88 protein-coding genes (1 of these 88 running past the window's edge) are annotated in these 115,343 nt (G+C 65.7%); 43 read left to right on the top strand and 45 right to left on the bottom strand.

Annotated features, from left to right (window positions below; all coding sequences use genetic code 11):
- Nucleotides 1–771: 771 nt before the first annotated feature.
- From HF886_RS14685 to HF886_RS20910, 10 genes are all read right to left on the bottom strand, one after another.
- Complete coding sequence (locus HF886_RS14685; protein WP_169652699.1) at nt 772–2,760, bottom strand: AAA family ATPase; 1,989 nt, start codon at nt 2,758–2,760, stop codon at nt 772–774.
- A complete protein-coding gene (locus HF886_RS14690; RefSeq protein WP_169652700.1) occupies nt 2,735–3,238 on the bottom strand; it encodes a hypothetical protein in 504 nt (167 codons plus the stop codon). Before HF886_RS14690 ends, HF886_RS14685 begins: the two co-directional genes overlap by 26 nt.
- Nucleotides 3,239–4,259: 1,021 nt before the next feature.
- Nucleotides 4,260–6,350: a DEAD/DEAH box helicase gene (locus HF886_RS14695; RefSeq protein ID WP_169652701.1), complete on the bottom strand. Its 2,091-nt coding sequence runs from the start codon at nt 6,348–6,350 to the stop codon at nt 4,260–4,262.
- 3 nt (nt 6,351–6,353) lie between these two features.
- Nucleotides 6,354–7,649 (bottom strand): BREX system ATP-binding protein BrxD, encoded by a 1,296-nt coding sequence (gene brxD / locus HF886_RS14700; protein WP_169652702.1) that lies wholly within the window; start codon nt 7,647–7,649, stop codon nt 6,354–6,356.
- The gene (pglZ, locus tag HF886_RS14705; RefSeq protein ID WP_169652703.1) at nt 7,646–10,456 is read right to left on the bottom strand and encodes a BREX-2 system phosphatase PglZ; all 2,811 of its coding nucleotides are present in this window, start codon (nt 10,454–10,456) and stop codon (nt 7,646–7,648) included. Before pglZ ends, brxD begins: the two co-directional genes overlap by 4 nt.
- A complete protein-coding gene (locus tag HF886_RS14710) occupies nt 10,453–14,172 on the bottom strand; it encodes a DUF6079 family protein (protein WP_169652704.1) in 3,720 nt (1,239 codons plus the stop codon). Before HF886_RS14710 ends, pglZ begins: the two co-directional genes overlap by 4 nt.
- Nucleotides 14,172–17,792, bottom strand: a complete 3,621-nt coding sequence (gene pglX, locus HF886_RS14715; RefSeq protein WP_169652705.1) for a BREX-2 system adenine-specific DNA-methyltransferase PglX — start codon at nt 17,790–17,792, stop codon at nt 14,172–14,174. Before pglX ends, HF886_RS14710 begins: the two co-directional genes overlap by 1 nt.
- Entirely contained in the window at nt 17,792–21,910 is a 4,119-nt protein-coding gene (locus HF886_RS14720) for an NERD domain-containing protein (RefSeq protein WP_346765378.1), read from the bottom strand. Before HF886_RS14720 ends, pglX begins: the two co-directional genes overlap by 1 nt.
- Nucleotides 21,911–22,251: 341 nt before the next feature.
- Nucleotides 22,252–24,123: a DUF2075 domain-containing protein gene (locus HF886_RS14725; protein WP_169652706.1), complete on the bottom strand. Its 1,872-nt coding sequence runs from the start codon at nt 24,121–24,123 to the stop codon at nt 22,252–22,254.
- Between the two features lie 504 nt (nt 24,124–24,627).
- The gene (locus HF886_RS20910) at nt 24,628–24,798 is read right to left on the bottom strand and encodes a hypothetical protein (protein ID WP_206038817.1); all 171 of its coding nucleotides are present in this window, start codon (nt 24,796–24,798) and stop codon (nt 24,628–24,630) included.
- 819 nt (nt 24,799–25,617) lie between these two features.
- Between HF886_RS20910 and HF886_RS14735 the strand changes: the two genes are divergently transcribed.
- The 4 genes from HF886_RS14735 (at nt 25,618) to HF886_RS14750 (ending at nt 28,175) form a co-directional block, all read left to right on the top strand.
- Nucleotides 25,618–25,899 (top strand): SAV_915 family protein, encoded by a 282-nt coding sequence (locus tag HF886_RS14735; protein ID WP_346765379.1) that lies wholly within the window; start codon nt 25,618–25,620, stop codon nt 25,897–25,899.
- A 74-nt stretch (nt 25,900–25,973) separates the two neighbouring features.
- The gene (locus HF886_RS14740; protein WP_169652708.1) at nt 25,974–26,177 is read left to right on the top strand and encodes a hypothetical protein; all 204 of its coding nucleotides are present in this window, start codon (nt 25,974–25,976) and stop codon (nt 26,175–26,177) included.
- Nucleotides 26,174–27,358, top strand: a complete 1,185-nt coding sequence (locus HF886_RS14745; protein WP_169652709.1) for a hypothetical protein — start codon at nt 26,174–26,176, stop codon at nt 27,356–27,358. The genes HF886_RS14740 and HF886_RS14745 overlap by 4 nt, the downstream gene beginning before the upstream one ends.
- Nucleotides 27,359–27,410: 52 nt before the next feature.
- Nucleotides 27,411–28,175, top strand: coding sequence for a hypothetical protein (locus HF886_RS14750; protein WP_169652710.1), 765 nt, complete (start codon nt 27,411–27,413; stop codon nt 28,173–28,175).
- 217 nt (nt 28,176–28,392) lie between these two features.
- Here the strand turns inward: HF886_RS14750 and HF886_RS21285 are convergent, their stop codons facing one another.
- From HF886_RS21285 to HF886_RS14765, 3 genes are all read right to left on the bottom strand, one after another.
- Nucleotides 28,393–29,640 carry a TerD family protein gene (locus HF886_RS21285; protein ID WP_169652711.1) on the bottom strand — a complete coding sequence of 416 codons (1,248 nt, stop codon included), beginning with the start codon at nt 29,638–29,640 and terminating at the stop codon, nt 28,393–28,395.
- Nucleotides 29,641–29,721: 81 nt separating this feature from the next.
- Complete coding sequence (locus tag HF886_RS14760) at nt 29,722–30,849, bottom strand: DUF475 domain-containing protein (protein WP_169652712.1); 1,128 nt, start codon at nt 30,847–30,849, stop codon at nt 29,722–29,724.
- An 88-nt stretch (nt 30,850–30,937) separates the two neighbouring features.
- Nucleotides 30,938–31,516 carry a TerD family protein gene (locus HF886_RS14765; protein ID WP_169652713.1) on the bottom strand — a complete coding sequence of 193 codons (579 nt, stop codon included), beginning with the start codon at nt 31,514–31,516 and terminating at the stop codon, nt 30,938–30,940.
- Nucleotides 31,517–32,219: 703 nt separating this feature from the next.
- Here HF886_RS14765 and HF886_RS14770 point away from each other — a divergent pair.
- Nucleotides 32,220–37,511: an AAA domain-containing protein gene (locus HF886_RS14770; protein ID WP_240955153.1), complete on the top strand. Its 5,292-nt coding sequence runs from the start codon at nt 32,220–32,222 to the stop codon at nt 37,509–37,511.
- Nucleotides 37,508–39,268 carry a helicase-related protein gene (locus tag HF886_RS14775; RefSeq protein WP_169652714.1) on the top strand — a complete coding sequence of 587 codons (1,761 nt, stop codon included), beginning with the start codon at nt 37,508–37,510 and terminating at the stop codon, nt 39,266–39,268. The genes HF886_RS14770 and HF886_RS14775 overlap by 4 nt, the downstream gene beginning before the upstream one ends.
- Nucleotides 39,269–39,558: 290 nt before the next feature.
- Here HF886_RS14775 and HF886_RS14780 read toward each other — a convergent pair whose 3' ends face one another.
- A complete protein-coding gene (locus HF886_RS14780; RefSeq protein ID WP_169652715.1) occupies nt 39,559–39,705 on the bottom strand; it encodes a hypothetical protein in 147 nt (48 codons plus the stop codon).
- A gap of 555 nt (nt 39,706–40,260) precedes the next feature.
- On the opposite strand from HF886_RS14780, the gene HF886_RS14785 reads away from it, so the two are divergent.
- Both HF886_RS14785 and HF886_RS14790 read left to right on the top strand, forming a co-directional pair.
- A complete protein-coding gene (locus HF886_RS14785; protein ID WP_169652716.1) occupies nt 40,261–40,485 on the top strand; it encodes a hypothetical protein in 225 nt (74 codons plus the stop codon).
- 78 nt (nt 40,486–40,563) lie between these two features.
- Complete coding sequence (locus HF886_RS14790) at nt 40,564–41,490, top strand: HNH endonuclease (protein ID WP_346765380.1); 927 nt, start codon at nt 40,564–40,566, stop codon at nt 41,488–41,490.
- Between the two features lie 105 nt (nt 41,491–41,595).
- Here HF886_RS14790 and HF886_RS14800 read toward each other — a convergent pair whose 3' ends face one another.
- From HF886_RS14800 to HF886_RS21135, 7 genes are all read right to left on the bottom strand, one after another.
- The gene (locus HF886_RS14800) at nt 41,596–44,466 is read right to left on the bottom strand and encodes a DUF262 domain-containing protein (RefSeq protein WP_240955154.1); all 2,871 of its coding nucleotides are present in this window, start codon (nt 44,464–44,466) and stop codon (nt 41,596–41,598) included.
- 39 nt (nt 44,467–44,505) lie between these two features.
- A complete protein-coding gene (locus tag HF886_RS14805) occupies nt 44,506–46,599 on the bottom strand; it encodes a UvrD-helicase domain-containing protein (protein ID WP_169652717.1) in 2,094 nt (697 codons plus the stop codon).
- Between the two features lie 237 nt (nt 46,600–46,836).
- On the bottom strand, nt 46,837–47,493 hold the full coding sequence (locus HF886_RS14810) for a GIY-YIG nuclease family protein (RefSeq protein ID WP_346765381.1): 657 nt from the start codon (nt 47,491–47,493) through the stop codon (nt 46,837–46,839).
- Between the two features lie 193 nt (nt 47,494–47,686).
- Nucleotides 47,687–49,264: a hypothetical protein gene (locus HF886_RS21130; RefSeq protein WP_240955155.1), complete on the bottom strand. Its 1,578-nt coding sequence runs from the start codon at nt 49,262–49,264 to the stop codon at nt 47,687–47,689.
- 128 nt (nt 49,265–49,392) lie between these two features.
- A complete protein-coding gene (locus HF886_RS14820; protein WP_169652718.1) occupies nt 49,393–50,985 on the bottom strand; it encodes a hypothetical protein in 1,593 nt (530 codons plus the stop codon).
- 181 nt (nt 50,986–51,166) lie between these two features.
- On the bottom strand, nt 51,167–52,240 hold the full coding sequence (locus tag HF886_RS14825) for an HNH endonuclease domain-containing protein (RefSeq protein WP_169652719.1): 1,074 nt from the start codon (nt 52,238–52,240) through the stop codon (nt 51,167–51,169).
- 11 nt (nt 52,241–52,251) lie between these two features.
- A complete protein-coding gene (locus HF886_RS21135) occupies nt 52,252–53,121 on the bottom strand; it encodes a hypothetical protein (protein WP_240955156.1) in 870 nt (289 codons plus the stop codon).
- A gap of 401 nt (nt 53,122–53,522) precedes the next feature.
- On the opposite strand from HF886_RS21135, the gene HF886_RS14835 reads away from it, so the two are divergent.
- On the top strand, nt 53,523–54,059 hold the full coding sequence (locus tag HF886_RS14835) for a hypothetical protein (RefSeq protein WP_169652720.1): 537 nt from the start codon (nt 53,523–53,525) through the stop codon (nt 54,057–54,059).
- Between the two features lie 8 nt (nt 54,060–54,067).
- On the opposite strand, the gene HF886_RS14840 is transcribed toward HF886_RS14835, so the two are convergent.
- Nucleotides 54,068–54,478 (bottom strand): hypothetical protein, encoded by a 411-nt coding sequence (locus HF886_RS14840; protein ID WP_169652721.1) that lies wholly within the window; start codon nt 54,476–54,478, stop codon nt 54,068–54,070.
- Between the two features lie 214 nt (nt 54,479–54,692).
- Between HF886_RS14840 and HF886_RS14845 the strand changes: the two genes are divergently transcribed.
- Together HF886_RS14845 and HF886_RS14850 are read left to right on the top strand one after the other, a co-directional pair.
- Nucleotides 54,693–55,952: a hypothetical protein gene (locus tag HF886_RS14845; protein WP_206038818.1), complete on the top strand. Its 1,260-nt coding sequence runs from the start codon at nt 54,693–54,695 to the stop codon at nt 55,950–55,952.
- Nucleotides 55,939–58,752, top strand: coding sequence for an FtsW/RodA/SpoVE family cell cycle protein (locus tag HF886_RS14850; protein WP_169652722.1), 2,814 nt, complete (start codon nt 55,939–55,941; stop codon nt 58,750–58,752). Before HF886_RS14845 ends, HF886_RS14850 begins: the two co-directional genes overlap by 14 nt.
- Nucleotides 58,753–58,789: 37 nt before the next feature.
- Here the strand turns inward: HF886_RS14850 and HF886_RS14855 are convergent, their stop codons facing one another.
- On the bottom strand, nt 58,790–59,779 hold the full coding sequence (locus HF886_RS14855; protein WP_169652791.1) for a rod shape-determining protein: 990 nt from the start codon (nt 59,777–59,779) through the stop codon (nt 58,790–58,792).
- Between the two features lie 205 nt (nt 59,780–59,984).
- Nucleotides 59,985–60,536, bottom strand: a complete 552-nt coding sequence (locus tag HF886_RS14860; protein WP_169622393.1) for a helix-turn-helix domain-containing protein — start codon at nt 60,534–60,536, stop codon at nt 59,985–59,987.
- Nucleotides 60,537–60,618: 82 nt separating this feature from the next.
- Between HF886_RS14860 and HF886_RS14865 the strand changes: the two genes are divergently transcribed.
- The 5 genes from HF886_RS14865 (at nt 60,619) to HF886_RS14885 (ending at nt 64,310) form a co-directional block, all read left to right on the top strand.
- Nucleotides 60,619–60,978 carry a hypothetical protein gene (locus HF886_RS14865; RefSeq protein ID WP_169652723.1) on the top strand — a complete coding sequence of 120 codons (360 nt, stop codon included), beginning with the start codon at nt 60,619–60,621 and terminating at the stop codon, nt 60,976–60,978.
- A gap of 211 nt (nt 60,979–61,189) precedes the next feature.
- The gene (locus HF886_RS14870; protein WP_169652724.1) at nt 61,190–61,438 is read left to right on the top strand and encodes a hypothetical protein; all 249 of its coding nucleotides are present in this window, start codon (nt 61,190–61,192) and stop codon (nt 61,436–61,438) included.
- Nucleotides 61,439–61,465: 27 nt separating this feature from the next.
- Entirely contained in the window at nt 61,466–62,173 is a 708-nt protein-coding gene (locus HF886_RS14875; protein ID WP_169652725.1) for a hypothetical protein, read from the top strand.
- Between the two features lie 54 nt (nt 62,174–62,227).
- A complete protein-coding gene (locus tag HF886_RS14880; protein ID WP_169652726.1) occupies nt 62,228–63,343 on the top strand; it encodes a phosphatase PAP2 family protein in 1,116 nt (371 codons plus the stop codon).
- Nucleotides 63,344–63,431: 88 nt separating this feature from the next.
- A complete protein-coding gene (locus HF886_RS14885; protein ID WP_169652727.1) occupies nt 63,432–64,310 on the top strand; it encodes a sulfurtransferase in 879 nt (292 codons plus the stop codon).
- Here HF886_RS14885 and HF886_RS14890 read toward each other — a convergent pair.
- Complete coding sequence (locus HF886_RS14890; RefSeq protein WP_169652728.1) at nt 64,238–64,918, bottom strand: TetR/AcrR family transcriptional regulator; 681 nt, start codon at nt 64,916–64,918, stop codon at nt 64,238–64,240. The genes HF886_RS14885 and HF886_RS14890 overlap by 73 nt on opposite strands.
- 116 nt (nt 64,919–65,034) lie before the next feature.
- Here HF886_RS14890 and HF886_RS14895 point away from each other — a divergent pair, with 116 nt between their 5' ends.
- Both HF886_RS14895 and HF886_RS14900 read left to right on the top strand, forming a co-directional pair.
- Nucleotides 65,035–65,685 (top strand): hypothetical protein, encoded by a 651-nt coding sequence (locus HF886_RS14895; protein ID WP_206038819.1) that lies wholly within the window; start codon nt 65,035–65,037, stop codon nt 65,683–65,685.
- An 80-nt stretch (nt 65,686–65,765) separates the two neighbouring features.
- Nucleotides 65,766–66,974, top strand: coding sequence for a winged helix DNA-binding domain-containing protein (locus HF886_RS14900; RefSeq protein WP_206038820.1), 1,209 nt, complete (start codon nt 65,766–65,768; stop codon nt 66,972–66,974).
- On the opposite strand, the gene HF886_RS14905 is transcribed toward HF886_RS14900, so the two are convergent.
- Nucleotides 66,971–68,098: a class I SAM-dependent methyltransferase gene (locus HF886_RS14905; protein ID WP_169652729.1), complete on the bottom strand. Its 1,128-nt coding sequence runs from the start codon at nt 68,096–68,098 to the stop codon at nt 66,971–66,973. The two genes, HF886_RS14900 and HF886_RS14905, sit on opposite strands and share 4 nt — an antisense overlap.
- Nucleotides 68,099–68,177: 79 nt before the next feature.
- Here HF886_RS14905 and HF886_RS14910 point away from each other — a divergent pair, with 79 nt between their 5' ends.
- The 7 genes from HF886_RS14910 (at nt 68,178) to HF886_RS14940 (ending at nt 74,824) form a co-directional block, all read left to right on the top strand.
- Nucleotides 68,178–68,948 (top strand): AraC family transcriptional regulator, encoded by a 771-nt coding sequence (locus HF886_RS14910; RefSeq protein WP_169652730.1) that lies wholly within the window; start codon nt 68,178–68,180, stop codon nt 68,946–68,948.
- A 140-nt stretch (nt 68,949–69,088) separates the two neighbouring features.
- Nucleotides 69,089–70,126, top strand: coding sequence for an iron-siderophore ABC transporter substrate-binding protein (locus tag HF886_RS14915; RefSeq protein ID WP_169652731.1), 1,038 nt, complete (start codon nt 69,089–69,091; stop codon nt 70,124–70,126).
- The gene (locus HF886_RS14920; protein ID WP_169652732.1) at nt 70,123–71,166 is read left to right on the top strand and encodes an iron ABC transporter permease; all 1,044 of its coding nucleotides are present in this window, start codon (nt 70,123–70,125) and stop codon (nt 71,164–71,166) included. Before HF886_RS14915 ends, HF886_RS14920 begins: the two co-directional genes overlap by 4 nt.
- Nucleotides 71,163–72,215: an iron chelate uptake ABC transporter family permease subunit gene (locus HF886_RS14925; RefSeq protein WP_169652733.1), complete on the top strand. Its 1,053-nt coding sequence runs from the start codon at nt 71,163–71,165 to the stop codon at nt 72,213–72,215. The genes HF886_RS14920 and HF886_RS14925 overlap by 4 nt, the downstream gene beginning before the upstream one ends.
- Nucleotides 72,212–73,027, top strand: a complete 816-nt coding sequence (locus HF886_RS14930; protein WP_169652734.1) for an ABC transporter ATP-binding protein — start codon at nt 72,212–72,214, stop codon at nt 73,025–73,027. The genes HF886_RS14925 and HF886_RS14930 overlap by 4 nt, the downstream gene beginning before the upstream one ends.
- 61 nt (nt 73,028–73,088) lie before the next feature.
- Nucleotides 73,089–73,715, top strand: a complete 627-nt coding sequence (gene pnuC / locus HF886_RS14935; protein WP_169652735.1) for a nicotinamide riboside transporter PnuC — start codon at nt 73,089–73,091, stop codon at nt 73,713–73,715.
- Complete coding sequence (locus tag HF886_RS14940; protein ID WP_169652736.1) at nt 73,715–74,824, top strand: AAA family ATPase; 1,110 nt, start codon at nt 73,715–73,717, stop codon at nt 74,822–74,824. The genes pnuC and HF886_RS14940 overlap by 1 nt, the downstream gene beginning before the upstream one ends.
- Nucleotides 74,825–74,844: 20 nt before the next feature.
- Here the strand turns inward: HF886_RS14940 and HF886_RS14945 are convergent, their stop codons facing one another.
- On the bottom strand, nt 74,845–75,105 hold the full coding sequence (locus tag HF886_RS14945; protein WP_169652737.1) for a hypothetical protein: 261 nt from the start codon (nt 75,103–75,105) through the stop codon (nt 74,845–74,847).
- Nucleotides 75,106–75,295: 190 nt separating this feature from the next.
- Between HF886_RS14945 and HF886_RS14950 the strand changes: the two genes are divergently transcribed.
- Nucleotides 75,296–76,324, top strand: coding sequence for a DNA polymerase IV (locus HF886_RS14950; protein ID WP_296551573.1), 1,029 nt, complete (start codon nt 75,296–75,298; stop codon nt 76,322–76,324).
- Here the strand turns inward: HF886_RS14950 and HF886_RS14955 are convergent.
- A complete protein-coding gene (locus tag HF886_RS14955; protein ID WP_169652738.1) occupies nt 76,321–76,947 on the bottom strand; it encodes a maleylpyruvate isomerase family mycothiol-dependent enzyme in 627 nt (208 codons plus the stop codon). The genes HF886_RS14950 and HF886_RS14955 overlap by 4 nt on opposite strands.
- A gap of 120 nt (nt 76,948–77,067) precedes the next feature.
- Here HF886_RS14955 and HF886_RS14960 point away from each other — a divergent pair, with 120 nt between their 5' ends.
- Both HF886_RS14960 and HF886_RS14965 read left to right on the top strand, forming a co-directional pair.
- Nucleotides 77,068–79,080 (top strand): DUF2232 domain-containing protein, encoded by a 2,013-nt coding sequence (locus tag HF886_RS14960; RefSeq protein WP_206038821.1) that lies wholly within the window; start codon nt 77,068–77,070, stop codon nt 79,078–79,080.
- A complete protein-coding gene (locus tag HF886_RS14965) occupies nt 79,077–79,829 on the top strand; it encodes an energy-coupling factor transporter transmembrane component T (RefSeq protein ID WP_169652739.1) in 753 nt (250 codons plus the stop codon). Before HF886_RS14960 ends, HF886_RS14965 begins: the two co-directional genes overlap by 4 nt.
- Nucleotides 79,830–79,835: 6 nt before the next feature.
- Here the strand turns inward: HF886_RS14965 and HF886_RS14970 are convergent, their stop codons facing one another.
- From HF886_RS14970 to HF886_RS14980, 3 genes are all read right to left on the bottom strand, one after another.
- Entirely contained in the window at nt 79,836–80,483 is a 648-nt protein-coding gene (locus HF886_RS14970; protein WP_169622410.1) for a maleylpyruvate isomerase family mycothiol-dependent enzyme, read from the bottom strand.
- A 16-nt stretch (nt 80,484–80,499) separates the two neighbouring features.
- Nucleotides 80,500–81,150 carry a DedA family protein gene (locus HF886_RS14975; protein WP_169652740.1) on the bottom strand — a complete coding sequence of 217 codons (651 nt, stop codon included), beginning with the start codon at nt 81,148–81,150 and terminating at the stop codon, nt 80,500–80,502.
- A gap of 140 nt (nt 81,151–81,290) precedes the next feature.
- Complete coding sequence (locus HF886_RS14980; RefSeq protein WP_169652741.1) at nt 81,291–81,698, bottom strand: four-helix bundle copper-binding protein; 408 nt, start codon at nt 81,696–81,698, stop codon at nt 81,291–81,293.
- 236 nt (nt 81,699–81,934) lie between these two features.
- Here HF886_RS14980 and HF886_RS14985 point away from each other — a divergent pair, with 236 nt between their 5' ends.
- The gene (locus HF886_RS14985) at nt 81,935–82,561 is read left to right on the top strand and encodes a GyrI-like domain-containing protein (RefSeq protein WP_169652742.1); all 627 of its coding nucleotides are present in this window, start codon (nt 81,935–81,937) and stop codon (nt 82,559–82,561) included.
- Between the two features lie 33 nt (nt 82,562–82,594).
- Complete coding sequence (locus tag HF886_RS14990) at nt 82,595–83,353, top strand: HAD-IA family hydrolase (RefSeq protein ID WP_206038822.1); 759 nt, start codon at nt 82,595–82,597, stop codon at nt 83,351–83,353.
- Between the two features lie 9 nt (nt 83,354–83,362).
- On the opposite strand, the gene HF886_RS14995 is transcribed toward HF886_RS14990, so the two are convergent.
- Nucleotides 83,363–83,794, bottom strand: a complete 432-nt coding sequence (locus HF886_RS14995) for a PPOX class F420-dependent oxidoreductase (protein ID WP_169622414.1) — start codon at nt 83,792–83,794, stop codon at nt 83,363–83,365.
- 248 nt (nt 83,795–84,042) lie between these two features.
- On the opposite strand from HF886_RS14995, the gene HF886_RS15000 reads away from it, so the two are divergent.
- The 3 genes from HF886_RS15000 to HF886_RS15010 all read left to right on the top strand — a co-directional run bounded on the left by HF886_RS15000 (nt 84,043) and on the right by HF886_RS15010 (nt 85,818).
- Nucleotides 84,043–84,603, top strand: a complete 561-nt coding sequence (locus HF886_RS15000; protein WP_346765383.1) for a DUF3558 domain-containing protein — start codon at nt 84,043–84,045, stop codon at nt 84,601–84,603.
- A gap of 29 nt (nt 84,604–84,632) precedes the next feature.
- On the top strand, nt 84,633–84,962 hold the full coding sequence (locus HF886_RS15005) for a hypothetical protein (RefSeq protein WP_169652744.1): 330 nt from the start codon (nt 84,633–84,635) through the stop codon (nt 84,960–84,962).
- A gap of 79 nt (nt 84,963–85,041) precedes the next feature.
- On the top strand, nt 85,042–85,818 hold the full coding sequence (locus HF886_RS15010) for a maleylpyruvate isomerase family mycothiol-dependent enzyme (protein WP_169622416.1): 777 nt from the start codon (nt 85,042–85,044) through the stop codon (nt 85,816–85,818).
- Nucleotides 85,819–85,822: 4 nt separating this feature from the next.
- Here the strand turns inward: HF886_RS15010 and HF886_RS15015 are convergent, their stop codons facing one another.
- Nucleotides 85,823–86,710: an alpha/beta hydrolase gene (locus HF886_RS15015; protein WP_169652745.1), complete on the bottom strand. Its 888-nt coding sequence runs from the start codon at nt 86,708–86,710 to the stop codon at nt 85,823–85,825.
- Between the two features lie 120 nt (nt 86,711–86,830).
- Entirely contained in the window at nt 86,831–87,694 is an 864-nt protein-coding gene (locus HF886_RS15020; RefSeq protein WP_169622418.1) for an AraC family transcriptional regulator, read from the bottom strand.
- A 37-nt stretch (nt 87,695–87,731) separates the two neighbouring features.
- Between HF886_RS15020 and HF886_RS15025 the strand changes: the two genes are divergently transcribed.
- Together HF886_RS15025 and HF886_RS15030 are read left to right on the top strand one after the other, a co-directional pair.
- The gene (locus HF886_RS15025; RefSeq protein WP_169652746.1) at nt 87,732–88,289 is read left to right on the top strand and encodes a TIGR03086 family metal-binding protein; all 558 of its coding nucleotides are present in this window, start codon (nt 87,732–87,734) and stop codon (nt 88,287–88,289) included.
- Nucleotides 88,290–88,337: 48 nt separating this feature from the next.
- Nucleotides 88,338–89,246 (top strand): pseudouridine-5'-phosphate glycosidase, encoded by a 909-nt coding sequence (locus HF886_RS15030; RefSeq protein WP_169652747.1) that lies wholly within the window; start codon nt 88,338–88,340, stop codon nt 89,244–89,246.
- A 61-nt stretch (nt 89,247–89,307) separates the two neighbouring features.
- Here HF886_RS15030 and HF886_RS15035 read toward each other — a convergent pair whose 3' ends face one another.
- On the bottom strand, nt 89,308–89,973 hold the full coding sequence (locus tag HF886_RS15035) for an NUDIX domain-containing protein (RefSeq protein ID WP_169622421.1): 666 nt from the start codon (nt 89,971–89,973) through the stop codon (nt 89,308–89,310).
- Nucleotides 89,974–90,033: 60 nt separating this feature from the next.
- Here HF886_RS15035 and HF886_RS15040 point away from each other — a divergent pair, with 60 nt between their 5' ends.
- Nucleotides 90,034–91,038, top strand: coding sequence for an ADP-ribosylglycohydrolase family protein (locus tag HF886_RS15040; protein ID WP_169652748.1), 1,005 nt, complete (start codon nt 90,034–90,036; stop codon nt 91,036–91,038).
- Nucleotides 91,039–91,096: 58 nt separating this feature from the next.
- Nucleotides 91,097–92,257, top strand: coding sequence for an iron-containing alcohol dehydrogenase (locus tag HF886_RS15045; RefSeq protein ID WP_169652749.1), 1,161 nt, complete (start codon nt 91,097–91,099; stop codon nt 92,255–92,257).
- A gap of 35 nt (nt 92,258–92,292) precedes the next feature.
- Here HF886_RS15045 and HF886_RS15050 read toward each other — a convergent pair whose 3' ends face one another.
- Entirely contained in the window at nt 92,293–92,481 is a 189-nt protein-coding gene (locus tag HF886_RS15050; RefSeq protein ID WP_072700161.1) for a hypothetical protein, read from the bottom strand.
- Between the two features lie 211 nt (nt 92,482–92,692).
- Here HF886_RS15050 and HF886_RS15055 point away from each other — a divergent pair, with 211 nt between their 5' ends.
- Nucleotides 92,693–93,196 carry a carbonic anhydrase gene (locus tag HF886_RS15055; protein ID WP_169652750.1) on the top strand — a complete coding sequence of 168 codons (504 nt, stop codon included), beginning with the start codon at nt 92,693–92,695 and terminating at the stop codon, nt 93,194–93,196.
- Nucleotides 93,197–93,227: 31 nt separating this feature from the next.
- Here the strand turns inward: HF886_RS15055 and HF886_RS15060 are convergent, their stop codons facing one another.
- Entirely contained in the window at nt 93,228–95,279 is a 2,052-nt protein-coding gene (locus tag HF886_RS15060) for an elongation factor G (RefSeq protein WP_169652751.1), read from the bottom strand.
- Between the two features lie 147 nt (nt 95,280–95,426).
- On the opposite strand from HF886_RS15060, the gene HF886_RS15065 reads away from it, so the two are divergent.
- Entirely contained in the window at nt 95,427–95,807 is a 381-nt protein-coding gene (locus tag HF886_RS15065; RefSeq protein ID WP_169652752.1) for a metalloregulator ArsR/SmtB family transcription factor, read from the top strand.
- 15 nt (nt 95,808–95,822) lie between these two features.
- Here the strand turns inward: HF886_RS15065 and HF886_RS15070 are convergent, their stop codons facing one another.
- The 4 genes from HF886_RS15070 to HF886_RS15085 are packed head-to-tail and all read right to left on the bottom strand — an operon-like array spanning nt 95,823 to nt 98,399.
- The gene (locus HF886_RS15070) at nt 95,823–96,590 is read right to left on the bottom strand and encodes an ABC transporter ATP-binding protein (protein ID WP_169622427.1); all 768 of its coding nucleotides are present in this window, start codon (nt 96,588–96,590) and stop codon (nt 95,823–95,825) included.
- A complete protein-coding gene (gene cbiQ / locus HF886_RS15075; RefSeq protein WP_169622428.1) occupies nt 96,587–97,348 on the bottom strand; it encodes a cobalt ECF transporter T component CbiQ in 762 nt (253 codons plus the stop codon). Before cbiQ ends, HF886_RS15070 begins: the two co-directional genes overlap by 4 nt.
- On the bottom strand, nt 97,345–97,713 hold the full coding sequence (locus tag HF886_RS15080; protein ID WP_169622429.1) for a PDGLE domain-containing protein: 369 nt from the start codon (nt 97,711–97,713) through the stop codon (nt 97,345–97,347). Before HF886_RS15080 ends, cbiQ begins: the two co-directional genes overlap by 4 nt.
- Entirely contained in the window at nt 97,710–98,399 is a 690-nt protein-coding gene (locus HF886_RS15085) for an energy-coupling factor ABC transporter permease (protein WP_206037271.1), read from the bottom strand. The genes HF886_RS15080 and HF886_RS15085 overlap by 4 nt, the downstream gene beginning before the upstream one ends.
- Before the next feature lie 357 nt (nt 98,400–98,756).
- On the opposite strand from HF886_RS15085, the gene HF886_RS15090 reads away from it, so the two are divergent.
- Nucleotides 98,757–100,055 carry an MFS transporter gene (locus tag HF886_RS15090; RefSeq protein ID WP_169652753.1) on the top strand — a complete coding sequence of 433 codons (1,299 nt, stop codon included), beginning with the start codon at nt 98,757–98,759 and terminating at the stop codon, nt 100,053–100,055.
- Nucleotides 100,056–100,068: 13 nt separating this feature from the next.
- Here HF886_RS15090 and HF886_RS15095 read toward each other — a convergent pair whose 3' ends face one another.
- A complete protein-coding gene (locus HF886_RS15095; protein ID WP_169652754.1) occupies nt 100,069–101,826 on the bottom strand; it encodes a sulfite reductase subunit alpha in 1,758 nt (585 codons plus the stop codon).
- Nucleotides 101,823–107,318 (bottom strand): glutamate synthase-related protein, encoded by a 5,496-nt coding sequence (locus HF886_RS15100; protein WP_169622432.1) that lies wholly within the window; start codon nt 107,316–107,318, stop codon nt 101,823–101,825. Before HF886_RS15100 ends, HF886_RS15095 begins: the two co-directional genes overlap by 4 nt.
- Before the next feature lie 376 nt (nt 107,319–107,694).
- Between HF886_RS15100 and HF886_RS15105 the strand changes: the two genes are divergently transcribed.
- Complete coding sequence (locus HF886_RS15105; protein ID WP_169622433.1) at nt 107,695–109,119, top strand: aldehyde dehydrogenase family protein; 1,425 nt, start codon at nt 107,695–107,697, stop codon at nt 109,117–109,119.
- Between the two features lie 90 nt (nt 109,120–109,209).
- Here the strand turns inward: HF886_RS15105 and HF886_RS15110 are convergent, their stop codons facing one another.
- Nucleotides 109,210–109,506 carry a chorismate mutase gene (locus HF886_RS15110; protein ID WP_169622434.1) on the bottom strand — a complete coding sequence of 99 codons (297 nt, stop codon included), beginning with the start codon at nt 109,504–109,506 and terminating at the stop codon, nt 109,210–109,212.
- Nucleotides 109,507–109,946: 440 nt separating this feature from the next.
- On the opposite strand from HF886_RS15110, the gene HF886_RS15115 reads away from it, so the two are divergent.
- Nucleotides 109,947–110,762, top strand: coding sequence for a hypothetical protein (locus HF886_RS15115; RefSeq protein ID WP_296551536.1), 816 nt, complete (start codon nt 109,947–109,949; stop codon nt 110,760–110,762).
- Nucleotides 110,763–110,862: 100 nt separating this feature from the next.
- Nucleotides 110,863–112,047, top strand: coding sequence for a thiolase family protein (locus HF886_RS15120; RefSeq protein ID WP_169652756.1), 1,185 nt, complete (start codon nt 110,863–110,865; stop codon nt 112,045–112,047).
- A 99-nt stretch (nt 112,048–112,146) separates the two neighbouring features.
- Here HF886_RS15120 and HF886_RS15125 read toward each other — a convergent pair whose 3' ends face one another.
- On the bottom strand, nt 112,147–115,343 hold the 3' portion of the coding sequence (locus HF886_RS15125; protein WP_169652757.1) for a TIGR02680 family protein. Its footprint extends 958 nt past the window's final position; only the last 3,197 of its 4,155 coding nucleotides appear in the window; its start codon lies beyond the right edge, outside the window; the stop codon is at nt 112,147–112,149.

A 115,343-nucleotide genomic window follows, 5' to 3' on the forward strand; every position in this document is an offset into this window, starting at 1 on the left:
AGTATCCAGCACGACTCGTTGATCACTACGTCTACTGCAGAGCCGATCCGAAGTCCACCACTCCACGGGGCACTATCCCATCGGAAATCCAGTCGAGCGCCGCACACACGATGCCCAGTAGGGCAGTGGATCCGGTCAGTTCCGCGTAGCGGCATTCGATTCTCGGGTCTCCGGTGGCGTGGTAGCGAGCCAGACCGGCCGGAACCACCCGACCTCGAATCGTTGTATGCGCCGCAACAACCGGGCGAAATCCGCGACGGGCGGAGGAGATACGACGTTGAACCTCGTCGAGAAGGCGGCGATAAAGCATAGGTCGGTGAAGCTGTGATCGAGTAAATTCGGCTGAAAGTGGTTCGGATTCGCGCCGGAGCAGATTCACACGGTTGCACAATCGGAGCAGATCGGTTGCCGCGTGAGTGTCGACCGCGGGGAGTGTGGCGAGCAGACCCGTCCGTAAAGGTGAGACGTCGGGGTGGAGTAATGCCTCTCCCCACCTTCGTTTCGACTTCTCTGATTCGATCACTGAACGCTGTAGGCATCGCTCAGTGAGGTTTTGGAGGTCGGGGTTGTCACGGACGTGAAGTCGGTCGGTTTCGTAGACGGTTGCGAGGTAGTGGCCATCCGCTCGTCGTGGTCCCGCCATGTGGAGCGTCCCCTGATGTTCAGGACGCCAGGCTTTCGGCGCGACTGTCAACAGCAGTTGTGTCCCGTCCACGCTCGCCGAGGAGAACCCGACGCGGGCGCCACGTGGTGACGCTGCAATCGTGACTGTCACGAGTCCATACCGGCCGCTGCGTCGAAGTCGTCGAGAACCAACTCGTCATCAGAGCCCGGGTCGCCGACCTCGATTCCCGCGATCCGCGCCCCTCTCGCCAGCCCGGTGCCTTCGACGACAAGCATGAGTCCGAACTGGGCCAGATAATCGTCCAGGGCGCCGAGAGCATCCATGGCACGGTCGAGAGCTTTTTTCTCGATCTCGGAATGGGTATCGAACCATGCGGGTCGGGTGTGGCTGTCGAGAATATCGTCGGCATTGAGTGCTCGGACCGAATCGATCAATTGGGGGAGGATCGTGTACCTCCAATAGCTTGCAATCACGTCTGCGGGATTTCGGGAACGATCATTGAGTGCGTCGGCAATCGAGTAGAAGTAGGAGTGTCCGAGTAGTGCGTCGGGGCCCAGGCAGGGCCGCAACGCATGTTCGTTCACATTCTCCAGAATCCGAGCCCCGCTGCGGAACAACTCGCGATCAGCGGAGGACAAGATGGATGGCGCAGTCACTTCGCCCAACTCGGGTTCCAGCCGGTGGAATGCGAACCGGCGACGTAACGCAGCGTCGAGCGGTGCCACCGACCGGTCCGTTGTATTGGTAGTTGCCACGACATACACGTTGTCCGGGACGAAGAACGTGCGACCGGAGTAGGGCAGTCGAGCTGTCGTCGTTGCCGACCAATCGTGGGCCGATCCGCTACTTGGTCCGGCACTGCGTAATCTTGCGCGACGGGAAGACTCCAGTGTCAGTAGCAAGTCGCCGAAGACGCTCGGAATGTTGCAGCGATTCAACTCGTCGAGCAGGACAAGCACGTCCTCGTGTGGCGCGCGTACCGCCGCACGGCACACCTCGACAAAGAAGCCGTCGGCGACTGCGAACGAGGTATCCCGAGCCGGAGCTTCGTCGAAATATCCGGGCGCATCCACGCGTACAGACGGGACGGGGCGCAACCCCTCGATGAAGTCCTCGTAAGAAGTACTCGGGTGCATCACTGTGGTGCGGTACGGGCGCCCATCAAAATCGTGTAGCGACCGACCGGTTCGGGAACGCCATTGACGTGCAATGTTCTCGATTGCGTATGATTTCCCCGTGCCTGGAACGCCTTCGAGGACGATGTTCTTGAACTGCAGTAAGGACTCGAGGATGGGATCGGATTCGTAGGAGCCGGCGAACTCGTCGGAGTGCTGATCCTCGTAGTGTGTCCGATGGGTGAAGGTGCCCTCGAGCAGGCCGGGTATGCGGGCGTCGAGGAACGCAAGCACGTCAAGAATATGGTCGTCGCCGATCGGGTAGAGATACCCCTGGTTGACCTTGCCGTTCTTGTCGAACGGCGCAGTCGCGAGAAGCTCCTCAGGGAACTCCGACGCGGAAATAGGGTTGGCGAGTTCCCTGTAGTCGATGGGGCAGAGGTATCCCGCAGGTGCGTATTGTTCGAAGAGATTCGACTCGGGATCCGTCGCCTCTCGCGGGTGCCCGTGAACAGTGCCGACGGCGGTGATCTGCTTGTTTGTGTAGTGCAGGACGAGTTGCCCCTCCTGCAGTTTCATGACATTCGACCAGGACGGGACGACCCTCCCGTTCTTCGCACGTTGCCCGGCCCACACGTATCCGCCATCACGCTCAGTTGCGTAGTTGGCGCCTTGGTTGACCCACCACAGCCCCTTGAACTTTACGACCGGTACGCGGAGCGCCTTGAGTTGGGCTCGGGCGTTGTCCGTGACAAAGTCGGACGCTGTGAGCGGGCGTCCGGTCGCATACTTGTGCGCGACGCCGATGAGTGCTTTGGGATCGTAGAATCGCCCGTTGAGATGCACGAGATACCCGGTGGAGACACCGAATCCGTAGGTGTCGAGCATCGCCTTACGGTCGGTCGTGTCGAACTCGCTGATGGCAGCGTCGAGGTGCTTTCGTTCGATATCGCGGATTGCCATGTGGTCGCTTTCATTGGACGTGATGTGGGCTTCAGGCGGGGTCGAGAACTGTCGCATCCAGAGCTGCTCGGGCCAGTTGAGCGCAGTGGGACCGGATCTGTGAGCTTCTGCCCTTGCGCATGAGCGCGAGATTCAAACTGGCCGCGGCACGCATGATCACGGGGTCTTCCGTCATTGTTTCGATTGCTTTGTGACCGCGGGCAATCAGTTGTTGCTGCGACGCGCCACCTGGTGCGTGCTTGATCTTGCCGCGGCGTATTCCACGCCGACGCAGATAAATTGCGCATCGGGATGCGCCGTGCGGAAGTTCGTCTTCGAATCGAAGGGCGTGTTCGCGGTTCCGTACGACGAGTCCGGACTTCTCCGCGTCGTGAATCAGTGAACGTTCGCGGTCTCTCAACGCGGAGTATGATCCGGCGAACCGCTGCAGCCGGAAGCCGGTGATGTCGTCGTACGTCTTGCCGTGGGCAATCAGGCGGCTGGCGCAGTCGCTGCCGGAGATGCCGATGTAGCACGCGTCGTTAGCGAACTCCACCAGGTAGATGCCGCGCAACCCGCGGGGACCACGGCGTGAACGTGGGACCGACATAGCCGTCGGCGTGTAGGGAATGTGAGGTCCAAACCCGTTGGCAGCGGCCCATGAATCTGCTGAGTGCACCTGAATGTCCTGTCCGATCAACCCTTGAACTGCGCTGCGGGGGCACAGTTCAGATGAAGCACGTGTGCTGCGACGAGGTCGTTCTCGAGTTCCAGCAGCTGATTTGCCGGTCGCTGCGGCGCCGCAACCCAGGAGACTTCGAGTCTGTGCTGTGAGGCGAATGTCGCGCCTTGCGCATGACCGGCTGTGGCGATCTTCGCGAGGTGCGCGAGAGGTCGATTCGGGAGTACGCCCTGCCCGATATATAGCAGGGCGTCGTCACAGTCGCCCCTGATGCGATACAGGCCGACGGCCTTTGTGGGGATTGTGCTTCGAGCATCCGACAGCGCTACCCACTCACTCCAGTTATGGCCACACCACGACTGACTCTGGGTCGCGGGGGTCAGAGGACCAACCGGGGGTGCCCCGACACTGTGTTCCGCGAGCGACGGGCCGACGTACAGGCCGCCACGAAACCTGGCCCCTGCAGCCACGAGGCGTGAGTTGTTCGGCGATGAGGCGCGATAGCCGTTCGGGACACGGCCGAACTGTACGGTCGGGGAAGCGCCGAACTCCTGGCGGTACAACCCGATCGCCAACGCTTCCTGTCCCTTCCGAATATGCGAATCTCCAGCGACCGTTATGTACGACGTCTCGAATTCACAGCCGGTCGCATGGCGTAACGCCCACAGGGCGGGTGCCGCGGTGTGCGGGTCCCGATAGGGCATCTGCTCCGCGTGGCACCGGGACAGTGCGCCCAAGCGCTCGCGAAGACTCCGTCCGCTCTGCCCGATGTAGTCGAGACCGTCGAAGTCTCTGCGGCGAACACGGTAGATGCCAGGAACTCGGGGGACAGAGGCAGTGCGGGAGATCCCCAGCAGTGGAAACCAGCTGCTCCAATCAGGTGTTGAGCCCGTGATCATCCGATCTGTGTCTTCTCGCCGAGCACCGTGTCCGCTCCGGCTGCGTCGATGGCACGGACAGCAAGGGTTGCCCGTGCCAGGTGTTCGGGCAACGCCGCCGAGAACTTCAACCCCCGCAGTGCGCCCGCGTCCACCGCCGGGAGAGGCCTCGAAGGTCCAGTGCGTAGTGCGGCGAGTCCTTCACGGATATCAGCGACCGTCAGGTCGGCGTGCAACCGCAGCGACTCAGCCCCGATCCGCTGCCGCGGCGGAATTAGATCCGGGGCCCACGCCGCGAGGGTTCGGTTCGCCTTCGAGCCTGCCCACGTCCACCAACGCCAATCGTCCCGATCGTCGCGAGTGATGACGAATGCACCATCGGTGACGTGGCAGGAGCGCTGCAGACGCTGGTCTTCCAACGTCGCTATGGCTCGTCGCGTCAACGTCACCCCGGAGGGCATTGCACCGAGCAGCACATCACGAATACCGCGCGCGATCTCGAATGAGGCACCATCGGGCATCGAACTCCACTTGGCGCGACCTTGGATATGGGTGGCCTCGACGAATACGTGCCGTCGCTTCCAATCGATGTGAGTGACCTTCCATGACCGCCCACCGAGCAGCAGAATGCGCGGTCCCTCGACATCGTCGGTGAGCACACTCGTCTCTACCGAGCCGATTTCTTGTCGACCGGCCCATACCTTGAACTCCGGAGCGGCGGTGAACACCGCGAGCAGCTCCATGAAATGCCGCCGCCCAAAGTATTTTTCGGCCTCAGGTCCAATGAATGCGCTGCCCGCATCGTGTTCGAGGAATCCTTCGGCGAGCAGGTGGTCGAAAACCTCCTGCCCGTCGCAGCCGAACAGCGGCAGCGATCCCCATGCCCGCTGCCAATCGACGAGCGGAACGCGGCGGGTCTGCAACGCGGCGGCGAGCAACTGTTGGGCTGCGATATGCCGGGGTTGCGGCGTCGGTAACACCGGCTCAACCCACCCGCGAGACCAGCACTGCAACATACCGAGGGTGTCGAGTACTGCCTGATCGGTAAGAGCAAGGAACAGACAGTTGCGGGTGGTACCGGGGCGGCGGCCTGTGCGACCGAGTCGCTGGAGGAACGACGACACCGTCCGAGGAGCATTGATCTGGATTACTCGGTCGAGGTCGCCGACGTCGATACCGAGTTCGAGAGTGGAGGTGGCAACAATGACGCAGTCGCGACCATCGGCGAACGCTTCCTCCGATTCACGGCGCTCGGCCGCGGACAACGAGGAATGCGAGATGAAGGTGGTGATGCCACGTCGACGCAGTTGGGTTCCCAATTCTTCGGCGAGCCTCCGCGAATCGACGAAGACGAGTCGCTTCTCCCCGGCGTGCAGCGCGGCGATCACTTTTGCGGCATTCTCGATACCACCTACGGAGTCGACGGTGATCTCGGGAATCACTGCAGCGCCTGAGACTGCGGGGGAGATGACGCGGCCGGGGGCGGTCGTGCCACCCTGCAACCAGCCGAGCAACTCCTCCGGATTCCCGACGGTGGCGGACATACCCACCCGTTGCAGACGTCGTCCGAGCAACGTTTCGAGTCGTGCCAGCACCGCCAGTAGGTGCCAACCGCGATCGTCCCCCGCGAACGCGTGCACCTCGTCGACCACTACCGCTCGTACTCCGCCGAGTAGTTCTGCCGCGTCGACGCTTTCGGAGACGAGCATGGACTCGAGCGATTCCGGAGTGGTCAGCAGGATGTCGGGTCGGTCGCGCTTGATACGACCGCGGACGGACTGACCGACGTCTCCGTGCCACGTCATCGCATCGCGGCCGAGCCACGTCGCGTAGTCCGCCAGACGCGGCTGCAGGTTGTTCAGTAGCGCCTTGAGCGGGCAGATGTACAACACGGAGATACCGGTCCAGCGATCGGACTGCATACGGGTCAGCAACGGGAACATTGCCGCTTCGGTCTTCCCGCCTGCGGTCGGAGCGAGAAGAATCGCGTCCGATCCGGTGACGATCGGCGCGACCGACTCGTCTTGTAGCGGCCGCAGACCAGGCCAGCCGAGCGAGTTGACGATGTGATGCTGCAGCACCGGATCGAGCAAGTCGAAGCCGGTCATGTGTTAAAGCTCCACGTCGTCCGCGGAAACCGCGGCGCGCTCGGTGTCCGTCAGCTCGGTCGACGCGACCGTCAACGCGTAGTGCTGTCGCGGATCGAAGTCGTCGAACTGGTCGACTCGGTCGAGCACGTCGAGCACAAGCTTCTTGAGGAAGAGCCGCGGTGAGATTCCCACCTGCCCTCCGAGTTTGCCCGCCACTGCGGATGCGAGGTCGCGCAAGTAAGAGTCGTCGACCAGCGCGCGAATCCGCTCGGGTGCCGAGGCGCCATTCGCATACACGTCACGCACTCGAATGCCCACTTCGACGAGCTTCTCCAGGTCGAACCCGGCAAGACGGATCTGTGGAGCGCGCGGGTTGTCGAAGCGAGCGTCGGTGGTGAAGTCGGTGTGAAGGCGCTGCGCAAGTGGCGGCAGCGACTGGATGCCGAGTCGACCGTCGAAGAATGCAGGTGTACCGGTGATGAGCAGATACAACCCCGGATATCGACCCGAGTCGAGCTCGTCGATCCACTGACGCAGCGCGTTGAGCGCCTTGGCGCGACTGTCCGAGCGCATCCGCTGCAGCGTCTCGACCTCGTCGATCACCAGGAGCAACCCCGGGTGTCGCGCTCCTTCGAGCACTGCGAGCAAACCCTGAAGAAATCCCATGGCGAGGAAGTGGTCGACGTCTTGCCGAACACCGGCAGCCCGTTTCGCGGCGGCACCCACGTGAGGCTGCCCTCCGAGCCAGGCGACGAGCGCATCCGCGGTGGCGGCGTCTTCGCGGGCGAGAGCGGCACGATAGGCGCGCAACACCATCGGATACACCGGTGTCACAGTCGCAACGGCCGCGAGGCGCTGCTCGAGCAGCGCGTCTATCTGTTCCTCGGTCGCTTCGTCCACTCCCGCCGCAGTCGCGGCGTCCTCCTCGACACCGAACAACCAAGCGTCGAGCACGCTGCGGAACGCAGAGGGAGGGAACGCGGCGGTGCGCAGGGACTCGGTAGTCCGGCGATACACCGTTTCCAGCTTGTGGAGGGGTGTTTCGAGTTCGCTGATCTGGACCTCGGCCACCGCCAGGCCGCGACGCATAGCGCGCTGCTGTATCCACCGAGCAAAAAAGGTTTTACCCGAACCGTATTCGCCACGCACAGCCTTGAACACCGATCCACCGGCGGCGATGGCGTCGAGGTCATCGTCGACGGTCGGAGCAAATCTGTCGATGCCTACGGCAAGTACATCGAGGTTGCCGGCAGGAACGGTTCCCTGTCGCAGCGCCTGCAGGATCTCTCGCCGACGGACCGGCGACAACGTGGTCACGGCGCAACCCCGTACTGCTCGAACAACAACGCGGATTCGAGCTCGACCTCGGTGCCGTTGTCGGAGAGCACCACCACCCCGTCGGTGTTGAGTACCTGTGCGAGCACTGCAATCGCGGCGCGAGCGCGTGCCGGCTTCACGTCGAGGACGTCCGCAGCTCGGCTCAACGCAAGCCGACCGTTAGCGTCGAGCATTTCCTGCAACAACTTGCCGATGACCGCCTTGGTGAACTTGGGTCGGAACTGCGCGTACTGCTGCTTGAAGAGCTCGCTGCCGAGGACCTCCGCGATCCGATCGCGGCCCATGGGTGCCGTGGCCGCAGGACCGGCGGCGGGCGTGCCGACATCGAACAGCGCATCGGCCTGTGTAACGGGTTTCGTGGAGGCTGGCGGCTTCTTGCGTTTCGGAACCGGTGCCGCGGCGACAGGAGGGGCGGCCATGGGTGTCGGTGCGGTACGCGCCGTTTCCCACCATGCGGGTTGCGGCGCAGGTGCCACTTCGAGCCCGAGGTGCTGTGGTATCGCACCGTTGACGAGGATGGACACGGGGATCACCACTTCGGCCAGTGAGCCGCCGCCGTGGTATCCGGCCTTGAGGCCCGTGTAACGCACTTGCTCGTCGACAGCGAGGATCGCGCGCTGGTGTCCGGACAGTACCCGCTCACCGATGACGAGCACTTCGTCCTCACGGGGTTCAGGGTCGAGGTCGGAGGCAGACCGGTATCTCGCGGAGATCTGCTGCCCGCGTTGGACGCTCGGCTGCTCGCGGCGTTCGACGACATGCCCGTGATCACTGACCAGCACTACAGTTCGGCCCACGGCTGCAGCGGCAGTGAGCAGTGGATCGAGATGCTTGAAGCTTGCAGTGCTCCAAATGGCGCCGATGGGATCGGACCGATCGAGCGCATCGTCGATGTCGTTCAGGACGCACGCCACGACCGGGCGATGCTCTGTGTCGTCCACCGCATCGCGGACGACGTCGGCAAGTGCGTGATTTCGGGAGACCAGATCCAGATCGGCCTTGTGGAACAGGACCTGTCCAGCGCCTTTCAACCCGTTGCGCTGCAACCATTTGGCAAACCCGGATCGCTCTTTGTCTTGCCCACCCTCGGCGAGACCTCCGGTCAGGAGCGAGCAGCGCGAGAAGCGTGTCACGGTGGGCAGTGCCGCGAGTGCTGCGTGCGGCTGGTCTGCGCCGGCGAACCGGCATTCCTGCCATTGTGGCCGGTGTCGCCGCAGCGCGTCGGCGACAACTTCATTGGCGACCGATCCGCTCATCCCGTCGGCGATCACGAGCAGTACAGGCGAGGGCTTCGGTCCGCCTGCGGAGACGCTGCCGAGCCCACCGGTGGGTCCCGGTGCCGGCACCGTCAGCGGTTTCACGATTCGGTCGAGCACATCTTCGATGTAGAGCGGGCCGCCCGAGCCGGCGCGATGGCCGCCGCCCGAGGCGAGTTGGCGCGCGAATCGGCGATCCGCCTCGGACCGCTGGTTGCGCACCGCAGTGACTATTCGATCGGCCACCGTTGCCAGGGCTCGGTCGTCGGCACCGACGAATGCATCGTTGACGGCGTCGTCCACCCACGACAGGTCGCGCCGGTAGTACGAGAGCCAGTGGGTCAGACCGGCAGGCTCGGACCATTCGAGGTTCCGTCGACGGAGCAGACGCAGCGCAGCTGCCCCGACCTGTACATTCCGTGGTGCATCGGCTGTGCCGACGTGCGCACTACGGTGGGCGACTACGTCTGCCCACGCGTTTTCCGCTGTCGCCAGATCATCGGAATCGACGGCTGCTCCGAGGGCCTTTGCGAATTGCGCAATGCGCGGGGCAAGTGCCATCGGTAGGACGTCGGACCGCGCGACCAGCGGCTCGGCGTGCAGGCGTCGCACTGCATCTTCGGCCCGGCGCAGCACCTCGTCGGGAACGTTGGTGCCCGACACCGCAAGTGCGGCGGCGTTGCCCCACGCGGTGAGCTGCTGCTCGGTGAGGGCACGATTTCCGAGCTCGACCTCGAGCAGGGTGCGGACTTTGACGATGGTGTCTCGCGCCGCGGGAAACGCTACAGCGGCCGCGCTACCGTCGCCGATGAGCGCTGCGACGAGACCGAGCGGGACGAGGTGCCCCGGGCCTCTGCTGCGCCACACTGCGACGAAGACCGGGCCGAGCGGGCCGAGCCGGGTCTCGATCCAGCTGTAGAACTGCTCGAGAAGCACCGGATCCGTGTGCTGGCGCCACACCTCGAACCGGGCGGTGATCGCGTCGTCCATCGACCACAACGCGATGTGGTGAGGGGTGTACTCGGCTGGGCGTAATCCGAAGTTGCGGTCGGCCAGCGTCGCGAACAGGTGATCGTTGGTCAGTACACCACCGGGCGCGGGCGCGCGCACGCCGTCGAGGTCGCGCAAGGCGGCGCGGGCGGCATCGTTGCTCAGCGAGAGCAGGTGAAACTCCTGCCTGGCAGCCTGGAACAGCTCTCGCAACGCCGGCCACGGATCCAGATTCGACAGCCGTCCGGCGGTGAGGTGTTCGAGCACACCAGCAGGTAGTTCGGCCGCGTCACGATCGGTCAGAATCACTACCCAATCAGCACGGTGTCGCTCGGTGAGTGCGTCGCGGATCGCCAGAACACTTGGCGCCACACGCACCCGCACCGATTGGCCGTTGAAGTCGATCTCGTCCGGTCCCGACCATACGGGGGCGGCGGCAAGAGCAATCACTCCGTGGGAGTAGTTCTTGCTGCGCAGTCCAGCGACGAGACTGCGTACTGCCGCGATGTCCGCCTCGGGAAGACTGGCAGCGACGGTCACGGCTCCACCTTGGTGATCGTGACGGTGTAGGTGGCGTTCGGATCCGCATCGAGTAGTTCCCGCAGACGGCTTTCGGCGGCAGAGAATCCGCCACGAGCGGTGAAGGTAACCGCTGACGGCGGCGGTGGCGGGGGTGGCGGTGGCGGGTGTGGCCCGTCTGACGTAATCCACTTCTCTATCCATCGATCCCGTGCCGCATCAGCGGTTCTAAGGGCTCCAGCCAGCGGGCGCGAAAGCTCATGGTCGGCGAAGCTGCCCGCAACAGCATCGATGATCACAGCCGCCTCGCGGCCCCGCTCATCGTCCGCTGTTGCCGCATTTCGTAGCACGGTGAACTTGTCGAGCGAATAGCGACTGACAGCGTCGGCCACCGAGACCGCCGTGGTAAGGCACTTGCCGGCCTCGAGGTCTGTGCCGGCGAGGGGAGCATTCGCAATCGCCTCGACCATGGCGATGTTGTCCAAGTGGTTGAGTTGCGAGTCGAGCATCTCGGTCAGGTCTCGCGCCAGGTCGAAGCGCTTGCCGGTTTGGAGCCCGAGGTAGCCATATGCGCGAGTAAGAACATCGACGAGACGTAACCGGTCGGCGCGTCCGCTCGCTGCGTGGTCGCGCACATGCTGAACGAAAGCCGCGACGTTGGTGGCGGTGAGGTAGTCGTTGACAGTGACCCCGGTCAGCGTCTTCCACCGAGTGCACGCCCGGGTCCACACCTGACGGTCCGGAAGGGGCTCGAGGCGCAGTGTGGTGCCACGTCGGAAGTCGCCGATGGCCGGTTCGGTGATGGGAGACGAGTGCAGGAACCACGACCGTTTGCCCTGCGCTGCCCACGCGCCCGCCACCAGATCGACCATGTCATCGGTCAAACCCCGCTTCGGTCCGCTCGCGACGATCGCATTGCGCAGATCCTCGATGTGAACATCCCCCGACTCGTCGAATCCGGCACGTGAGAGTTCCTGCGTAATGCGGTTGCGCCAACTCGCGAAATGTTCAGGGCCGAAGAGCAGATGGGTGTCATTGGTACGCGCGATACCGAGCGATTCGACGACGCGTCGTACAGTGTCGCGTTCGCCGCGGTCGAGGGGGATGCGTCCGTCTTCCACCGCCTGGGCTTCCCGCAACCGTGTCAACGTCGTATTCAGCTGACGCCGGGTGATGAGCTGATCGGCAGGAGTGAACTCGGGGTGATCGGGATACAGCGCGGCGAACGCGTCGGCGATCAACCGGTTGGCGGCCTCGCCCAGGTCGTGTCCGATCGGAGGCTGCACGGCGAAACCAGCGTGCAGCGACCGCAGCGGCGGCTGATCGGGTGCGAAGGCCGAACCGGATCCGGCTGCCACTCCGTAGGCGACTTGAATGGCTGTCCCCAGCTGGCCACGCACCTGTGTCTGCTGCTGTTGCAGGATCGATCTGGCCGCGGCCCGGTCCGCGTCGGACAGCTCGTTCGCGTAGGACGCCCACCGGTCCCCGGCGAGCACGTAGTTGAGGATCACGAGCCGGCCGAGCTGCCGAGTTACCTTTTGGCTGAAGAAGTTCGGCAACCATGCCACGGTGAACCGATCCTGCCCGGTCCGCAAGAGTTGGTCGATGCGGTCGTGGTCCTCGCCGGTGGTGTGGCCGGCATCGTCGAACGGTAGGTCGACGACGAGCCGCAACGCCCCGTCGATCGAGGGCCGGAAGGCTTCGTCCGGCAGGTAGCCGTGGTCGCGGATGTTGCCGAACACGATCTCCACTTGCCGTTGGGTTCCGCGCCAGATCACCTGGCGGAGCAGTGCGTTGTCGACGGTGTGGTCGGCTCCGACCACACCCAGCTGCTCGGAGAGCATCTCGCGCATCAGCTCGCGGCGACGGCCGTCGGTGTCCTCGGCCTGGGCGCGGCGAACGATCCGCTCATAGTCGACCGATTCGAGAGTCACCGAGATGATGGGGTTCGCGTCTGCCGTGACGGACAACTCGGGGATCTCCGCCGCCCACGCCTTGACCTTGCCGGTGATCTGTCCGATCTGGTCACCCGGGATGAGGCTGATGACGCTGCCGTGATTGAGCGAGGCCAACCGAGCGGCGTCGATCTGCTTGAGCGCAGGCACATTCGGGGCCACCGCCGACATCAGCAACGTCTTGGCGATACGGATATCTGCGCGCAGACCCGGCGGCACGTCCTTGTCCGGTGTGGACTCGGGAACATTCGCATTGCGGAAAAGCAACGGACGCAACTTATCGGTCCACAGCGAGCGCGCAGTCTTGAACGTCTGGGTGGCGGCTTCGTTGATGGGGGTCGCGTTTGCGCTGTCGATGATGTAGTCGAACGCCTCGCCGACAGGAATCACATTGTCGATAGTGAGCCGGTCGGCGTTGTCCGAGAGCATCTGCTGCATGACCTTCAGCGCGGTGCGCTCGCGCTGCATCTGTCCCGACAACTCGCGCAGCGTCGCGATGAGCGCAGGCGAGAACGGGTAGGTCAGCTTGAAAGCATCGGCGTCGGAGCCGCGGTGCCGGTCATCGGTGTTGACACCGTCCAGGAGCACATCCCATACCTGCGGGCTGCGGTCGAGACGAGCAAACGCGGCGTCGAGGGCGGCTTTGGCCTCGGCGTCCCGCGGCTGCAGCAGCCGCTTGTGGGCGATGTAGGGGAGGTTCTCATCGCCGAGGGTGACGAGCCCGAACCGTCCCTCCTGGTGAGCGAATGCCCGTTCGACCGCCTGCTGGATGGCACCGGCGTCGGGGCCGCTGGCGACCCACTGGGCGAGGTTGTGCTGCCGGGCGACGTACGAGATGACCGGGACGGCAAGGCGCCCCCTGCTGGTCTCGACCAGCTTGGTGATCTTCTGAACCTCGGCGTTGAAACGTTCGCGTTCGGTGATGAGGAACGTCAACCACAGCACGAGTTCGTCGAGCATGAGAACGACGCCGTCGTAACCGAGCGATTTGGCGTGGTCGGCGATGACGGCGAGACCGTCTTCGAGAGAGAGCCAGTCGGTGTTGCGCGAGTAGCTGGTGAAGTAGGTGGATACCAGGGCCTGCTGTAGCCGAGCGCGCTCGGCGGGATCTGCACCGGGAGCGCTTGCGGCTGCGTAGGTCTCGGGTGTCCACGCCCCGGTCGACTGACCCAATGCGGACCAGTTGACCGTGGTGCTGGCCTGCGGGCCCCCGGCGCTGTTGAGCGCGGCGAAGAACTTCTCGTCGCCCACCTCGCGGCGTCGGTTGTCGGCGTCACCGAACAAGCCGCCCGCGGAGTGCAATACCGGGGGAAGCACGTCGGGGTGTGCAGCGGCGATCTGCCGCAGATACTGGTCGAACAGCGCCGATTCGACGCTCGTAGCGTCGAGGAAGTGGAACGTGAGCCGCAGCAGGTTCGCCTGGTTCACCGTGGGGTGTTGGGCCACGATCGGCTGAAGCTCCGGTACGGACAGAGCTTTGGGGGAGTGTCCGAGGATGCCGTGCAGCACGGCCATGAAGTGCGATTTACCGGAGCCGAAGGAGCCGTGGAGGAACGCGGCCTTGTTTTCACCGGAGCGCAGTGCCTCGTCGACTACCGATAGAGCCGAGTCGAATGCTTCAACGAGGGCGGGAGTGACGACGTACGAGTCGACGGTTGCGGCGAGGTGGTCTTCGCCTACCGAATCGGACAGCCGCAACACGTAGTCGTTGGTGCCGTGTGATTCGGGGATGTCGAATGTCTCGCGCAAGGTGCGCGCGGGAGTCGAGGCGCCGGGGAACACTACTGGCCTGCCTTTCCGGTTGCTGCCTTGCGGCCGCGGGTCTTCTTTTCGGGTCGCCACGCCGGCAGATCTTGCACCGGAACACCGACCGCGGCGGATTTCTCGGCGAGTTGGGCCGTCAGGTACTCGGCGAGGTCGACCCCGAGATTCGGGTCGACACCGGCGTGCCACTGTTTGACCCAGGGCAGCACCTCGGCGATGCCCGCGACGACAGGCACCAATGCGGTCAACGGTGTGCCCTCGGACTCGCGCATGGCATAGATGGTGGCGAGCGCCAAACCCTGCTGAGCATGGTTCCAGCCTGCCCATCCGAGCAGCGGGGTCGGGTCGGTGGCGCGCCCGGCGTGGGGGTAGGCGATGAACCGTTCTTTCGGCACATCGAGCTTGCCGCGATGCGACCAGTACGACGATTTGAGGAAGTCCGCGTTGGTGTACTTCGGGGGTACGGGGATGTCGGTGGCTTTGATCAGCCCCGCGTCTTCGTCACGCTGCAAGTCCCACACCCTCTCCCATTCGGCGCGCTTGCGCAGCCCGGAGTCCTTATAGCGCAGTGCGGCGAGGTAGGGGACGGCTTGGTCGGCGAGCAGCTTGACGAGAGTAGCGGTGACCGGTGCGTCCTTCTGGCCTGCCCACAGATCCAGGGCTTCGATGAACTCCGGATTCTTCTCGACGTGTCCGGCCAGTTCGCTGACGGAGCGGGGCAGCGGCGTGCCGTGCGGCGTGAACCACAGAGTCGGGTCTTCGAGTTTGTCGAGCAGCCAGTCTCGCAGGGCACGCTGCAGCTTCACGTCCCACGAATCACCGGCCCAACGGCGCTTGTATTCGGGGCGCTCCAGCAAACGAATGAACGGGTTGGATTCGATAACGGCTATGCGCTTTTCGACGAGTTCCCGGTACTCGGTAGGCCAGTGCGTAGGAATCTCGGTGATGGGGCTGAATTTATGATTGTGGTGGTCGAACCAGCTGGTCTCGATTTCACCTGCTGCGACCTTTCGAGCGAGCAGGATCGCAAAAGTGCGCTCCGCAGGTGCCACACCGGGTGCTCGCCCGACAGGCATCGTAAGGTCTTTGTCGATCAGGCCATATTGGTGGTAGACCTCCCAGTCGAGCTCTTCTTGCTCGGCGACCATCTGAGCGCGGATTTGAGCATGTTCAGCGCGGGCGTTATTGATAACGGTGCGGCACACACCCCGGGCTTCGATCATTGCGGGTGGTTCCTGTGTGGCAAGCTGCCGAGCCAGTGTGTCGAGGTAACGGGCACGCTCAAGGGGAGCGTCGGCCGTCAACGGGTAGTCCTGGAGGGTGGTGCCGGTGAACTCGAATCGGCGCTCCCACGGTTCGTCGGCCCCGGCTGCCTCTGCCCCAGGACGGCCCTTATCGTGGCTGTTCTGCTTGAGCCAGAAGCACGCGGTCGAGCTGTTGAGGGTACCCAGCAGCCGCAGGTGATCGTCCTCGCTCGCCCCCTCCGGCAACTTGATCACCGGCGCGGACTGCTTGAACACCTTGCCGCCACGGTCGAGCACGAAGTGGTTGTGGGTGGCGACGAACGCGAAAGTGATGGAGAAGGGGGTTGCGTGGCGTCGGGCAAAGAACATACCGATGTCGAACCATCGCAGACCCCGCTCGGAGGGCACCTGTCCGAAGTAGAGCCGTCGAGCGAGTCGAGTTCGGTGCTGCCATAGGTATCTCGCTGTAGGGGCGGAGGGTTCTCTGTCCTGGCCAGACCATGAGACGGGTGCGAGGCCGTGGCTCTGATAGTCGATTGAGTAGTCGCGGACTTCGTCGCCGAGAACCACCGGCACAGTATCTTCAGCGAGTTGTCGCCCGAGTGGTGACCTAGGGGGCACCAAGAAGACGTCGTCTTCGAGGGTGAGGTAGGTCATCCCGATGTCATTGGTTTGGTCACCTAGAACTGATTTTGCGGTCTGGTGTATTGCTGCCGAAACTTCAACGGCACCACCGCCAGAAAGACTCCACGGGTGCTGGCGCAGATTCTCGCGCGGAAGATCAGTGATCGACACCCATTGGTCCTCGTAACCCGGCTGGTCGATGTGTTCGACGATCGATGTCCAAACTAGACCTTTGGCGGGATTCTCCGGCGCCCCGGGCTCACCTTGAATACCGAGCACGGCGCGTACCGTATCGTGGACCCTGCCTTGATTTCGTCCGACAATGATGACGGTTGGAGTCCCATGCCCGGGTATGTAGGCACCGGAAGTGTCAGCAACTAGACGGAGATCCTTATTTGCAAGGAATTCTGTAATTAGGGGGACGCCGAATTCTCGCTTCATGAACGAATTCGAGGTGATTTGCCCGACCCAGCCGGTACGTCCAGCCGCGGCGTCTACGCCTTGCCATTCCTTCTGTCGGGCGAGCCGGAAGAACTTTTCCATGAATGGCACTGTGAGCGCGTACTTTCCCTTGCAGTACGGGTATAGCTCGCGGTACCGCCGATTGAGTGCTTTGTCGCTGACAGCGATATATGGCGGGTTGCCGACAACAACGTCATAGCTACCGGGTGTGAGGAGTCGTCTGAGCAGAGGCGCATCTTCCGTGCTGTAGCTGAAGTTGGACGCGATTGCGTCCTTATCGAGCTGGCGATCGCCAAAGTCGAATGAATCCGAACCATCCTGCTCGGGCCCGTGCAGAAGTGAGTCGCCAGCGGCGAGATTGAGCGTGAACTTCGGGGCATGCACCAACGATGGTTCGTTGCATGCCTTCATCGCCGCGACGATCAGCCGGAACTTTGCGATCGCGACTGCGAACGGGTTCAGGTCTACGCCATAGATAGAGGCGAGCGCGTTGTCGACGCGCGTGCGCAACTCGAGGCCCGGGGCGTGCCGGTGCCAGCGTTCCACGAGCCGGTCGAAGGCGCCGAGCAGGAAATGGCCGGAGCCGCAGGTGGGATCGATGAGTTTGAAACCTTCGAGCGGGCGGTCTCTCAGCGCAGGCTCAAGGGTTTGGTCGAGGATGAATTCTTCGACGAAGTCCGGGGTTTGGAGAAGCGCGTACTTCTTCTTCGCGAAATCCGACAGGTCTTGATACAGGTCGCCGAGGAATCGCGTCGAGAGGCTCTCGTCGTCGAACGACCACACCAACTCGCCCACGTCGTCGGTCCGTCGCCAGAACCCGAGCAACTGCTGCACGACGTCTGAGGACGGGGAGATGATGTTGAGCGCAGCGTGTTCGTCGACCAGCGCCTGGGTGGCGGGGTTGCGGCGCAAGGCGTCGAAGGACTGTTCGAGCCACTCGCGGTAGGAGCAGTCCTGGTGTTCGCGGTAGAAGGCGTTCTCGGCATCAATGGCACGTTGCCGCAGCAGAGGGGTGGGGCCGGCGATCCACACCGCGGTGTCGCCGAGCAACAGGTTGTCTTCGCAGAATCGCACGAACACGGAGGTGAGCAGCCAGCCGACGGCGGCCTGGGTGAGCTGGTCTTCGGACCAGTCGGTCCACGACGTGGCGGTGCGCTGTTCACGCACGGCCTCGCGGTGGGTGGTGCGCCAGTTTTCGAGTTCGTGCGTGTCGGCGTTCAGCCGTGCCCGCATGTCATCGACCAGCAGGGTCAGTTGCGGCTTGAGTGCGGCCGTCAACTGGGCTCCGGCGATCGTGGCCAATGCCATCAGGCGTGCTCCTTTACTGTCGAATCTTCGGGCTGGACTGTGACGCTGAGTAGCGCCGATACTTCTGTGTCGTCGATCTGCGCGAATTGTTCCGGGCTGTTGATCGGCAACCTCGTGCCGTCCACCTTCGAGCCGGGACGCCCGCCAGCCTCGTTACGCTGCGGCACCAGCGCCCACACAGCATGTGGAGGCGGGGTGGTCAGATCGGTCCATCTGCCGAGCACGTCGAGCTGCCCGTACGCGGCGAGTGTCGACAGGTCGGTGAGGACCACTGGACCGCTCGCTGCCGAGATCGCCTCGATGAGTGTCGGAATTGCTTGAGCGACAAATCCTTTCAGCCCTTCACGGTCGGCGGTAGCGCCTGCGTCTGCAGCGAGAATCATGTTCCAGTCGATGCCCGCAGTCGCGGCCTTCGATCGCAGCGAACCGAGTAGAAGCTCCGTCACGTCGATGTGGGTTGCCCCGAATCTCTCAACCAGCGCCGCAGCCACCGCGTCGGAGGTACCCAGAGGAACACCGAGAGCCCGGAACGTTCGTTCCTGCACGCTCGAGGCCAGAAGGTATTCGACATCGGACGTTCCGTGCTCCCGATGCACAGGAGCGGGGGTGCGAGTGTGGCGTGTGGGCACGTAGGAGGCCGCGGCCTGCTCCTGCACGAACTGGTAACGAGCGCGGGCGTCGTTCCACTCCATGTCCGGTACGAGAGACAGCACCACCGCGTCGAGCTCCGGGCGGCGGGGCAGGGACTTCGCCAACGCTGGGAAACGCGCTGCGAGACGCGATTCCAGTTCGGACCGGCCGAAGGAGTCCGTTGCCGAGAGGCCGCGCAGTAGCATACGCAACGCCTCGAGAATCGGCATCGATCGAGCGTGCAACTCGTCACGAGACGACAAGGCAACCTGCGTCGACGATGCTGCAGCCATACGCAGCAGCGCGTGGCCCGGGATCTCCACGTCGCCGGCAGCGACATCCAACAGTGCTGCTGTGGCGTCGCGCAGCGCCGACTCGGACTCCGCAGGTGCCACCAGCAGCGACCCCTGAGCCTGTGCGGCGTCCACCAGTGCCTCGGCACGCGCCGCCAGCACCGCGGGCAGCTTGCGTGAGACCCCGGGCAGCGAGATCATCGCGACTGTGCCCGAGCCGTGCCGCCGCACCATGTGCACTGCGGCGACGGCCGCGCCCCCTTCGTCGTTCTCGCCGTGTGGAGGCGACGCCAGTAGGAGCCGCAGCACACCGAGCGCGGTCCGCTGCGGGTTCTCGACCCCGTCGGTGTGGAGCGCGCCGGCGAGTTTCTGAGCAAGCAAATCCGGCGTCGAAGCACCACCGGACAATTCGAGCAGCGTAAGCATGCGCCCGTACAAGTCCTCCACGGTCGCCGCGAGCTGCGGGTTCTTTGCCCACAGCGACGGGAACTCACCGAAGATCTGGGCGATGCGACCCGAGGAAACTCCGGCGCGCGGTGCCACCATCTGATAGGTCATGAACGGATCGTCGGTGCTGTTCGGATGCGACCCGAGAACCAGCTCCACTACCTGTCGACGGATCGCCGAAGGCTTCGTCGCGGCTGCGCGAGCGAACTCGTCTGCCAGCGTCGCGAGCGAGGTGTACGTCGCTGCGGAACCGATGGGTTGCACGGGTTCCGGAACGGGCGGCGGGGCGGGCTTTTTCTTCGGTGTCGATGCCGGTTCGATCGTCTGCGCCTTGAAGACTGCGGTCCAGGCGTCCCGCATGGTAGCGGCGGTATCGAACCGCTTTTTCACGTCGCGTGCCAACGCGGTCCGGAAGAAGTCCGCGAGCGCATCGGCGCGGGCGGCGCTCACGCCTCCTGCAGTGAAGTCTTCCGCCGAGACGGAAACGTCGTCGTCGAGAACACGTGGGTCGCTCAAACCGTCCCCGTATACGGGAGTTCCGGACGTTGCCATCTCGTACAACACCACGGCCGCCGAGTATCGCTCCGCCGCGGAGTCATAGGAGGTGCGAATGCCGGTGCCCAAGAATGGATCCCGATATGGCGGAGTACCTGCGTCGATCTGCTCGACGGGGGCGCGTGACAACGAGAAGTCGAACAGCGCGAGCCTGGCTTTCGCCTTGGCTTTGCCTTCGGGCTTTGCCAAACCCAGATTGGAGGGTTTGAGGTCACGGTGGGTGATGCCGGCCGCGTCGAGCGCGACCACCACGTCCAGCAACTCCTTGCCCCAGCTTCGCAGCTGCGTTTCCCCGAGCGGGGTGTAGCGCACGACGTCTGCGAGTGTCTGCTCGCCGCAGTTGCTCAGCAGCAGCGCTGTGCGGTGCGCGAGCTCGATCGGTCCTTCGATGAGCTCCACCACGCCGGGCACCGGCGGGGACTGGCGGGCCAGCTCGGTAAGGACCAGTGCCTCATCGTGGAGGCGAGAGGTGGCGGCGTCGTCAAGTCCCACCTTGAGTACCCGCAGTTGGTCGTCGTGCTCCCGGTCGGTGACCAGCACGCCGCGTGCAGTGGAACCGGCGCCCAGCACTCGCACCACGTCGAAGCGGCCGCCGAGGAGCGCACCAGGAGCGGGATTGAGCGGATCCGCCTCCGGAGCCGCCGACGTGGCCAATCGGTCGTGCCGGTAGTCGGAAAGTGCGGCGACAAACTGCTGCGCACCGAACTCGGGACGGCCGGTCTTGCGATCCGTCTTCATGCGCGCCGATACCGACGGAGCTGTCGCCTGCAACACGAGCGCGCGCAACGTCTCGTCGACGAACCCGCCTCCCGAGGCTGCCAGATCCAGGCCCTGTTCGAGCCGCAGTCGTTCGAGCAACGCGGCACGGTCGCGGGCCGGTGCCTGCCCACCCGAAAGCAAGTAGTAAGCGAGCGCCCCGAGGGAGAACACGTCCAGCGCGAGCCGGTCGGCGTCCGGGGCCCATCGATCCTCCGGGGCCTGGTAGACGGCATCGGCCGGGGCACTGCCCGGCGCGACCGCGGTGCCGAGCATCGTCGCGGATCGGGTATCTCCTGTATGCACGCGACCGGCCCACGACCAGTCGGCGAGACGCACGCGTACCTCGCCTCGATCGAGAGCATCGGTGTGGACGAGCACGGTGCTCGGACCCAGGCCTCGGTGTGCGACGTGATTGCGGTGCGCGTAGGCGACGGCCTCGGCGGTCTGGGTGAGAATCAGCAGTTGCTGCTCCGCGGTGAGGGTGCGCGTCGCCAGGGCTAGATCAAGGGGTTCGTAGCCGGGGATGTCCGGGTAAACGATGACGGTGTTGCCGTCGTCGTCCTGAACCAGATCACGAGGCGCGACAATCGCGTCGTGCCGCAGCGAGGAGAGCAGCGAGAACTCCCGTTGCATTCGTCGGTGCGACGCCGCCCGTGCCTGCACCGGGGTACCGCGGTGGAACGAAACGATCCGCGCGCGTGCGCGTTCGTCTGTGCCCTTGTGGGTGGCGGCCCATTCCTGCCAGTCGTCGCCGCTGGCCAGGGGGGTGCCGGTGATCGTCCACGACCCCGCGTCGCGTTCGGTGCGGCGTGCGATGCCCAGGTTCTTCAGTGCGAGGGCGATGATGACCGACAGGTCCTCGTCCACGCGCTTGGTCTCGGTGGGCGGCTCCAGTAGCCGGGTCGAGATGCCGGGCAGACCCGTCTCGTCCTCGAACCCGTCCGGGCCGAACAGCCCCGACTTCGCCAGGTCCGGCATGTCGACCTTGAAAGGGGCGCCATGAAGGAACACGGACTCCTGCACGAACGGCAGAGCGCGACGCACCTTCTCTGCGTTCAGGCCCGCTTGCTGAGCAACCTTGCGGGCCTCTTCCTCGATCCGTGTCGCCAACCGCTGGGCCTTGCGGCGAGTAACCAGCAGCGGGGAGCGCTGGGTACGGGTCTTGCCGCCGAGGGTGGTGCGCACCCAGCTGGTCTCTGTGCCCTGCAGGACGCCGGTGTAGTGCTTGAGTTCGACCAAATGCAGTCGGCGCCGGCCGAGAACCAGCGCGTCGATCTCGTGCCACTGTCCGTGGTTGTCCATGAACTCGAAGTTCGTCCACGCGCGGTAAGGGGACGCCTTGGGCACGATGTACCGAAGCATCGCCAGACCGTCGGTCTCGTGCGCGAACGCCGACTTCGAGACCTCGACCCAGCGATCATCGCTCTGTGCCACGTCACCGCCTATTTCTCGGTTCGAATCGCGGCCGAACGAGGGTCGCGCAAGTCAGAGCGGACTTTACCAACCAGTGGACACGTCCTCCGAGTCCACCACTGACGCCTCAACCCCAGAACCTCCCCACCCCGTTACTGCCGGACACAGGAGTGTCGTATGGGACTCGATGTGCGTTACAACCGTTGCTCCGGCGAGTCGGATTCCACGTCCGCGCCTGGCAGATCTCGTCGCGGAGGACTGCGTGACGGCCTGAACTCGGCACCACCTGCACCCTTACAGGTGCGTTCCGGTGGACCCTGTGTGGAGCGCATGAGTCGCGAACCTGCCACCCGTGCCAGTTGCTATTCCGAGATCAAATCGCGGAGAGCTGCTCGGGTCTCCGCGTCCGTGGAATAGATGACCGTACCGATCATGCCCCTGGTCAACAGGACCTTGTACACGTTGCGCACGAGCCGATCGAATCGCACGTCGGAGATCTTGGTGCGGTTCTTGAAGTCGGGGTCGCGGTTCGCGGCGCGGTCCGTCGTAAAACCACCGTTTCGCCACACCAGGTCGGGTCCCAGGATGACGCCGTTCCAGTCGTACTCGAATCCTTGTGCTGTGTAGACACACCCGACCTGTCCGAAGCCGCCGTCTTCGGTGGCCCACAACGGAGCCGGCGGAGCATCGCCCGTGCGCCGATCGCTCTTGCTGTTCCAGGGCCTCGCCCAGCTTCCGATCTGCACGTCGGGAACGAGGTTGCCGTCTTTGTCGGCGTTGCTCCAGGGCCAGCAGTAGCCGGCCGTCATTCGAGCCGAATAGCCGCGTTCCATCTGCTGCGAAAGCAGATGCTCCATCTCCTCGGGAGTGTCGGCAACGCGCACAATGAACTGAGGGTCGGGGGTCCACTGGAATGCACCCCCTTCGGTGAGGCCGAGGAGTCGCTTCACCCACAGGACGTATTCCTCGCTCCCCCCACAACGGAACTGTTCGCCCAGGTGGACATGCTGTGTTTCGATTCCGAGCGACGTCGCATAGTGCTCGATCTGCTCGAGCGACCCCATCTCACCGGGACGCACGACTTGATGTTCGTCGAGGAGAAACACAGGTACTCGTGCCGCTGCGATGAGTTCGTCGACCTGAGGTCGATCGGTCCGCAGTTCGGCCCGGGTGTATCGATCGACCGATGTCTCCCGGATCCGGTGGGCCTCATCGAGAATCAGGACGTCCAGGCCGTTCGGATCGGCGGACATGAACTGGTTGAAGTACTTGAACATCTTCTGCACGCGCGGTGCTCGATGCCCCGCTACCTTGCGAAGTGTCTGAGTGAAGGACCGTGACCCGGTGGCGTGCAGGACGGTTCGTCCTCGACGCGCCAATTCGCCGAGCAGAGACAAGGCGATGACGCTCTTTCCACTCCCGGGGCCGCCGGTGACGATGACGATCCGTTTACTGTTCGACGCACGCGAATTCTCCACCGCGTGCAGGACGAGGTCAACGGCCAATTTCTGGTTGCCGAGCAAGTGGAACTGTGGTCGGTCTCGCACCTCGGCAGCCGCGACTTTCAACAACTGTTGAGACGGTGCGACCGCCGACTTCATCAGCGTGTCGCCGGCGGCGTGGCCGGGAATCGGTGCGAGGCGGGCACGGAGAAAATCCAGCAGGTCGCCACGCTCGGCCGCAGTAAACATGCGTCCGGTGATCCCGGTGGGGTATGCGCGCAGGTCTGCGACTGTCCCAGGGTCGGTTGCGTTGTGGAGGTATGCGATGCCGGCCAACGAGTCGGGTTGATCGGCCAACGCACGAGCAAAGTCGGAGAGGTAGTCGCAGTAGCCCTTTACCTGTGCCACCGGGTGAAGTTTCGGGCCGCCAGGCATACCGGGCACCTCGACCAACTCAGGGCTGTCCTCGTAGCGGTATGCGGCTGTCCACTGCTTCAGCTCGACCACCACGTACGATGCAGCACCCGTCCGTGGATGGACTCCGGCGAGAACCACATCCGCCCGCTGTGAGGTGAGGGGGAGGTGGTACTCGAGGAGCATCTCGACTTCGCCCAGGCCCGCTTCGACGAGGTCGTGTGCGAGAGCCGGCAGGCTGCGTCTCCACGAGCGCTGCTCGGCTTCGCTGGCGCGGCGCCCGGTCTTGAACAGCATCTGCTCCAACAATTGCTCCACGAGCGAATCGGGTTGTTCGAGGTCCACAATCCGGCGGGCGGAAGTACGAAGCAGCGTCACAGTCAAGTCCCCAAGGCAGCACGAATTCAGTCGTGCGGGTGGGGGCATGTCCGTGGCTGCTTATCGCAGCGGAAGTCCGTCGGGCCGCGAAGAGGAGCGTATCGGAGAAATCGACTCGGTTCACGCCGAGATTGGATACACAGCTTTCAAGAACAATGCCTTACAAGGAACGCGGGTAGTGCCGTGCGCACTGTGGGCCTCTGCAGCACACAACGCCGAACCAGGGCCCGCTCAGGTCGTGCTGGAGAACGCTCGAGAGCCCGGCGCGCTATCCCTGCCACAACTCGGCTCCGGGGCCGGTCACGCGGCTTGCAGCAGCCGGCCCTGGATAGTACTCGTCGTGTCGGGATTCGTTGCACCACGCAGGGGTGCCACCCCTCGACACCGGATCCAAGGGCTGCTCCAAGAGGGCTGCACGAAAGTTCCTCGGCTCCAATGGAGCCGAGGAACTTTCCTGCCAAACGCCGGCTCTTCCATCGATGCTGAGTGAGCGCCGTTATCCCGTCAGTACGCGGAGGCGTAATTGAATCCGCCGTAGCTGCTGTAGTTCTCGTCCCGCGCAACTTGCGTGTACTGCGGAGGCGCACCGGTGCTTCCCGAGAACATCGGATACGAGACAGAATAGATCGCGGCGTAGACGTAGCGTGAATGTTCATTGGTGATGCGTGCGGACACGTACGAATCAGGTTCGATGCTGACCTCGATGCTTCCGCAGTATTGGTTTGTATTGGTTTCCGTCGGCTTTAGTGGGCAGGCTGACGTACTTGTTTACCCTGCCGTACCTGTCGTAATAGGCGATTTCGTTGTTGTGCTGGTTAGCGCTGCAGAACACATGCACCCACTGCTGGAGACGGTTTTTGCGACAGTGGTGACGGCGACGCCAATTTGCACGGCTCGACCATGCGATTGCTCTGGCAACTCGAGTATCGCGGGATCGGCACGTGTGTTCAGGCGGGCAGCCTAGAGGCAAGCAACAATTCGAGTCTCAACATCTGCACCGCGGGAAATTCGATCTGGGCGGGGTGGGAGGCCCGTGATCGATGGGAAACCGCAGTAAACGTTCCGCCGTCACGTTGGGAGAGTATACGTCCACTTGCGGCGGATTATGCAGTGTCCCAGTGCGTATCGTCCGATCAGACGACATCAGGGCCCCCCGACAATAAAGGATCGGACGAATTCGTGTGGCGCTGCGAGACCTATGGCTGCGGGTTCCTGTGAGCTGCTGTCCGCGGCATGCGTAGCTCGGTGGAAGATTTGGTTCCCGCTGCAGGTCGACGGTTCGAATCTGTAGCGGTTATGGAAGGACCGGGAGGGCGGTCCGGCATCGCGTTCGACCGAGACCGGCAGCCCGCAGGCCAACGGAGCCTCATGGATCGCTACGGGTACCTCCCGACCTCGCACTGACGCGCGCATCCCGCTATCGGTTACCCTTGGCGCCGAAAACCGGGTGGGGGAACACCGATGGGGATCGGTGGTCGGGATCTAGGGGGTTCAGTGACCAGTGCTGCGCGAGAAGTACCGCCCATTGTCTATCTGCCGTGCATCGAGAGGGTGACCGATCCGGCGGATGCAGTGATCGAGTTGAGACGCACCAAGGACGGCCGGACGGCGCTTCTGGCCTATTCTGCTTTCGACAGGTTCCAGAGGTGTTGCGGTGACCTCAAACCGTGGGTCGCGCTGCCGTCGGCTGCACTCGAGGCGCTGCACCGCACGGATCCTTTTGACCTGCTTCTGCTGGACGTCGTCATGCCGGAGGGCCAGGTGCCGGGCCAGTGAGCCTTTACGTCGATCACGCTGCACTCGACGAAATAGCGGCGATCTGCAGCACTGCCAGTAGGACCGTCGGGGAAGTGGGCGAGACTGTCCCGTTGTCGGTCGACGCAGGGGACGCGACGGCAGTCGTACTGGGGATAGTTGCGCTGTTGATGGCAAACGGAGGCGACCTCGTCGCTGCGCTGTCATCGACGAGCAATGTCGTGGAAGAGGCGAACGCCGCTTACCGCACCGGAAATGATGAGCTCGCTGCCGAGCTGACCAAGGTATGGAGCGAATGAACGCACCGCTCGATACCCGTTTGCCGGGCGACCCCGAATCCGTTCGCGCGGCAGGACGATGGCTCAGCGAGAAACTCGCGGCCGAAGTCGACCGAGCGGTCGATGCGATGTACTCGGCGCGGCGCCTCGCGGACGGTGGATGGGAAGGCCCGGCAAGCGAGGGCTTTCGGAAGCTTCTCACCACGGACGCGCAGAGCGCAGAGCGCTTCGCTGAGGCCGTCACCGACTACGGACGGCACATCGACCGCCTCGCTGCCCAGCTTCGATCCGTACAGTCGGATCTCGCGCATGCCCGCGACATCGCGCGGGAATCCGGGCTAGCGGTGGAAGGCGGGTTGATTCATCCGCCCGGAAACCCACCTCCCGTTCCGGCTGTACCGCCGGAGGATGCGTTGCCGAGCGTTGTTTCGGCCTATGACGCCGCTGTGTCGGCACGACGTCGACATGACGAGCTGACCGCAGCCTTCGAGATCGCCGACGCCGCAGTGAGAGCCGCGAGATCTGTCTGGATGATCGCGCTGGAATCGACCCGCAACGTTGGGGCGGAGATTACAAGCAAATGGTTCTTCTTTGCCGCCAACTCGGTGAACGGCATATCCGGTGCACTCGCTGTTGTGAACGCGGCCGCATTGAGGAAGAACGCAGCGTTCTTGGCCGGAGAAGCGCAGAAGTACGTCGACCTGGCGCGATCGGGAGTACCCGGTACACCAGCCTCGGTGATCTACCGAGATTTTGATCTCGGGAGGGCTCTGGCCCATCGTGCCGACGACGCGGCAGCCGCGGCTGTCAGGTCTGACGGCCTGGCGCGAATGAGTGGTATCAAGCTCGGCGGAGCTTTGGCGGTTGCAGGCGTGGCATACGACGTACTTGCCACGGACAAACCGGTTGGTCAGGCGGTTGTTTCCGGGGCTGCGGGATTCGGCGCCTCGTTGGCAGCGGGTGCGGGGACCGGTGCCTTTTTGGGGTCGGCTGTGCCGATCCTGGGGACAACGGCAGGGGCGATTGTCGGCGCAGCCGTGGGATCAGCCGCAGGGCTCGTCACATCAGGTTCGGTAGACGCTGTGTACGCCAACGGGATCGGGGATGTGGGAGGTGCTGTTTCAGCCGGTGTCGACGCGGTCACCGAGGCCGGATCAGCCGTTGGCGATGTTGTGGAAGGTATCTGGGATGCACTATTCTGATCAGCTCTCACGACCGATCGAATGGTCGGCGCGAAGATGGACTCGACGCCTGGTGCTCTCGGTGATCGTCATGTCGGCGTTTTCCGTTCCCGCGCTACTCATTGCGGCAGGTGGACTCGTGATCGGTGATCCATACCTGGCGAAATATGGAGTGTTGTTCAGTTGCGTATTAGTGAGCGCGATTCTGATGCCCTTCGCGGCGAACGCGCGCAGGAATCGGATGGGCTCTATTCACACCATCGAGTGGAACGGTGTGCCGGCGACTGTCATCGAAGGGTCGCGGATCGTATTCGCAGTGGTGACGACATTTTTCCTCGCCGGGGCTGGACTCTGCCTGTCGGCTGCAGCGGACATTCTTCGTCATGGCGGTGGTGGAGGAACGATAGTGCTCGTCATCTTGTTGAGCGTGTTCGGATGTGTTGTGGGCTTCTTCCTTCCCATGATGCTGGCCGGAAGAATCCGCCGTGGACGACTTGTACTGACGCCAAACGTAATCCACCAGCGAGGCTGGAGTCTGGAATCGACGTTGGACTGGCATTCCATCCTCACCGTCAGGCCCGTAGTACTCGGGAACTGGGCGGTTGTGCTTCTCGGACACCCTGCAGCACAGTGGGAGCGACGTGCGACGGTGCCCCGGGGTTTAGGTTGGGGTGGGTTGCCGATCACGCCGATGATCGAAGTGCATTGTCACATGCACCCCGTCGATCCGACGCTTCTCTATACGCTGTTGCGGTTCTATCTCGAAAACCCGCAGGCTCGAACCGAACTGGGGACCGAGGCTGCGCTGGAGCGGATCAAGGCAAGAAGATTCGCGTGAGTAGCGCCGACGAGCAGAGTTCGTCGGCGTCTCACGTCCTTCCCGATCGCGGGAGCGCTACCCGTGGAGGTTGGGCGACCATGGCGTCAGCAACGGAACCGACTGGTGGCCCGTCCACGCAGAATCCGGTTTCGATGCCGAGGCCGCTGCAGCGTGTCCCACCGCCGCGTCTCTAGCAAATGTCGCTGAGCGCCGGAGTAGAGCGACCCGTTGCCCTCTACTTACTGCCCGCTGTCCATCGCATCCTCCACTTGTACGCTTTGTCGAGGTCCGACTGGCTGCCGCGGATGTAGCGGACCTCGCGCTTGATGTCCATCTGTCCGTTCTTGTTTTCCAGCAACGCAATCGCACACATGGGGGCGCGGTTGTCACCAGAGTCGAGGCGGACCTCGATTTCCGGGCCGGACGTTCGGTACAGCGTGACCACTCCATCTGCTGCAGCCCAATTGGGCACACCTTCATAGATATACGCAAAGATAAGGATGCGCTTGAACGCTCGCGGGTTCGACAGGTCGATGTAAAGGTTCTCGCCACCGGCCACGGAGCCTGTTCGGTCGTCGCCGTCGAGCTCGATGAACGGGTAACCGTATCTCGATCCGAACGCTTCCCCGAGGGCTTGGATGACGCCCTTGCTGCCGTCGGCCATTTCGTAGAGGCAGCCGAGATCGAGATCGATGCCGTTGGTACCGGCAAGGCGCCCCAGGAACCCCTTACCGGAGCCTCTGGTCGTCCAGTTCAAGTTCACGCGCATGACTCCCTGCTCCTCACCGGCCTTTACGAGGCTCACCGAGGGAGTGTTCTTGTCGAGAGTGATCTTGGAGAGCGTGACAGGCGGTGAGGCGGGTGTTGATGGCCGCGGCCGGGACGGAGGCACACCTCGGCGCTCGGTTGTCGGTCCGGGCATCGGCGCAGGCGGAGGAGTGGGCGCGGGCGGAGGAGTGGGTGCAGGTGCGGGGGCCGGCGCGGGCTGGCTGACGTCCACACCGTAATTCATGGCGAGGGTCGAAAGTCCGGTGTTCCATCCCTGCGAGACGTTTCGCACCTTCCATGTCCCGTTGCGGCGATAGACCTCCATGAGGATCGCTGCCCGCTCGGAACTCAACCCGCTTGCAGGTGCCTGAACGACCAAACCTGTCGGTTGTTCGACGGTGACGCCGAGGCCGGGGACTGTCGCCAGAGTGCCGCTCACGCTCTCATCCAGAGCCACCGCGATCGACAGTGTGTGAATGCGTGCGGGAATGAGGGACAGGTCCAACGAGATTCGATCGGCACCGATCAGCCGAATAGCGCCTTCGGGCGATTTGGGCTGGTTGAAGAAGATGAAGTCGTCGTCGTTTCGTACACGCTGGTCTTCCGTCAACTGGAAGGCCATCAGATCGACCGTGCCCTGTCGTGCGCCGGACACGGACAGTGTGACGGCGCCGTCGTGGATTACGGTATTCGCTCCGGGGGGAAGTGCAGGCATGGCGTGTCCGGCCCGACGGCCGACTCCTTTCGGCGGAGGGATGTGGCCAGCCGGGTGCCGGCTGGCCACACTTCCAACTGATCAGGCGTTCACAGTGAGCGACTCGGGTCGGGGATCTTCGTCCGCGTCCGCGTCTGTGTCCCCGGGGTTGTTCTTGTTCCGGATGATGCTGGTGGCCAAGGCCGCGAGGATCAAGAACACGCCGGTCAGGCCGGTGACGATCTCGCTGACGTGGTTGCCGATCGAGTACAGCAGGATGAGCGCCAGCGCGCCGATCGCCCAGTGAGCGCCGTGCTCGAGGTAGACGTACTCCGCGAGGGTGCCCTTCCGGACCAGGTACACCGTGATCGAACGAACGAACATGGCGCCGATGAAACCGAGGCCGAGAGCGATGATGATCGGATCGGACGTCACGGCGAATGCACCGATGACTCCGTCGAACGAGAACGATGCGTCGAGCACTTCGAGGTAGAGGAACAGGAAGAAGCCCGCCTTACCCGTTGCCTTCGCGAGGTCGCTGGGACCACTCGACGATTCTTCGCCCTCCTCGTCGACGTTGAACAATTCGCCGAGGCCGTTGACCAGAATGTAGGTGATCATGCCGAGCGTGCCGGCGATCATCACCGTGGATGACTTGCCGTCGGGTGCGAGGAAAAGCGCAGTGAGAACGAGGAGCCCGGATGCAACGACCACCGAGAGCTGGTCGAGCTTACCGATACGTTCCAGCGGACGCTCGATCCAGGACAGCCAGGTGATGTCCTTCTTCTCGAAGACGAAGCCCAGGAACAACATCAGCAGGAACATGCCGCCGAACGAAGCGATCTGCGGGTGCGCGTCCGTGATCAGGGTTTCGTAGCTCGCCCTGCCATCCGGGAAATATGCGGCGCCGTCGGCCGGCGGGTTCAGGGCTAGGTCCAGAGCCGCGACGGGGCCGAGACCCGAGGCGACCCAGACGATGAGGAGCGGGAACACGAGTCTCATACCGAAGACGGCGATGAGTATGCCGATCGTGAGGAAGATCTTCTGCCAGAACTCACTCATTCGCCGCAGCACGGTTGCGTTGATGACCGCATTGTCGAACGACAGTGAGACCTCGAGGACGCCGAGGATGGCTGCGAGCAGGAGGGCCTGAGGGCCGCCGTAGAGGAAAGCGACGACCAGGGCGACAACGGTGACGGCGAATGATGCGCCGAATATGCGCAGAACCACGGACGTGGCCTTTCTCTATGGACGCTTCAGCGCCGGGACGCCCGATGTCGAGCGTCCCGGTCGCTTCGTGTAATCGAAACTGATGAACTCAGGCGACGTTGACGCCGTAGTCGAGGGCGATTCCTCGAAGTCCGGATGCATAACCCTGCCCGACAGCGCGGAACTTCCACTCGGTGTTGTGGCGGTAGACCTCACCGAAGATCATCGCGGTCTCGGTGGAGGCATCTTCCGACAGGTCGTAGCGGGCGAGCTCGATCCCCGTGACACGGTCGATGATTCGGATGTACGCGTTGCGGACATGACCGAAGGACTGGCCGCGGACGTCCGCGTCGTAGATCGACACGGCGAAGAAGATGTTGGTCACCGACGGGGGGAGCGCAGCGAGGTCGACGTGGATGGATTCGTCGTCACCGTCGCCGTCACCGGTCAGGTTGTCGCCCGTGTGCTCGACCGTGCCGTCGGGCGAGGAAAGGTTCCCGTAGAAGACGAAATGTTTATCCGAGAGAACCTTGAATGCCGGACCGGTGATCAGCGCCGACGCATCGAGGTCGTACGGCGCACCCGTGGTGGTGCGCTCGTCCCAGCCGAGCCCCACCGTGATGGTGGTGAGGTTATCGGTGGCCTTGGACAGAGATACGTTGCCGCCCTTGGCAAGCGAGACGCTCATGTCAATCCTTTCGAGTTCCTGCGGGGAGGTCTGTCAGGACGACGCCTGGGCCCGAAATGCACCACAGGTGTCGCCGGGGTGGGCGAAGATATCAGAAGAAATGAGCGAGTAGACGGGTGGATGCCCTCGATCTACAGGTGAGCACTCCGGGACGAATCTCCGGGGCTCGGCGGAATGGTTAGTCCACGCTGCTTGATTGAACTCCTTCTGCGGGGGCACTTCTGGGCATGCCACGCAAAGGCAACAACGTGCCGTACGTCACCTGCTCCAGCCCCCGACAGACTGTTCGGGGCACAACATAGCAGGTGCAACCGAGTCTTCGGAAGTTCCGGTTATTCCTGTGCTCTCGGGCCGGTTTATGCGCGGAGTAAGGGGGTGGACGCGCGGCCGTGCGCTGAGCAGATGTAACAATTGCGGAGCTGGAGAGATGTACCCCGAAATGGATCGGGACGGATCGGGAGGTACGGGCGGAGAAGCACAGTGGTGGAAACCCGACAGTTCTGTCGTAGGTGCTGTTTATGGTGGTCGGCATTTCCTCCGTTCGCCTACGGAGTGACTTCATCGCGCAAATGGGGTGGTTGTGGATTCGAGGGAGAACGATCCTGAACTGAAGGATCGTGTCCAGCGACTGCTGGCGTTCTTGTCCGAGCTCGTCAAAGCACGAAGTGCTCCTGTTCGAGTCCTCGAAAGGCACCGAGGCGTGATGGCACTCGACCAGGGCAACCTGGAGGTTGCTCTCAACACGGATGCGTCCGCGGGTGATGTCGTGATCCGAGCACACCGTGTGCATCTCGAGGACCCACCTCGCCCGCCCACCGCCATCGCTTCCTCCGTTCTGGGGTCGATCGCGGACTCGAGTGCCGAACCGACGCTCCACCCCGATGCGTCGGGGACGAGTGAGTTCGAACGATGGTTGGATAAGTGGCGTGCCTGGGCCGAGCTCGATCGGCAGCGCCGGCCCGCCTGGGATCTCTATGTGTTCCTGCAGCGCGCGATGCTGGAACTCGAAGCGCAGCCGGAATCACTGGAACTCGTGGCTGCGTCGGGACTACTCGAGCTCCCGCCCGACATTGCGGGAGAACGGGTACGCACGCACCTGATCACGCAGTCAGCGCTGGTCGAGCGGGACGCAGCATCGGGTGATCTGCTGGTACGACTGGATCCGGAATCCGCGCCCAGCCTCGAAGACACGCAGTTGCTGACGGGGCTGGAGGTTTTCGATTCAACCGGTACCCGAAGCCTGCACGAATCGTTGGCTGCCCGTGTGTGCTCGCCCATCGACCCTGCCGCCAAGATTTTCCTCAAGGATTGGTCGGACCGTGCCTTGACGACCCGCGTCGACGTCGTCGACCGACCCGACGACGCCCCGTCCAAAGACCGGTTGCTGACGCCGTCTCCCGCATTGGTCCTGCGTAAAAGAGGCGCGTACGCGCTGATCGAGTACTACGACCGCATGACCGCAGCCGCTGCAGACGAGACGGCAGGAGTCCCCCTGGGCTTGGCGCAACTCGTGGAGGCGATCGAACCCGCTGATCGGGTCGCGTGGTTGGACCGGGCAGGCACGTCGACATCTTCGCTGCTTGCCGACGACCCGCTTTTTCCGCTTCCTGCCAATCAGGAACAGCGAGATATCATAGACCGCCTCGCCGGCGACAGTGGTGTAGTGGTCGAGGGCCCGCCCGGTACGGGAAAGACTCACACGATTGCAAACCTGGTGTCGGCGCTGCTGGCGCGCGGCCAGCGTGTACTGGTCACCAGCGAAAAAGCACAGGCGCTTCGTGTGCTCCGAGACAAATTGCCCGCCGAACTACAGGACCTGTGCGTTTCGGTGACCGACACAGGCCGTGGAGGATCTGCCGAGCTGAACCGAAGCGTCAGCGAAATCGCCACCCGCAAGGCACAGTTCGACGTTCGGCGAACCGCCGCTCTCATCGACCAGGTAGCGCAGCAGCGTGACGCCGCGTTGAGTCGCCGAGCCGTACTGACGGAGCGGATCCGGCAGTGTCGTGCTGCGGAAACGCTCTCGCACAACGATATCGCGGCGGGCTATGCAGGAACACCTGCGCAGATCGTGCAGAAGGTTTCGGCACAGAGCGCCAACCACGATTGGCTGCAGGGCCCGCTCCATGCGGATAGCCCACCGCTGACGCAGGAAGAGTTTCAGACACTGCTCGCGCTGACCGAACGGTCCAGACCCGGACGTGCGGAGCGCCGACGGCAGTGGTTTCCGGATCTAGGTCTGCCGACACTGTCTGACTTCGAAACTGCATGCGAAGCGATTCGAAACGGAACCGGGTCGGATGACCTTCCCTCCTCTGGACTGGTTCGGACCTTGGAAGGTGCCGCCCCAGAGGCGCTCGAACGGCTCCGTGAACAATGTGAGTACTTGCAGCAGGCTCTGAGCGATGTCGACGGGCTCGAACCTGCGTACCGGAACCTCGCAGATGCGGTGCTGTCCGGGGGGATCGACTACCTGTGGGAAAAGACCAGCCACATCCGCGAGCTGGTCACCACCGCGTACAACGCGGACATGTTCCTGGGGACAACTACTGTCGTCGACGCCCCGGTGCTCGGACGATCTGCGCTGCACGCGTACGACGCGCTCGCAAGGGCACTCGAGGGCGGTGAGGTGTGGCGAAGCGGTCTCGGACGTTTCCGCAGGAGCAACGAGCAGACCGCGGTGGAAGCACTGGGCTCAGTCGCTACCGTCGACGGCCTCGAAGCCACTACTGCACAGCGCGCCCGTGCGGTTGCGGAGCATCTTCGTGCGCTCGATGCCATCCAGTCCGTGGCGCTGATCCTCCGCGATCTGGGCATCGATATGGAGACCACCGGCTCTCGTAGCCAGATTATCGGTGCAGCCGCGCGGGCCGCGCGGGCACGCGACCTGATTGAAGTGCTCGCAGCGCGAACCAAGGAAGTCGAGCTCGCGCTGCGGCAGGTGAGCCCCGGAGTACCGCGTATCGCGAGCCTGGACCAGGCCAGATCGGTGGCGACCGCGGCGCAGGCAATTGCCGCAGCTGCTTATGCAGAGGCAAACCGTATCTGGCTGACGGACACTGCGTCTCGTATTCGAGCCGAGCTGACCCACGGGGTTCCCCCGGAAGGGCACCTCCTCGCCCGGGCCATCGAGTCCGCCGAATTCGGAAGGATCCGCACGGCGATCGATTCCTGGGAAGCCGCGGTCCGCGAATATCAGGAGGAACTCCATCTCGAATCGCTGCACACGCGCTTGACGGAAAAGGCGCCCGCGCTGGCACAGGCGATCTCCGAGAACCCTTCGTCGTCGGAGTGGTCGGTGCGCCTGACCTACATCGAGCAGGCCTGGGCGTGGCGTCGTGCACACGATTGGGTCCGGCAGAACTCCCGAGGCGTAGACGACGACAACCAGCTCCAGCACGAACTCGACGCGACCGAGAACGACATCGCCCAGTTGACCGCGCGATTGGCTGCCGAACGAGCATGGAGTGCTTGTCTCGGGCGAACGACGGCTGAGCAGGTGCAAGCACTGCAGACGTATCGCGACCACGTGTCCAGTATCGGTAAGGGGACCGGCAAGTACGCCGAGCGGTTCCGGGCGGGCGCACGTGAAGCGATGCAGGTGGCGCAACGCGCGGTTCCGGCGTGGGTCATGCCGCTCCAGCAAGTATTGTCATCCATTCCGGCCGAACAGAATTCGTTTGACGTTGTGATCGTCGACGAGGCGAGCCAGGCTGATATCAGCAGTTTGTTCCTGTTGTGGCTCGCGCCCCGGGTGATCGTCGTGGGTGACGACAAGCAGTGTGCACCCAGTGATGTGTCGTCAGGTGCTCTCGACGGTGTGTTCACCCGGCTCGACTCCTACTTGCCCGACGTGCCGAAGTACCTGCGCGACAGTTTCACACCTCGATCCAGTGTCTTCTCGCTGCTCCGCTCGAGGTTCGGAAGCGTTATCCGCCTGCGGGAACACTTCCGGTGCATGCCTGAGATCATCAACTGGTCCAGCGGTCAGTTCTACTCCGACGCACCGTTGGTGCCCGTGCGCCAGTTCGGTGCCGATCGGCTGCCGCCCCTGCGCACCACCTTCGTCGAAGGTGGAGTGGTCACCGGGCGGAATGCGACCCTCTCCAATCGAATCGAAGCTCGCGCTATTGCCGACGCGATCAAACGGTGTCTGTCGGACGAAGCGTACGACGGCAAGACGTTCGGTGTCGTGGTGCTTCAGGGACAAGCGCAGGTCGACATCATCACGAACGAATTGCTCGACCGGCTGACACCGGAGCAATGGGAACAGCGTCGATTGCGAGTAGGTACGCCACCGGATTTTCAGGGGGACGAACGTCACGTCGTCTTCTTGTCGATGGTCGTGGCGCCCGAACAGAACATCGCCGCGATGACGAAGACCGAGTACCAGCGCCGCTTCAACGTTGCTGCGTCGCGTGCCCAGGATCAGATGTGGCTGTTCCACTCACGGAGCCTGGAATCGCTGCGCTCAACCGACCTGCGGCATTCGCTGCTCACCTACATGCAATCGACTTCTCCTGCGCCGGCAGAACCGATGCCCGAAGGCGTGAAACGCGACGAACGCCATCAAGCGTTCGACAGTCTCTTCGAACAGCGCGTGTTCCTCGACATCGTGGCGCGTGGTTATCACGTGAATTCGCAGGTCGCGGTGAACGGTCGACGGATCGATCTCGTAGTCACGGGCGCGGACGGAAAATTGGCGGTCGAGTGCGACGGCGACCACTGGCACACGAGTCCCGAACAGCAGCGTGCGGACCTCGAGCGGGAACGAGAACTGCAACGCTGCGGATGGCAGTTCTGGCGTATCCGCGAGTCGGAGTACTACCTCGATCCGGTGGGATCGATGATGGGTCTCTGGGAGGAGCTCGACAGGCGCGGCATCAGGCCGCACGTTGTCGGTGTGAACGACGTCGTAAAGTCCCTGCAGGAGAGCTGGACTCCGGTAGAGCTCGTGGAGGATGACTCGCCGGTCGATGACGTAGTGGATGTGGCGGAGCAGCCGGTCATTCGTCCGGTGCCCACCGTCGTCGAGCATGCTTCGGTTCCTGTTATCGAACACTCGGAGGAACGTGCAGAGCCGCCCGCCTGCACGGGTGAGGTCGAACATCTTCCGCTGGAGGAAACCGCGACGCCGACACTCGTGTCACCCGCCCAGACACCGGTACCGGTGGTCGACCCGGCCGTCGAGAGCGGACCGGTGCGCACACTACGAGCCGCCATCCTCGAAGAACTGGAGCGCGAACCCCTCCCCGTACGTGCGCTTGCGCAGCGTCTCGGCGAAGACTGGCGGAGCGTCCAGACAGAGGTTGATCGCCTTCAGCACGACGGACGCGTCGAGGAAGTCAACGAGTTCGGGAAGCTGACCCACTATCACCTGATCGGTGGTCTCTCCCCGGTTGAAGACCTTGAGCTGTCGCACGGCGTCGAGAACGTGACACCGTCCGATCCAGGCGTAGCAGTTCCCGAACCCTCTGCCACACCGACATTCGTACGTGGCTGGGAAGTAATGCCCGCGGCGGCTACCTCGATACTTCCTCCGAGCCTCGGCTCGCGCATCTTGGAACGCCTCGCCGCCGATCCGGTTTCGCTGGCAGACCTCGAATACCGGTTGAACGAACCGAGAGACCGGATCGAAGCGATCATGGGGGAGCTGATTGCCCAGGGTCGCGCGAAGTGGATGCCCGAACGTGGCCCGCGTGTATACGGATTGGCAGACGAGGTGTCGCCTCTCATCGACGCCGCTCCCCCTGTGCACCCCGCGGCCCAGGAGGCAGTCACCCTTGCGGATCTGCCGCCGGCACACCTCGATTCTGTCGCCGACGTGTTGGTTACGGCTGCCGGATTCGCTGCTTTGTCGTTGGAACGGGCACGGAAGCTGACCCGACTCGACGATGAGCGCCTTCTCGTCGTTCTCGAAGATCTGGAAGCAGAGGGCCGGTTGCGCAAGAACTCCGCCGGTGCAGGAGTCACGTGGACCGAGGCGGGCCGATGACGACGGTTACCCCCGCCGGGACGCCTCTTCGTGCCTGGCAGCGCGAAGCCTTCGATGCCTGGGTGGCGGCCGACCGAAGTGCCGTGGTGGAAGCCGTCACGGGCTCCGGAAAGACAACGCTCGGTATCGCGGCGGCCGCGGACGCAGTCGCGCGCGGCCTGGACGTCTTGATCGTCGTGCCCGGGATCGAACTGCTGGACCAATGGCATCGATCAATTCGGCGCGTTCTCCCGGATATCCCCGTCGGTCGACGTGGCGGTGGGTACGCGGACAGTTTCGATGGCAAGCGGATTCTCGTCAGCACGGTGCAGTCGGCGATCAGTAGATCGGCGCCGCGTCCGGTCGCGCCGACGCTGCTGGTCGCCGACGAAGTGCACCGATACGGCGCGCTGACGTTTTCGCGACTGCTCACCGACGACTTCACGGAACGGATCGGTCTCACCGCCACGTTCGAGCGGTCCGACGACGGCGTCGAACGGCATTTGATGCCCTACTTCCGCACGGTCATCAACGGTTGTGATTACGAGCGTGGTCATGCCGACGGCATCCTCGCGCCCGTGCGAGTCATGCTTGTCGCGGTGCCGTTCGACGAGTTCGAGGCGGCCGAATACCAGGAATACGACGAGCTGGCACGCAAGCTCCGGGGTGATCTCACTGAGAAGTTCGGATGCGCGGGGGAGCCCTTCGGTGAGTTCATGCGCGACGTTCAGCTGCTCAGTGGAGGGGAGAGCGCCGAGGGTTCGACATGGGCCGCCCGGAAGTATCTTTATGCGTTCTCGAAGCGTCGCTCGCTGCTCGCCGAGTGCCGCGGAAAGCTCGAGGCTCTGAGGGGCCTCGGTACCGTGCTCAAGGAGACCGGGCAGGCACTCACCTTCTCGGAGACGAAGGATTCGTCGCGTGCCGCCGCTGAGGTGCTTCTCGAAGAGGGTGTGCTCGCCGCACCGTTCACGAGCGACCTGAAACGTGCGGACCGAGCGCGGCTCCTCACCGAGTTCAAGAACGGTACGGTAACCACGCTCGTCGCTCCGAAGGTTCTCGACGAAGGTGTCGATGTTCCCGAGGCGGACGTCGGAATCATTCTGGCGAGCAGTAAGAGTCGCCGACAGATGATTCAGCGTATGGGGCGAGTCATCCGGCCGAAATCCGATGGCCGACCGGCTTCTTTCCTGGTGATGTTCGCGGAGAACAGTTCTGAAGATCCCAGGAACGGGGCTCACGGAACCTTCCTGGAACAACTCACGGGAATTGCCTCCGAAGTGGTGACGGTCGGTCCTGGCGATGCACCTGCGCTGCTTCGTGAATGGATGCAAGCCGCTCCCCAGGGCCCGGACACTCTGTTGCCACTCGCTGAGCCTCCACGTCCCTCGGAGTCGCGAGTTGATTCGCCAACGGCCGAAGAAGTCGTCGCAATCGCGCAGCGGTTGGTTGACGATGACGCGCCCGAAGACGTAGTCACTGGTAGCGAACACGCCGAGATCGGTCGTGTCCTGCTCGAGGTGGGTGAACGGGGAACTGTCGATGATTTCGACACGGTTTTGGCATGCTTGTCGATCCTCGAACCTCGGCAGGTCTCCGTGCTCGTCATGCGTTTCGGCCTCGGTGGTGAGCGACCGAAGCGCCAGGCGGAGGTCGGAGCACGGCTCGGTGTCTCTTCGAGTCAGGTGAGTCGAATAGAGAGGACGGCCATCGAGTACCTGGGAGACACCGTCGCGGGTGAGCTGCTGTCGGACGTGATGGTGCGGATGGAGGCCGTGTAATGGCGCAGTGGTTCGAAGGGTTCGACGGCCAGGTCGTCCTCGAGGACGATTACGTCTGGATCGTGCGTGAGGGAATCCCCAGCGGTTGTTTCTCAGAGCCGACAGCGCGGCCGATCCGCGCGCTGCGCGGCGACGTCGTCGGCACCGACTTCAAGTCTGCGACCGAATCCAGTTTCGGCTCGTTACGGATCAATGTCTCAGCGGGAGCCGCTGCCACTGACTCAGTTGTACACAACGACGTCGTGCGCTTCTCGGCGGGAAGTAACGACCGATTCTCCGCGCTCAACTTGCTATTGGGCGGGAATCCCGAAGTGGTAACAGAGCCGATGAGCATCGGTGATCAGCTCCGTGCCGCGCTCGACGCGTTCGAAGGAATCGCCAGTCAAGCCGAGCTGGCCGACTCGCTCGGTGAAGTCCCTGACGTTGTGCAAACCCATGACGGCGTCATATGGAACTCGGTCGGGTCGCTGTGGATGGCTGCAGGCGGGACCGAGGGTGCGGCCGCTGCTGTACAACTGGAGCGGATCCGAACTCTGAACGATCTGACTCGACGATTGCCGGCGAACTCCGGGATAAAGGTGTTGCAGAAAGCCGTGAAGGGAACACCCCTTCACCACCTCGGCGCCCAGCGTCTCGGCACGCTGTGGGAAGCCGTCATGTCGGAGGCATTGCCTGACCCTGTGCAGTCTTCCGGTCCCTCGGGTCTCCGCGCGAATTCGAAGCCGGCACCGGCAGCTTCTCGACGCGCCGCGACCAAGCACACGGCCCGTCCGCGAACGCAAGTGTGGAACAAGGAGGACAGTGTCGAGACGCGCGATGGTTCACCTCGTCCGAGTGGGGCGCGTGTTTCGAGTCCGACGGACGCCTCGAACGCTCCGACCACCCTGTCCCGTGTCGCCGAGTCGGGGCCGGCCCGGGCTCGATCTACACGAGTCATCAGTGCGCTCAGTGGCAAGAGGATTCGCGTCTACCTCGACTGTGATGGTCACCGAGTGAAGGCGTTGTTCGATCCCGATAGCAAGAAGATGGATGTGACGGTCGCGCCGGTTCGCGCTCTCTTGGGTGCGACATACCCGGACCCCGACGCCGCCGCGGCGGCCGTGGTGTCGGCGTTCAGGCTCGGTGATGAAGGTCCGTTCGACGGGTGGGAACTGTGGAAAGTGGACGACACCTCGATGCGGACGCTGCGGGAGTCCGTGAGCAAGTCGTTCGAGTAGGTAATGGTTCAATAGGGACCGATCGACCATCCCATGATGATGGCGTCGGTGTGGTCTCGGGCGGCATCAGGAGGATCTGTGAGTGACAGTTTGTGGCGCGGTGACGGGTTCGACCTCCGGCTTCGTCGTGAGGCAATGGCCTGGTTGACCGTGCGAACAAACGACGGACTCGATCCGATCAGTCGCCAGGACTTACTCGACTTCACGATCGATGGGAAGATGTTCCGGCTGATGGACCCGACGCGCGGGATTCGGAAACCCAAGGAGCTTTCTTCTGCTTTGTCCATCAGCACGACGTACCGCGCGCCCGGTGCGAAGCGTCCGTACGAGGATCAGGTCGGCTCGGATGGGCTTCTCCGCTACAAATGGTCGACGACCGACCCAAACAACATGGACAACAGGGGATTACGCGCTGCCATGAATGAGGGCGTTCCGCTGATCTGGTTCTACGGCGTGGGGCCGAGTTTGTTCCAGCCCATCTATCCGGTGTTCATCGTCGGGGAAGAACCTGGCGAACATCAGTTCGTCATCGCCACAGAAGTCGCTCGCGATCTCCACCGTCCCGATTCGCAAGCCGAGGCGCAGCTTCGGCGTTACGTAGTGGCCGAGACGAAACGTCGGCTCCATCAGCCTGTCTTTCGTGCCACTGTCATGCGTGCATATGAAACGCGATGCGCGGTCTGCGCTCTCGGACATAGCGAGCTGCTCGATGCTGCGCATATCGTGCCCGACTCGCACGACGCGGGTATTGCGTCGGTGACCAACGGGCTTGCTCTGTGCAAGATCCACCACGCCGCATACGACGTGAACATCCTTGGCATTACGCCGGATTTGGTCGTAGAGATCCGGAAAGATCTTCTCGACGAGATCGACGGTCCGATGCTCGAGCACGGTCTCAAGGAGCGGCACGGCCAGAAGCTCATGGTGGTTCCGCCGGCTCGCAATGAACGCCCTGATCCAGAACTCCTGGCGACAAGTTACAAGCGTTTTCTCAGCGCCGGGTAAGAAAAGGCGCTGGACGCGGTGGACGCGCTTCGCCGCCTCGATAGCTCGAGTGACGTCTGACGAGTGAAAGGGTGTGCGAGGGCTGGTCCCTCGCACACCCCTAGCTCATCGCTTGTCTGCCGAAGGGGCAGATCGGTCGAGGTCGGTGACGCCGAAGAACTCTGTCACTCGGTTCAGGGTGTGCTCGTCGCGGAGCCTGCAGGCAGAATTCTGGTTCGCGAACAAACCGGCCTCGCGCAGTGCAGACTCGCGGTCGACAGTCCGTTCCCAAACGACGGGAACGATCCACTCCTGGTAGTCCTCGTCAGGGTCCGGGTTGTCGATCTCGTGCGTGTACGGACCGACCAGGTCGAGACTGCGGAAACTGACCTGCTTGCCGTCGACCTCGAGTGTCGCTCGGTCCGCCGGAGCGGCGGAGCCGGCGACTGTTCCGGCACCGACGTAGCCGACCTTCGGGACGTAGACGAAAACGCGATCTCCGACCTGAAGGTTCTTGAGGGTGTCGGAATACCAACGGCCTCCGCCGGCTGACACGAACCCGTACTTGCGCGCGTCGTCCCAGTTTCGGGAATCGTTGACTTCGCCCAGGCAGACGTACCAGTCCTGCCCGTTCCACTCGGGCTTTTCCGAGGTCGGCGTCAGGTTCGTGTTTTCCGTCGTGGCCGGCTTTTGCGACGTACGGGTCGAGGGAGATGCCTTCGAGGCGGATTTGTTGGCCGTGTATCCGAACTGTGTGAGTCGATGCCGGGCGACATCGAGCTCCGTGTCGGTGAACAGTGTTTCGAAAGTGGGCTCGATGACGAGCGCCTCCACTGTGAGGTCGATGCGTCCTCGTTCCCACAGCTCGGAGAAGCCGTCCGAGATGGTCCTCGAGGCAAGGAGCTTCTTTGCTGTACCCAGAGGACCGATGTTCGCGACCATGCTTATGAAGTGGGTGGCGTTGTAGCCGGCTTCGCGTCGAGCACGGTCATAGAGCTCGCGGATGCGGGAACCGAACTCCGACTCGAGTTCGCTCGTTTTGTCGCCAGCTTCCTCGAGCAACTCTTCCGGTTCGGTCGACTCCGGGACGCCGGCAGCGGCCTCGTTGAGGTTGTTGACGAAACCGAGCAAAGCGTCCACGGATGTGAACACCTTGTAGCCGAGTTCCTCGAGACGTGGCAGGTCGGCTTCATCGGGATCGAGTTCGAGGATGACAGGATCGCCGACGCCGTGCTGCAGGCCGTCGGGCCAAAACGCTTCTGCCATGGACAGGAAGCGCCCGTTCGCGGGATCGGTGATCTCGGTGTCGACCTCCGGTTCCGCGAATCCGAGGTCGCGAAGCTCCGCGATCATTGCCTGAATCTGCAGAGTTCTCGGGTCATCGGGCTCTGTTTCCGTGACGGCGAGCGGCTGCAGCGACTCCTCTGCGCTTTGAGAACCGGACCGGAGCTCTTCCAAGAATGATTGGGCTGCCTCTGCGAGAAGTTCACGCCGTGCTGCGAGGAAGTCCGGGTAGCGGTCGACGGTCCACAGTGCCGGATCGGTCGGAATCCACTGAGACGCGAGTACACCGGGATTCTTTGCTTCGACTTCCGCAAAGTACTTCTCCGGCGCACTCTTGCCAATCTCCAGGTTGGTGGCTTGGGTGAGGAAGCAGAAGTTCGCGATCGCATTGATCTCGTTGCGGTCGTATCGATCGCGCAGCAGGGCCTTCGGGAAGATGTGGTGGACCTGCAGACTGGTGAGTTTTCCGAGCAGCTCTGCACGCAGTTCCAGCCCGCTGCCGAAGTCCCGGGCGCCCTTCACACGGGTGAGGAGGTAGAGCAAGGGGTAGAAGCGGGAGCCTCGCGTGGATCCGTCGAAGTCGTGCGGAAGCAGTTCGAGGTTTCCGCCGCGGACACGTTCGAGCGTGGCAATCAAACCGTCGACTCCGGAGTCTCGCACGGTGTCGTAGTCCTGTTGAAGGTAGCTCTCCGTCGACCCGCTGAAGCGACCCCAGAGCGCCGAGTGGACATACCAGTACAGGACTTTGTCGCGCTGAGCGGCGTCCGTGAACTTACCGCCGTTCAGTTCGAGCAGACGCGACACCACCGGGATCGCGTAGCGCCCCATCAGTACCCTGTCGTGGTCGAGACCGAGTCGTCCGGAAACTGCGTCGAGGAAGGTGCCGATGTGGGCGACCGACGATGTGAGCGCGCGCTCGAACTCGTCGGCTTGCACGCTGCTCAGTGCGGTAAACAGTGCACGCCCCCTCGCAACCGCGGTTGCGTTGCGCAGCAGCCAGTCCAAAGTGAAATCGAAGCCGGCCTTCTTCCACACCGCGAGGCTGTCGCGCATCACCTGACGGGCGGGTGGCCACTGTGCGCACAACGACGCGAGCGCAAGGTCGCCCTTCGAGAGTTTGGTGCCACCGGAGTTCACTCGGTTGAAGATGTCGACCACCTCATCGACGGACTTGTCCAAACCGGTGATCTTCTCGACGTTGAACTCACGCTGCATAATCTGCGACAACGTGTTCAGGCGGTCGAGGTAGGTACTGGCCTTCTCGGCGTGGTTGGTAAAGGCGGTGAAGAAGGGCTTCAGACCCTCGCGGAACAATTGAGTGACACTCACCCAACACGGGTCCTCTGCCATGACCATCGGGCGATAGAACTCGAAGACTTCCGACTCGACGTTGAAGTACAAACCCGTGAACGCAGAGGGATCGCCTTCGAAGAATGGGGGAGGGGTGCCACGCACCACGCCGTACAGAGAGGTGACGCGCTGTTGCCCGTCGAGCAGAAGCTGCCGAACACCACCACTGGTGACCTCGCCACGTACAGCGATCTCATTGGTCGCGGTCTCCCACATCAACAAGCCGCCCACGGGATAACTCCGGTAGAGCGAGCGCATCAGGCCTCGGACCTGATCCCGATTCCAGACGTAGCCGCGTTGAAACTCGGGGAGAAGAACGGTGCCCGAGTCGATCTCGTCGAGCAGGGTGGACAATTTGGGCATTCGAAACCTCTCGGGAAAACAGAACTGTAGAGCGGGAAGTCAGATAAGCGGGGTGAGGAACGGGCTGGGTTCGCCATGCCAAGTCACCGACAGTTGCTCTCGCGCACGAGTACATGCGACGAACAGGAGAGAGCGTTCGCGTTGTACGTCGCGCTCGTGGCTGTGTTCGTCCTCGCTCACCGGGGTAACGGCATATGGAGCGGGAATCTGTTTACTGGTAGCGGCACCGACAGCCAGGCAACGAAACTCGAGACCTTTCATGCGGTGCATCGTTCCGATCGAGACACCGTCGTTGCCGTTGCGCGAGTCGGACAAGTCGGAATTCGGGATGCCCTGTTTCGTGAGAACACCCGCAAGGGACTCCCCGATTTTTTTGGACCGTACAGCGATCCCGATCTCCGACGGCGCGATTCCGCTTTCGATCCACTCCTGCACTTTGTCGGCAATGAAAGCGAACTCGACATCTCGCGTTCCGAAGCCTCGAACGGCGGGGTGATCGCCGTGAATGTCCGAGCGACAGCCGGCAATCGAGTCGAACTGGTCGTTCATGTCGTCGATGCGACATCCCTGTATCAGGCCGAGACTCCACCGCAGAATCTCTGCAGTGGTGCGGTAGTTGATAGACAGACGGTTGGATCTTCCCGTTACCTTGATGCCGAGCTCGCGCAGACTGACATGGTTGTTGTAGATGCGCTGATGGGTGTCACCGGCGAGGAACAGGTCGTCTGACGCTTCCGGCACGGCAGCACGCAGGAACCGCCACTGATCGGGGCTCAGGTCCTGAGCTTCGTCGACAACAATGTGGCGGTAGGGCTTGTAGTCGCGTTGTTCGAGAATCTTCGTCGCTTCTCGACGCACGGTTTCGTGCGTGTGCAGCGCACGTGTCTTCAGTGCTTCTTCGAATTCCCAGACTGCTTGCCACACCTGTGCTTTCTGAGTGGCACCGAGTCGCCGCCCTCTACCTGTTCGCTTGGCAGCGAGGTACTCAGTTGCAGAACTGACACGTTGCGCGAGCACCACCTGGCGCCACTCTTCGCCGAGAAACGCTTCGGTGAAATCGATGTCCAGGTCGTCGATGATGCTTCGCCAGAGCTTCTTCTCGTCCGCGGAACTGACCATGTGGGGGCTACCGTGCACATCGCGGAAAACACGATGAGCGAGACGGTCGACGTGCTGGACGTCGATGCGGGACGTGACGTCGGAACCCTCAGCGAGCAGTTCGATGCCTTCTCCGAGTGAATCGGACAAGGTCGAGGTGAAGGTTGTCACGAGGACTTGTCCTTCGCCCCGTTCAGCCAATCGGCGTGCACGATGCAGCGCGACGACGGTCTTACCGGTTCCCGGCCCGCCCGTTACACGCGCCGGTCCCCGATAGGTTGCATCCACCGCGGCCCGTTGCGCGGGGTGGAGATAGATCCGCCATAAAGCGAAGGGGTGGGCGAAGACCGCCATCATCTCCGCAGGACCGTCGACGAGAAGCACGCGGTCGGAGCTGCGTTTGATTGCGGCGTCGAGGTCGTCGGTGTCCACGGGTCCGTCGAGGATTTCGGCTCCGAGATCTGACCACACCTCGTCGGGAGTCATGCCGGCAGCGAGGCCGTAGAGGACCTGCCACTGGATAGTGGGGAAGTAGGGTTGGGCTGCGTCGAGCTGGGAGTCCTCAGCCAGCAGCCGCGCGAAGCGTATTGCCTTCTCGTCCAGTCCGAGCCGGGCAAGTTCGTTGTCCTTGACGTGCTCGAACAAATAGCTGGCAGAGACATTCTCGGATTCGTGATCGAGATGAGCCAGCTGCTCGTCAAGTGCGGCGTCATCGCGGACTTCGATGCCGCCGGTCGCTTGGTTGACGGAGACGTCGCGACGCTCCGCCCACACATACGCATCGTCGTGGGGTAGAACTTTCAGGAGAGTGTAGGTGTCCCCGTTCTTGGGGGCCAGCACGATGCCACGCCAGAACTGCGTGATGCGGATCGACCGGAAAAGGGGATTGCGTGCGTTCTTGATCTTCTCGAGATGGAGACCCGAGTGTGTGGCGGAGTCGAACTTCTCGAACACCTCTGTGACTCGAGCTTGGACTGTCGACTCGAGCTTCGTGAAGTCGAGGAGGAAGCCCTTGTCGATCGCAAGTGTTGCCAATATGCCAGCCCTCGTTCCCCGCTCCGCTGATTACCTGTTCATCGTGTTGTCGTTCCGACGAACCGAGACATTACGGATATGGGACGACAGGATCGCACTACACCCTGAACACGAATGACGGGTCGGGCTGTCGGGGTGGGTGCGAAGCGACCGGTAGCCCGGGGAGACTAGGAATCGCGTGGTCTTGTCTCGGCACCGGGCCGACCGTCATAGCCCCTCAACCTTTGGCGCGTCCGGCTATGGGTACCGCCCACCGACGCCCGGATTTGCCAGTACGGGGAGCGCCCGAGCACGCGTACGCGCATCGCTTCGGATCACACTCATTCGCGCCGCAAAACGGCAGTTAGCGTTACCGGAAATATTGAGCGGCAACACCAACTTCCCGAACAGCCGTGACTCGAGCTCCCAGGGCGCATCGTCCGCAATCCAGGACACACGAGCATGCTCGTGCATCCACCGAGACAGTTCCCGCTCGCCTTCGCCGAAGTGCATCCGAGTGCCGGAACCGAATCGTCGGAGTTCGAACCCGAGCGTAGGCGCCAAGAGGCACCCGAGGCTCAGACGTAGCGTCGAACCTTCCGCGTTGCCGGCATAGTGCGTCGTGATCCTGGAGCGAAGTGTTTGGCTGCTGACGAGAGTTCCGGTCTTCGGCGGAGCTTTAGGGCTGATGCCCACATACAGAAGTGTCAGGCCGTCACGCTGGATACAGCCGGAAGCCTCCACTTCGCCTGGTAGCTCATCGAACCACCATGCATATACCCCGCCCTCCTTCGGAACCGGAGTGCCGCGCCCGACCGCTACGTCGCGGCGCACCGGTCCGTTTGACAAGATCCCTTGGACATCGACGTCCACTTCATAGATATCAGAAGCGCGTTGGTCAAGCTGTTGCGTCACGGCGATGAACATAACAACGGCTTACGAAAGGATCGAGCACCTACGCCTCGACCTCGTCACACGCGGTGATGCTATGGGCCGGGCTGAGACCTCGACCTCGCGCTAGTGAGCGCGCACGGGACACGTCGAAAGGTGCTTGTGACCAGAGTATTAGCGATCAGCACCGCGATTATCGCCTCAGAGCGATCGTGCTTCACTGCAGATCTCGCAGCGACCGCCCGTCGGTCAGCCTCCAATCTCGCCATCCGTTCCGGCTGCGACCACACTTCTCGATCAGGGGAGTCGACGGGTCGTCGTACTCTTTGTCCTCGAAACGGATTCGTCCGTCACCGGTCACCGTCGCGGTGTGAACGAGACCTGCCGGGGCGTCGCGATAGCAAAGGGTTTCGCCGGCACGCAGTCGGCCGTCCTTCACGTGCTCGTACAAGGACCCAACTGCGGTGGAAGCCTCTCCGGCCGTCGCCCATTGCTCGATCCGGACTTTGTTTTCGGCCTCGGGACGAGATCCCCCGACCAGCTGGCCGACGCCTCGTCCCACGAATCCCAATCCCGCTCCTGCGCCGGCGAGTCCGGCGCCGAGTGCTCGGCCGGCTCCCGCTGCGGCCGACCCTCCTACCGACAGGGCTCGGCTACCCACTTCTGCGAAGGCGTCAGCGATAGAAGGTTTCTCGACTGCCACCCACTCGGTGATCTGTCGACCGCGCGCCTCGGCGAACCCTTCGAGATCGTCCCGGAGCTTGACGATGTCGTGGGACAGATTGTGGGTAGCGCCCCACCGGAAGCCGTCGAGCCGGTTCATACGTGTGAATTCGGACAGATGCTCGCGCGCGTGGTGTAACAACGCGCCGTCCTGGTCGGCGTTGTCCTCGAGGAGTCGGCGGGCGTCATCGAGCACCATCTGAAGATGATTGGCCTCGGTTGCCTGAACCCGTGCTATCCGGAGTCGCTGCCACAGGTATAGCGATTGCTCGCTGACAACCAGAAGATGAAGAGTCTCGCCGAGACGGTTGTCGTCGAGAGCCTTTCTCAGATAGTCGGCGCGCTCATGTACAGGCTTCGTCGAGTCGAAACCGCCGAGAGTACGTTTCGCGTGTTCGCGTAGGCGCTCGATGGTGACGACGAGCTTCGGCCCGAGGCCTGCGACGGATTCCCAGTCGGTGTTCGTGAGGATCTGGTGTTCATCGAGTTGCGTAGTGAGGCGACTCAACACGACGTAGTGGCCGCGGACATCGCCGGCACGGGAAGCCTCGGCGAGCATAAGGACTCGTTCGACCTTGCTCTCGACACGGGCAACTGATTTTTCCACGGACGCGATGGCACTGGCGAGTGCAACTTGGACCGCCAACAATTGGACAGACGCCATTCGTCCAGGCGCCATGGACACCTTCTGCCACTGCATCTGATGCGAGAATTTTCCTGCGCTGTCGACCAACGTTCCGCGGAAGAAGCCGTTGCCGACGGGGAGTGCGCGCGCCGTCTTCAATGCCTCGACGGTTTTGGAGGAGAGCCGTACGAACTCACCGGCGTGTGACGACATCGCCACACCCGCCGCCGCAATCGCACCAGCGTGCGCTGCGACCACGGGAGAGACGTCGGCGGTCTCAATCGCATCCGACACAAGCCCGCGAAGTTCGGTCACATACCTGGCAACGGCGCTCGGATCACCACACACGAGCAAACCTTCGGGCTCTACACACAGTGCGACGTCGGTGCCGGGCTCGTCGCTTGCCGGCACAACGGCCGCACCCATCGTCCGTGCCAACTCGTTCATCCGCTTGCTCTCCTCCGATTCGGCCCGACGGACCGAGAACATACCCTGTAATTCCGACATTGGGACGAGGCGGATGGACGTACGGGTCGGGGGCATGACTCGACACCTGATCCGCAGCGGCGAGTCTTTTAGCGGTCGCCGAAACGTTCTGCCCAGAACGGCAGGTTGCGGACGTAGTCGACGTCTTGCTTGCTGTCGTCGAAAACGAAGCCGATCAGGTCGTTTGCCAAACTGTGGACGCCTCGCGCGAGAGCCCAGACGGTGTCTTGACTTGTGTAGAGGTAGTACTCGCGAGGAATCGGGAGTAGGGGCTCCCAGGACACCCGCACCGAGCAACCGTCACCCGGATTCTCGGTGATCGTTCCGCGGAGGTAAAAATCCATCACGGACACGCGGTGACCTCGGCGATCGAACGGAAGGTGGTCGGCGGTTGTATTCCGGCGTGTGCGAACGGCGATGGGTTCACCGGGGAGCATGTCTGCGACTTTCGCTTCGTACCGCGGGTCGGGATCCGTACGCCATTCGCCTTTCGCGATGAAGTCATCGACCTGGTTTCTCCCTGATGCGCGTGGCCCGCACCCGACGATCCAGTACAGGTCCACGTCGCCGAGTTCCTCGACGTCGATGTTCGTCTCGGGCTCTATGCCGATGCTCACGGACTCGACGTACGGGACGGAAGAATCCCACTGCGTAGTGGCATCCTCTTGCAAATCGTCTGCCGACCTTCGATATTCGGGATAGGCCAACTGCACCAGCTGCGGGCAGTGATACCGCGTGTAGACACAGAAGTGCTTACGCATGAGGTCGAGAACGAGCTGTGCAGCTGCGGCCGTGACGTCGGGATCGGCTAGCAGTCCTTCGATTGCGTTCAGATCTCTCGGCTTGAGGCAGAGCAGGTCGCCGCCGGCATCAACGTACTCGCGCACTTCGATGCGAAGCCCGGGATGCCTGCGTCGTAGGGAATGCAGCGACCCCACTCGCGACAACAGCGTGCTTTCGCGCACGTTCAAGATCCCCTGGACGGCGCCGGGGGAGTCCTTGACGCCGTGGACGACGAGCACTTCCATCATTCCGACGCTGATGCAGAACCGGCGAGGAAACTTGCTGCCCCCAAACGTTCCGGTGCTCACCGACCAGTACTGGAATTCCGTGGCCCGCGGCGACGGCACACACGCTTCGAGGAAAGTGCGCAGCAGCGCGGTCAGCGCAGGCGCTTCGGGGAGGTCGCTGAAGCGGCGAGCAGCCGTGGAATACCGCACCTCCTGCTCGGAAAGATTCTTGAGGGGAGTGGTGTCGCGAGCATTGACTCCGCGCGGGTCGCGGATCCACTCCTTCTGCATTTCGTCGCCGAACAGCTCGTCGAGTGCGTCGCGACCGGTCGTAACATCGGAATGTACGACATTGCGCAACGGAATCTTCTGTGTCCTCAGTTCACGAATAAGCGTGCGCTCAAGGACGCGAAGCTGCTGCTTCGATGCGGCTTTCGGCAGGAGGCGAACACTCGCAATCTCGTTACCCCACTTCGCCGCATGCCCTCCCATTCGCGAGCGGAGGTCGACTGATTCTCCGAGGTAGTACGTGTCGTCGCTGAAGCCGAGCAGGTACCAACCGCTCCGTTTCGGTCCGTCGGCCGGCAGCGCGGACCGTCGCACATCCGCAAAGCTCACAGGAGCGCGGAACTTCCAGCGGTCTGCCCATTCATCGACACCACGAATCGTCACGGGCGAATAGTAAGACTCCGCACAACGGGAGTTTCACGCGACCTGGTCGTATCGGATAAATGTAACGAAGTGCGGAGCAGCGTCGATAAAGGGCTCTGTGGTCGAATGCCAGAGGTCCCGGCCATGTGATGGAATGCGAGCCCGAATGACGCCGCTGCTCGCGGATCATAGGTCCCGATAGTCACCACTCGTGTGTGTGGGACGGGTCGTGTTTTTCGTAGCTCCCGACTCCCCGCCACAGTACTGATCCGGTGGGCAGCGCAGCGTATGCTCCGCGCGCAGCCGACTCGGTGCGCTTGTACAACACCGGTATCCGCGATACCGAAGCGATGGCGGGCAAAGACTCCCGACTCAGCGCGCGCGACATGTGTTCGAGTACGGGCATACTGGCGGATTTTCCGAGATTGCATCGCGGATCGGTGGCGACCAGATTGGCGACGCCATCGATCGGGAGAAGCGACCACGGCAGGACGTGGTCGACGTGGATCTCGGCCATTATGCGGCCGTCGCAGTAGAAACACCGATTGTTCTGCAGTTCTCGGAGCGGCTCCGCGAGTGCGCGCAGAGCAGTGCGGTCTGAGCCGAACAGGAATCCGTCTAAATCTTCCGCATCGAGTTCCGCCCGGTTGAAACCGATCACATCTTGGGCCCAGCGCGACCGCAAGAAGGTTCGGAGCAAAGTCGATGTCCGCCGCAGTCCCTCGGGCACGCCTGGCCGTAGAGTGATGACGCCGATTCGATCGATCTCGACAACCGTCATCTTCTTGTGGAACTCGCTGGCATCGAACAGGAAGTCGTCGCGAAGACGACTGCGTGGCACCGTTTGAAGGTGGGTAAGCGGTTGTTGGGCAATAATTGTCCGGAGCGCCCGAACCAGTGAGTGGTAAGCAGGGTGATCGACTTCGCGTGCTGCCTCCGCTGTGCGAAAACCGTCGCGCAGCAGTACCTCTTTCGCGTCGGCGATCTTGTCCGGAATCGATCGTCCTTGGCGTGACTGTGCGAGCCGACCGTGTTGGTGGAACACCCGAACCTGCGTCCAGTAGTACGCGACGAACCGATGAGAGATCTCGTCGATAGGTACCGTGAGGGCTCCGTCGGGGGCCGGCGAGTGCTCGACGCAGATGTCGATCAGCGCCATCAAGGTCGCGAGCTTGTACGTCGACTCTCGACGTCCGGTTTCCACCAGTTGAACCACCCGGGCTGCGAGGTCCACCGCGTCGAGGGGGCCACCGATAGCCTGCTGAAGATCGCTCATTCGCGATTCCATCACGCGCAATAGTCGCAACGCCCGCTACGGGGAAGGGCAGTGTGATGTTCCGGGCACAGCTCGATCTTCTCGGGACGAGCTGCCGCAGCCTTACGCGCTGCCACTTCGCGTGACGCGGTGACCTGGGGCGGGAGCGTAGGAGTGCCTCCGTCCGAAGGCAGATCGGTGCTGAAAGCGCGGTAGCACCTGAGGCGGGCTTCGGCAGCGTGATGATCGAGGTCGTCCGGAACGGGCTCACCTGCTGTCTCGAGGACGAACCGGTACCCGTCGCCGACCGTCTGGTTCTGGGTGACGCACAGAGCGGTGAGCGGCGGTTCGCCCCGGCGGGCACATTCTCCGACGACGACTGCCAGTACCTTGCCGATCCAATTGCGCATCTGCGACCTAGTCCGAATTCCCGAGAGTTCCTGGACCTTTTCCGCCAGCTCCTTGTAGGTGACGAAGTCGTTGTAGCGGGTAGCGGTCTCCAGCAGGACGTCGTGCGCGACCCTTCCCCACTCAGCGATCGCATCGCGGAAGGACACAGCAGATCCGTCGGATACACGCCAGGTGCCCGGTGTCGTTGCGGGAGCGGGCTCGACATGGTCGATCTCGTCGGCAGTGCTCACGGGTTCGTCGGTCGAAGGATCTGTGCTCGAGACGGCCCGCGGCGTGTAGGTGCTCGTGGCGAAGCCGAGCGTGCGGAGCTGAGCCAACGCATGGTGGGTATTGAAGGCGGAGCGCGGCTGCCCTGTGATCAAGTGGTACGCCTGTTTCGGAGGATAGAGAACACCGTCGACGTCTGCCCAGTGTTCCTGGAGAGGTTCGGGGGCAGCCTTCCGGATCAATGCGGCGGTGGTTTCGATGTCCGAATCGGGCGTATCACTCATGTGCCCAATTAGAGCGCGTAGTGCCGACAGTCTTCGCTTCGACCCCGCCAGGGTGCGTGAATTCTCGGGACTCACAGCGGCAGATGCACTCTCGCACGATCCGAAAAGGTGTCAGATATGGAGTACTGTCCGCTGGTCGACTGTTCTGTCGGCGGTCGAATCAATACGGGCATAGGGGCCTTGAACGCCGACAACCGCGTGCTGGAATCGATCATTCATTGCGAGATCCTGGCTCGATGCAAGGCCGGTGAGGACTTGACGTGTTCGAAGGTCGTTTCCGTGCAGGATGTGCCTCTGTCCGAGCACCAGGTGCCCGAACCGTGGACAGGGCATCTCGATAGAGCTCGTCTGGTTTTCATCAGTAGCAATCCCTCGATCGACCCGCGAGAGGCGTATCCGAGTTGGGAGACGATATCGCCGGATCCGTTCGATACTTCACCGACCGGTTCGACGGAGGGCACGGGCAGATCCGTGACGGCATCTACAGTCCGTTGCCGGAGGGCGGATGGTCCGGCGCGGTCCGTTTTTGGGCAGCGGTAAGGCAACGGGCGTTTGAGCTGATTCCCGGGGCTACTCCCGGGGTCGACTATGCGCTCACGGAGGTCGTGCACTGCAAGAGCACGAATGAGATCGGTGTGGAGGAGGCACGTCATACGTGTGCGACGAAGCACCTTCCCAACGTGTTGGCGGCTGCGACGGAAGCGCGAGTCGTTGCGGTGATCGGTGTGCACGCCGCCCGTGAGGTCTCGCGTCTGTTCGACCTGGGCCTCGACGGGAACAGCAGGTACGCGGAGCTCGATCTGGATGGCAGCCGCCGCGTATTCGTCTACCTGGATCATCCGTCGAGCTGGGGAAAGAAGAAGCGTTTCGCTATGGCTCTAACGCATGACGAGCTCGACCGAGTGCGCATGGCGCTCGCAGACAGCACTCTCGAGTAGGATCGCGGTCACGCCGGCGACGGACTCCGACCCGTGCGTACCACCAACAGCCCCGCCGCCACCATCACCTGGCCCACCATCAAGGCTGCCGGCAGCGCGATGAGTTCCCACCCGGTCGAGGCGAACCCGAAAGCCCACACCAGGATGGCCGCGGCCAGAGCCACTGTGGTCACCTGTCCGAGCGCCATGAGGACTGTCGCCCTCCCTCGAGTGCGTCGCCGGAGAACGCAGGCGGTCCCGACGATGGCTCCGGCGAGAGAACAGGGCAATCCGACCAATGTCGGCAGCACCACCAGCAGTTCGAGACCACGGCCGCCGACTTCGACCACTCCCGACGCGACCAGCTGAGGCACCACGTAGATCAGGACCGCAACCGTGCACAACACCGAGGTGATCGAGACGGTCAGGAGCATCTTCATGCAGGGAAGGTAACGGACGAGGGGATCCGTTCGAGGATGCCCCGGACGGACCGCAGAGTTTCGGTCGAAAGCCGCCGCAACCGAGGGGCGAATGGCACAGAATGGAGCGGTAACCAATAGCAGGCAAGTGGGAAAGGTGCTTGCAGGATCCATCGTCCACCCCGCTTCTCGGCGCTTGAAAGATGCTGGGGGACTAGCAGTTTCAGGATGTGCGATGATCGAGGCACTCGTGGGGATCCACGCGACGGATGGTGAGCCCGACCAGGCTCGGCCCGGACTGCCGACGCGAACCGAGGACGATCCAGGTGGCGCCGGCGTCTCCGTGGAGAGGCTGCTCGCGATCGCGAAGCTGACCCCTGCGCAGGCGGCCGTGCTCGTCACCGATGTGGTCGATCAGGTCGGGTCGGAACACGAGCCGGGGCGTTCTCGGGCGAGTTTTCGAGCAAATGCCGTGACGGTGTCCGACAGCGGGCACCTCACGATCGAGCGCGGCGGGAACGCGGGATCCCGGGACGAGGTCCGTGATGCGCTCGCGGTCCTACTTCGAGAGGTCGCGGCGAACTGTCGCAGCGCCGCATTTGCGGACCGGCTGGACGAATCGATCGCCGAGGCGTCGGACCCGGTCGTCCTCGCGCAGCTCGTGCGTAGCACTGTCGCAACAGAATTCGGTCCGGACGAGGTGGAGGCGACGCGGCGTCAGCTCGCCGCGCTCGTCTCTGCGGTGCTGGGACGTGCCCGTCCGGAGGGTCGAGCGCACGAACGGCCGGACGCGCCGGATCAGCCGCCCCCGGCCGCCGGGTCCTCTCTTGCCTCGACCGGCTGGCAGCCACCCACAGGGAAGATCTGGCATCGCAGGAGAAGGCGACCGTCGTGGCGCCGAGGTCTGCTCGCTCTGCTCGCCCTCCTCGTACTCGCCGGGATGGTGTGGGTGGCTCCGAAAGCATGGTCGGAGCTGCGGCAGGGATGGAACACCCTCCTCGACCCGGGGGAGTCGTCGATGGACGATCAGATCAGTCCGGTTTCGCCGCCGCCCCCGGCGCCCGACGCCGCATCCCCTCCGGCCGAGCCGGGGTCCACCGAGCCGGGCCCCGTCCCCGTCGATCTTCCGGGTGAAGCCGGACCGATCACCCGGATGGTCGCGAGCTTTGCCAACGGTGCCTGTGAGCCGGGGCGATCGTGCAACCTGCGGGTGGACGTCGGCGTCGATCCCGCAGCGAATGTCGGTGCGGTGACCTGGAATCTGACCGTCTACGACAGATGTACGGGTGCTGTCGGTCCCGGTGGTGCGGTCACGGTGCCGGTACCGCCCGGCACGCAGGAGGCCTACGGCGTCGGTCGCGTCGATCTGCCACCGGGTTCTGCCCTGGCGGTCGCCGCGGTCAGCACGGCTCCCGCTGCCGCCGCGTCGGAGCCGCTGTACGTGCCCACCGAGAACGTCACCTGCCCGCCGGGAGGCTCTGGTGCAGGCGGATAGGCGCCGATCCGATCCCTGGCTCGTCGCTGCGGCAGTCGTCCTGGTCGCTCTCGGCGTGCTCAACATGTGGACGACGGGAATGACGGCACCGGCAGTGCGTCACGCGGTTCTCGCCGGCGTGGGCCTCGGCGCCATGTGGGCGACCTCGCGAATGCGGATCGCTACCCTGAGCCGTTTCGGCTGGATCCTGTACATCGTCTCGGTTGTCCTGCTGGTGGCGGTGCCGCTGATCGGTATCGCGACGATGGGCGCGCAGCGCTGGCTGAATCTCGGCGTGTTCACCCTGCAACCCTCCGAGATCGCCAAGCTCGCCCTGGTTCTGGTGCCCGCATCGATACTGGCTCGTGACTACACGGTCCGCAGGTTCCTGGCGGTCCTGGCGGTTGCGTGTGTGCCGATCGCGCTGGTCGCACTGCAACCCGACCTGTCGACGGCCGTGGTCCTCGTCTTCACCGTGGTGCTCATGTTGATCCTTGCCCGGGTGCCGATGCGGTCACTGCTCCCGCTGTTCGCGCTCGGCGTCGCCTCGTTACCGCTGGCGTTGCTGTTCCTCCGCCCGTACCAACTCGATCGGATCAACGTCTTTCTCTCGCGCGACGCGGATCCGCAGGGTTCGGGCTGGGCTGCCTGGCAGGCGGACATCGCGATCGGCAGCGCGGGATGGTGGGGCCTCGGCCGGGAACCGGACTACGGCCTCCGGGCCACCTACCTGCCTGAATCCGAGCACGACCTGGCCTTCGCGAGCTTGGTGTACGGATGGGGTCTGGTCGCCGGGCTGGCTGTCGTGCTGGCCGTCGTGATCATCGTGTGGCGCGCCGTCCTCGCTGCCCGACACGCACGGACGAAGGAAGCGGCACTCGTCGCGGCGGGTGTCGCCGGACTGTTCGGAATTCACACGGTGGTTTCGGTCGCCCAGAGCCTGTCGCTGCTGCCGCATACGGGCATGCCCATCCCCTTGTTCAGTTACGGGGGCACCGCCTCGATCGTCGGGTTCGTCTCCCTCGGCCTGGTGCTCGCGGTGCGGCGCGACGGCGTGACGCGTTCGCTGTGGGCCACCGAATCCCGGAAGCGACGGCTCCCTCGCGGAGTGTCGACGAGCGCGGTGGCGGTGACCGCGTCGCTCGTCGCGATGTCGATGTTCGCCTGGCAACTCCAGACCGCTCACGGCGGCGATCTGCGGGCCACCAGCGACACGCAGATGCTGCGCTGTCTCCGACTGCCCGCCGAACGAGGTGACATTCTCGACCGAAACGGTGTTCCGGTCGCGGTCAATGTCGCCGAATACTCCGTTGCGGTGGTTCCGCGGATGTTCGCCGACGGTGACCCTGGGGTACGCGACGAACTCGCCGCACTCCTCGCCGTCACGCCTGACGCACTCGCGGACGACCTGACGAGCGCGGAAGAGGAGATGCAGCTCGTGCTCGGACGCGTCGGGGCCGAGCAGGCCCGGCGAATCGTGGATGCCCAGTTGCCCTGGGTGCTCGTGTATCCGACCGGACGCAGGCAGTATCCCCAGGGGGAGTCGCTGGCGTCCGTCCTCGGGTACGTCGGGACCGCGGACGAGCAGGGCATGCAGTACTGGCCGAACCTCCCGCTCGGAGCGCGGGTGGGCAAGGCGGGACTCGAGATGCAGTACGACGCGTTGCTCCGCGGCGTCGACGGCCGGCAGTGCATGTACGTCGATCCGTCCGGGCGTCCGGTCGGCACAGGGGAGAGGGTGGACCCGGTACGGGGTCACGACCTGCGGTTGCACCTCGACCTCGGCTTGCAACAGGCCGCGACCGATGCGCTCGCACAGGCGATGCGCACCAGCGGAGGCGACCTCGGTGCCGCAGTCGTGATGGATGCCCGCACCGGTGGGGTGCTGGCACTGGCAAGTGTTCCCGGCTACGACAACAACGTCTTCGAACCACCGGTCGACCCGGTCGCGCTCGCGGCGCAAACCGAGGGCACGGGGCCGGGGCGGATGCTCAACCACGCTGCGCAGACCGCCGTGCCTCCAGGCTCGACGTTCAAGATCGTTACCGCCGCGGCGAATGCGGCGTCGCACGTGCTGTCGCCGGACACTGTGCTCGCGGGCGGCGCCTCCTATTCCTACGGAGGGCACACTTTTGCGAACTGGCAGCCCATGGGAGGCAACAGCCTGCTGGGGGCCATCCAGTGGTCGGACAACGTCTACTTCTACCAGCTCGCCGACCTCCTCGGCCCCGAGCGCATCGCGACGACCGCGGGTGAACTGGGCGCCGGCTCGCCGACGGGCATCGATCTGCCCAACGAGTCCGCGGGTTTCCTCGGCACACCGGAGAACGTCAGCAGCATCGGTGGGGCCTGGTATCCGGGGTCGACCCTGCTGATGGGAATCGGTCAGGGCACCGTCAGCTCGACCCCGCTGCAGGTGGCTCGCTGGACGTCGGGCATCGCCTCCGGCGCGATGGTGACGCCCCAACTCGCGGCGTCCTACGGGCCGGCGGAGGGCGTGCCCGTTCCGACAGAGGCCCCGCATCGACTGTCGTTCGCGGACGAACTCGGACCTGTGCGAGCGGGGATGCGTGCATCGGCCGCCGCCGGTACCGCCGGTCAGCTCGCGAGCCTGCCGGTGCCGGCCGGGGCGAAGACCGGTACCGCCGAGGATCCCTCGGCCCCCGGAAAGGGCCTCAATGCCTGGTTTTCCGCGGTGGCACCCTTCGATGCACCGGAGGTCGTGGTGACGGCACTCGTGCGGGGTGGTGGATTCGGTTCGGCGACATCAGGTCCGGTGGTCAAGACTCTGCTCGAGCGCTATCTCGCCCAGACCCGCTGACCAACCAGACCCGCTGACCAACCAGACCCGCTGAACATCAGGCGCTGTAGGCGGCGACCACCTCGGGGTGGTCCATGCAGGCGGTCGCGCCTTCCGCAACGCAGGTGAGAGGACGCTCCGCGGCCTTCACGGGAAGGCCGAAGGCTTCTTCGAGCAGTTGCGGCAGACCGCGAAGCATCGATCCACCACCGATCGCCAGCATGCCTTCGGCCATCACGTCACCGATGGCCCGCGCCGGAAGGTCGTCGAGGCACGCGGAAAGCGTCTGCACGATGCTCGTCATCGTGGGCCGCACCGCATCCATGATCTCCTCGGTTTCGAGAGTAACCAGCCGGACCCGGCCGGTCGCGGCGTCGCGGCCCTCCACCACGAGCGGCTGTTCCTCGGCGACCTCGGGCGCTCCCACCTTGGCCCGCTCCGCGGTGAATTCGCCGACGACGAGTTCGTGTTCCGCGCGCAGGTAGCGGAGTATCGCCCTGTTCAAGTCGTTTCCCGCAATTCGGCAACTGCGGTGCGACAGGACACCGCCGTAACAGAGTGCAGTGACTTCCGAAGTGCCGCCGCCGATATCGACGACGAGATGGGTCGACGGCTCGAGCGGGTTGAGACCGCAACCGAGCGCGCCGGCCACCGGTTCCGGCACCAGACCGACCTTCCGAAGACCCGCCTCGTGTGCGACTTCGAACATCGCGCGACGCTCGAGCGGGGTCGCGCCGGCGGGAACCGCGACGACACCCGTCGGCCGTGTACCGAACCGGCGGCGGGGGGCGGCCCGCTCGAGAACGGCACTGACGAACGTCCGAGCCGTCCCGAGATCCACGATGACACCGTCACGTATCGGGTGAATCGCCGTGATTCCGGAGGGAATGCGGTCGACGAGGTCACTCGCGTCATGGCCGATCGTGAGCGCTTTGTGGGGTTCCCTCGTCCGAACCATCAACAGCGACGGTTCGTTCAGGACTATGCCGTCTTCGGGAGTGCCGACGACAGTGTTGGCTGTTCCGAGATCGATACCGAATCCACGCACGTCGGCCTCCGAGCGGATCACCCGCGAGAGTGTTCAGATGGTGTTCAACGGCATCCGAAGATGTCGAATAGACCAAGGTTACCGCTGTCGAATTCGCCTCGGCGCGTTGTTCGCCGGAATGGGTGACATGGACTCTCGTAGAGCGTCCCGCTCGTCGTGGATGACCGGATACGGGGATGCGCACCCCTGCCTTCGGGGGGGTCGGCTACTTCTCGTCGGGAGCGACGGGCGGGGGAGTGGGAATCACCGCGGTGGTCAGATCGACGCGCATTCGGTCGCCGCCTGCATCCGTTCGGTAGGGGGCAAGGATCTCGCCGAGTCGCGCCTGGATTTCCGCAAGATCGTCGGTGGTGACGTAGAGCGGAGTGGTTCCGAAACCCAGATAGTGCCGGAGCTGTCGATCGTCGTTCTCGACGAACGAGTCGAAACTCTTGCCGAGTGATCCGAGGAAGGCGAGAAAGGCATTCCGTAGTTCGGCTTCGTCCATGGCGGCGAGCTCGTCGTGTCCGACATGGGCCATACGCTCGCCGAGCGCGAGGGTGCGTTCGATGGTGCCGCGTACGCGGCGTTCGTCGACGACGGTAACGATCTCGGCGTCGATCAGGGCCGCGATGTGCCGATAGAGCGTGGCCTGGGTGACGTCGGGGAGCTCGGCCCGGAGTTGTGCGGTGGTCAGCCGGCGCCCGCCGAGTTGCTGCACGATCCGCAGGCGAACGGGATGCAGCACCACCTCGGCAATCGGTGAGGTCTTTCCCATCGGCACCCTTCCCGCATTATTATCAGTCTGATAATGTTCTCAGTACTACATCGAGCTTACCGTCGACGGGAGACCTGACGTTATGGCGACATCGACCATTCGAGACAACGCCCTTCATCTCTCGTTCTCCTGGTGGGAGGCGATCATGGTCCACCGGAGCACGATGGAGGTGCCGTTGTCGGAGATCTCGAGCGTCGAGGTTCTGCCGGGCTGGACGTCCGAAATACTCGGCATCAGATCGGGATTGGTGATCTCCGGATATCTCAAAGTGGGCACCTTCCGGCATCCGCGCGGCACACGGCGCCTGGTCGCGATGAAGCGCGGATATCCGGTGCTGCGCATCGGGGTGCGCCGGGCCGGCACCGAGTTCGACGAGCTTCTACTGAGTTCTCCGAATGCGTACGCACTCGCGAACGCCGTGGACCCGGCCGGGGCTCACTGACCACCGACGCTGTCCGGCTCAGCCGGCGAGTTCGGCGAGTCATACCGGCGCTGCCCTGCATCCAGACCGTCGAGTCCGGGGGATTTTCTAGGGGCCGATTTCCGGGTCTTCCCCGATGTTCGAGGTGGCGTTCAGGCGGTTGACTGGGCGAAGGGATTCGGGTGCTGCATCCGAATGCTTGCCATCTCGAGACGGTGATCGGAATGTTGCCATGAATCTGACTGCGCAATCCCGGGGCGCGGACCGGGTGTTGCCGCTCCGGCGCTGGATATGCGTCGCCACCGTCGTGTCGTGCCTGCCCTACCTGCTCCTGAAGATTGCCTGGATCTTCGGCTGGACGATCGGTGTCGACGACGCCGAGTTCGCCGACACCATGCGGGTCGCCAACATCGCGACGGCGGGTATGGAACTGACCGCGATCCTGATCGCGGTCGGGTTGGTTGCGCCGTGGGGAAAGTGAATCCCCGCCGTCCTCCTTGCTTTCCCGATGTGGGTCGCGACCGGACTGCTCGTCCCCGTCGCGGTGGGGTCGGTTCTGGGCGGCGCCATTCAGGTCGTCACGGGCGGCGGAAACGCGTACAGCGGCAACGACGCCATGGAGGGGTGGGTGTTCGCTGTCGTGTACGGAGGCTTCGCGACGCAGGCTGTTCTCCTGCTCGCCGGATTCGTTCTCTACGCGCGGGACAGGTGGCACGTGGTGGTCGACGGTGGCGCCGACAACGGCGGAGGACGAACCGGCCGACTACAGAACCACCTCGGTGCCGTATTCGTCGCTGCCGCTGTGATATTCACCGGACAGCAGCTGGTGTGGGCGGTGTGGGGGAGTGCGGTGTTTTCGGACCTGACGACCGCGCAACGAGTATTCCTCGTCGTAGGAGCGTCGGCGGCTGCCGCAGGTGCCGCGGCTGCGACGGGTCTGCTCAGGGGAAAGCGGCTTACGCCGGCTCGTCTCGTGTTGCTCTGGCTGGGCACCGCAGTAACCTTCACCAGCGCATTGAAGGACACGGTGACGTACCTCGCCCTCGACACCGAAGCCTCGGGAGGGTCGGCACGCGACCCCGGTAACGGCGCACTCACCCTGCTCGTACTCCTGGGTTCCTTGGCTGGTGCCATCGGAGTAGCGATGCGACTCGCTGAAGAATCCGCGGGCAGCGAACCCACGAGGAACGCGCCGCTGTCGCTGCCTCTTGCGTAACGGGCACCTGGGCGGCTTAACTTCGTGGACCGTCGTCCGGGGGAAGGCCACTCGATGAAGTTCAGCCGGTATGCAGGGGCACTGATCGCTGCGGTGATGATGACGGCGACGGCACCCGTCGCCTATGCCGGGCCCTTCGCTCTCCCGGACCTGGTCGGTCCCTACCCGTCCGATCTCCCCGCGCGCGTCAACTACATCTCCGTGCTGGACGGGTTCACCGAACTTCGCGAGAGTCGTCCCGACGTTGTGCAGCAGAACCTCGGTACCGCCGTGGCGATCAACAATGCGGCGTCGCCCGTAGAGCAGCAGCGCGCGTTGTTCGACAGTCACTACGACCGGCTGCTGTCGTTGTCGGATGGGTTCGGCCACGGCCTGGGCGAAGCGTTCCGCGTCGCGCTCGACGAGGGACGTCTACCGAAGACCGAGACTTTGCTCGGAGGAGACCTCGCTCGGGCCGGCGGCATCGCCAATTCGACGCTCCTGGAAAAGCAGCACTGGAACAACCCGCGGCCGTTCGAGGCGGCACCCGAGCGGATCCACTACTACTTCGGCGACGGAACCGGCGGCGCTGCCGACCCCTATGCAGAAGTGTTCGGTACCAGTTCGTACCCTTCGGGTCATACGGCGCAGGCGTATTGGAAGGGAATCCTGCTGGCGGACATGCTTCCTGAGCTTGCTCCGCAGATTCTCGCCCGCGCCTCGGAGGTGGGGAACAGCCGCATCGTGTTGGGTGTGCACTACCCGCTCGACGTGATGGGCGCGCGCATCATGGGCCAGGCCGCAGCGGCCGACCGGCTGAACGACCCGGCGTTCGTCCGTCTCGTCGACGAAGCGAAGGCCGAACTCCGGTCGGAACTCGAACGGTCTGTGGGTGCACCCCTGGCCGACTACATCGAGTCCGACCTCCGGTATCGCTCACTCGATGCGGCGCGCGGCGAATACCGGAACCGGTTGACCTACGGGTTCGAGCCGGTCGATCCGGCGATAGTGAACGACATTCCCGCGGACGCCGCGGTGCTGTTGCGGAGCGTCGCGCCCCATCTCACGGACGAGGAGCGCCTCGGCGTGCTCCGGGACACCGCGCTACCTGCGGGATACCCACTCGATCGCGCCGGCTCCGACGGCGGGTGGCTACGCATCGATCTCGCTGCCGCGTACGCGACTGTGTAGGAGCCTCGCCGCGTACGATTTGGTGGTTCGGACCTCGCGCGCCGGGGTCGAGGCCAGCACTGCCGTGGGACGGCAGAAGGAGTGCTCCATGAGCGACCCGACACCCCAGTCCGTCACTCCCGAGTGGTTGCACGAGCACCTCGACGACGAAGACCTCGTCATCGTCGACGCCACGACACACCTGAGCATGCCGCCGGACGGGTCGGTGCACATCGAGCCCGGTCTCGACACGTACGCCGAGGCGCACATCCCGGGGGCGGTTTACGCCGACCTGTTCACCGACTTTTCCGACCATCAAGCGCCGCAACCGTTTACCGCTGTGTCGTCGGACCGGTTCGCGATCGCGGCGGGTGCGGTGGGTATCGGGGACGGACGACGGGTGGTGATCTACGACCAGTCGAGCGGAATCTGGGCCGCCCGATTGTGGTGGCAGTTGCGGCTCGAAGGATTCGACGACGCGGCAGTCCTCGACGGCGGCCTCCCCGCGTGGCGTGCCGCGGGGTATCCCGTTTCGGAAGAGCAGGTGATTCCGCACGCCGCGACCTTTACGGCGCATCGTCGTCCGGACTTGCTGACGTCGACGCAGGACGTTCTGGGCGCTCTCGACGACCCCCACACCCTCATCATCAACGCTCTCGACCCGGCGACCTACCGAGGTGAAAGCCCGTCGTATCCGCGTCGTGGGCACATCCCGGGCAGCATCAACATCCCCTTCGGCGACCTCGTGGACCCGTCCACCGGCCGCCTCAAGCCCGCAGCCGAACTGAGGGAGATCTTCGAGAAGGCGGGTGCGCTGGACCCGGACGTGCGACCGGTGACGTACTGCGGTGGCGGCATCGCCGCGTCGGGCGTCGCCCACGCGCTTGCCGTGGCGGGTCGCACCGACGCCGCGGTCTACGACGGTTCGCTCAACGCCTGGACCGCCGACGAGTCACTTCCGCTCGTCGAGGGACCCGACCCTCGTTGACCCGCTGAGTTATTCGTCTCCTGCGCCGACGGAGCATCGAGGACGGCGAGGATCGTCGTGGTGATGCGTTCGGATGCGTCGTGGGGGTCGAGGCGTGCTATCGAGATCTCGGTGGCGGCGCCGTGCAGGATCTGGTGGATCACGGTGACGAGCCACGACGTCGGCATATCAGTTCGGAACACGCCTTCGCTTCGTCCGCGTTCGATGAGCGCCTCGACGCGCGCAGCCGGGTCGGTGTGCAGTTCCTGCATTCTCCCGGGCGGTAACTCGTCTTCGGCGGCGGCGATGATCGAAGCGGCCTGACTGGTCAGGAGCCAACTGCTTTCGATCAGGCGGCTCAGCGCATCGCGCGGGTTGCCGGATAGATCGACGGCACCGAGGGCACGTTCGCCCTGTTCGAGGACACGCACGACCACAGCTTCGAGTAATTCCGCGCGTGACGCGAAGTGGCCGTACAGGGTGACGCGGCCGAGACCTGCTCTTTTGGCGATATCGGCCATCGACGCGGTGGGCCGTTCGGTGAGGCAGGCGATGGCGGCGTCGAGGATGCGCTCCACGTTGCGGACGGCGTCGGCTCGTTTCGTCGCGCGAGGTGTCGGTGCTGTCATCATTCCTCTTCCCATACACGGCTGTACGAGTTACGGTAGCAGGGTCCTAAAGTAGACAGCACTGTTCGACTTATGTGAGGCCCAGGGGGAAGGCGCCTCGACGATCGGAGTTCGCGATGCTCGACAGGACGGAACCCACACAACAGCTGCCCACGGCAGCTTCGTCGGACAATGCTCCCGAGGCAGGACGGATTGCGCGCTGGTTCGACAGACTGCCGGGACCTGTGCGGTGGACTCTGCGCCGTTGGCCCGCCCTGCTCGCCCTCGCCCTGGTCGGACCCGACGTGGTGGCGGCAGCGCTCGGAGAGAAGGGCGGTTCGGCCCAGTTCCTGGGCGAGGCGCTGCCGATGCTCGCGCTGATCTATCTGATCATGGCCAAGATCGGCAACCGGAAGATCACGTGGCCGGTCGTGGTGCTGGTGGCGGGGACGGTCGCGGTCACCGAGGTGACCGGGATTATGGCGCCGTCCACCCTTCTCGTCGGTGCCTCCCTCGTCCTGCTGGTGTGGGTGATGTCCACAGGGGAAATCGATTCGACGCCGAACATGCGCCTTCAAGCGGTCGGAATCGTGTTTTTCTGCGGTGTGGCGCTCGCCGGTCTCGCCGTCGATCCGACCATCGGGGTGTACGTGATCGCGGCCGGCTGGTTCCTGCATGGGATGTGGGACTTCGTGCATATCTGGCGGGACCGGGTGGTCTCGAAGACCTTCGCCGAATGGTGCGGAGTGCTCGACGTCCTGATCGCCGCCCAGCTGGTTCTGATGTGACGCAATTTGGGTGCGATAGTGCCCGCCTAGCGGGCACTATCGCACCCAAGTTCGTCGCAGGTAACCACTATGGTGGCGCCATGACGCTGCGACAGATCGACGCAACCGAACGCAGGGCTCGCCTGGCCGCACGACACTGCCTCGCTCCGGAATTTCACGCGAAGGATGCCGTCGAGGCCGCGACCGGCATGGTCTGCCTGCACGGCACCGACCCGGCGACCGTCTATCTGTCGGCCTGGGCGCGCGTCGACGATTTCCAGGTCTCCGACCTCGACCGCGCGCTCTACGTCGACCGTTCGCTGGTCAAGCATCTCGCGATGCGGCGGACGGTCTTCGTCTTCCCACGGCATGTTCTGCCACTTGCTCAAGCCGGCGCGAGCAACCGGGTCGCAGCGGTGCAGCGACGCAGCGTGGCCAAGGATGTCGAGGCCGCCGGTCTGCACGTCGACGGCGAGCAGTGGCTGACCGAGGCGTGCGCGCACGTCCTCGACGCGCTGTCCGGTGGCAGGGAAGCGACCTCCACCGAACTGCGGAAGGAGATTCCCCATATCGACAGTGCGATCGACTACGGCACCGGGAAGTCGTGGGCCGGGAAGGTCGCCTTTGCTCCCCGCGTGCTGACGGTGTTGTCGGCATCGGGAAAAGTGGTGCGCGCCTCCAACAATGGAGCGTGGCGAATTTCGCGGCCGAGTTGGGCCACCACGGAGTCGTGGCTCGGCGCGGAGATACAGCCGTGCACCGAGGACGACGGCGTGCGCGGCCTGGTGAAGTTGTGGCTGCGGCGTTTCGGTCCCGGCACCGAAGCCGACATCAAGTGGTGGCTCGGCTCGACGTTGAAGGCGGTGCGCGCGGCGCTCGCCGAATTACACGCGGTGGAAGTGGATCTCGGCGGACGAACCGGTTACCTGATGCCCGACGATGTGGACGAGGCCCCACCCGTCGAACCGTGGGGCGCGTTGCTGCCGGCGCTGGACCCGACGACGATGGGCTGGTTCGAGCGCGACTGGTATCTCGGTTCGTACCGGCAGGCGCTGTTCGACTCCAACGGGAACGCCGGACCCACCGCGTGGTGGGACGGGCGGATCGTCGGAACCTGGTGGCAGGACGACGACGGTGCCGTCACCCTCCACCTGCTCGAGGACATCGGCGTAGAGGGTTCGGCGTTTCTGGAACAGGAAGCCGCCCGCCTCGACGACTGGCTCGGGGGTGTGCGCGTGATGCCGAGGTTCCCGTCGCCCCTGGCCAAGGAACTGTCGCAGGGCGCGGACCCCGGTCGCCGAACGCGTTAGGGACGGTCCCGCACGGCGAGCCGCCACAGCGACGTCACTTCCCGCTTGCGCGCGGCGTAGAGCGCATCCGACCGGTCCTCGATCTTGCCGTGCCGCGGCGCCACATCTCGGCGTTCGAGCACGACGAGACCGGCATCGCCGATCAGAGCGAGTAGTTCCTCGCGGGTCCGCAAGCCGAGATGTTCGGCGATGTCGGACAGGATGAGCCAGCCTTCTCCCGAGGGTTCGAGGTGCTCGGGCAGTCCGCGAAGGAAGCCCCGGAGCATCGCACTGTCCGGGTCGTAGATCGCGTACTCGATCGGCGATGTCGGCCGGGCGGGAATCCACGGCGGATTGCACACGACCAGCGGTGCCCGGCCCTCCGGGAAGAGGTCCGTCTGCACGACCTCGACCCGGTCGCTGTAGCCGAGCCGGTCGAGGTTCGCCCGCGCGCAGGCGAGGGCTTTCGCGTCGATCTCTGTCGCGACGACCTTCTCGACGCCGCGGTGGGCGAGGACGGCGGCCAGCACGCCGGTGCCGGTGCCGATGTCGAACGCCTTGGTGAGCGAGGGCAGCGGGGTGTCGGCGACGAGGTCGACGTACTCGCCGCGAATCGGTGAGAACACGCCGTATCCGGGGTGGATGCGCGCGCCGAGGGCGGGGATCTCGACGCCCTTCTTCTGCCATTCGTAGGCGCCGATCGCGCCCAGCAGATCCCGCAAGGTGGTGACGGTGGGCTGATCGATCGGCCCGTACGCCTCGTGGACGGCCTGCCGCACGTCGGGGGCGCGTCGAAGCGGGATCGTCTGGTCCGCGTCGAACGGCACCAGCAGCATCCCGAGGATGCTCGCTCGCCGGGATTGCGTCTGCCGGTGCAGGTGGAACGCGGTGGCGGGGTCCGTCGACGTCTTGCGGGGCTTGCGCGTGGCCCGGGCGGCGACGGCGGTGCCGAGTTGGCGGGCGTTGTGGAAGTCGCCGCGCCACAACAGCGCCGTTCCCTCGCACGCCAGGCGGTATGCCTCGTCGGCGGTCATCGAGTCGTCGGCCACCCGGACCTTTTTCGGGGGCGTCGCTCCGCTGGTGGACCGCCACACCGCCGACTGCTCGGTGCCGTCCTCGGTCCAGCGGACGAACTCGGTTTCCATCGCACAACCATATGCACTGCCGTGATGTGCCCGACGACCGCACGGGCAGATGGTGACGCTGCGGACATAATGGGTGCCCATGGAGACCAGGACGCTGCCGGTGTACGAGGCCGGAGCGATCGACGTGCCGTTCGTCATCGCCGGCATGGACGAACTCGTCTCCCGCGACACGCGGTTCGAACCGCACTCACACCCCACCCACGAACTGCTGTGGAACGAACGCGGCGCGTCGAGTGTCACGGTGGGGGCACGGACCTGGACGGTGACACCGACGATCGGGTTGTGGATACCCGCCGGGCTGCTGCACTCCGGCATCACGCCGGCGGGCACGTGGTATCGCACGGCGCACTTCGGCATCGGCGCGACGCCCGCACTCTCCGAGCGCCCGGTGTCCGTCGAGATGACGCCGCTGCTCCGGTTACTGCTCGACCGTTTGACGCACGAGTCGCTCGGAAGTGAGTCGCGAGCGCTGACCGAGAAGATGGTGATCGACGTGCTCGCGCCGTCGGACCAGGAACTGCTGGTGCAGATGCCGACATCCCCGCTGTTGCGGCCGATCGTCGAGGCGGTCGATGCCGACCCCGGCGACCCGCGCACGCTCGCGGACTGGGCAACGGCGCTGGGGGTGAGTGCCCGGACCATCACTCGCGTGTTCCGGTCGGAGACGGGAATGAGTTTCGGACGGTGGACCGCAGCGGTTCGGGCACAGCGCGCCGCGATCCTTCTCGGCGCCGGTCTCGAACTCGGCGAGGTGGCCCAGATCATGGGTTATCGGTCGGTGAGCGCGTTCGGCGCGGCGTTCCGCCGAATCATGGGAAGCACACCGGGCACGTTCCGATTGACGGGGTAGCTGTCCCGAACGCGACATCGGATGTCCCGAACGCGCGATTGCGCCCGGACCGGACAAACATTACGGTTTAGGCAAACCTCACCTAATTCCCGCGGTTGTGGGAGTGTGGTCACCCCTTGCACGAGAGCGAGTAATACCCCATGCGTTCCAAGCGCTTCCTGACAGTGGCCGCGGCGGCAGTCGCGGTCACACTGGGCATGACGGCCTGTGGTTCCGACTCGTCGGAGTCCGCGGACACCGCGGCCTCCGAGACCGGACCCGGCGCATTCCCGGTCACGATCGAGCATGCCTTCGGCACCACCACGATCGACGAGAAGCCCACCCGCGTCGCGACCGTGAACTGGGCCAACCACGAGGTGCCGCTTGCCCTCGGCATCGTCCCCGTCGGTATGGCCGCAGCGAACTTCGGCGACGACGACAACAACGGCATGCTGCCGTGGGTCGAGGAGAAGCTCGAGGAACTCGGCGGCGAGACCCCGGTGCTCTTCGACGAGACCGACGGCATCGACTTCGAAGCCGTGTCGGACACCGATCCGGACGTAATCCTCGCGGCCTACTCGGGATTGACGCAGGAGACCTACGACACGCTGAGCGCCATCGCGCCGGTGGTCGCATTCCCCGAGGCGCCGTGGGCGACGTCGTGGCGCGACACCATCCTCTACAACAGCATGGGCCTCGGCATGGAAGACGAGGGCAAGGCCCTCATCGCCGACTTCGAACAGCAGATCGCCGACGAGGTGGCCTCGCACCCGGGTCTCGCGGGCAAGTCCACGATGTTCCTCACGCACGTCGACACCGCCGACCTGAGCCAGGTCAGCTTCTACACCGCCAAGGACACCCGTTCCGCATTCTTCGAGGACCTGGGTCTGTCCACTCCGAAGAGCGTCGCCGAGGCGTCGACCGGTGAGGAGTACTCGCAGAAGGTCAGTGCCGAGCGCGTCGACGTCTTCGACGATGTCGAGATCATCGTCACCTACGGCGACCAGGCATTGGTGGACGCGCTGAAGGCCGACCCGCTGCTCTCTCAGATGCCGGCTGTTGCCAACAACTCGATCGTGTTCCTCGACGGCTCCGGCCCGCTGGGCACGGCCGCGAACCCGACTCCGCTCGCTATCTCGTGGGTGCTCGGCGACTACGTCGACCTGCTCGCGAAGGCTGCCACCGGCTCACCGGAGTGACGGTAACCCAACCGGATTCGACGTCGGGCGCTCTCACCACGGGACGCCCGACGTTCGGCCGTCTGCTGTGGCTGCTGGTTCTTACCGGTGTGCTCGTCGCGCTGACCGTGATGTCCGTCGTCATCGGTTCACGCGACGTCGAATGGTCCGACATCGTCGCTGCGCTCGGCGGCTCGACGGACAACATCGGTCAGGGCGCCGTGGCCAAACGCATCCCGCGCACTGTGCTCGCGCTCCTCGTCGGCGCCGCTCTCGGCCTCGCCGGCGCGGTGATGCAGGGCGTCACCCGAAACCCCTTGGCCGACCCGGGAATTCTCGGAGTCAACATGGGGGCCTCGCTCGCGGTGGTCGTGGGCATGGCGTACTTCGGTCTGTGGACGCAGACGAGCATGATCTGGGTGGCGATTCTCGGAGCGGGCATCGCCGCCCTGTTCGTCTACACCGTCGGCTCTCTCGGGCGCGGCGGCGCGACACCCCTCAAGCTTGCGCTGTCGGGCGCGGCGACGTCGGCGGCCTTTGCGTCGTTCATCACCGCTGTCGTGCTGCCGCGCAACGACATCGCCGGCAGCGTGCGGTCGTGGCAGATCGGTGGTGTCGGCGGCGCGAGCTTCGACGCCGTCGGGCAGGCATTGCCCTTCCTCGCCGTCGGGTTCGTGGTCTCGCTCCTTTCGGCGCGCAGCCTCAACTCGCTCGCACTCGGCGACGAGGTCGCGGCCGGTCTCGGTGAGCGAGTCGCGATCGCGCGCGGTATCGCGGCGCTGGGAGCGGTACTGCTCTGCGGCGCCGCGACCGCCATCGCAGGACCCATCGCTTTCGTCGGGCTCGTCGTGCCGCACCTGTGCCGCATGCTGATCGGGGTCGACAACCGATGGCTGCTGCCGTTTTCGGCGCTGACCGGCGCCGGCCTGCTCACTGCAGCCGACATCCTCGGCCGGATCGTGGCGAGGCCCAGCGAGATCGACGTGGGCATCATCACCGCCCTGATCGGGGCACCGTTCTTCATCTACATCGTCCGACGCCAGAAGATACGCGAACTGTGACCGCCACCCTCGATACCTCCACCTCCGGAACCGACACCCTTGCGGCAAACCGCGTTCGGCGGGGACGACGCAGACGCGGCATCATCGCGGTGCTGGTCGTGCTCGTGGCCGCCGCGTTCGCAGCAAGCCTGATGTTCGGCAAGACGTTCTATCCACCGTCCGACGTGATGCGGGTGATCCTGGGGGAGGACGTGCCCGGCGCGTCCTTCACCGTCGGCACACTCCGGATACCTCGCACGGTGCTCGCGGTGGTCGCCGGAATCTGCTTCGGCCTCGGCGGCGTGACCTTCCAGACGATGCTGCGCAACCCACTCGCCAGCCCCGACATCATCGGCATCAGTTCCGGCGCGAGCGCCGCCGCAGCCTTCGCCATCATCGTGCTCTCACTCGGCGGGTCGCAGGTGTCCGCGGTCGCGATCGTGGCGGGCCTGGCGGTCGCGGTGCTGATCTACGCGCTCTCGTTCCGGAACGGTGTGGCGGGCACCCGGCTGATCCTCATCGGCATCGGTATCGCCGCCATGCTCGACAGCCTCACGTCGTACCTGCTGAGCACGGCGGCGACCTGGGACCTGCAGGAGACCACCCGGTGGCTCACCGGCAGCCTCAACGGAACGACGTGGACCGCGACCGTTCCGGTGCTCGTCGCGCTGGCAGTGTTCGGACCGGTGCTGCTCGGTCAGACACGCAACCTGTCGATGCTCCAACTCGGCGACGACACCGCGCAGGCGCTCGGCGTCCGGGTCGAGCGCACACGCATCGTGCTCATCATCGCCGCGGTGGGGCTGATCGCGTTCGCCACCGCCGCCGCCGGCCCGATCGCGTTCGTCGCGTTCCTGTCCGGGCCCATCGCAGCGCGCATCGTCGGACCGGGCACGTCGCTCGTCGTTCCCGCGGCCCTCGTCGGGGCGCTGCTCGTACTCGTCGCCGACTTCTGCGGTCAGTACGCGTTCGGCACCCGCTATCCCGTCGGTGTCGTGACGGGTGTGCTCGGCGCGCCGTATCTCGTCTACCTCATCATTCGTTCCAACCGCTCGGGAGGCTCGCTGTGACCGCAGCCCACACCCTCGTCGTCGAAGACCTCGAACTCGGATACGGCGGACGTACCGTCGTCGAATCCCTCGATCTGGTGGTGCCGCCGGCAAAGATCACGTGCATCGTCGGGGCCAACGCGTGCGGAAAGTCGACGCTGTTGCGGTCGATGTCGCGCCTGCTGGCGCCGCGCTCGGGGCACGTTCTGCTCGACGGCAAGGACGTGCACCGGTTGCCGGCCAAGCAACTCGCCCGCACTCTGGGTCTGCTCCCGCAGTCGCCGATCGCGCCGGAAGGAATCGTCGTGGCGGATCTGGTCGGGCGCGGCCGCCACCCACACCAACGAGTGCTCTCGCGGTGGAGTCGTGAGGACGATGCCGCGGTGGCGGATGCTCTCGCTGCGACCCACACGACCGAACTGGCAGAGCGGCACGTCGACGAACTCTCCGGCGGGCAGCGGCAGCGCGTCTGGATCGCCATGGCACTTGCCCAGCAGACCGACGTGCTGCTGCTCGACGAGCCCACGACCTTCCTGGACGTGAGCCACCAGATCGAGGTGCTGGATTTGCTCACCGATCTCAACCGGAGCCGGGGCACGACGATCGTCATGGTGCTGCACGACCTCAATCTTGCTGCGCGGTATGCGGATTACCTCGTGGCCATTGCCGCCGGTGATGTCTACGCGGCGGGTGATCCGTCCGACGTTCTCACCACCGAGACCGTGCGGGCGGTGTTCGGGCTCGACAGTCACGTGATCTCCGATCCGGTGTCGGGCAAGCCCCTGATGCTGCCGCTCGGACGCCACCACGTCGCGGAGGGCGCCACGGTCTGAACGCTCGTTGCGCACTTAGCGCAATACTGATCTAATCACTGGCACCAGTGAAAGGATCGCCATGCTCACATTCCTGAACTCGACGGCGTTCACCGCCCTCGGCGCTCCCACCACGTGGGCGGAGGTCCTCGGTTTCCTCTCCGGTGCGTGGTGCGTGTATCTGGTGGGCCGGCAGTCCGCGCTGAACTGGCCCATCGGCATCGTCAACAACCTGGTCTGGATCCTGCTGTTCGCCACCGCCGGCCTCTACGCGGATTCGGGACTGCAGATCGTCTACATCGGGCTCGCGGTGTGGGGCTGGACCAACTGGGTGCGGGGGCACGACGGTGGGGTGCTGCCCGTGACCGGCACCAGTGGGCGCGAGTGGCTGTGGCTCGTCGGCGCGGGTATCGCCGGCACCGCCGCGCTGACCGTCCTGCTCGACACCGCCACCCCGTCGACCGTGCCGTTCTGGGATGCGGCCACCACCGTCCTCTCGCTGCTCGCGACGTGGGGCCAGGCCACCAAGCGGTGGGAGTCGTGGCTGCTGTGGATCGCCGCCGACCTGATCTACATCCCGCTCTATCTGCACAAGGGCCTCACCCTGACCGCACTGCTCTACATCGGTTTCCTGGCGCTCTGCGTACGCGGCCTCATCGCCTGGCGCAGCACCCGCGTGAAGACGCCCGAGTTCGCACGGGTGGCGTGATGTACCGACACGCGCTCGTCATCGGCAAGTTCTACCCGCCACACATCGGGCACCACCATCTGGTGCGCACCGCAGCACAGGTGGCCGACCGCGTCACCGTGGTCGTCATGGCGTCCGCCGCAGAGTCGATCCCGCTGGGCCGGAGAGTGGCGTGGATGCGCGAGACGCATCGCGCCGACCGCGGAGTCACCGTCACCGGAATCGTGTGCGACGCCCCGATGGACTTCGGCTCGGACGCTGTGTGGGCGGCGCAGGTCGCCTGCATGCGCGCCGCGGTGCGGACGGTCACCGGCATCCCGGTCGACGCGGTGGTGTCCAGCGAGAAATACGGTGACGAACTGGCGCAACGCTTTTCGGCGACCCACGTCTGCGTCGACGTCGATCGCATCGCGTATCCGGTATCCGGAACGGCGTGTCGCGCCGATCTCGCGGGATGCTGGGACCACCTCGACTCGCCTGCCCGCGCGGGTCTGACGACGCGCATCGTGGTTCTCGGGGCCGAATCCACCGGCACCACGACGGTGAGCCGCGCGTTGTCGGAGCGCTACCGTGCCCGCGGCGGGGTGTGGGAGCGGACTCGGTGGGTGCCGGAGTACGGGCGACAGGCCACCGTGGACACCCTCGCTCGAATGAAAGAGCGTGATCCGGCCGCGTCGATGCACGCCCTCACCTGGACCGGCGACGACTTCGCGCACATCGCCGCGGAGCAGACCCGCCTCGAGGAGGAGGCGGCACGGACCGGATCACCGGTGCTTCTATGCGACACCGACGCGGTCGCGACCACCGTCTGGGAGCGGCGCTACCTCGGCCCGGAGAGCCGGCGCGCGTGGACGGAGGTTCCCGACCGGGATGCCCTCTACCTCGTCACCGATCACGTGGGAGTCCCGTTCGTCCAGGACGGGATCCGCGACGGGGAAGACATCCGGGCGGAGATGACGGAGTGGTTCGTCGACATGCTCACGGCGACCGGCCGGTCCTGGGTGCTGCTCACCGGAACCCTCGCCGAACGCGTGCGGCTGGGGGAGCGGGTGATCGACCAGGCGCTCGGGCTGCGGATGCAGTTCGGCGCTCCGCTGTCGGCGGACCTGCCGTCCGGGGAGGTGGGCTGAGCCGCGGCGGAGCGTTTCGGTCAGTACACGTGCCGGATCGCGTCCAGTGCATTCGTGCACGGGATGTGGGCGGCACGCAACGCATCGACCATCCGCGACGGCGTGCCCGACGCCGTGCTGTCGAGGACACCACCGGGCACTACAGCCCAGACGACCTCACCGGGTTCGAACTTGCGGGTGGGGACCAGTCCCCGCTGAGGAGCGAGATCGCGCAACGCACTCCATTGCGCGACTTCTCCGGCGTCGGGATGGCCGATGAACAGCAACCGGTCGTGTGCCACGATGAGCCCTTCTTTGTTCCGCTTAGCTTCGGTAGGGATGTCGCGCCGAATGTGTTCTTCGTTACATCCGGCGTGAGACCGCGACGACAGCGGCCTCCGGCTTTGTCCCGAAACCGTCCTGCTGGGACGGCGCCGGGACATACCGTGATCCGGTGACGTGCGGTTCGACGACCCAGGACGGCCGGGCACCGTGACGGCGTGGGTGCTCCACGTCGACCTCGACCAGTTCATCGCTGCCGTCGAGGTCCTGCGCCGGCCCGAACTGGCGGGAAAGCCGGTGGTGGTCGGTGGCCGCGGCGATCCGACGGAGCGGGGTGTCGTATCCACCGCGTCGTACGAGGCGCGTGAACACGGGGTGGGATCCGGGATGCCGCTGCGCGTCGCGGCGAAGAAGATCCCGGATGCGATCTTTCTCCCGGTCGACAAGGACGCGTACAACGAGGTCTCGGACGTGGTGATGAGCACCCTGCGCAGCTTCGACGCCGTCGTGGATGTGCTGGGGTGGGACGAGGCGTTCCTCGGCGTCGAGACCGACGACCCGGAGTCGTTCGCGCGCAGCGTCCAAGCCGGCGTTCTGGATGCGACCGGGCTGCACTGCTCGGTCGGCATCGGGGACAACATCCTCCGCGCCAAGATCGCCACCGGGTTCGGGAAGCCGCGCGGAGTCTTCCGCCTCACCCGCGACAACTGGTTCGCGGTGATGGGGGAGCGCGACCCCGCAGCACTGTGGGGTATCGGTTCTCGCACCGCGAAGAAACTCGCCGCGCACGGCATTCACACGGTCCGTGAACTCGCTGAAGCCCCGGTCGATGTCATGGCGCAAAATTTCGGGCCGAAGATCGGTCCGTGGCTGGTCGGTCTCGGTCGCGGGGCGGCCACCGCGACGGTCACGGGGGAGCCATGGGTGGCCAGGTCGCACAGTCGAGAGACCACGTTCCAGCACAATGTCGCCGATTGGGACGAACTCGCGCAGCACGTACGGCGGCTCGCTGCCCAGGCGACAGACGATATTCGTGCCGAGAACAGGGAGGGCGTCCGTGTCGGCCTGAAGATCCGGTACGCACCCTTCATCACGCACACGGCGAGCGCGCCGCTTCCCGGACCGACGTTCGACGCCGACCGGATCGGGGACGCGGCCGTCGCTCTGCTCGATCGGTTCGATCACGAACGCGAGGTGCGTCTGGTGGGCGTCCGGGTCGAAATGACCCCTCCGCGTTAGACCGGAGCGGTGAACCGTTCGGCGGGTGCGCCTTTCAGGAGTCCAGGGGGAAGAGAGCGACCCGTGAGCACGAGCAGCAGGTGCTGCGCGTCGCCGCTGACGGTGTCCCCCGATCCGTACTCCCAGTCGTGATCGTCGGCGCACAGGCGGATGCCGTCCAGGTCGGCTCCGAAGTAGCGGACACTCTCCGGTGAGACCGACCCGAGCAGCATCGCGATCCGCTCGTCCGGCACCCGCCGGTCGGCTCCGAGGGCGACGGTGATGTCGAGTCCGTGGATCACTTCGTGCCACAGCGCGGCGGAGGAGTCGCTGCGCGGTGGCTGCCAGGGATGCGCCACATTGCTGCGCAGGCACTCGAGCAGTTCGGTATCGGTCATCGCTCGCGCGTCCGCGCGGGCGCACGCGTCGGCGGCACGATCGAAGTTCCCGCGTGCCTTGAGCATGGCGAGCAGGAGCCGCGGTATGCCGTATCGGTACGGCATCGTCGTGTGCGCGACCACCTCTCGGACTCTCCATCCGCGGCACAGGGACGGGGCGCTCCACTGTTCCTCGGTGAGTTCTTCGAGCACGGAGACGAGATCGCGTCGTTCGGCTTCGACGAGCGGGTGTGCGGTCGCGGGCATGAGTGGGTCCTTCCGTCGATGGGGCCCGTACGGACTCTCTGCGTCCGTGCACGTACCGACTCGTGCGGGCGCGGGAAGTCATCGTTCGCACGAGTGACCTGCGCTGGCACACTGGGACCGGTGCACGCGCAAACCGCTCCCCGGACCAGGGGACCCCTTCGACCGGCCGAAGCAGCCGCTGCGGCGGTGTTCGGATCACTGACCGCGGTGCTGACCGTGATCACCGGATTCGTTCCGGTCGGGGTGGCGCAGGTGCTCGTGGCATTGCCGATCGCATTTCTCGCAGCGGCCGGACGGGTGCGATCCGTGGTCGCGGCCACTGTCGCGTCGGGTGTCGTGGCCCTCATCGCGGCGGGACCGTTCGCGGTGGCCACCGTGTTCGTCCTCGCAGCGGTGGGGGCGCTCGTCGGATTCGCCGACCGAAGGTGGGGCAAGTCGGCGGTGTTCGTCATCTTCGCGGGCGCCGTGCCGATCGGTCTGCTGCTTGCCGCCGGGGTGATCGGTCTGCTGCTTCTGTTCGAGCAAACCAGAGTGTTGCTGCTCGATGCGCTCGCGTCGTCGATGCGGGGAACGGTCCGGGCGTTCGAAGCCGCGGGAGCCGGCGACGACTTCGTCCGCACCTTCGAGCAGACCATCGACCTGATGGTGCGTTTGTGGTGGGTGTGGATCGGCAGCGCCGTGGTGGTCGGCATCGTCGGCACCGCTCTGCTGTGCTTCGGGATCTTCCGGCTCGTGTCGATGCGCAGCACGTGGAGTACACAGTCGGCCGAGTGGCCGTCCGGCGCCCACTCCGGTGAGCCGAACCCTCTCCCGGTGGCGCTTCGCCTCGTCACCTACCGCTATCCCGGTGCGAGCGTCGACGCGCTGTCCGACATCGACCTCACGATCGGTCCGGGCGAGTTCGTGGCGGTGGTCGGCAGGAACGGGTCCGGGAAATCGACACTCGCGCGCATCCTCGCCGGTCTCGAGCCCACCGCCGGGTTCGTCGACCGGCCCGGCCCCGTCGGCCTCGGGCAACCCGGTGGCACCGTGACGGTGTTCCAGCATCCCGAAAGCCAAGTGCTCGGCCGCACGGTCGAGGAAGACCTGCGCTGGGGAATCGACGACGTCGACGCCGAGGCGGTGCTCGCGAGGGTGGGTCTCGCCGGCATGGAGGACCGGCCCACCGAAGACCTCTCGGGTGGTCAGCTTCAGCGACTCGCCCTGGCCGGTGCGCTCGCCCGCCGCCCGTCGCTCCTCATCGCCGACGAGATCACCGCGATGGTCGACGCCGCCAGCCGGTCGGCGCTGATCGACCTGCTGGCCGAGGTTGCCAGAGAAGGCACCACCGTCGTGCTCGTGACGCATCTCGACGACGAGGCGGCTGCGGCCGATCGCGTCGTGCATCTTGCGGGAGGACGGATCGTAGCGGCACCCGCCGCGGAACCGCGTCCCGCGCCGGTGGTCGCCGCCGCGCCGACGTTCCCGCAACCCGTCCTCGAACTCCACGACGTCACCTACACCTACGCGGACCGCACACCGTGGGCACACACCGCGCTGGGCGACGTGACTCTTACCGTGTGCCGTGGGGAGGGCGTGCTGGTGGTGGGTGCGAACGGCTCGGGCAAATCCACACTCGCGTGGATCATGGCGGGGCTGTACCGGCCGACACACGGATCTTGTCTCCTGCAGGACACTCCCACGGCGGACCTGCACGGCGACGTCGGGTTCGTCTTCCAGCAGGCCCGGTTGCAGCTCCAGCGTCCGACGGTCGCGAAGGAGATTTCGGAGGTGGCGGGCCTGCCCCACACCGACCGGCACTACGTTGCGGCGGTGCTGCACCGGGTCGGGCTCGGACCCGATCTCGTGGACCGCCCGATCGACCGGCTCAGCGGTGGTGAGATGCGGCGGGTCGCACTCGCGGCTCAGCTCGCCCGCACTCCCCGCGTCCTGATACTCGACGAACCCCTGGCGGGCCTGGACGTGCCCGGCCGCCGCGAACTGGTGTCGATCCTCGCTCACCTGCGAGCGGTCGACCACGTCACGATCGTGGTCATCTCCCACGACCTGCACGGAATGGAAGAGGTGTGTTCACGCACCGTGGTGCTCGACGCGGGACGGATCGTGGACCAGATCGGTGTGGTGACGACATGAAAGAACGTGGCACGAAAGAGCAGCGCCGGCCGCTGATCCTGTTGCGGCCCGTACCGCGTGTCACCGCACTTCACCGAGTCTGGGCGGGCACGAAGATCCTGGCGGCCGTCGCGCTGTCGGTCGTCGTGAGTTTCATCCCCTCCTGGACGGCGCTCGGGATCATTGCGGCGGTTCTCCTGACCGGCCTGCTGGTGGCCCGTATTCCGCGAGGAGTGGTCCCCACGATTCCGTGGTGGGTGTTCGCTTTCCTGGCCTTCGGTGCCGCGCTCAACGTTGCCGGTGGCGGACTGACGAGCTACGTGCGGGCGTTGCTGCTGGGGGTGTGCCTGCTGGTGCTGGCGTCGCTGGTCGGCTGGACGACGAGTCTGTCGCAACTGGTCGACGCCCTGCCTGTCCTCTTGGCACCGTTGCGGTTGCTGCGGCTCCCCGTCGACGAGTGGGTGACGGTGTGCGCGCTCGCGCTGCGAATGTTGCCGACGATCCGCGGCGAGATGCGCATGCTCTTCGCTGCACGCCGGTTGCGCGGACGGCCCGGCATCCGCAATCCCAGGGGGTGGTGGCCCGAACTGATCGACACGGTGGGCGCGGTGGCGTCGGTGTCCATGCGGCAGGTGCGCGACCTCGGCGACGCCTTGTCGGTGCGGGGCCCGCGTCCCGTCGTCCGGACCCGGCCCCGCCTCGGCGCGGGGGACGCGGTGACCGTCCTGATCGTGGGCGCGGCGTGCGCGGCGATCGTGGTCTGGGGCTGAGCGACGTCAGTTCGCCTGGGCGGACAGGCGAGTCAGGAGGGTCGGGACACCGGGGCCGTCGAGGTGGTCGCAGTAGGCGGGGCGACCGGCCATGACCATGGTCAGGGCGAGAGTCGTCCCGGTGACCGCCGGACCGGAACCGGCAGCGAACGTGCTGTCCGAGGCCTCGACTCGCAGACCGTCCACGGTGCTCCGGCTGTCGACCGCGAAGTTGCGTCGCGCGTAGAACTCGGCCACCGGGCGGACCACCTCGGGTGAGGGTGTGTAGGGCAGCCCCAGCGGATGCCGGATGTCCTGGGAGTGGACGATCACCTCACCGAGCCACGCCGCCGCCGGTCCGGGTGGCGCGGCCGTCGCAGCAACGACGTTGTCGAAGCGGCCGAGCGTCTCCGCGGGCGTGGCACCTTTGTGCTCGGCCATCCGGCGAGCGTTGTGGCGGTCGAAGTCGAACCGTGCACCCAGCACGCTTCGGTACCAGCGCATCGGCCCGATGCTCGCGACTGCGGTGAGATGCGCGAGAGTTTCTTCGACGGTCCACCGATCACACAGCGACTGCGTTGCCCACTGCGTGTCGTCGATCTCGGTCAGGTCGGCCGCGAGTGCGGCACGTTCGGCGCGGATGAGGGACCACGTGTGGGCGTTGCGTCCGAACATCGGGACCTCCCGTGGGTCAGGCGCTGGTCTTCTGGGCGCGCCGCGAGCGGACCCGGCGCTGCACCCCGTAGCCGACGACCACGACGACCACCGCGAGGACAACGTACTGGAGGATCTCCGCGTACGGCTCGACCTTCTGCCAGTTCTCCCCGAGCTGATAACCAGCGAACACGAAGATCGTGTTCCACACCAGACTGCCCGCGGTGGTGAAGGCGGTGAACTGCCACAGCGGCATTCGCGTTACACCAGCGGGAATCGAGATGAGGCTCCGGAAGACGGGAACCATGCGGCCGAAGAACACGGCCTTGCGCCCGTGCTTGCGGAACCACTCCGCCGTGCGGTCGAGGTCCTCCACGTCGACGAGGGGAAGTTTGTCCATCACTTTCCGCAGGCGGTCCTCACCGACCCACCGTCCCAGCGAGTACAACCCGAGCGCCCCGAGCACCGAGCCGAGGGTCGTCCAGAACAGCGCCCCGAACAACGTGAAGCTGCCGAGACTCGCAGCGAACCCGGCAAGAGGAAGGATGACCTCGCTGGGAAGCGGAGGAAAAAAGTTCTCGAGAGCGATCGCGAGACCGGCCCCGACACCGCCCAGCCGATCCATCAGGTCGAGCGCCCATCCGGCGAGTCCGTCGGTGGGCGCTGATGGAGAATCCGCAACACTCATCCGGTCAAGGTTACCGATCGGCTACGAGACGACTCGGCCGGGCGGGTGAGCGCCTCCTCCGGCAGGTGGGCCACGCGGAAAGTTTGACCCGGCCGGTGCCGGGGAACCGGCCGACCGGCGTCGGAGCGTCGGTGCCTCGATCACCCGAGGGACGCGAGCAAGGTCCGGCATGCCTGTTCACAGCGCCGGCACGCGTCGGCGCAGATCCTGCAGTGCTCGTGGTGAGAGCTGTGCCGGTCGCATTCGTCCCCACACGCCTTGCACGCCGCAGCACAGGCTTCGAGGACCGCTCGAGTCACCGAGGCGTTGTCGCCGGTCTGCCGGGACAGCACCCGGCCGGTCGCTTCGCAGAGGTCGGCGCAGTCGAGATCGGTGCGAATGCATTGGGTCAGTTCTGCGACCGATTCCTCGGCCAGACACGCATCGGCACATGCCGTACAGGTCTGCGCGCATTCGACGCACGCCTCGATGCACGCAGCCAGTTTCTCGTGGTCGATCGCGCCCATGTCGTGCGGGTAGGTGCCGAGCATGCTCGCTGCGGTGCTCATGAAGAGTTCTCCTCTCGTCGTTTCCGGGGAGTGGATCACCGCCCGGGTCGACGGGTTGCGTACCCGAAGAAGTCGCGCTCTAACGGACGAATCGGATCTTCGCGGTTACGAGGAGGGCTTCGATTCCGGCCGGTGCGTTGCGCGGATCGTCGGTGGCACGGGCCGGCGGTCCGCTAATGTCTCGAGTACATTCACGGTGTGAAAGGTAGTGGCTCGCAGGGTGAGTCCGGGTTCGTATGGCCGAGAAGATCGACTTCAAGAAGACGCTCGACGCCTACCGCGCGACGCGCGGTGAATTCCGCATCGTGGACGTGCCGGACATGTGGTACCTCATGATCGATGGTGTCGGCGACCCGAACACCTCACCTGCCTTCGCGGACGCGATCGAGTCGCTCTACCCCGTGGCGTTCACGCTGAAATTCGCGAGCAAGCGTGAGCTCGGCCGTGACTATGTCGTCCCGCCGCTGGAGGGGCTGTGGTGGTCGGAGGACATGGCGTCGTTCACCTCTGCACGCGACAAATCCCACTGGAACTGGACGTTGATGGTCATGGTTCCGGAATGGATCGAACGCGACCTGGTCGCCGCCGCCCTCGACCGGGTTGCCGCGACGAGCACGCCGGTGCGACGCGGCGACGTCCGCCTCGAACCCCTCGTGGAGGGGCGGTGTGTGCAGACGCTCCACGTCGGATCGTTCGACGACGAAGCGGACGTCCTCGCGGAACTGCACGACGAGTTCGTCCCGGGCAACGGGCTGCGCATTGTCGGCAAGCACCACGAGATCTACCTGAGCGACTTCCGCAGGACCGCGCCGGAAAAGCTGCGCACCATCCTGAGGCAACCGGTCGCGGCTGCCCGGGAGTGAAGCGGACGGCATCTGGTCCTACACTTCGGCGACATGCATGACGGGAGAGCTGCCGTGGATCTGTCCGATGTCGACGCGTTGAGTTTCGATTGCTACGGCACATTGATCGACTGGGAGACGGGCATCGCCGCCGTCCTCGCCCCGTGGGCACAGGACGCCGGACTGGAACTGTCCGACGAGGAATTGCTTCTCGCGTACGCCGAGAACGAGGCGCAGGCCGAGCGCGACACTCCCGACGCGTTGTACCCCGCGATCCTCGCCGAGGCATCTCGGCGCACCGGCGCGGCACTCGGCGCGGAAGTCTCCGACGAGTGGGCGGCGCGGCTCGGCGCATCCGTTCCGGACTGGCCGGCGTTCCCGGACTCTGCCGAGGCCCTCGCGGCACTGGCCGAGGACTACACCCTGATCATCGTGTCCAATGTCCATCGTGACGGCTTCGCCGGTAGCAACGCGCGCCTCGGCGTCGAGTTCGACAAGATCATCACCGCCGAGGACGTGCAGGCGTACAAACCTGCTCTCGACCACTTCGAGGCGCTCGACGACGCCCTCACCGAATTCGGGATTCCGCGCGAGCGCCTCCTGCACGTGGCGCAGTCGCTGTTCCACGACCATGTCCCCGCCGCCCGGCGAGGATTGCGCTCGGTATGGATCAACCGGCGCCACGACCGCCCGGGGTGGGGTGCGACACCGGCACCCACCGGCGAATACACCTACGATCTCGAATTCCCGACCATGCAGGCATTCGCGGATGCGGCCCGCGCCGCGAAAGCCCGTGGCCCGGCACGGCACTGAGGAGCGTCGTCAGCGGGCGATGCCGTAGAACCGTTCGACCCGCACCCGCAACAGCAGACGTCCCTCCGCGACCATGGCATCCCGGAACTCATCCCAGTCGGGGTGATCGCCCTGCACCGCCCGGTACAGCGCGACGAGCTCATCGACGGTGGTGTCGTGGGGATCCGCTGCCACATCGGACAATTCGGCGTGTCCTTCGGCTACGGCGTACGACCAGCCGTCCCGAGTGTCGACGAACACGCTCACGCGCGGGTCCCGCCGCATGTTGCGGGTTTTCGCCCGCGTGTCGGTGATCGAGACCGAGAACGTCCGCGCAAGGAGGTCGTAGGAGTACACGATGTTCGAGAGCTGTGGCCGCCCGTCGTGTTTCAGGGTGGCGAGCGCCGCGATACCGCTGGATCCGAACAGTGCCTCGAGCGGCACCTCCGACTCTCGGCTCATGTGGGTCCTTCCTGATCGCGGTAGGTGAACACATCTTGCCGCGCTGGGACCTTCGCGCGGGGCGGAAATCGTTACCTGCCAGCGTAATCATGCGGGTGCCTGTTGTCTGCCGCTCCGTTTCGACCACGATGATGTCGCTCGGTGTCACGGATGCACTGTGCTAGCGTCTGCGGCACTTCAGCGCATCGGGGGGTCGCGTGAACGGGTGGGGGACTGTCGCAAAAGCAGTGGCGTGTGTCGCGATCGTGGTGTCGGCAGCATCGTGCGGGTCAGGATCGGCCGCGACCGGCGAGTCGGAATCCGTCTCCACGGAAAGCGCGACGTCGGCCACCCGCACACCGCGCGTCGTGGATGATTCGGGCCGCCCGCAGATCACGTTCGATCCGTGCCTGGACATTCCGGACGATCTGTTGACCGAGGCGGGATACGACCCGCGGAGCAAGGAGCCGACCGACTATCCGATGGGTGACTACTCCTTCCTGGGGTGCCGGTTCAAGGGCACCGTCCATATCCCGGGATTTCTTCGTCGATACGGACTCAGCGTGCTTTCCGGCAACGTCAGTCTGGAAGAAGAAGCCGCCAAGAACGGTCATATCGCGACCGAGGTCAGTGTGAATGGACGTCGCGCACTTCTGGAGATCGATCCAGACATGCACGGCTCGTGTGCGTACGTCCTCCAAACAGGATTCGGGATCGTTATCCTGAGCAGGACATACCATCCTGATCACTCCCGGGCGGTGCCCGAAGCGGAGTGGTGCGCGGGTTTCGACCAGCTCGTTTCGACGATTGAGCCCGGAATACCGGCATGAGCCGGACACGGGGTGATGGGAGTCCTCGATTGACCGAGTTCGTACGGCTCGATCCACACGTGATCGACGAAATAGTCGCCATTTGCGACACGATGCTCGCAGCCTTGCACGAAACGAAGGACGCTGCGGTTGACCTCGTCCGCACCGACGGCTTCGGCGACCTCGAATCCGCCAGGCAACTCGCCGCCGGTTACGCACGCAAGGCCGCCGGAACCCCCGCGTCCGCCCGCGAGCGCATCGACCAGTTCATCACCACCCTCACAGACCTGCGCGACGCGTTCGCTTCCGGGGGCGAAGCGTTTCTTGATTCGGAGTTCGACTGGGCAGGGCGACTCCAGGCGACAAACACCGAGCCGTGAGCTGGGTGAGAACCTGATCGACTCGGACCGTGAGAATCTCGGACCGGTACGTGCACGGGCCACGGACGAGAGGATCGAGATGCTGGATTACACCAGGTACTGCGGGGAGATCACCGCACAGACCGAGTTACTGTGCTCGGTGCTGCCGGGACGGGACATGAATACCCCGGTGCCGACGTGTCCGGGCTGGAATGTGGGACAGCTGGTGCGGCATGTGGGATACGGCCACCGCTGGGCTGCCGAGGCAGTGCGTACCGGAGCGACGACGCCCCCGGACGACTCGGCGATGCGTGAGCTGTCCTCGTACGTCGACGAAGATCCTGATCAGCTGGTGCCGTGGTTGCTTGCGGGCGCACTCGATCTGGAATCGTCCCTGCGCGAGGCCGGTCCCGAGCGGGCGGTCTGGACCCCGATGCCGGTCGGCCCGCAGACCCCGCAGTTCTATGCGCGACGCTTCACCCAGGAGACTGCAGTGCACCGTGCCGATGCCGTGCTGGCGCTGGGCGAGGGGTTCGATCTCAGCCACGATGTCGCACTCGACGCCGTCGACGAGTGGCTCGATCTTGCTGTGGTGACGTGGCCGAGGATGAGCGACCGCCGGCACGCGCTGCACGGACCCGATAGCACTCTCCATTTCCACGCGACCGATTCGCATGCGGAGTGGGTCGTGGACCTCACCGGCGACGAGTTCGTCTGGCGCCGTGCGCACGAGAAGAGTGCGGTGGCGGTGCGGGGACCGTTGGTCGAGTTGATGCTGGTGCTTTATCGCCGACGAGCAGTCGCCGACGCCGAGGTCGAGGTGTTCGGCGATGCCGCGCTGCTGGATTCATGGCTCGATGTGGTCGCGTTCGGCTGAACGGTCAGAGAATGTCCCGCAGGATGCCGGCGAGTTCCCGGGGCGCGTCGCTCTGTACGGAATGCCCGGAGCCCGGTACCACGTGCACATCCAGCCCGGGGACGCGTCGACGCGCCTCGTCGACGTCCTCTTCGGTGACGTAGGCCGAAGCGCCACCGCGCACCAGCGAGACGGGTCCGTCTAGTGCGGCGAGGTCGTCCCACAGCGGGGTGAAGTCGCGCATGGTGCGCATCCGGTCGTAACGCCACTCCCATCGTCCGTCGCTGCGCTGCCGCGTGTTGTGGACGACGCCGCGCCGGATCGACGACGGTGATCGGTGCGGTGCCGCCGCGGCGGTGAGGGCGACGATCTCGTCGAACGTGTCGAAGACGGCCGGTCCCGCCGCGAGAGCGACGGTTCCGCGTTGATTTTCGGCCATGCCCTGGTGCCGCCGGAACGATGCCGGGGTGACGTCGACGAGGACGGTGCGGCGCACGAGTTCCGGTGCGAGGGAGCCGAGCCGGAGGGCGGTCAAGCCCCCGAGCGACATGCCGACCACGGCCTCCGCACGAGGCGCCCAGCGGCGGACGGCGTGCGCCACCGCTTCGGCGTTCGGCCACGGCGAGTAGTCGCCGTCGTCGCGCCAGGAGGAGTGGCCGTGACCGGGGAGGTCGACGGCGAGCGCGGGCACCCCGAGTGCGAGGACCACCGAGTCCCAGGTGTGTGCGTTCTGGGCTCCGCCGTGCAGGAACACGAGGCGGGGAGAGACGTCGCCCCACAGCAGCGCGCTGGTGTGCCCGCCGTCGTGTTCGGCGCGCACCCGCCGCACGGTCGGCGGTACGGGGAGTTCGAGGCCCAACTCCGCGGCGTTCTCGGGAAGCAGCGCGAACTCGTCGGTGCGGTGCGGATCCATGAGGACTTCTCTACGCGACTACCGGGCGAGAAGCCAGATGTGGCTCGGCGCGAACGGAACCGCATGTTGTCAGGGAGTGGAGCGCGGCAGGGACGATCGCGCTGCGAGGCGCGGGCTCCGTCATGCCCGGGAGGACGGTCCGGAGTAAAGATCGGCGAACGCGCCGGGCGTCACGCCCACGGCGTTCTTGAAGTCGCGCACGAAATGCGGTTGGTCGGCGTACCCGAGGACGGCGGCGACCTCGGACAGCGAACCGGACTTCTCGCGCAGGCGGCCCGCGGCCTCCTGGAGGCGCCGCCGCTGGATCAGCCATTTCGGGGTAAGTCCGATGCGCCGGTGGACGAGTCGCTGCAGCGCGCGCTCGGAGAGACCGAATTCGTTGCGTACCTGTTCTACGCGCAACACGTCCGGGTTGTCCTCCACGAACGCCACGACACGGTTGACGAGGCGGCCCTCGTCGTCGACCGGCAGGTAGCGCCGGAAGACCTCGTCGTAGACGCCCATCACCGCGTGGTGAGCCTCGGGGGACCGCGGATCGCGGCGCATCATCTCGCGCACCCGATCGACGACACGGACGCCCGCGTCGCCGAGGACCTCCGGCACCTCCACGATCCGGTCGGTGAACGACGCGAGTGGCCCACCGGCCACGAGGGCACCCGCCGCGGGGGCGAGCATGACACCGGCGGCCCAGCCCTCACCTGTCAGAACGGTGGTCGACAAACCGGACTCGACACCGTAGAAGCGGGCGTAGTCCTCGGTGATCACGACCAGGCATACGGGATACCGCAGCACGTGCTGCGGAGCCTCCCGACCCGGAGGGACCCGCCACACGGGAATCCAGTAGCGCCGGACCACGTCGCCCAGATCGGGGGATGCCGGGTATCGGAAGATGGTGTGCGTTGTGTCGTTCGGGTGTCTCAGGTGTGCGCGCTCGATCGGCTCGCCGTCGTCTGGCTTTCCGGAGTCCCCGGTGTCGGATTTCATCAATACCTCGCACTGGGCGATCGATAGCGTCGCACCCATGAATACAACAGCGATCCGACACAGCGAAGCAGAACAGCGACTCGGCGCGGTCGTGGGCGCGTTGAAGGCCGAGGACTGGGACCGCCCGTCACCGTGCGAGGGGTGGACCGCGCGCGACGTCCTGAGCCATATCATCGATACCCAACGCGAATTCTTCACCGGCCGCGACCTCGACCTCGGTGATCGGCCCTCCCTCGACGACCCGGCCGGTGCATGGCAGAAGCACAACGCCCGGGTGGCGGACATCGTCGCGGACGACGCCCTCGTGAACACGCCCTACGACGGGTACTTCGGACCCACGACCATCGGAGCGACCTTCGACCAGTTCTACGTCTGGGACATGATCGTGCATCGATGGGACCTCGCCACCAGCGCAGGCCTCGAGGAGACGTTCAACGACGCCGAACTCGAGCGGATCGAGGCCGGAGCGGACAGTTTCGGCGACTCGCTCTACATGGACGGGGTGTGCGCACCGGGTGTCGAGGCACCGGAGGGCGCCGACCGGTCGACTCGAGTGCTCGCGCGCCTGGGGCGCCGTCGTCCCCACGCCGTGTGAGAGTGCAGGACACGGCCGGCGCGCGGCCCGGCCGTTAGTCTCGGGCGTATGAGCGAACCGATCGTGGTGTCCGGACCCGTGCGGGAGGCGCTGGCCGAACGTCGCCCCGTAGTCGCGCTCGAATCGACCATCTTCACGCACGGCCTGACCCGGCCCCGAAACGTGGCGGTCGCTCTGGCCGCCGAACAGCAGTTGCGTGACGCGGGTGCTGTCCCGGCAACCGTGGGCGTCGTCGACGGGGTCCCCACGGTCGGCCTCTCCGAGGAGCAGATCGTCACACTCGGAGACGCCGAGAGCGAGGTGGTCAAGGTCGGGATACGCGACCTGCCGATGGCCGCGCTCAAGCGGACACACGGCGGCACGACGGTCGCCGCGACCGCGTTTCTCGCGCATCACGCCGGGATCGGGGTATTCGCCACCGGCGGTCTCGGCGGCGTACATCGAGGCGCCGCCACCACCTTCGACGAAAGCGCGGATATCGTTGCGCTGGCGTCGATTCCGATTCTCGTTGTGAGCGCCGGTGTCAAATCGGTCCTCGATGTCCCCGCCACGCTCGAACGTTTCGAAACACTCGGGGTGGTGGTCGCCGGGTACCGCACCGCCCGCTTCCCCGGGTTCTACGTGCGGGACAGCGGCTGCGTCGTCGACGACATCACTTCACCCGAAGACGCGGCAGCGCTCGCCCGCGCCCGCAACGCTCTCGGGCTCCGTTCGGCGGTGGTGGTGGGCAATCCTGTGGACGCGTCGGCTCAGGTGGACCCGGAGTTGCACGACCGGGTCCTCGTCGAGGCGGAGCGTGAGGCAGCGGTTTCGGGACTTCGCGGCAAGAGTCTCACTCCGTTCCTGCTCGAGCACATGCATCGCGCGACGGACGGCCGTACGCTCGAGACGAATATCGCTGCGTACCAGGGCAATGTCGCTCTCGGCGCGGCGATCGCGAGGGCATTGGTGTCCTGACACGCGCACGTCACCGCACCGGGAATGTCACCGCACCGGAAATCTCACCACACCGGGAATCTCACTGCAGCAGAAATGCGGTGGTGGCGGGCGGCAGCGCGACGTCGCGTCGCCGGTAGATTTCGGCAGGGCGGCCGGTGCCTTCGCGGCGGAGCTCGCCGGTGGGTTCGAGCCCGTGCAGCAGATGCCGCCGGAACGTGTCCTTGGGGTAGCGGCGGTCGAAGACGATTTCGTAGAGACGGCGCAGATCCAGCACGGTGAACTCGTCGCCGAGAAATCGGGCCGGGTCCACGGCGGCCGAGTAACGGGCTCGCAGGTCGTCGACGGCCAGTTCCACGATGGTGGCGTGGTCGAATGCGAGATCGGCGATGCCGGTGACGGGGGTGAGCTGGGCTTCGGCTGGGATCTCGGCGACGGGAACGGCCGCTCCGTGCGCCATCGACAGCACCCACCCTCGATCGTCGCGTCCTGGGTCGTCGAGCATCGCGAGCTGGTGGAACTCGATCCCCGAGAGCGAGGCCTTGTCGCGCAGAGCCCGGCGAGCCGCGTCGGCGAGCCGTTCTCCGGGACGGAGAAACGTCCCGGGAAGTGCCGATGTGCCGTCGGGTCGCTCGATGACCAGTACTTTCAGCGTTTCGTCGACGGTGAGTACCGCGACGTCCACCGCCACGGACGGGCGCGGATAGTCGGTGAGGGACTTGCCCCGAGGATCGGTCCAGGCCTGCATCTCCCCATTCAATCAAATGTGCGCTAATATTTGCGCAGAATTGATCGAAGGGGAGACGGTATGAGGCTGACGACAGCACAGAACGACCGGGCGGCAGGGGTCCTGCTCGCCACCGCAGCGGGTGACGCACTCGGCGCGGGCTACGAATTCACCTATCCCACTCCGGAGACAGCGATCCGCATGATCGGTGGGGGACTCGGTCCGTTCGCTCCCGGTGAGTGGACGGACGACACGTCCATGGCGCTCGCGATCGCGGAGGTTTCCGCCACCGGAGCCGACATCGGTGCCGGCGACGGACTCGACGCCGTCGCCGCCGGGTTCGCACGCTGGTATGCGTCCGGGCCCAAGGACATCGGAAACCAGACCTGCGCGGTGCTGAGTACAGCGCAGCCGACCGCAGCGTCGATGACCGAGCGGGCGCGCGCCCTCCCCGGCAGGAAGGGCGGCAACGGGTCGCTCATGCGGACCGCGCCTGTGGGGATTGCCTACCTCGCCGACGGCGAGCGATGTGTCGCGGCAGCCCGCGACATCAGTCGTCTCACGCACGACGATCCCGAGGCCGTCGAGGCATGCATGCTGTGGTCGTTCGCGATCCGGCACGCCGTCCTCCACGGCACGTTCGACGGCGTCGACGCCGGTCTGGAAACGCTGCCGGGAGACGCGGCACGGCGCTGGTCGACCTTGCTCGACGATGCCCGCACAGCTTCCGACCCGCGGGTCTTCGACAACAACGGGTGGGTGGTCCATGCGCTGCAGACGGCGTGGTGGGCCGTGTGCCATGCCGACGCGACCGGCCCCGGTCATCTTCCCCAGGCACTCGAACTCGCCGTACGTGCCGGGCGCGACACCGACACCACCGCGGCGATCGCCGGTGGGCTGCTCGGCGCCCGGTGGGGTGCGTCGGCAGTACCCGCGCAGTGGCAGCGGATCCTGCACGGCTGGCCCGGGTACCGGTCGCAGGACCTCGTGCGCCTCGCCTTGCGCACCGCATGGGCGGGCGCGGGCGACGACCGCCACCGGCCCGACGCCGAGATCGACTACGCGCAGTTTCTCGTCGAGGAGTGACTCGGCCCGCTCGTTGGGGTAGACATCCTTCGGACCGAATTGTGACGAAGGGATCCACGTGGCCGCACACATTGCTCTTCCCCGCGTGATGCGGATCGGCGGGGGCGCCGTCGACGAGATCGGTGAGGTGGTGGCCGGGCTGGGGCTGTCCCGGCCGCTCGTGGTGACCGACCGGTTCATGGTCGGGACCGGCGCAGTGGATCGCATGGTGTCACGGCTCGGCGCGGCCGGACTCGCAACGGCGGTGTTCGCCGATACCGTTCCCGATCCCACCACCGACTCCCTCGTCGCGGGTCTCGAGGCAGTCGCCGCCCACGATGCCGATTGCGTCATCGGTTTCGGTGGCGGCAGCCCGATGGACACCGCCAAGGCGCTCGGGTTGCTGGCCGTCCACGGTGGGCAGATGAGCGAGTACAAGGCCCCCCGCATCAACAACGGTCCGGCGCTACCCGTCGTCGCGGTTCCGACCACGGCCGGGAGTGGTTCGGAGGCAACGCAGTTCACCGTGATCAGCGACAGTGTCACCAACGAGAAGATGCTGTGCCCGGGCGCGGCGTTCCTGCCGATCGCGGCGGTGGTCGACTACCGGCTGACGTTGACGATGCCTCCGCGACTGACTGCCGACACCGGGGTCGACGCGCTCACCCACGCGATCGAGGCGTACGTCAGCAAGAAGTCCACTCCGTTTTCGGACACGTTGGCCCTCGCTGCGATCGAGACCATCGGAAGAGTTCTGCGACGCGTCTACGTGAACGGCAACGACGAAGACGCCCGGGAGCAGATGATGCTCGCGGCCACCCAGTCGGGGATCGCGTTCTCGAACTCGAGCGTCGCCCTCGTCCACGGGATGAGCCGGCCGATCGGCGCGCATTTCCACGTCGCGCACGGTTTGTCGAACGCGATGCTGTTCCCCGCGGTGACCGCCTTCTCGGTGCGGGCTGCCGAATCCCGCTATGCGGACTGTGCCCGCGCGCTGGGCGTCGCCACCTCCGGCGACCACGACGCCGCTGCGGCGGACAGCCTGGTCGCCGCGCTGGCGGAACTGTGCCGCGACGTCGAAGTGCCCACGCCTCGTGCCTACGGCATCGACAGACGTGACTGGGACTCGCTGATACCGCTCATGGCGGAACAGGCCCTGGCATCGGGATCGCCGAACAACAATCCGCTCGTGCCCACGGCGGAGGAGATCCGCGACCTGTACGCCCGGATCTACGACTGACGGCAGATCCGGGCGTGGAGGCAGGGGGAAACGGTTTACTCGGGTGCCTGGTCGTCGGGCTCGACAGGCTCGGTTTCCTCGCGATCCGAAGGGCTACCGGCCTTACCTTCCCGCTCGTGCTCGGCTTCGACGCGTTCTTCCATGTCGTCCACCAGTCGAGAGATCTTCTCGCCGGTGAGGTCGTCGTTGTCGGCAGGGGTGCCCGGGCGCTCGGATTCAGCCATCGAAATCCGTCCTTTCGTGAAGTTGCCCGGCACGGGACCGCGCCCGTGCTCGGGACAGCACTTGCGATACCCGGGCAGATCGTCGACGAAACCGGCACGAGGCGAATCCCACACCGGGCCGAATTCGGATCAGGGTGATCGGCACGCTGGCCGGGCGGGTGAGACCGGAGGAGGATGGTACGACCGTGCCCGACGACGTGGAGATGAGCGCGTGACAGTCACCGACGAATATCTGAACAACAACAAGTCGTATTCGGCCGGGTTCACCGGCCCCCTGCCGCTGCCCCCGAGCAAGCACATCGCCATCGTGGCGTGCATGGATGCGCGGCTCGACGTGTACCGCGCCCTGGGCATAGCGGAAGGGGAGGCACACGTGATTCGCAATGCGGGCGGCGCGGTGACCGACGACGTGATCCGTTCGCTCGCCATCAGCCGGCGACTCCTCGGCACCGAGGAGATCGTGCTCATCCACCACACCGACTGCGGCGTGCTGACCTTTACCGACGACGAGTTCACCCGCGCCGTCGAGCAGGACACCGGGATCCGGCCGCAGTGGGCCCCGGAAGCGTTCCGCGACCCCGAGGAAGACGTGCGTCAGTCGCTGCGCCGGATCGAAGTGAGCCCGTTCGTCACCGAACCGACCTCACTCCGCGGGTTCGTCTTCGACGTCGCTACGGGCAGGCTGAACGAGGTGGCGCACGAACGGACCTCGTGACGAGATCCCGACGTGCTCGCCGAGAGAAGACTCAGCTCGCCGACGACGAGGTCATCCGCGCAGCGAGGTTGTCCGGCATCGGCTCGTGCCGAAGGTACATCCGCGCGAACTCGGCGGTGCCCTGAGTGATGGCCCGCAGTTCGACGGGATAGCGGCTGAGTTCGATTTCGGGAACCTCCGCGCGCAGCAGGGCTGTTCCCGGTTCGGGAGATTCGGTGCCGAGGACGCGACCGCGCCGTGCGGAGAGGTCGCCGAGCACCGCGCCGAGGAACTCCTCCGGCACGATCACACGGACCGCGGCTACCGGTTCGAGAATGCGGACAGTGCTGTGCGCCGCCGCATCTCGCAACGCGAGCCCCGCGGCGGCCTGGAATGCGGCGTCGGAGGAGTCCACCGAATGAGCCTTGCCGTCGACGAGCGTGACCTGCACGTCGACAAGGGGGCATCCGGCCGAGGCGACCCCCTTCTCTGCCTGTGCGTACACACCCTTCTCGACCGACGGGATGAACTGCCGCGGTACCGCGCCGCCGACCACGCGTTCGGCGAACACCACCCCGCTTCCCATCGGCAAAGGCTCGACTTCGACGTCGACCACCGCGTACTGGCCGTGCCCACCGGATTGCTTGACGAGCCGCCCGTGTCCGGGCGCGGGCGTCGCGAAGGTTTCGCGGAGCGCTACGGCAAATTCCACCGGATCGACCTGAACTCCGTGCCGGGTGCGGAGACGGTCGAGTACCAGTTCCGCGTGCGCTTCACCCGTGCACCACAGCACGATCTGGTTGGTATCGGGATTGTGCTCGACGCGCACGCCCGGATCTTCCGCCGCGAGCCGTGACAACGCCTGCGACAACTTGTCGTCGTCGGTGCGAGTGTGCGCCTCGATCGCGACGGGCAGCAACGGTGTCGGGGTCGGCCACATATCCAGGTGCGCAGGCCGATCCGGCTCGTGCAGCACGTCACCGGGCTGTGCGGTCGCGAGTTTCCCGACCGACACCAGGTCGCCCGCGACGGCCTCTCCGACGGGCCGCTGCTGTTTGCCGAAGGGACTCGACAACGAGGGGATACGGTCGCGCGAATCGCGGTCGCCACCAGTGAGCGCAAGCGTCGAATCCGGACGGAGCGTGCCGGCATAGACGCGCACCAGGCTGATCCGGCCGACATACGAATCTCCCGCGACGCGGACGATCTGTGCCACCAGATCCGCGTCCGGGTCGCACGCAGGTGCACCGCGCGACCGCCGGGTGGGATCGGGGAAACCCGTGGTGATCAGCTCGAGCAACTCGACGGCACCCACCCCGTACTCTGTGGCGGGAACCGCGGGATGTAGCGCGCAGGAGAGGAATTCGCGTGTCAGCCCTTCCTCGAGCGAGGCGGTGTCGAGTTGTTCGCCCGCGATGAACCGTTCCATGAGCGTGTCGTCCTGCCCCGAGATGGCCTCCACCAGCGCTTCGCGTACGTCCTCGGACACGGGGGACGGGCCCGGTTCGCCGTAACGGCGTCCGGTCAGCAAACCCATCGAGCCGACCGGCCGGTCACCGTCGTACACGGGGTAGAACAGTGCGCGCAGCGTGTCCGGGCCGAGGCCGAACGCGTCGTGGCATTCGGAGAGGACGTCGTCGTAGCTGCGCCGGGCGATGTCCAGTTTGTTCACGACGATCGCGCGGGGAATCTTCTCCTCGTCGCACTCGCGCCACAACGCGCGGGTCGCGGCGGAGATCGGGTCGGTGGACGAGACGACGAAGATCGCGGCGTCGGCAGCGTGCAAGCCCGCCCGGACTTCGGCGTCGAAATCGGGGTGACCCGGTGTGTCGATCAGATTGATCTTGATGCCCTTCCATTCGAGCGCGAGCACCGTCAACTGCACCGACCGCTGATGTCTCTGCTCGATCTCCTCGTAGTCGGACACCGTGGTGCCCTCGGCGACCCGCCCGGCGCGTCCCACCGCACCCGTCGCGGCCGCCAGCGACTCGGCGAGGGTGGTTTTCCCGGTGCCGGTACACCCGACGAGCGCGACATTGCGGATTCGATCGGGGCTGTCGGCGACGGGCGCCTGCCTGCTGCGTGCTGCGGTGCGATCGGGCATCGGCGTGCTCCTCGGGTGGCCTGAGCACAGTCTAAGCGGGTTCTCCCCAGCTCACGGCCGAATATTGCCCTCGGTCAATCGGGTTGGCGGAGCGGCCTATCGGGCGATGTGCAGTCGTGAGAGAACAGAGCTTCGTACACTCGGTGCATGACGGTGGACGCGGTGTTCGACTCCGACGATGTGCGCCGCGCGGCCGCCGCCCTCCGGACGCCGGACATCGCGCGGTGGGCGGATCGTTTCGAACTGTTGTCCGACGTCAACCGGCTGCGGTTGCTGATGTGCCTGCACCATGCCCCGGGGATCTGCGTCACCGATCTTGCCGCGGCCCTCGAGATGACCGGGACCGCCGTCTCCCACGCGCTGCGTTTGCTACGAAATCGTGGCTGGGTCACCGCGGAGCGGGAAGGACGCCTGGTGCGGTACCGGCTCGCGGACACCACGGTGCACGAACTTCTCCATTCCATCGGGGCCACGCACGAGCAGGCGGGCCATTCGCACACGCACCGCCATCGCACAGTGCGTTCCTGAGGCGGGTCTCCGGCGTCATTCCCCGTCGTGCGCGTGTGCCGCCCGCGGCGTCAGGCTGAATCCCCACGGGAGCTCGAGGCGGTTCTGCGCGAGCAGACCGGAGTCGGACAGGATCGTCTCGATCGGGCCGTCCGCCGCGAGGCGTCCGTCGTTGAGGATCACCGCCCGGGTGCACAGTTGCGCCGCGTAGGGCAGGTCGTGGGTGACCACCAGCATCGTGGTGCCCAGGCCGAGCAGCACCTCCGCCAGTTCCCTCCGGGACACCGGGTCGAGATCGTTGGACGGCTCGTCGAGCACGAGTACCTCGGGCCGGCAGGACAGCACCGTCGCCAGCGCGACTCGCCGCTGCTGCCCGGCCGAGAGATGCATCGTCGTGCGCCCGGAGTGTTCCTCCATCCCCACCGCCTCGAGCGCGGACTGCACCCTCGAGCCGAGTTCCGGTTCCGGCACCCCGAAGTTGGCCGGTCCGAACGCCACGTCCTGGGACACGGTGGGCATGAAGAGCTGGTCGTCGGGGTTCTGGAACACAAGGCCGACGCGGCTGCGAATTCCGCGCAGCGTACGGCGCGTCACGGGCGTTCCACCGATTCGTACGGTCCCGGACGACGGAGCCAGAACGCCGTTGAGGTGCAGCATGAGGGTGGTTTTGCCGGACCCGTTGGGACCGAGGACGGCGACCCGCTCGCCGGGCTCGACTGCGAGGTCGATACCGCGCAGTGCGTGACGGCCGTCGGGATACACGTGCTGCACCCCCTCGAGTTCGACGGCGGGGGACGTGCTCACAACCCGCCCCACGCTGCCGCGCACACCGCGCCGGCGAGTGCCGCGGGCATCAGGCCGAATGCCCACGCTGTCCGGGTCGCCGCCGATCCCGTGGCGGGCACGGCACCGGTGAAACCCCGGGAAAGCATCGCCCAGTGCACCCGCTCGCCGCGTTCGTACGCGCGCACGAACAACGACCCGACACCGCGTGCCGTCGCCCCGATGCGGTGGAGCATCCGCGGATCGTCGCCTCGCGAGCGCCGCGCGATATCCATGCTCTTCGCTTCGGCGGCGAGCAACGTGGCATAGCGCAGCATCAGCAGGACCACGGTGGTGATGAGCGGCGGGACGTGTAACCGTGTCAGACCGCCGGGCAGATCCTGAACCGGTGTGGTCGCGGCGAGGATGAGGGACGCGAGCACACCCAAGGTGCCCTTGACCACGATGCCCCACGCCGCATACAGGCCCGGCACCGACAGGGACAGCCCCAGCCACTCCACGCGTGTCCCGGACTCCGCGAACGGCAGCAGCACCGCGAGAACCAGGAACGGCAGTTCGATGGACATACGGGGCAACAGCCACGACAGCCGGATACGAGCAGCGACGCAGACCGCCGCGACGATCGAGAAATACAGCGCGAACGCCCACATCGCTTCACGGGGTGTCGCGACCACCACGAACGTGAAGACGACCGCACCGACGATCTTCACCTCGGTGGGGAGCCTGCGGGCTGCCGCGGTGACGGTGGCCGCACCGTTCTCGATCGTCGGGGTGCTCACGGCCCGGTTTTCCCGAGGGGCGCGTCGCTCCGGGCGGGCTTCCGGCGGCGTGCCAGCACCATGAACAACCCCGCTGCGAACACCAGCGTGGCGACCGCGCCGACGATCCCGGCCACGCCGGTGGTCCCTTCGCGTTCGGCGACGGCGTAGTCGGCGAGCGGGCTCGTTGCCAATGCGTGGTCTTCGGCGCCGATCGCGGGACAGTCACCGGCGAGGGACTCGCTCGTATCGCTCTCGGCGACCTCGCAGCCCCGCACGGTCGCGGCTTCGAGCCCGTCGGGATTCGGGTCGGCGAACGAGGACACCACCCCGGCGAGGAGCAGCACCGCCGCACCCAGCACGATCAGAACGGCTTTTCGGCTCATACCGGACTCCGATCACCTTGACGCAACGGCCGGAGGAGATAGACCAGGTCGGGGCGCGCTCGTGCCACCGCCATCACCGTCACGGCCGTGATCACTCCTTCGCCCATGCCGATGAGGACGTGCACGCCGATCAGGAACGGTGCGATGGTCCCGATCGAACCCGCGGTGCCGCCGACGGCGTATTCGACGAGGAAGCCCGCGGCCGCGACCACCGTGGCGACCACCGCGGCCACGAAGGATACGACGCCGAGGACCGCGACGCCCGAGGACCGGCGCAGAAGCGGACGCAAGGCGACGGCCGTTCCGTACCCGGCGGCGACTCCCAGCAACGCCATGTTGGTGACGTTGGTTCCGAGTGCGGTGAGCCCGCCGTCGGCGAACAGCAGTGCTTGCACGACGAGCACGACTGTCAGGCAGAGTGCGGCTGTCGCCGGGCCCACCAGGATCGCGGCGAGGGCACCTCCGAGGACGTGCCCGCTGACACCGGGAAGCACCGGAAAGTTGATCATCTGCAGGGCGAACACGAACGCGGCGACGAGACCGGCGAGGGGAGCGGTTCGTTCGTCGAGTTCCCGTCGTGCGCGGGGCAGCGCCACCGCGAGCCCGAGCGCGGCGATCACGAAGAACACAGCCGATGTCGGTGCGTTGATCAGACCGTCGCTCATGTGCATTGCCGAGACGTCCATAGAGTTCCCTCCGACGTGGAAGATCATTCGACCCTACCTGCCCGACTGAACAGTCGGACATGTTTTACGCCGACCCTCCGACGTGAAATATGCGCCGAGAACGCATGATTCGGACATCTCGCACAACGAGGACGGCGTCACGCCGGTCGACGCGGATGCGGGCGCGCATCCGCCGGACGAATCGGCGCCGGGATATCGCGCCAGCGGCACGATCGTGCATGTTCGGAGAAACCCGGTCGTTCCTGTAGAATTCTCGGGTTGCTTCGGGTCGGGCACGGCGGGAGGTCGGGACGCCGTGCATCTGTTTTGTGCACGCAGAAAAGTCTTGTGCACGCAGAAAGTCCCGAAAAGGTATCGATGTCCCGCAGTTCACGTTCCGCCCCCTCGCATTTCCGTGTCATGCACGATCTGGTCGGGTCGGCGTACTTCCCGATCTCGGCGCTGGCCCGGCTACCGCTGTCCATGCTGGTGCTCGGCGTTCTCACCTATGTCGTCGCCTCGTCGTCCGACTTCGCCGCCGCCGGCATCGCTGCGGCGGTCACCGGCGTGGGAGTCGCGGTCGGGGCACCGCTGTCCGGTATCGCCTCCGATCGCTGGGGCCAGCGGCCGACGCTGCTCGTCTCGACCGCCGTCTATGTGGTCGCAGTCGTCGCGGTGCTCGCCGCCGGAAGTTCCCACGGCGTAGGCGAGGCGTTACCGCCGACCCTGCTGGCCGCCGCGTTCGTCGCCGGTCTCGTCGTTCCGCAATGCGGTCCCATGACACGCGTGCGCTGGATTCGCGGTTTGTCCGCGCGCGGCGCGGACGAGGCGGTGGAAGAAGCCCAGGGGTACGAGGGAACCATGGACGAACTCGGATTCGTCCTCGGCCCCGCGGCGGTCGGCATCATCGCCGCGGCGTTCGGTGCTGCCGCACCGTTGTACGTCCTGATCGCCCTGACGGCCGTCGTCGTGCCCTGGTTCGCGGTACACCCCAGTGCCCGATTCGCGGCGCCCGTGCACCGGTCCGGACCGGTCGGCGGCAGCGCCCCGGACACCGGACCCGCCGCAGTGTCGTGGGGTCCGGTGGCAATTCTGCTGACCGGAATGCTCGGTATCGGAACGATTTTCGGGTCGCTCGCCACCATCACGACCGTCTTCGCCGACGAGACCGGGCACCCCGGCAGCGGCGGACTGATCTACGCCGCGCTCGGGCTTGCCTCCGGCGCAGCGGCGTTGAGCGTGTCCCGGTGGAGTGGACGCTTGACCGTTCCGGTGCGGTGGCTGGGGTGCGCGGTGCTGCTCGTTCCCGCACTGGCGTTGCTGTGGCTGCCGAGCGCGCCGTGGCAGATGGCCGTTGTCCTGTTCCTCATCGGCGCGCCGATCGGTCCGGTCCTGGTGACGATTTTCAGGGTGGCTGGCGACTACACGCCGGCACGGCGACTCGGACTCGTCATGACGTTGCTCAGCGCCGGGATCACCTTGGGCACCTCGATCGGTAACTGGGTCGGCGGCGCACTCGCCGATGCCGGAGGGCACTCGGCCGCCACCTGGGTGGCGCTCGGCGCGGGGCTGGCTCTGTTAGCGTCCGGGGTGGTCTTCACCGCCGTGCGCTCCCGCGCCGCGACCCGCACGCCCGAACCGCCGACGACCCGGGAACTGCTCGAGTCCGTTTACTGATCCGTCTCCGGAGTCAGTAGGCGTCGCGAACGTACCGCTTCTCCCGTTTGAGGGCGGTGACGTACTCGGCGGCCTGCTCCGGGCTCATCCCACCGTGCTCGGCGACGATCGCGTGGAGCGCGGCGTCGACATCCTTCGCCATGCGGGAGGCGTCACCACAGATGTAGAAGTGACCGCCTTCCTCGAGCCACGCGAACAGCTCTGCCCCGTGTTCTGTCATGCGGGTCTGCACGTAGATCTTCTCGGCCTGGTCGCGGGAGAACGCGAGGTCGAGCCGAGTGAGTACTCCCGACGCTGTGAACTCGGCGAGTTCGTCCTCGTAGATGTAGTCACAGTCGCGGCGCTGATCGCCGAAGAACAGCCAGTTCTTTCCGGTCGCGCCGCGCGCACGCCGCTCCTGGAGGAATCCGCGGAACGGGGCGATGCCGGTGCCCGGCCCCACCATGATCATCGGTGCGGTGTCGTCGGACGGGACACGGAACGCCTTGTTCCTCGTGACGAAGATGCCGACGGTGCCGTCGCCGACGCGGTCCGCGAGGTAGGTGGAGCACACCCCGTGGCGTTCACGGTCGTCGTCGCCGTACCGCACCGACGCGACGGTCAGGTGTACCGAACCGTCGCACGCGTTCGGACTCGACGAGATCGAGTACGCACGGTGCTGCAGCGGCCGCAACAGCGACAGGAACTCCTCGGCCGACAGTTCCGGCGCGGGTTCGAGCAGCAGCACGTCGAGTATGTCGCGGCCCCACAGCCATTCGTCGAGTGCGGCCTTGTCGCCGTGCCGCAGCACATACGTCAATTCCTCGTTGCGGGTGCGCTTCTCGATTTCCTCGAGCAGGTCGACCGTCGGCGCGGTGATCTCGAAGTCGTAGGTCAGCAGATGCGTGAGGGTGCTGCCGAAACCGGCGGGCACGACGGAACCGTCGAGGCGCAACCGGTCGAGCAGCGCCCGCACGAGCGCGGGGTCGTTGAGGGGGACGACGTTCAGCGCGTCGCCGGCCTCGTACTCGATGCCCGACTCGCCGAGCGCGAACTCGTAGTGCCGGATCTCCTTTGCCGAACCCGCACCCGACAGCACCCGGTTGGTCGTGAGCGTCGCGGGGTAGGGGTTCTTGCGGGTCCACTGCGACTTCGGACGTGCCGGTGCCGTCGGTGCGGGTGCGGCGGGCGCACCCGGCCCCACGATTCCCTCGACCGCCGCGACGAGCGGCATCGTCTCGCTGATCCACGCGGCGGCGGCATCCTCGAAATCGACGTCGCAGTCGACGCGCGGGACGATGCGCTGCGCTCCGAGTTGTTCGAGACGGGTGTCGAGCAGTTTGCCCGCCTGGCAGAAGCCGTCGTAACCGGTGTCGCCGAGCGCGAGGACCGCGAAGTGCATGCGCTCGAGCCGCGGGGCCGACTCCGCGGACAGAGCGTCCCAGAACAACTCCGCGTTGTCGGGCATCTCGCCTTCGCCGTACGTGGAGGTGACGATCAGGACGTGCCCGGCCGAGGCGAACCGGTCGAGATCCATATCGTCGAGTGCACACACCACCGGAGCGAACCCGTGCGTGCGCGCCGCGGCGGCCGCGTCCTCGGCCACCGCTTCGGCATTGCCCGTCTGCGAGCCGTAGAGCACATGCAGCACGGGCGCCGCACCGGCGGTTCCGGCATCGTCGGCGGGACCGCCGGAGAACAGCCGGGTCTGCATACCGGCGAGGAAGCCGGCGAGCCACGACCGCTGGTCGTCGGTGAAGGGCGCATCGAGTGGGATGAAAGGAGTTGTCACGCGGGGACTCCCATCGTGGAGGCGAGGACGTTCGGCACGGCGTTGCGGGCGAACAGTTCTTCGTAACCGGGCAAACGACCGATCGCGTCCAGATTCTTGCGGCTCTGCAGGAGAATCCAGCCGTATGTTCCGGGGGCGTCGACCGAACGGACATTGCGCAGTGCGAGCGCCTGCTTGTAGTCGCCGAGTCGCTTGTCGGCGACCAGCACCGCCAGTTGCTCATCGGAGTGATCGGCGATCGCGGCGAGTGCGTACCGTTCGAGCTTCGCGACGAGGAAGAAATCTTCGGTCAGCAGCAGATTGCGCGCAGCCTTCTGCACCGCCGGATCCGAGACGTCCGACGCGCCCGGAACCTTCTGCAACGCCATCTCCTGCGCGGCGGCGAGCACCGTGTAGTTGTTCAGCAGCGCATACATCGTTTCGGTATCGGTGCCCGACGGGGTCAGTCCACCGGCGACGGGCGCACCCGAGCGGTAGCTCTCCTTGAACTTGCGAACCTGATGGGCCACCAGCGCGGACGCAACCTCGGAGGCGAGTTCCCTGCGCGACGCGGCGGCCAGGATCTCGTCGGCGTCCTGGTACTGCAGCAGTGCGCGCGGCATCCCGTAGGCGAAGTGGTGTTGCTCGGTCTGCCAGTTGTCCAGCAGGAACCGCGCTTTCACAGATCCGGTCGACTCGACGTGCAGGTGCAGCAGCCGAAGCACCGCGGCGCTGTGCAGCGCGGCCTGCGGATCGTCTCCGGTGATGGACCCGAGCAGGATCGAGTCGGCGCTGGCCTTGGCGGGCAGCAGTCCGTCCGGGTCGTACTGGTAGACGAAACCGCCGGACATGCCGTTGCCGAGTCCCTTGCCGAATCCGCCGAGGTTGAGTACCGCACCGTTGGTCATGTACTCGCAGGCGAAATCGCCGACACCCTCGACCACGGCCGTCGCGCCGGAATTGCGGACTGCGAAACGGTCACCTGCCTCGCCTTCGACGAGCAACCGGCCACCCGTCGCCCCGAACAGGGCGAAATTGCCGATGAGTACGTTGCCGCCGCGCTCATCGCAGCCGCCGCCGGGGGAGCGCAGGACGATCTGCCCGCCGCACTGACCCTTGCCGACACCGTCGTTCGCGGTGCCGATGTGCTCGAGGTGCATACCGTCGTTGCAGAACGCGCCGTACGACAAGCCCGCCGATCCGGTGGTGGTCACGGTGACGGTGCCGTCGCGCAACCACCCGCGTCCGCGCTCGTCGCGCAGCACGGACGGAAGGTCGTCGAGATCGTCGTGGTTGAGCATCCGCTCGATGTCGATCGCCAACTGCGCGCCGACGCTCTTGTTGTTGTTCGTCAGGCGGACCCCGTCGCCGAGAGTCACGGTGCTCTCGCGTGCCTCGATCAGGGCCTCCCGCAGCCGGACGAGCCACGCGTCGTCGAGCGAGTAGTCCTTCTCCAGGTAGACGGGGTTGTCGACGCGAACCTCGGGCAGGACCGTGAGCATGGCGCGCAGGTCGAGCTGCCCGATGCTCGAGGGGTGATCGAGCAGGTGCAGCAGGTCGGCGCGGCCGCGGGCATCGCGCAGCGAGCGCAGGCCCAGCCGGGCGAGCACTTCGCGCGTTTCGTGGGCGATGTTGAGCAGGTACTGCGCCATCGCGCGCGGGTCGCCGTCGAAGACCTCGGGATTGGTGGTCAGTCCGGCGGGGCACTTGACGTTGCAGTTCTTCGCCATGACGCATCCGAGCATCATCAGTGCGGTGGTGCCGAACTCGAAGCTGTCGGCTCCCAGCATCGCGGAGACGATGACGTCCGACGCCGTCTGGTGCGCACCCGAACACCGGAGCACGACCTTGTCCCGGAGTCCGTTCGCGGTCAGGGCCTGATGAACTTCGGCCACGCCGATCTCGGCGGACCGGCCCGCGTACTTCAGGGACGTCACCGAGGCGGCCCCGGTGCCGCCGGTGTTACCCGCGACGTTGATGACATCGGCGCCGGCTTTGGCGACGCCGACGGCGATCGTGCCGATACCTTCCGAGGACACCAGCTTGACGACGACGCGCACCCGGGCGGCCTTGCAGTCGTGGATGAGCTGCGCGAGGTCCTCGATGGAGTACGTGTCGTGGTGTGGCGGAGGCGAGATCAGTTCGACACCCGGGGTCGCACCACGGGCGGCCGCGATCTCGACGGTGACCTTCTTCGCGGGAAGCTGGCCTCCTTCACCGGGTTTGGCACCCTGCGCGATCTTGATCTCGATCTCCTCGAGCATCGGATCGGCGAGGTACCCGGCCCAGACACCGAAGCGGCCCGAGGCGAACTGCTTGATGCGGGAACCGCGAATCGTGCCGTATCGCGAGATGTGTTCGCCCCCTTCGCCGCAGTTCGACATGCCACCGACCATGTTGGTTCCGTGCGCGACGGCTTCGTGCGCGTTGGAGTTCAAGGCGCCGTGGCTCATCGCACCCGAGGCCAGGGCGCGGGTGATCTCGTGTGCGGGCTGCACCTGATCGAGACGCACCGCCGCCGGAGCCTGACGGACCAGACTCAGGTAGTCGGCGGCGTCACCGACCGCGTGCACGGTGAGAGTGTCGCCGTAGCAGCGGTGCGAGACGATGGCGTCGCCGAACCGCGCGACGAGAGACCGGCCGAGCGCTGCGGGCCGGGTGTGGTCGTCGGCGAGCGGTCCGGTCAGCCGGAGCACGAACTCGTTCTCGCCCACGCGGGCCGCGGCCAGGCCGCGCACGCGCATCGAGTTGTTGCCGTACCGCGAGAACCGCCCCATCTCTTTGTGGAAGTCGTCGGTGGTGACCGCGTAGGTGATGTCGGACGGCAGGGCGAGGACATCGCGCAACGCGGCGGGGCGGCGGGAGCGCTCCTCCGCCATGGTCCGCGCGAATGCCCGGTAGCCGGGGGTGATCTCGAAGGAGTCGATTTCGGCGTCGGTCAGTGCCCGGAAACCGCCGTAGCGGTACGCCTCGTCGTCGAGACCGTGTGCGTCGGAGAGGCGGTGCAGCGGCAACAGGCGCAGCGAGTCCGTCAGGTCCGGCTCGGCCTCGCGCACGGCGGGCACGGCGAGGGGTTCTTCGGTCATGTCGACGAATCCGCGCACGGCGGTGGTGCCGAACGAGTGTCCCGCCCCTTCGGCGCGTTCCTTGAACAGGCCGAGCAGGGGGACGTCCGCCTCGGACTCGACGGCCGCTGCGCGTCGATGCCAGTCGGCTACGGCTTGGGCGACGGTGGTGAACCCGACGCCTCCCACCGGGGTGGCCACGTTCGGGAACCAGCGGCGGAGCACCTCGTCGTCGGTGTCGAGGTAACTGGGCTCGAAGAACTCACCGCCGATGTACGACTCGACGGTGCACAGCCCGACCCTGCCCATCGTCTTCATCAGCGACTTCTCCGCGGCCTTGCGGAACTTCAGGAACGCGAGGTCGGCTTCGTCGCCGTACTTCTCCTCCGCGCGCATCTGCACGGTGAGCGGGTACACCGCCGCAGCGCCGAAACCGAGGGTCGCGGCGATGTGGTGCGAGGAGCACAGCTGACCGGACTCGACGATCACCGACACGCGCAGGCGCACGCCGTCGTCGATGAGTCGTTGGTTGACCGCGGCGATCGCGAGAATCATCGGCAGCGCGGCGCGGTCGGTGGCGACGTGCCGGTCGGTGAGGACTGCGATGCCGCCGGACTCCCGCGCGAAATCGGCGATGCGGTCGGCAACCCCGTCGATCGCGGCGGCGAGTTGAGCGGCGTTGGCCTTCGTGTCGTCGAAAACCGGGGTGTAGAGCATCTCGAAGCGCCGCACCGGGGTGTCGGTCTGCTCCCGGATCCGAAGCATCTCGAGGTGGGTCAGGATCGGGGTGGGCACCACGATCTGGGTCGCGGTCGACGACGGTGCGCCGCTGCCGGGGCGTGCCCCCAGCGCGACGCGCAGGGTCATGCCGTCGGCCTCACGCAGGGAATCGAGCGACGGGTTCGTCACCTGGGCGAAGCGCTGCGAGAAGTATTTGGCGACACCGCCTTCCTGATCGGACAGGGCGTTGATGGCGTTGCCGTACCCCATTGCGGAGATCCGTTCCTGACCGGATGCGAGCATCGGGTCGAGCATGAAACGGAACGACTCCTGGTTGAGTGCGTACGAGACGTACCGCTGGTGCCGCCCGAGATCGCCGTTGTAGCGCAGCGGTGAGCCCGCCTTTTCCGCGGGGACGGGCGGGAGCGCCTCGATCTCACGTCGTGCGGCATCCACCAGAATCGAGTAATCGCGCTCGGCCGCAAGTAGTTCGAGCGCTTCGACGGTGCCGTACGAGCGCCGGGTGCGATGGTCGAAGTACAGCATGCCGCCGGCCTCGATGCGTCCGCGGCGCAGTACCGTGCTCGGCGCGAAATCGAACTGGCCGGCCTCCGACGTGACGGCGAGGTAGTCGGCGGTCTCGACGGACCGCAGCGGGCGCAGGCCGAGGCGGTCGAGACGTGCGCCGACCACGGTGCCGTTACCGAAGATCAGCGCCGCAGGACCGTCGTTCTTCTCCTCGTAGAGGGAAAAGAACTCGAGCATCGCACGTACCTGCGGGGACAACGTGGTGTCGTTCTCCCACGCCGGCGGCATCATCTGCACGACGGCGGTGACCAGGTCGAGACGGTCGAATGCGATCCGGGATGCGAGCGTCTGGTCGAAACGGCAACTGTCGGACTGGCCGGGAGGCCGGACGATGTCGCGGCCCATCGCCCGGGCCAGCGCACCCTCGAACAAACGATTCTTGCGGTCGGTGTTCAGTTCACCGTTGTGCGCCATGAGCCGGAACGGCTGCGCCATCGTGGGGTGCGGGTCCGTGTTGGTGGAGAACCGCGTGTGGAAGAACAAGGTGTGGACCGAATGCCGCGGATCCGTCAGGTCCCGGAAATAGGGGATGACCTCATGGGAGTTCAAGCGTCCCTTGAGAACCTGGGTACGGCAACTGAGCGAGAGCGGATACAGCCCCGTGAGATCCGGATCGGGGTACGCGCGCGCCTCGACATCGAGGAGCACGTCGTGCAGGAGGCGGTCGAACTCGTCGGCCGACGCGCAGGTGCCGGGGCGGGTGAAGATCCACTGCCGGATCGGCAGTTGGTACCGGACCGCGGCGGCGCGCAGCACGCTGTCGTCGACCGGGACGTCGCGCACCGCGAGGACCGGGATTCCGGCGTGGGCGAGTGCCGCCGAGATCAGGCTCTCGGCAGCCGCCCGGGCCGCGTCCTCGGAGGGGAGAAAGAAGTTGCCGACGCCGAAATGATCTTGCTGCAGCGGTGTTCCGGCGATCGCGGAGAAGAATTCCACCGACAGGTCCACGTTGACGCCGGCCCCGTCGCCGACCCCCTCCGCGGACATGCCGCCCCGGTGCGGGACCACGCAGAGCGCCTCGTGCCCGCGAGTGAGGATGTCGTGGGTCCGCACACCGTCTTTGCGGGTGATGAAACCTACGCCGCAGCTGCTCTTGTCGAGACTGCTGTCGTACAGCCCGGTGTTGTCGGCGTTCGTCAACGGAATGCCCTCCTCGGCGGATCGAGTGCGACGTCGTCCGACAGTGAGGGACGCGAAGGGGGAGGCGAAGATTCGCACTGATCCGCGATCGCACAGAGCTCTGCCGGAGACGGTGATGAAAGGCAGACGACGTTGTCCGGATGTGCCGAGCGATGCGACGGTGGAGCGCGCGAGCAGCGAAACAAATTGTAGCCTACGTGTTAACGCCGTGTTCGGCGCCGTGCATCACACCCGCCGTGCATCACACCCGCCGCGCTCACCTCCGGATGTCCCGCCCGGCAGCGCGGGCACCGATCCCGTCGAACAGCCGGCCCACCGACGCGACTTCCTTCGATACGCTGCGCCGGAGAGACGCACGACACACACGGAGGCGCGCATGACCGACATTCTGGACCGCACGCAGATCTACATCGACGGACAGTGGGTGGCATCGGACGGGCCCGGGCGCATCGAGGTCCGCGACCCCGCAACGGAAGAGGTCATCGCCGAGGTGGCCGAAGGAACCGCCGGCGACGTCGATCGGGCCGTGGCCGCTGCCAGGGCGGCATTTCCCGCGTGGTCCTCCCTCAGCGGTGCGGCGCGCGGCGCCCACCTCGAGAAGATCTCCGCCCTCGCGAACGAGCGTGCCGCGGACCTGACCGCGACCGTCTCCCAGGACATGGGGATGCCGATGAGGCTCGCCGCCGCGGTCCAGGTGGGTATGCCACTGAAGAACATCGCGAGCTATGCGGCGCTGGCCGCGGACTACGAGTTCGACGACCGGCAGATCGGCAACGCACTCGTGGTGCGCGAACCGATCGGGGTCGTCGGCGCCATCACGCCGTGGAACTACCCGCTGCACCAGGTGGTCCTCAAGGTGTTCGCGGCACTCGCGGCCGGATGCACCGTGGTCCTCAAGCCGACCGAGGTGGCGCCGCTGGTGACCTACGCGCTCGCCGACATCGCGGACGAGGCCGGTCTGCCGCCCGGGGTCTTCAACGTGGTGAGCGGATACGGTCCGGTCGTCGGTGAGGCCATCGCGGCGCACCCGGACGTCGACATGGTGTCGTTCACCGGTTCGACCCGCGCCGGTAAGCGGGTCGCGGCGGTCGCGGCGGAGACGGTGAAGAAGGTCGCGCTCGAACTGGGCGGCAAATCCGCCAACATCATCCTCGACGACGCGGATCTCACCGCGGCCGTCGCCGACGGCGTGAGCAAGTGCTTCCTGAACTCCGGCCAGACCTGCACAGCCCTGACCCGCATGCTGGTCCCGGCCGAGCGAATGCCGGAAGTCGCCGCGCTCGCCGAGCAGGTGGCACGGAAATTCACCGTCGGACACCCGGGCGACGCCGCATCGAAGCTCGGCCCGCTCGTGAGTTCGACGCAGCAGGCGCGTGTGCGGGCGTACATCGACACGGGCGTCGCCGAAGGCGCAGAACTGGTGCTCGACGGCCGCGACACCGGGCTCGGCACCGGATATTTCGTCGGCCCCACGATCTTTTCCGGAGTCACCGAAGAGATGACGATCGCCCGCGAGGAGATCTTCGGGCCCGTGCTGTCCATCATGGGCTACCGCGATGAGGACGACGCCGTGCGTATCGCGAACACCAGCGAGTACGGCCTGTCCGGAGGCGTGTGGTCCGCCGACCCGCAGCGTGCCGAGGCGGTAGCGCGCCGGATTCGGACCGGTCAGGTCTACATCAACGGGGGAGCGTTCAACACCGACGCCCCGTTCGGCGGCTACAAGCAGTCCGGCATCGGCCGGGAGGGCGGCGTGTTCGGTCTCGAAGAGTTCCTCGAGATCAAGACAATCCTGCGTTGATGCAGCCCGGTCTACCGCGCAGATGACGGCTCCCGGCACGACGCAGCCCCCGCACCGTGGGTGCGGGGGCTGGAAGTGGCGTGACGGGTCTCAGCGTCGGCGCGTGCGCCCGAGGCGCAGCAGCGTCATCGCGAGCGTGTTGCCGTCGGCGCCGAGTTCGTGGAATCGGTCGAGAACCGCCATCTCCTCGGCCTGCGCCTCGCGGGTCGCGCCGGACTTCTTCGCGACAGCACCGATGCGTTGTGCCAGCTCGGCGCGTCGCTTGATGACGTCGAGAATCTGGGCGTCGAGCTCCTGAACCTGTTCGAACAACGTCCCCAGTTCAGCTTCGGTCGTCGACGCTGCGCCCTGGGTGCCGATGCCAGGCGAATCAAGCTGGACAGTCATGCAGACTCCTCCGGTCTCGTCTGAATCGTCAGAGATAATGTCGTGTTCCTCGCCGGAGGTGTTACTCGGCCATACCAAAAAATCTCCGGAACCCGTATTCGCCCCTGTTCCGACCCCCTGAAAACGCCGTGTGAACTGGCGTAACACTACAACTGACCAGTAAGTATGGTAATCGTCACATTCTCGCCTGCCAACCGAATTGCCGACCGCGAGACCCTTCGCCGTCCGTGGCTCCCCGGATCACCGACCCGCGGCGGCGCCTACCCGTTCAGGTAGCGTCGGGCTCCGACCGGCGCGGGCCGGGGGCGTCGGGGCTCCTGGCAGACCCGGAGGGGAGACCGATGCGACGAACATACGTTCGGCGGGGTGAAGACGGAGAGGCCGACAGCATTCGGACGGCTCCGGAACGCCCCCCCGAATGGCCGACGCAGAAATGGAACGTGCCGGCGACCGTGGCGACGGGAGCCGCTGCACTGACGGGGCTCGGTGCGCTGTGGGGAGGGTTGCGAGCTGCGGAGTCCGGCGCCGGAGGCGAGTCGCGATTCTTCGTGATTCTCGCGGTGCTCATGCTTCTCACCGCGTTGTTCGGAGCGGTGTACTGGTGGCCGGAGCGACGCGAGCCGAAAGTGCGGTACACGGAGACCTCCGGTCGCGGAACCACCGAGGTGCAGGCCCGCACGGCCGTATTCCTGCTGCTGGTCGCCATGGTCGGATGCGCGGCGGCACTGTCGCTCGGTGCCGCGGTCGAAGTGCTCGTCACCAACGGTGGTGTACCGCTGGTCAGCGTCGTGCTGGCAACGCTCGGGTCGGTCTGCGTCGTGTTCCTCGGAGAAGTGGCACTCGGCAGGATCCGCGCCGGAGCGCTGACACTCGGCCCCGACGGGATCAGGCACCGCGGCTGGTTCGTGGAGTCGTATCTGCCCTGGGTGTCGGTGGCGCGCCTCCGCGCCGTTCATCACGGTTATCCCGAAATGTGGGTGGAGGGCACCGAGACCGCCGCGTGGGCACGTCGCCGGACGAGCAAGATCTTCCGCCTGGAATCGATACCCGCCTCCCCGCGGATCGTGGTCGACTCCCGGCGCTTCGATATCGACGCCTCGCTCCTGTATCGCGTTCTCGAGCTCTACGTGGGGCGCCCGGACATGCGTGCCGAACTCGGTACCCCGGATGCGGCGACCCGCGTACGCAGCGGTGACCTCGCTGCTCCGGAGAAGAAGGACGGTAGCGATGGCGGGCACAGGCACCCGGTGTCGTAATATCCGTCACGGATTTCCCTCGTGCGACCAGGCCACATCGGATTGCGGTTCGGAGCGTCGGCGTCGCGGACAACGGTGTTCGATCAGATAGGACGAGAACATGAGTACTCCGGAACCGATCGTCATCATCGACGGCGCACGTACGCCGATCGGTAGCTTCGGTGGCGCCTTCAAGGATGTGCCCGCCCACGAACTCGGCGCCACGGCTGTGCGCGAGGCTCTGAAGCGTGCCGGGGTGGCACCGGAGGACGTCGACGAAGTCATCATGGGATGCATCGGCCAGGTCGGGGCGGACGCCTACAACGCGCGCCGCGTCACCCTCGCCGCGGGACTGCCGGTCGAGACACCGGCCCTGACGGTCAACCGCTTGTGCGGCTCCGGGCTGCAGGCCGTGTGGTCTGCGGCGCAGGAGATCCGCTGGGGCAGCGCCGACATCGCCGTGGCGGGTGGCGACGAGAGCATGTCGCGCATGCCGTTCTACGACTTCGGTGCGCGCAACGGCTACAAGCTCGGCAATCGTGAGCTCGTCGACGGCACCGTCGGCATGCTGACCGACCCGTTCAGCAACCTCCACATGGGCGTCACCGCGGAGAACGTCGCCCGCGAATACGGCGTCGACCGCGACCAGCAGGACGCCTTCGCTGTCGAATCGCAGCGCCGTGCCGCGACCGATGCCGCCAAGGCCGTGTTCGCCGAAGAAATCACCCCGGTGGAGATCGGTGGGCGCAAGCCCGTCACCGTCACCGAGGACGAGCATCCCAAGCCCGGCACCACCGTCGAAACACTCGGGAAGCTGCGCGCCGCCTTCACGAAGGACGGCACGGTGACCGCCGGTAACGCGTCGGGCATCAACGACGGTGCCGCCGCGCTCGTGCTCGCGCGTGAGTCGGCCGCCCGCGAGCGCGGACTCGAAGGCTCCGTGGTTCTCGAGGCCGTCACCACCGCCGCGATGGACCCGCAGCTCATGGGCTACGCGCCGACCTTCGCCCTGCGCAAGCTGTTCGAGCAGACCGGCACGTCGCCGGCCGACATCGGCACCGTCGAACTCAACGAGGCGTTCGCGTCGCAGGCGATCGCCGTGATGCGCGACGCCAAGCTCGATCCGGAGAAGACGAACCCGTACGGTGGCGCGATCGCCCTCGGTCACCCGGTGGGAGCAACCGGCGCCATCCTCACCCTGCGCGTCGCGAAGGACCTCGTTCGCCGCGACCTCGAGCTGGGCATCGTCACCATGTGCATCGGTGGCGGGCAGGCTCTCGCGGCTCTGCTGCGCCGCGTGAACTGACGAGCGCGTGAACTGACGACACCGCCACACAGTGGGACCGGGGCCGAGCGACGAGATCGCCCGGCCCCGGCCCGTGTCACGGCCGGGAAGAGCTCCGGGTCACGGGAGTGACGGACGCACGTGGCGCGTGCGACCGTCCCAGTGCACCCGCGTGGTGACCGCAGACCCGTCCTGGAGGCGGCGTACTTCGTAGATGTCGAGTGCCGGCACCCCCGGGACGCAGCCCCACAGGGCATGGCCGGTCATCACGAAGTCGATGTCCTGCCGTACGAGCAGGCCCATGAGCTCGCCGATGGTCGGCTCGTCGATCTTCGCGAACGCATCGTCGAGCAGAACGAGGCGCAGCGCCAGATCGGTATCGGGCAGTCCGGACAGGTAGCCGTCCGCGGCGGCGAACAGCGACACGTACGACACGAACCGGGTCTCGCCCTGGGAAATCTTGGCGCGCGTGGAGATCCTGCGTTCCTGATCGGGTTCGGGACCCAGGATCGTCACCTCGACCGTGTGCCACTGGCGGTAATCCAGCGCCTGCGACAGGTGCGTGGCGTATCCGGCCGACGGATCGGTGGCATGTGACGCTTCCACCCGGCGACGCAGCAGCTCGAGGAGTTCCTCGCTGTCACCCGGTGACCGCTCCCCGGTGAGCAGACGGGTCACCAGAGCCGCGTCCGCATCCTCGCGCACCGGGCGCCACGCGATGCGCACCCCGATCCCGTGGGTGGTGCGGCTGTCGGCCAGGCTGGTGTTCATCGCAGCGACAAGCTGTTCGGCCTGGGTGATCCTGCGGCGCAGTTCGTCGGCGACCCCGCCCAGCACGAAACCGGTGAACACGTCGCGTTCACGCTGGGACAGTGCACGACTCTCGTCCTCGACGCGCTTGGTGAGCTCGGCCAGCACACCGGTGGGTGTGGTGTCGTCGCCGACGCCGCCGATGTTCACCACATGCGCGGACTCGGTGACGGTGTGCCGGACCTCGAGACGATCGGAGATGTCGCGATCGAACCGCTGCAGCGCGGCGAGCATCCGGTTGTCGCCCGTCCCGGTGCTCGCGGGCAGCACGCTCAACAGTGCCTGTGCAGCGGTGCGCACGTGGTCGGGGTCGTCGAGGTGCGCGAGCGGCTCCGCCTGAATGTCGGCGGCTGCGGCGATTTCGGGGAGTTGCATCTGTGCCGACAGCCGGCCGGCCGCGGCGGCGAGTTCGTCGCGGTCGCGCCGGAGCCGCTCCCGCACGGCGGCGCACTGCTGAAGGACCTCCGCGACGGCCTTCCCGAGGTGCTCACGATGGGTCACGGTGCGTCGGCACTGTTCTTCGGTGCGCGCGCGTTCCGCGTCCGAATCGCGCAGCTCGCGAGCGAGATCGGCGGCATCGACGTCGAGTGCCTCCACCTGTGCGGCCACGACGGCTGCCTTGCCGTGCCACTCGTGCCAGCACGACTCGGCGTTCTCCTCTGCCTCGGCACGCACGTCGGACGCGGACGCGAAACGGTCGGTGGCCGCGGCGAGTCTGTCCCGTGCGGCAAGCACGTCACCGACATCTCGCGACAGATCCAGGCAGGTTCTCTCTGCGACCGCACAGGTCGAGACCACCGCTTCGAGGTCTGCCACGTCCCGCGGCAAGGAAAAATGGGTGCAGGTGGCTCGGTGGGTGTCGAGATCGGTGGACCATTGGGTCCGCAGTGTCGCGGCGTGCTTTCTGAGTTCGGCCGCGGCGGCGGCGCTGACCTGCGCGCGGCCGTCGGCCTCTCGGTACCGGTGCAGCGCTTCCTCCAGGGCTCCGGTCGTGGGAGCCGACGACGCATGAGCATGCACCAGGGCCCGGCTCGTGGCCGGATCGCCGCGCTCGGCGGTCCGGCGCTCGGCGGCGAGGTCGAGTGCCGCGAGGTCCGCGGTGATTTCGTCGAGCCGGATGCGCCGGAGGGCGGTGGCGGCGTCGCGGGCACCCGCGCCGATATAGCGCGCGGACTCGGCGGTGTGCCGGCCGCGCAGAACCCCGTTGTGCCATCGTCCGTCCCGCGACACCGACGCGACCGCAGCGGCGTCTTCGAACCCGATCGCGGACAGGACGGCCGTGATCGCGGTGAGCGGTACGTCCGTCTCGGGGGCGGGTACGAGCACCGTCGACAACGGTTGCCGCGGCGGTTCGCCGCGAGGCGAGACGAGGACCTGGCCGGTGTGCGCCCGGAGCCTGCCCTCGCCGTCCACGGTCGCGGTGAGGAAACCGGCGGCGAGCAGCGCCGCTTCGATGCCGATGCGGTCGTCTTCACCGAGGGTGTCGGCGAAGTCGACTGCCTGCCACAGCGGTACACCGTTGCTCGGCGACTGCCACGGCGCCCCCACAGGAGTCCCGTCGTCGGCGTCGAGTGCGTCGCGTTCCTCCGCCAGTGCCCGGCGCCGGGCGTCGTCGGTGCGGTCCTGCGGCGGCGCGACAGCGGTCTCGTCCAGCGCGTCGACGGCTGCCTCGGCCGCGAACGCCGGCAGGGCGCCGAGTTCCGAGAGGATCGGGTCGGCGTCTGCATCGGTGTCGGTGTCGGCGTCGGTGATCGACTCCAGATACGCCGACAAGCGGCGCATCAGCCCGACTGCGTCGAGATCCGGCAGGAGCGCGGACGTCGAGTCCGAGGTGAGCCACTCGCGCCAGCCGTGCCGCAACGACAGTGTCGCGTCGTCGAGCCGGGTGGCGGCCTCGAACCGCTGAGCGGAGTCGCGTTCGGCTTCCTGGGCGGCGCGCTCGGCGGCTGCCTCCGCTTCGCGTACGCCGCGCCCCCATAGGTCGAGTCGCCGGGCCTCTCCGAGTCGCCGGGACGCCTGCTCGCGGCGACGCCGGGCCGCCGCGGCCGCGTATTCGGCTGCGGCCCTGGCCTCCTCGCATTGTTCGGGGACGAGCGTCGCCCGCGCGATCGTCGGTCGCGGCGCCGACTCGGGGGGTGCGTCGCGGTCCGTGCGCACCGGGTGCAAGGCCGGCACTTCCCGGTCGACGTCCAGGCGGACGTCGGCGGGAAGTGCGCCGTGCGGGACGGTGGCGGCGGTGAGTTCACGTTTCGCCAGCGCGAGGCGTTCGGTCGTCCGGTCGACCGCCGCGGACAACTCGTCCAGGAGTTCGCCGGCACGGTCTGCTTCGAGGCGCTCGTGGGTGCGCGCTCGCGTCGCCGCGGCGATCGCCTGATCCGCGGCGAGCCCGAGAGCGTCGACCGCGAGCTGACGTTGGGCAAGGTCGTCTGCGGTGCGGAACAGTTCGTGGGTCTCGAGTCCCCGCATCGCGCGCTCGAGTTCGGAGAGCTGATCGCGGCGCTCGCGCA

This window comes from Rhodococcus sp. 105337, from assembly GCF_012844225.1.
Lineage (GTDB): Bacteria > Actinomycetota > Actinomycetes > Mycobacteriales > Mycobacteriaceae > Rhodococcus.

What these genes read in the sequence shown, in the direction of transcription:
- HF886_RS14685 (WP_169652699.1), bottom strand. Translation starts at nt 2,760, where the DNA reads ATGCGACAGTTCTCGACCCCGCCTGAAGCCCACATCACGTCCAATGAA.
- HF886_RS14695 (WP_169652701.1), bottom strand. Translation starts at nt 6,350, where the DNA reads ATGACCGGCTTCGACTTGCTCGATCCGGTGCTGCAGCATCACATCGTC.
- pglX (WP_169652705.1), bottom strand. Translation starts at nt 17,792, where the DNA reads ATGGCATTGGCCACGATCGCCGGAGCCCAGTTGACGGCCGCACTCAAG.
- HF886_RS14745 (WP_169652709.1), top strand. Translation starts at nt 26,174, where the DNA reads ATGAACGCACCGCTCGATACCCGTTTGCCGGGCGACCCCGAATCCGTT.
- HF886_RS21285 (WP_169652711.1), bottom strand. Translation starts at nt 29,640, where the DNA reads ATGCCTGCACTTCCCCCCGGAGCGAATACCGTAATCCACGACGGCGCC.
- HF886_RS14765 (WP_169652713.1), bottom strand. Translation starts at nt 31,516, where the DNA reads ATGAGCGTCTCGCTTGCCAAGGGCGGCAACGTATCTCTGTCCAAGGCC.
- HF886_RS14770 (WP_240955153.1), top strand. Translation starts at nt 32,220, where the DNA reads ATGGCACTCGACCAGGGCAACCTGGAGGTTGCTCTCAACACGGATGCG.
- HF886_RS14775 (WP_169652714.1), top strand. Translation starts at nt 37,508, where the DNA reads ATGACGACGGTTACCCCCGCCGGGACGCCTCTTCGTGCCTGGCAGCGC.
- HF886_RS14780 (WP_169652715.1), bottom strand. Translation starts at nt 39,705, where the DNA reads ATGGGTTTGCACAACGTCAGGGACTTCACCGAGCGAGTCGGCCAGCTC.
- HF886_RS14800 (WP_240955154.1), bottom strand. Translation starts at nt 44,466, where the DNA reads ATGCCCAAATTGTCCACCCTGCTCGACGAGATCGACTCGGGCACCGTT.
- HF886_RS21130 (WP_240955155.1), bottom strand. Translation starts at nt 49,264, where the DNA reads ATGAACGAGTTGGCACGGACGATGGGTGCGGCCGTTGTGCCGGCAAGC.
- HF886_RS14825 (WP_169652719.1), bottom strand. Translation starts at nt 52,240, where the DNA reads ATGAGCGATCTTCAGCAGGCTATCGGTGGCCCCCTCGACGCGGTGGAC.
- HF886_RS21135 (WP_240955156.1), bottom strand. Translation starts at nt 53,121, where the DNA reads ATGAGTGATACGCCCGATTCGGACATCGAAACCACCGCCGCATTGATC.
- HF886_RS14840 (WP_169652721.1), bottom strand. Translation starts at nt 54,478, where the DNA reads ATGAAGATGCTCCTGACCGTCTCGATCACCTCGGTGTTGTGCACGGTT.
- HF886_RS14845 (WP_206038818.1), top strand. Translation starts at nt 54,693, where the DNA reads ATGATCGAGGCACTCGTGGGGATCCACGCGACGGATGGTGAGCCCGAC.
- HF886_RS14860 (WP_169622393.1), bottom strand. Translation starts at nt 60,536, where the DNA reads ATGGGAAAGACCTCACCGATTGCCGAGGTGGTGCTGCATCCCGTTCGC.
- HF886_RS14865 (WP_169652723.1), top strand. Translation starts at nt 60,619, where the DNA reads ATGGCGACATCGACCATTCGAGACAACGCCCTTCATCTCTCGTTCTCC.
- HF886_RS14870 (WP_169652724.1), top strand. Translation starts at nt 61,190, where the DNA reads ATGAATCTGACTGCGCAATCCCGGGGCGCGGACCGGGTGTTGCCGCTC.
- HF886_RS14875 (WP_169652725.1), top strand. Translation starts at nt 61,466, where the DNA reads ATGTGGGTCGCGACCGGACTGCTCGTCCCCGTCGCGGTGGGGTCGGTT.
- HF886_RS14880 (WP_169652726.1), top strand. Translation starts at nt 62,228, where the DNA reads ATGAAGTTCAGCCGGTATGCAGGGGCACTGATCGCTGCGGTGATGATG.
- HF886_RS14885 (WP_169652727.1), top strand. Translation starts at nt 63,432, where the DNA reads ATGAGCGACCCGACACCCCAGTCCGTCACTCCCGAGTGGTTGCACGAG.
- HF886_RS14890 (WP_169652728.1), bottom strand. Translation starts at nt 64,918, where the DNA reads ATGACAGCACCGACACCTCGCGCGACGAAACGAGCCGACGCCGTCCGC.
- HF886_RS14895 (WP_206038819.1), top strand. Translation starts at nt 65,035, where the DNA reads ATGCTCGACAGGACGGAACCCACACAACAGCTGCCCACGGCAGCTTCG.
- HF886_RS14900 (WP_206038820.1), top strand. Translation starts at nt 65,766, where the DNA reads ATGACGCTGCGACAGATCGACGCAACCGAACGCAGGGCTCGCCTGGCC.
- HF886_RS14905 (WP_169652729.1), bottom strand. Translation starts at nt 68,098, where the DNA reads ATGGAAACCGAGTTCGTCCGCTGGACCGAGGACGGCACCGAGCAGTCG.
- HF886_RS14910 (WP_169652730.1), top strand. Translation starts at nt 68,178, where the DNA reads ATGGAGACCAGGACGCTGCCGGTGTACGAGGCCGGAGCGATCGACGTG.
- HF886_RS14915 (WP_169652731.1), top strand. Translation starts at nt 69,089, where the DNA reads ATGCGTTCCAAGCGCTTCCTGACAGTGGCCGCGGCGGCAGTCGCGGTC.
- pnuC (WP_169652735.1), top strand. Translation starts at nt 73,089, where the DNA reads ATGCTCACATTCCTGAACTCGACGGCGTTCACCGCCCTCGGCGCTCCC.
- HF886_RS14940 (WP_169652736.1), top strand. Translation starts at nt 73,715, where the DNA reads ATGTACCGACACGCGCTCGTCATCGGCAAGTTCTACCCGCCACACATC.
- HF886_RS14955 (WP_169652738.1), bottom strand. Translation starts at nt 76,947, where the DNA reads ATGCCCGCGACCGCACACCCGCTCGTCGAAGCCGAACGACGCGATCTC.
- HF886_RS14965 (WP_169652739.1), top strand. Translation starts at nt 79,077, where the DNA reads ATGAAAGAACGTGGCACGAAAGAGCAGCGCCGGCCGCTGATCCTGTTG.
- HF886_RS14970 (WP_169622410.1), bottom strand. Translation starts at nt 80,483, where the DNA reads ATGTTCGGACGCAACGCCCACACGTGGTCCCTCATCCGCGCCGAACGT.
- HF886_RS14975 (WP_169652740.1), bottom strand. Translation starts at nt 81,150, where the DNA reads ATGAGTGTTGCGGATTCTCCATCAGCGCCCACCGACGGACTCGCCGGA.
- HF886_RS14980 (WP_169652741.1), bottom strand. Translation starts at nt 81,698, where the DNA reads ATGAGCACCGCAGCGAGCATGCTCGGCACCTACCCGCACGACATGGGC.
- HF886_RS14985 (WP_169652742.1), top strand. Translation starts at nt 81,935, where the DNA reads ATGGCCGAGAAGATCGACTTCAAGAAGACGCTCGACGCCTACCGCGCG.
- HF886_RS14990 (WP_206038822.1), top strand. Translation starts at nt 82,595, where the DNA reads ATGCATGACGGGAGAGCTGCCGTGGATCTGTCCGATGTCGACGCGTTG.
- HF886_RS14995 (WP_169622414.1), bottom strand. Translation starts at nt 83,794, where the DNA reads ATGAGCCGAGAGTCGGAGGTGCCGCTCGAGGCACTGTTCGGATCCAGC.
- HF886_RS15010 (WP_169622416.1), top strand. Translation starts at nt 85,042, where the DNA reads ATGCTGGATTACACCAGGTACTGCGGGGAGATCACCGCACAGACCGAG.
- HF886_RS15015 (WP_169652745.1), bottom strand. Translation starts at nt 86,710, where the DNA reads ATGGATCCGCACCGCACCGACGAGTTCGCGCTGCTTCCCGAGAACGCC.
- HF886_RS15020 (WP_169622418.1), bottom strand. Translation starts at nt 87,694, where the DNA reads ATGAAATCCGACACCGGGGACTCCGGAAAGCCAGACGACGGCGAGCCG.
- HF886_RS15025 (WP_169652746.1), top strand. Translation starts at nt 87,732, where the DNA reads ATGAATACAACAGCGATCCGACACAGCGAAGCAGAACAGCGACTCGGC.
- HF886_RS15030 (WP_169652747.1), top strand. Translation starts at nt 88,338, where the DNA reads ATGAGCGAACCGATCGTGGTGTCCGGACCCGTGCGGGAGGCGCTGGCC.
- HF886_RS15035 (WP_169622421.1), bottom strand. Translation starts at nt 89,973, where the DNA reads ATGCAGGCCTGGACCGATCCTCGGGGCAAGTCCCTCACCGACTATCCG.
- HF886_RS15040 (WP_169652748.1), top strand. Translation starts at nt 90,034, where the DNA reads ATGAGGCTGACGACAGCACAGAACGACCGGGCGGCAGGGGTCCTGCTC.
- HF886_RS15050 (WP_072700161.1), bottom strand. Translation starts at nt 92,481, where the DNA reads ATGGCTGAATCCGAGCGCCCGGGCACCCCTGCCGACAACGACGACCTC.
- HF886_RS15060 (WP_169652751.1), bottom strand. Translation starts at nt 95,279, where the DNA reads ATGCCCGATCGCACCGCAGCACGCAGCAGGCAGGCGCCCGTCGCCGAC.
- HF886_RS15065 (WP_169652752.1), top strand. Translation starts at nt 95,427, where the DNA reads ATGACGGTGGACGCGGTGTTCGACTCCGACGATGTGCGCCGCGCGGCC.
- HF886_RS15080 (WP_169622429.1), bottom strand. Translation starts at nt 97,713, where the DNA reads ATGAGCCGAAAAGCCGTTCTGATCGTGCTGGGTGCGGCGGTGCTGCTC.
- HF886_RS15085 (WP_206037271.1), bottom strand. Translation starts at nt 98,399, where the DNA reads ATGGACGTCTCGGCAATGCACATGAGCGACGGTCTGATCAACGCACCG.
- HF886_RS15090 (WP_169652753.1), top strand. Translation starts at nt 98,757, where the DNA reads ATGTCCCGCAGTTCACGTTCCGCCCCCTCGCATTTCCGTGTCATGCAC.
- HF886_RS15105 (WP_169622433.1), top strand. Translation starts at nt 107,695, where the DNA reads ATGACCGACATTCTGGACCGCACGCAGATCTACATCGACGGACAGTGG.
- HF886_RS15110 (WP_169622434.1), bottom strand. Translation starts at nt 109,506, where the DNA reads ATGACTGTCCAGCTTGATTCGCCTGGCATCGGCACCCAGGGCGCAGCG.
- HF886_RS15120 (WP_169652756.1), top strand. Translation starts at nt 110,863, where the DNA reads ATGAGTACTCCGGAACCGATCGTCATCATCGACGGCGCACGTACGCCG.